This window comes from Streptosporangium sandarakinum (assembly GCF_050942225.1).
In the GTDB taxonomy this organism is placed as follows: Bacteria; Actinomycetota; Actinomycetes; order Streptosporangiales; family Streptosporangiaceae; genus Streptosporangium; species Streptosporangium nondiastaticum.
In genome coordinates, this window is record NZ_CP192034.1 from 6,354,062 (window position 1) to 6,468,577 (window position 114,516).

Annotated in this window: 98 protein-coding genes, 1 tRNA gene, 3 pseudogenes and 1 riboswitch (1 of these 103 running past the window's edge); of the genes and pseudogenes, 56 read left to right on the plus strand and 46 right to left on the minus strand. The window is 73.5% G+C overall.

Going from position 1 to position 114,516, the window contains the following annotated elements:
• Window positions 1-1,070: the 5' portion of a sulfatase family protein gene (locus ACQP10_RS29240; protein ID WP_346019574.1), read on the minus strand. The gene continues 520 nt to the left of window position 1, outside the view; 1,070 of the gene's 1,590 nt are visible here — the first part of the coding sequence; its start codon is at window positions 1,068-1,070; its stop codon lies off the left edge, out of view.
• 115 nt (window positions 1,071-1,185) lie between these two features.
• On the opposite strand from ACQP10_RS29240, the gene ACQP10_RS29245 reads away from it, so the two are divergent.
• Window positions 1,186-2,205, plus strand: coding sequence for an LLM class F420-dependent oxidoreductase (locus ACQP10_RS29245; protein WP_346019573.1), 1,020 nt, complete (start codon window positions 1,186-1,188; stop codon window positions 2,203-2,205).
• Between the two features lie 120 nt (window positions 2,206-2,325).
• Here ACQP10_RS29245 and ACQP10_RS29250 read toward each other — a convergent pair whose 3' ends face one another.
• Both ACQP10_RS29250 and ACQP10_RS29255 read right to left on the minus strand, forming a co-directional pair.
• On the minus strand, window positions 2,326-4,305 hold the full coding sequence (locus tag ACQP10_RS29250; RefSeq protein ID WP_346019572.1) for an FtsX-like permease family protein: 1,980 nt from the start codon (window positions 4,303-4,305) through the stop codon (window positions 2,326-2,328).
• Entirely contained in the window at window positions 4,302-5,051 is a 750-nt protein-coding gene (locus ACQP10_RS29255) for an ABC transporter ATP-binding protein (protein ID WP_346019571.1), read from the minus strand. Before ACQP10_RS29255 ends, ACQP10_RS29250 begins: the two co-directional genes overlap by 4 nt.
• A 271-nt stretch (window positions 5,052-5,322) precedes the next feature.
• Here ACQP10_RS29255 and ACQP10_RS29260 point away from each other — a divergent pair, with 271 nt between their 5' ends.
• Both ACQP10_RS29260 and ACQP10_RS29265 read left to right on the plus strand, forming a co-directional pair.
• Entirely contained in the window at window positions 5,323-5,973 is a 651-nt protein-coding gene (locus tag ACQP10_RS29260) for a response regulator (RefSeq protein ID WP_179824037.1), read from the plus strand.
• A gap of 106 nt (window positions 5,974-6,079) precedes the next feature.
• The gene (locus ACQP10_RS29265) at window positions 6,080-6,796 is read left to right on the plus strand and encodes a DUF4328 domain-containing protein (RefSeq protein ID WP_346019570.1); all 717 of its coding nucleotides are present in this window, start codon (window positions 6,080-6,082) and stop codon (window positions 6,794-6,796) included.
• On the opposite strand, the gene ACQP10_RS29270 is transcribed toward ACQP10_RS29265, so the two are convergent.
• Window positions 6,736-7,002: a DUF6504 family protein gene (locus tag ACQP10_RS29270; RefSeq protein ID WP_346019569.1), complete on the minus strand. Its 267-nt coding sequence runs from the start codon at window positions 7,000-7,002 to the stop codon at window positions 6,736-6,738. The genes ACQP10_RS29265 and ACQP10_RS29270 overlap by 61 nt on opposite strands.
• 221 nt (window positions 7,003-7,223) lie before the next feature.
• Between ACQP10_RS29270 and ACQP10_RS29275 the strand changes: the two genes are divergently transcribed.
• The 4 genes from ACQP10_RS29275 (at window position 7,224) to ACQP10_RS29290 (ending at window position 12,251) form a co-directional block, all read left to right on the plus strand.
• Window positions 7,224-9,137 (plus strand): protein kinase domain-containing protein, encoded by a 1,914-nt coding sequence (locus ACQP10_RS29275; RefSeq protein WP_433540084.1) that lies wholly within the window; start codon window positions 7,224-7,226, stop codon window positions 9,135-9,137.
• Between the two features lie 129 nt (window positions 9,138-9,266).
• The gene (locus ACQP10_RS29280; RefSeq protein WP_346019567.1) at window positions 9,267-10,226 is read left to right on the plus strand and encodes a quinone oxidoreductase family protein; all 960 of its coding nucleotides are present in this window, start codon (window positions 9,267-9,269) and stop codon (window positions 10,224-10,226) included.
• Window positions 10,227-10,365: 139 nt separating this feature from the next.
• Window positions 10,366-11,199, plus strand: coding sequence for a patatin-like phospholipase family protein (locus ACQP10_RS29285; RefSeq protein ID WP_346019566.1), 834 nt, complete (start codon window positions 10,366-10,368; stop codon window positions 11,197-11,199).
• Window positions 11,200-11,216: 17 nt separating this feature from the next.
• The gene (locus ACQP10_RS29290) at window positions 11,217-12,251 is read left to right on the plus strand and encodes a 1-acyl-sn-glycerol-3-phosphate acyltransferase (RefSeq protein WP_399500059.1); all 1,035 of its coding nucleotides are present in this window, start codon (window positions 11,217-11,219) and stop codon (window positions 12,249-12,251) included.
• Window positions 12,252-12,257: 6 nt separating this feature from the next.
• Here the strand turns inward: ACQP10_RS29290 and ACQP10_RS29295 are convergent, their stop codons facing one another.
• The 5 genes and pseudogenes from ACQP10_RS29295 to ACQP10_RS29315 form a co-directional block, all read right to left on the minus strand.
• Window positions 12,258-14,837 (minus strand): NACHT domain-containing protein, encoded by a 2,580-nt coding sequence (locus tag ACQP10_RS29295; RefSeq protein ID WP_399500295.1) that lies wholly within the window; start codon window positions 14,835-14,837, stop codon window positions 12,258-12,260.
• Between the two features lie 255 nt (window positions 14,838-15,092).
• Window positions 15,093-15,725 (minus strand): annotated as a pseudogene (locus ACQP10_RS29300) (hypothetical protein); the annotation flags it as partial.
• Window positions 15,726-15,839: 114 nt separating this feature from the next.
• Window positions 15,840-17,330: a cobyric acid synthase gene (locus ACQP10_RS29305; protein ID WP_346019563.1), complete on the minus strand. Its 1,491-nt coding sequence runs from the start codon at window positions 17,328-17,330 to the stop codon at window positions 15,840-15,842.
• Between the two features lie 139 nt (window positions 17,331-17,469).
• Complete coding sequence (locus ACQP10_RS29310; protein ID WP_346019562.1) at window positions 17,470-18,450, minus strand: cobalamin biosynthesis protein; 981 nt, start codon at window positions 18,448-18,450, stop codon at window positions 17,470-17,472.
• Between the two features lie 166 nt (window positions 18,451-18,616).
• Window positions 18,617-19,417, minus strand: a complete 801-nt coding sequence (locus ACQP10_RS29315; RefSeq protein ID WP_399500060.1) for a phosphotransferase — start codon at window positions 19,415-19,417, stop codon at window positions 18,617-18,619.
• A 219-nt stretch (window positions 19,418-19,636) separates the two neighbouring features.
• Between ACQP10_RS29315 and ACQP10_RS29320 the strand changes: the two genes are divergently transcribed.
• The 3 genes from ACQP10_RS29320 (at window position 19,637) to ACQP10_RS29330 (ending at window position 21,126) form a co-directional block, all read left to right on the plus strand.
• A tRNA-Arg gene (locus ACQP10_RS29320) sits at window positions 19,637-19,713 on the plus strand.
• A gap of 243 nt (window positions 19,714-19,956) precedes the next feature.
• The gene (locus ACQP10_RS29325) at window positions 19,957-20,553 is read left to right on the plus strand and encodes a DUF6348 family protein (RefSeq protein ID WP_433540085.1); all 597 of its coding nucleotides are present in this window, start codon (window positions 19,957-19,959) and stop codon (window positions 20,551-20,553) included.
• A gap of 333 nt (window positions 20,554-20,886) precedes the next feature.
• Window positions 20,887-21,126 (plus strand): hypothetical protein, encoded by a 240-nt coding sequence (locus tag ACQP10_RS29330; protein ID WP_346019559.1) that lies wholly within the window; start codon window positions 20,887-20,889, stop codon window positions 21,124-21,126.
• A gap of 338 nt (window positions 21,127-21,464) precedes the next feature.
• Here ACQP10_RS29330 and ACQP10_RS29335 read toward each other — a convergent pair whose 3' ends face one another.
• A complete protein-coding gene (locus ACQP10_RS29335; protein ID WP_433540086.1) occupies window positions 21,465-21,950 on the minus strand; it encodes a hypothetical protein in 486 nt (161 codons plus the stop codon).
• A gap of 215 nt (window positions 21,951-22,165) precedes the next feature.
• Window positions 22,166-22,591, minus strand: coding sequence for a DUF4259 domain-containing protein (locus ACQP10_RS29340; protein ID WP_346019557.1), 426 nt, complete (start codon window positions 22,589-22,591; stop codon window positions 22,166-22,168).
• Between the two features lie 343 nt (window positions 22,592-22,934).
• On the opposite strand from ACQP10_RS29340, the gene ACQP10_RS29345 reads away from it, so the two are divergent.
• From ACQP10_RS29345 to ACQP10_RS29355, 3 genes are all read left to right on the plus strand, one after another.
• On the plus strand, window positions 22,935-23,678 hold the full coding sequence (locus ACQP10_RS29345; RefSeq protein ID WP_390000265.1) for an SDR family oxidoreductase: 744 nt from the start codon (window positions 22,935-22,937) through the stop codon (window positions 23,676-23,678).
• Window positions 23,679-23,884: 206 nt separating this feature from the next.
• Window positions 23,885-25,060 (plus strand): low temperature requirement protein A, encoded by a 1,176-nt coding sequence (locus ACQP10_RS29350; protein WP_399500063.1) that lies wholly within the window; start codon window positions 23,885-23,887, stop codon window positions 25,058-25,060.
• Between the two features lie 756 nt (window positions 25,061-25,816).
• The gene (locus ACQP10_RS29355; protein ID WP_433540087.1) at window positions 25,817-26,248 is read left to right on the plus strand and encodes a hypothetical protein; all 432 of its coding nucleotides are present in this window, start codon (window positions 25,817-25,819) and stop codon (window positions 26,246-26,248) included.
• A 327-nt stretch (window positions 26,249-26,575) separates the two neighbouring features.
• Here ACQP10_RS29355 and ACQP10_RS29360 read toward each other — a convergent pair whose 3' ends face one another.
• The 11 genes from ACQP10_RS29360 to ACQP10_RS29410 all read right to left on the minus strand — a co-directional run bounded on the left by ACQP10_RS29360 (window position 26,576) and on the right by ACQP10_RS29410 (window position 38,191).
• A complete protein-coding gene (locus ACQP10_RS29360; RefSeq protein WP_399500064.1) occupies window positions 26,576-27,112 on the minus strand; it encodes an OsmC family protein in 537 nt (178 codons plus the stop codon).
• A gap of 17 nt (window positions 27,113-27,129) precedes the next feature.
• Window positions 27,130-27,771, minus strand: coding sequence for a VOC family protein (locus ACQP10_RS29365; RefSeq protein ID WP_433540088.1), 642 nt, complete (start codon window positions 27,769-27,771; stop codon window positions 27,130-27,132).
• Window positions 27,768-28,337: an alkylhydroperoxidase domain protein gene (locus ACQP10_RS29370; protein ID WP_433540089.1), complete on the minus strand. Its 570-nt coding sequence runs from the start codon at window positions 28,335-28,337 to the stop codon at window positions 27,768-27,770. The genes ACQP10_RS29365 and ACQP10_RS29370 overlap by 4 nt, the downstream gene beginning before the upstream one ends.
• The gene (locus ACQP10_RS29375; protein ID WP_433540090.1) at window positions 28,334-28,963 is read right to left on the minus strand and encodes a CMD domain protein; all 630 of its coding nucleotides are present in this window, start codon (window positions 28,961-28,963) and stop codon (window positions 28,334-28,336) included. The genes ACQP10_RS29370 and ACQP10_RS29375 overlap by 4 nt, the downstream gene beginning before the upstream one ends.
• A 46-nt stretch (window positions 28,964-29,009) precedes the next feature.
• Window positions 29,010-30,002, minus strand: coding sequence for a putative FMN-dependent luciferase-like monooxygenase (locus ACQP10_RS29380; protein ID WP_390000247.1), 993 nt, complete (start codon window positions 30,000-30,002; stop codon window positions 29,010-29,012).
• Window positions 29,999-31,552 (minus strand): dipeptide ABC transporter ATP-binding protein, encoded by a 1,554-nt coding sequence (locus ACQP10_RS29385; protein WP_179824078.1) that lies wholly within the window; start codon window positions 31,550-31,552, stop codon window positions 29,999-30,001. Before ACQP10_RS29385 ends, ACQP10_RS29380 begins: the two co-directional genes overlap by 4 nt.
• Window positions 31,549-32,346 (minus strand): ABC transporter permease, encoded by a 798-nt coding sequence (locus tag ACQP10_RS29390; protein WP_179824079.1) that lies wholly within the window; start codon window positions 32,344-32,346, stop codon window positions 31,549-31,551. Before ACQP10_RS29390 ends, ACQP10_RS29385 begins: the two co-directional genes overlap by 4 nt.
• Window positions 32,343-33,278: an ABC transporter permease gene (locus tag ACQP10_RS29395; RefSeq protein WP_179824081.1), complete on the minus strand. Its 936-nt coding sequence runs from the start codon at window positions 33,276-33,278 to the stop codon at window positions 32,343-32,345. Before ACQP10_RS29395 ends, ACQP10_RS29390 begins: the two co-directional genes overlap by 4 nt.
• A gap of 2 nt (window positions 33,279-33,280) precedes the next feature.
• Window positions 33,281-34,927, minus strand: a complete 1,647-nt coding sequence (locus tag ACQP10_RS29400; protein WP_399500068.1) for a TIGR04028 family ABC transporter substrate-binding protein — start codon at window positions 34,925-34,927, stop codon at window positions 33,281-33,283.
• 362 nt (window positions 34,928-35,289) lie between these two features.
• Window positions 35,290-37,797, minus strand: coding sequence for a DUF4132 domain-containing protein (locus ACQP10_RS29405; RefSeq protein WP_433540091.1), 2,508 nt, complete (start codon window positions 37,795-37,797; stop codon window positions 35,290-35,292).
• Between the two features lies 1 nt (window position 37,798).
• The gene (locus ACQP10_RS29410; RefSeq protein WP_399500070.1) at window positions 37,799-38,191 is read right to left on the minus strand and encodes a hypothetical protein; all 393 of its coding nucleotides are present in this window, start codon (window positions 38,189-38,191) and stop codon (window positions 37,799-37,801) included.
• Window positions 38,192-38,402: 211 nt separating this feature from the next.
• Between ACQP10_RS29410 and treZ the strand changes: the two genes are divergently transcribed.
• The 6 genes from treZ to ACQP10_RS29440 all read left to right on the plus strand — a co-directional run bounded on the left by treZ (window position 38,403) and on the right by ACQP10_RS29440 (window position 46,261).
• Window positions 38,403-40,133, plus strand: a complete 1,731-nt coding sequence (gene treZ / locus ACQP10_RS29415; RefSeq protein WP_346019545.1) for a malto-oligosyltrehalose trehalohydrolase — start codon at window positions 38,403-38,405, stop codon at window positions 40,131-40,133.
• A 3-nt stretch (window positions 40,134-40,136) separates the two neighbouring features.
• Window positions 40,137-42,284, plus strand: coding sequence for a 4-alpha-glucanotransferase (gene malQ, locus ACQP10_RS29420; protein WP_399500071.1), 2,148 nt, complete (start codon window positions 40,137-40,139; stop codon window positions 42,282-42,284).
• A gap of 225 nt (window positions 42,285-42,509) precedes the next feature.
• Entirely contained in the window at window positions 42,510-43,688 is a 1,179-nt protein-coding gene (locus ACQP10_RS29425) for a sensor histidine kinase (protein ID WP_433540092.1), read from the plus strand.
• Window positions 43,685-44,353 carry a response regulator transcription factor gene (locus tag ACQP10_RS29430; RefSeq protein WP_346019542.1) on the plus strand — a complete coding sequence of 223 codons (669 nt, stop codon included), beginning with the start codon at window positions 43,685-43,687 and terminating at the stop codon, window positions 44,351-44,353. Before ACQP10_RS29425 ends, ACQP10_RS29430 begins: the two co-directional genes overlap by 4 nt.
• 168 nt (window positions 44,354-44,521) lie before the next feature.
• On the plus strand, window positions 44,522-45,082 hold the full coding sequence (locus ACQP10_RS29435; RefSeq protein WP_179824101.1) for a TetR/AcrR family transcriptional regulator: 561 nt from the start codon (window positions 44,522-44,524) through the stop codon (window positions 45,080-45,082).
• A gap of 87 nt (window positions 45,083-45,169) precedes the next feature.
• On the plus strand, window positions 45,170-46,261 hold the full coding sequence (locus tag ACQP10_RS29440; protein ID WP_433540093.1) for an SDR family oxidoreductase: 1,092 nt from the start codon (window positions 45,170-45,172) through the stop codon (window positions 46,259-46,261).
• Between the two features lie 137 nt (window positions 46,262-46,398).
• Here the strand turns inward: ACQP10_RS29440 and ACQP10_RS29445 are convergent, their stop codons facing one another.
• Window positions 46,399-46,998: a helix-turn-helix domain-containing protein gene (locus ACQP10_RS29445; protein ID WP_433540094.1), complete on the minus strand. Its 600-nt coding sequence runs from the start codon at window positions 46,996-46,998 to the stop codon at window positions 46,399-46,401.
• Window positions 46,999-47,089: 91 nt separating this feature from the next.
• On the opposite strand from ACQP10_RS29445, the gene ACQP10_RS29450 reads away from it, so the two are divergent.
• Window positions 47,090-48,091 carry an NAD(P)/FAD-dependent oxidoreductase gene (locus tag ACQP10_RS29450; protein ID WP_346019539.1) on the plus strand — a complete coding sequence of 334 codons (1,002 nt, stop codon included), beginning with the start codon at window positions 47,090-47,092 and terminating at the stop codon, window positions 48,089-48,091.
• Window positions 48,088-49,293, plus strand: a complete 1,206-nt coding sequence (locus ACQP10_RS29455; RefSeq protein WP_346019538.1) for a Cmx/CmrA family chloramphenicol efflux MFS transporter — start codon at window positions 48,088-48,090, stop codon at window positions 49,291-49,293. Before ACQP10_RS29450 ends, ACQP10_RS29455 begins: the two co-directional genes overlap by 4 nt.
• A 51-nt stretch (window positions 49,294-49,344) precedes the next feature.
• On the opposite strand, the gene ACQP10_RS29460 is transcribed toward ACQP10_RS29455, so the two are convergent.
• The 3 genes from ACQP10_RS29460 to ACQP10_RS29470 form a co-directional block, all read right to left on the minus strand.
• Complete coding sequence (locus ACQP10_RS29460; RefSeq protein WP_433540095.1) at window positions 49,345-50,820, minus strand: glycosyltransferase family 39 protein; 1,476 nt, start codon at window positions 50,818-50,820, stop codon at window positions 49,345-49,347.
• A gap of 110 nt (window positions 50,821-50,930) precedes the next feature.
• Entirely contained in the window at window positions 50,931-51,611 is a 681-nt protein-coding gene (gene tenA, locus ACQP10_RS29465; protein ID WP_179824113.1) for a thiaminase II, read from the minus strand.
• An 88-nt stretch (window positions 51,612-51,699) separates the two neighbouring features.
• A riboswitch (TPP riboswitch) is annotated at window positions 51,700-51,795 on the minus strand.
• 15 nt (window positions 51,796-51,810) lie between these two features.
• Window positions 51,811-52,716, minus strand: coding sequence for a nitroreductase/quinone reductase family protein (locus tag ACQP10_RS29470; protein ID WP_390000216.1), 906 nt, complete (start codon window positions 52,714-52,716; stop codon window positions 51,811-51,813).
• Between the two features lie 533 nt (window positions 52,717-53,249).
• Here ACQP10_RS29470 and ACQP10_RS29475 point away from each other — a divergent pair.
• Entirely contained in the window at window positions 53,250-54,149 is a 900-nt protein-coding gene (locus ACQP10_RS29475) for an NAD-dependent protein deacetylase (RefSeq protein WP_433541953.1), read from the plus strand.
• Between the two features lie 123 nt (window positions 54,150-54,272).
• Here the strand turns inward: ACQP10_RS29475 and ACQP10_RS29480 are convergent, their stop codons facing one another.
• Complete coding sequence (locus ACQP10_RS29480; RefSeq protein ID WP_399500077.1) at window positions 54,273-55,412, minus strand: CapA family protein; 1,140 nt, start codon at window positions 55,410-55,412, stop codon at window positions 54,273-54,275.
• Window positions 55,409-56,743, minus strand: a complete 1,335-nt coding sequence (locus tag ACQP10_RS29485) for an acyltransferase family protein (RefSeq protein ID WP_433540096.1) — start codon at window positions 56,741-56,743, stop codon at window positions 55,409-55,411. The genes ACQP10_RS29480 and ACQP10_RS29485 overlap by 4 nt, the downstream gene beginning before the upstream one ends.
• Before the next feature lie 196 nt (window positions 56,744-56,939).
• Here ACQP10_RS29485 and ACQP10_RS29490 point away from each other — a divergent pair, with 196 nt between their 5' ends.
• The gene (locus ACQP10_RS29490; RefSeq protein ID WP_346019532.1) at window positions 56,940-57,656 is read left to right on the plus strand and encodes an OsmC family protein; all 717 of its coding nucleotides are present in this window, start codon (window positions 56,940-56,942) and stop codon (window positions 57,654-57,656) included.
• Between the two features lie 55 nt (window positions 57,657-57,711).
• Here the strand turns inward: ACQP10_RS29490 and ACQP10_RS29495 are convergent, their stop codons facing one another.
• Window positions 57,712-59,328, minus strand: a complete 1,617-nt coding sequence (locus ACQP10_RS29495) for a serine/threonine protein kinase (protein WP_433540097.1) — start codon at window positions 59,326-59,328, stop codon at window positions 57,712-57,714.
• Window positions 59,329-59,911: 583 nt separating this feature from the next.
• Here ACQP10_RS29495 and ACQP10_RS29500 point away from each other — a divergent pair.
• The 6 genes and pseudogenes from ACQP10_RS29500 (at window position 59,912) to ACQP10_RS29525 (ending at window position 70,744) form a co-directional block, all read left to right on the plus strand.
• The gene (locus tag ACQP10_RS29500; RefSeq protein ID WP_179824132.1) at window positions 59,912-60,484 is read left to right on the plus strand and encodes an EF-hand domain-containing protein; all 573 of its coding nucleotides are present in this window, start codon (window positions 59,912-59,914) and stop codon (window positions 60,482-60,484) included.
• 130 nt (window positions 60,485-60,614) lie between these two features.
• Window positions 60,615-65,492, plus strand: a pseudogene (locus ACQP10_RS29505) (type I polyketide synthase); the annotation flags it as partial.
• Between the two features lies 1 nt (window position 65,493).
• Window positions 65,494-66,504, plus strand: a complete 1,011-nt coding sequence (locus ACQP10_RS29510) for a beta-ketoacyl reductase (protein WP_433541954.1) — start codon at window positions 65,494-65,496, stop codon at window positions 66,502-66,504.
• Window positions 66,505-66,513: 9 nt separating this feature from the next.
• Entirely contained in the window at window positions 66,514-67,908 is a 1,395-nt protein-coding gene (locus tag ACQP10_RS29515; protein WP_346019529.1) for a hypothetical protein, read from the plus strand.
• Complete coding sequence (locus ACQP10_RS29520) at window positions 67,908-69,386, plus strand: acyl-CoA reductase (protein ID WP_399500081.1); 1,479 nt, start codon at window positions 67,908-67,910, stop codon at window positions 69,384-69,386. The genes ACQP10_RS29515 and ACQP10_RS29520 overlap by 1 nt, the downstream gene beginning before the upstream one ends.
• Window positions 69,383-70,744: a cytochrome P450 gene (locus ACQP10_RS29525; protein WP_433540098.1), complete on the plus strand. Its 1,362-nt coding sequence runs from the start codon at window positions 69,383-69,385 to the stop codon at window positions 70,742-70,744. Before ACQP10_RS29520 ends, ACQP10_RS29525 begins: the two co-directional genes overlap by 4 nt.
• Before the next feature lie 70 nt (window positions 70,745-70,814).
• Here ACQP10_RS29525 and glpK read toward each other — a convergent pair whose 3' ends face one another.
• Entirely contained in the window at window positions 70,815-72,332 is a 1,518-nt protein-coding gene (glpK, locus tag ACQP10_RS29530) for a glycerol kinase GlpK (RefSeq protein ID WP_346019526.1), read from the minus strand.
• Between the two features lie 142 nt (window positions 72,333-72,474).
• On the minus strand, window positions 72,475-73,332 hold the full coding sequence (locus ACQP10_RS29535) for an MIP/aquaporin family protein (protein WP_179824144.1): 858 nt from the start codon (window positions 73,330-73,332) through the stop codon (window positions 72,475-72,477).
• Window positions 73,333-73,679: 347 nt separating this feature from the next.
• Between ACQP10_RS29535 and ACQP10_RS29540 the strand changes: the two genes are divergently transcribed.
• Window positions 73,680-74,837 (plus strand): cytochrome P450, encoded by a 1,158-nt coding sequence (locus ACQP10_RS29540; protein ID WP_346019524.1) that lies wholly within the window; start codon window positions 73,680-73,682, stop codon window positions 74,835-74,837.
• 42 nt (window positions 74,838-74,879) lie between these two features.
• On the opposite strand, the gene ACQP10_RS29545 is transcribed toward ACQP10_RS29540, so the two are convergent.
• Together ACQP10_RS29545 and ACQP10_RS29550 are read right to left on the minus strand one after the other, a co-directional pair.
• On the minus strand, window positions 74,880-75,395 hold the full coding sequence (locus tag ACQP10_RS29545; RefSeq protein ID WP_346019523.1) for a 2'-5' RNA ligase family protein: 516 nt from the start codon (window positions 75,393-75,395) through the stop codon (window positions 74,880-74,882).
• Between the two features lie 131 nt (window positions 75,396-75,526).
• Window positions 75,527-76,354, minus strand: coding sequence for an SGNH/GDSL hydrolase family protein (locus ACQP10_RS29550; protein WP_346019522.1), 828 nt, complete (start codon window positions 76,352-76,354; stop codon window positions 75,527-75,529).
• Window positions 76,355-76,664: 310 nt separating this feature from the next.
• Between ACQP10_RS29550 and ACQP10_RS29555 the strand changes: the two genes are divergently transcribed.
• Window positions 76,665-77,966 carry a hypothetical protein gene (locus ACQP10_RS29555; protein ID WP_433540099.1) on the plus strand — a complete coding sequence of 434 codons (1,302 nt, stop codon included), beginning with the start codon at window positions 76,665-76,667 and terminating at the stop codon, window positions 77,964-77,966.
• A gap of 145 nt (window positions 77,967-78,111) precedes the next feature.
• On the opposite strand, the gene ACQP10_RS29560 is transcribed toward ACQP10_RS29555, so the two are convergent.
• Window positions 78,112-78,735, minus strand: coding sequence for a TetR/AcrR family transcriptional regulator (locus ACQP10_RS29560; protein ID WP_399500084.1), 624 nt, complete (start codon window positions 78,733-78,735; stop codon window positions 78,112-78,114).
• Window positions 78,736-78,902: 167 nt separating this feature from the next.
• On the opposite strand from ACQP10_RS29560, the gene ACQP10_RS29565 reads away from it, so the two are divergent.
• From ACQP10_RS29565 to ACQP10_RS29580, 4 genes are all read left to right on the plus strand, one after another.
• Window positions 78,903-80,603 (plus strand): ABC-F family ATP-binding cassette domain-containing protein, encoded by a 1,701-nt coding sequence (locus ACQP10_RS29565; protein WP_433541955.1) that lies wholly within the window; start codon window positions 78,903-78,905, stop codon window positions 80,601-80,603.
• Between the two features lie 162 nt (window positions 80,604-80,765).
• Window positions 80,766-81,674: a Vgb family protein gene (locus ACQP10_RS29570; RefSeq protein WP_399500085.1), complete on the plus strand. Its 909-nt coding sequence runs from the start codon at window positions 80,766-80,768 to the stop codon at window positions 81,672-81,674.
• Between the two features lie 59 nt (window positions 81,675-81,733).
• Window positions 81,734-81,970 carry a hypothetical protein gene (locus tag ACQP10_RS29575; protein WP_179824156.1) on the plus strand — a complete coding sequence of 79 codons (237 nt, stop codon included), beginning with the start codon at window positions 81,734-81,736 and terminating at the stop codon, window positions 81,968-81,970.
• A gap of 117 nt (window positions 81,971-82,087) precedes the next feature.
• The gene (locus tag ACQP10_RS29580; RefSeq protein ID WP_179824158.1) at window positions 82,088-82,390 is read left to right on the plus strand and encodes a hypothetical protein; all 303 of its coding nucleotides are present in this window, start codon (window positions 82,088-82,090) and stop codon (window positions 82,388-82,390) included.
• A gap of 95 nt (window positions 82,391-82,485) precedes the next feature.
• Here the strand turns inward: ACQP10_RS29580 and ACQP10_RS29585 are convergent, their stop codons facing one another.
• The gene (locus ACQP10_RS29585) at window positions 82,486-83,115 is read right to left on the minus strand and encodes a uridine kinase (RefSeq protein ID WP_433540100.1); all 630 of its coding nucleotides are present in this window, start codon (window positions 83,113-83,115) and stop codon (window positions 82,486-82,488) included.
• Window positions 83,116-83,560: 445 nt separating this feature from the next.
• Here ACQP10_RS29585 and ACQP10_RS29590 point away from each other — a divergent pair, with 445 nt between their 5' ends.
• Window positions 83,561-83,878 carry an isoamylase early set domain-containing protein gene (locus ACQP10_RS29590; protein WP_346019517.1) on the plus strand — a complete coding sequence of 106 codons (318 nt, stop codon included), beginning with the start codon at window positions 83,561-83,563 and terminating at the stop codon, window positions 83,876-83,878.
• 58 nt (window positions 83,879-83,936) lie between these two features.
• Here the strand turns inward: ACQP10_RS29590 and ACQP10_RS29595 are convergent, their stop codons facing one another.
• On the minus strand, window positions 83,937-84,395 hold the full coding sequence (locus tag ACQP10_RS29595; RefSeq protein ID WP_346019516.1) for a DUF6789 family protein: 459 nt from the start codon (window positions 84,393-84,395) through the stop codon (window positions 83,937-83,939).
• The gene (locus tag ACQP10_RS29600) at window positions 84,392-85,546 is read right to left on the minus strand and encodes an acetate/propionate family kinase (protein ID WP_433540101.1); all 1,155 of its coding nucleotides are present in this window, start codon (window positions 85,544-85,546) and stop codon (window positions 84,392-84,394) included. Before ACQP10_RS29600 ends, ACQP10_RS29595 begins: the two co-directional genes overlap by 4 nt.
• A 450-nt stretch (window positions 85,547-85,996) precedes the next feature.
• On the opposite strand from ACQP10_RS29600, the gene ACQP10_RS29605 reads away from it, so the two are divergent.
• From ACQP10_RS29605 to ACQP10_RS29620, 4 genes are all read left to right on the plus strand, one after another.
• Window positions 85,997-86,365, plus strand: coding sequence for an STAS domain-containing protein (locus ACQP10_RS29605; protein WP_346019514.1), 369 nt, complete (start codon window positions 85,997-85,999; stop codon window positions 86,363-86,365).
• Between the two features lie 364 nt (window positions 86,366-86,729).
• The gene (locus ACQP10_RS29610; protein WP_399500088.1) at window positions 86,730-88,100 is read left to right on the plus strand and encodes an extracellular solute-binding protein; all 1,371 of its coding nucleotides are present in this window, start codon (window positions 86,730-86,732) and stop codon (window positions 88,098-88,100) included.
• 127 nt (window positions 88,101-88,227) lie between these two features.
• A complete protein-coding gene (locus tag ACQP10_RS29615; RefSeq protein WP_346019512.1) occupies window positions 88,228-89,139 on the plus strand; it encodes a carbohydrate ABC transporter permease in 912 nt (303 codons plus the stop codon).
• Window positions 89,136-90,029: a carbohydrate ABC transporter permease gene (locus ACQP10_RS29620; protein WP_433540102.1), complete on the plus strand. Its 894-nt coding sequence runs from the start codon at window positions 89,136-89,138 to the stop codon at window positions 90,027-90,029. Before ACQP10_RS29615 ends, ACQP10_RS29620 begins: the two co-directional genes overlap by 4 nt.
• Window positions 90,030-90,074: 45 nt before the next feature.
• Here ACQP10_RS29620 and ACQP10_RS29625 read toward each other — a convergent pair whose 3' ends face one another.
• Complete coding sequence (locus ACQP10_RS29625) at window positions 90,075-90,656, minus strand: HAD-IA family hydrolase (protein WP_179824174.1); 582 nt, start codon at window positions 90,654-90,656, stop codon at window positions 90,075-90,077.
• A gap of 342 nt (window positions 90,657-90,998) precedes the next feature.
• Between ACQP10_RS29625 and ACQP10_RS29630 the strand changes: the two genes are divergently transcribed.
• The 4 genes from ACQP10_RS29630 to ACQP10_RS29645 all read left to right on the plus strand — a co-directional run bounded on the left by ACQP10_RS29630 (window position 90,999) and on the right by ACQP10_RS29645 (window position 94,247).
• Complete coding sequence (locus ACQP10_RS29630; protein WP_346019510.1) at window positions 90,999-91,484, plus strand: GNAT family N-acetyltransferase; 486 nt, start codon at window positions 90,999-91,001, stop codon at window positions 91,482-91,484.
• A 349-nt stretch (window positions 91,485-91,833) separates the two neighbouring features.
• Window positions 91,834-92,940, plus strand: a complete 1,107-nt coding sequence (locus ACQP10_RS29635) for a lytic polysaccharide monooxygenase auxiliary activity family 9 protein (protein WP_346019509.1) — start codon at window positions 91,834-91,836, stop codon at window positions 92,938-92,940.
• Between the two features lie 99 nt (window positions 92,941-93,039).
• On the plus strand, window positions 93,040-93,558 hold the full coding sequence (locus tag ACQP10_RS29640) for a cellulose binding domain-containing protein (RefSeq protein ID WP_433540103.1): 519 nt from the start codon (window positions 93,040-93,042) through the stop codon (window positions 93,556-93,558).
• Between the two features lie 119 nt (window positions 93,559-93,677).
• Window positions 93,678-94,247, plus strand: coding sequence for a TetR/AcrR family transcriptional regulator (locus ACQP10_RS29645; protein WP_390000147.1), 570 nt, complete (start codon window positions 93,678-93,680; stop codon window positions 94,245-94,247).
• A 136-nt stretch (window positions 94,248-94,383) separates the two neighbouring features.
• On the opposite strand, the gene rpmG is transcribed toward ACQP10_RS29645, so the two are convergent.
• On the minus strand, window positions 94,384-94,548 hold the full coding sequence (gene rpmG / locus ACQP10_RS29650) for a 50S ribosomal protein L33 (RefSeq protein ID WP_189247198.1): 165 nt from the start codon (window positions 94,546-94,548) through the stop codon (window positions 94,384-94,386).
• Between the two features lie 194 nt (window positions 94,549-94,742).
• Between rpmG and ACQP10_RS29655 the strand changes: the two genes are divergently transcribed.
• The 4 genes from ACQP10_RS29655 to ACQP10_RS29670 all read left to right on the plus strand — a co-directional run bounded on the left by ACQP10_RS29655 (window position 94,743) and on the right by ACQP10_RS29670 (window position 99,352).
• Window positions 94,743-95,321: a toxin-antitoxin system HicB family antitoxin gene (locus ACQP10_RS29655; RefSeq protein ID WP_399500092.1), complete on the plus strand. Its 579-nt coding sequence runs from the start codon at window positions 94,743-94,745 to the stop codon at window positions 95,319-95,321.
• 109 nt (window positions 95,322-95,430) lie between these two features.
• Window positions 95,431-96,333 carry a DUF4097 family beta strand repeat-containing protein gene (locus ACQP10_RS29660; RefSeq protein WP_433540104.1) on the plus strand — a complete coding sequence of 301 codons (903 nt, stop codon included), beginning with the start codon at window positions 95,431-95,433 and terminating at the stop codon, window positions 96,331-96,333.
• Between the two features lie 97 nt (window positions 96,334-96,430).
• A complete protein-coding gene (locus tag ACQP10_RS29665; protein WP_399500094.1) occupies window positions 96,431-96,640 on the plus strand; it encodes a hypothetical protein in 210 nt (69 codons plus the stop codon).
• A gap of 345 nt (window positions 96,641-96,985) precedes the next feature.
• On the plus strand, window positions 96,986-99,352 hold the full coding sequence (locus ACQP10_RS29670) for a Tex family protein (RefSeq protein ID WP_390000138.1): 2,367 nt from the start codon (window positions 96,986-96,988) through the stop codon (window positions 99,350-99,352).
• A gap of 58 nt (window positions 99,353-99,410) precedes the next feature.
• Here the strand turns inward: ACQP10_RS29670 and ACQP10_RS29675 are convergent, their stop codons facing one another.
• Together ACQP10_RS29675 and ACQP10_RS29680 are read right to left on the minus strand one after the other, a co-directional pair.
• Window positions 99,411-99,743, minus strand: coding sequence for a YnfA family protein (locus tag ACQP10_RS29675; RefSeq protein WP_179824192.1), 333 nt, complete (start codon window positions 99,741-99,743; stop codon window positions 99,411-99,413).
• Window positions 99,744-99,831: 88 nt separating this feature from the next.
• Window positions 99,832-100,368 (minus strand): annotated as a pseudogene (locus tag ACQP10_RS29680) (DUF998 domain-containing protein); the annotation flags it as partial.
• A 455-nt stretch (window positions 100,369-100,823) separates the two neighbouring features.
• Here ACQP10_RS29680 and ACQP10_RS29685 point away from each other — a divergent pair.
• The 4 genes from ACQP10_RS29685 to ACQP10_RS29700 all read left to right on the plus strand — a co-directional run bounded on the left by ACQP10_RS29685 (window position 100,824) and on the right by ACQP10_RS29700 (window position 105,220).
• Window positions 100,824-101,186 carry a MerR family transcriptional regulator gene (locus ACQP10_RS29685; protein WP_433540105.1) on the plus strand — a complete coding sequence of 121 codons (363 nt, stop codon included), beginning with the start codon at window positions 100,824-100,826 and terminating at the stop codon, window positions 101,184-101,186.
• Window positions 101,183-102,160 (plus strand): aldo/keto reductase, encoded by a 978-nt coding sequence (locus ACQP10_RS29690; RefSeq protein ID WP_390000133.1) that lies wholly within the window; start codon window positions 101,183-101,185, stop codon window positions 102,158-102,160. The genes ACQP10_RS29685 and ACQP10_RS29690 overlap by 4 nt, the downstream gene beginning before the upstream one ends.
• A gap of 185 nt (window positions 102,161-102,345) precedes the next feature.
• Window positions 102,346-103,293, plus strand: a complete 948-nt coding sequence (locus tag ACQP10_RS29695) for a sensor histidine kinase (RefSeq protein WP_433540106.1) — start codon at window positions 102,346-102,348, stop codon at window positions 103,291-103,293.
• Between the two features lie 169 nt (window positions 103,294-103,462).
• The gene (locus ACQP10_RS29700) at window positions 103,463-105,220 is read left to right on the plus strand and encodes a 5'-nucleotidase C-terminal domain-containing protein (protein ID WP_390000127.1); all 1,758 of its coding nucleotides are present in this window, start codon (window positions 103,463-103,465) and stop codon (window positions 105,218-105,220) included.
• A 146-nt stretch (window positions 105,221-105,366) separates the two neighbouring features.
• On the opposite strand, the gene ACQP10_RS29705 is transcribed toward ACQP10_RS29700, so the two are convergent.
• On the minus strand, window positions 105,367-106,302 hold the full coding sequence (locus ACQP10_RS29705) for a phosphotransferase enzyme family protein (RefSeq protein ID WP_346019499.1): 936 nt from the start codon (window positions 106,300-106,302) through the stop codon (window positions 105,367-105,369).
• A complete protein-coding gene (locus ACQP10_RS29710) occupies window positions 106,302-107,744 on the minus strand; it encodes an XRE family transcriptional regulator (RefSeq protein ID WP_346019498.1) in 1,443 nt (480 codons plus the stop codon). The genes ACQP10_RS29705 and ACQP10_RS29710 overlap by 1 nt, the downstream gene beginning before the upstream one ends.
• A 229-nt stretch (window positions 107,745-107,973) precedes the next feature.
• Between ACQP10_RS29710 and ACQP10_RS29715 the strand changes: the two genes are divergently transcribed.
• Window positions 107,974-108,258, plus strand: a complete 285-nt coding sequence (locus ACQP10_RS29715) for a hypothetical protein (RefSeq protein ID WP_189247210.1) — start codon at window positions 107,974-107,976, stop codon at window positions 108,256-108,258.
• 377 nt (window positions 108,259-108,635) lie between these two features.
• Entirely contained in the window at window positions 108,636-109,361 is a 726-nt protein-coding gene (locus tag ACQP10_RS29720) for a glycosyltransferase family 2 protein (protein WP_346019497.1), read from the plus strand.
• Window positions 109,362-109,507: 146 nt separating this feature from the next.
• On the opposite strand, the gene ACQP10_RS29725 is transcribed toward ACQP10_RS29720, so the two are convergent.
• Both ACQP10_RS29725 and ACQP10_RS29730 read right to left on the minus strand, forming a co-directional pair.
• A complete protein-coding gene (locus ACQP10_RS29725; protein WP_346019496.1) occupies window positions 109,508-109,879 on the minus strand; it encodes an STAS domain-containing protein in 372 nt (123 codons plus the stop codon).
• Between the two features lie 561 nt (window positions 109,880-110,440).
• Window positions 110,441-111,769, minus strand: coding sequence for an APC family permease (locus ACQP10_RS29730; protein ID WP_433540107.1), 1,329 nt, complete (start codon window positions 111,767-111,769; stop codon window positions 110,441-110,443).
• Window positions 111,770-111,943: 174 nt separating this feature from the next.
• Here ACQP10_RS29730 and ACQP10_RS29735 point away from each other — a divergent pair, with 174 nt between their 5' ends.
• Window positions 111,944-112,330, plus strand: a complete 387-nt coding sequence (locus tag ACQP10_RS29735; RefSeq protein WP_346019494.1) for a hypothetical protein — start codon at window positions 111,944-111,946, stop codon at window positions 112,328-112,330.
• Between the two features lie 154 nt (window positions 112,331-112,484).
• On the opposite strand, the gene ACQP10_RS29740 is transcribed toward ACQP10_RS29735, so the two are convergent.
• Window positions 112,485-113,594, minus strand: a complete 1,110-nt coding sequence (locus ACQP10_RS29740) for a glycosyltransferase family 4 protein (RefSeq protein ID WP_433540108.1) — start codon at window positions 113,592-113,594, stop codon at window positions 112,485-112,487.
• A 115-nt stretch (window positions 113,595-113,709) separates the two neighbouring features.
• Between ACQP10_RS29740 and ACQP10_RS29745 the strand changes: the two genes are divergently transcribed.
• Window positions 113,710-114,501, plus strand: a complete 792-nt coding sequence (locus tag ACQP10_RS29745; RefSeq protein ID WP_179824217.1) for a PIG-L deacetylase family protein — start codon at window positions 113,710-113,712, stop codon at window positions 114,499-114,501.
• The last annotated feature ends 15 nt before the right edge of the window (window positions 114,502-114,516 follow it).

Sequence of the window (114,516 nt, forward strand, 5' to 3'; positions counted from 1 at the left end):
GCGAGATCGACGTTGGCGCCCATCTCCTCGACGACGCCACCGGGCTGCACGCCCGGTCCGCGGACCACGAGCGGCACCCTGATCGCCTCGTCGAACGGGGTGGTCTTGCCGTGCTGGAGCCGGTGCTGGCCCAGGTGGAACCCGTTATCGGAGCCGAAGAAGATATAGGTGTCGTCCAGTTTGCCGGCGGCCCTGAGGGTCTCGACCAGGGCGCCGACCATGTCGTCCACGCCCAGCATGGCGCGGAGCCTCCGGCGGTAGCGCTCGTCGATCCGCTGGGTCGCGAGCGCGCCGAACCGCGGGCGCATCCGCATCCAGAGGGGCTCGGCGGAGACGTCCTCCTGGTTGAACGACGGGGTCCGGGGCGCCGTCGCGTAGGGGAACGCCTCGGCGTGCCGGGGCGCGCAGTTGGCCGGGTTGTGCGGGGCGATGGGCGCGAGGTAGAGGAAGAACGGCTGGTCGCCCGGCTGGGAGACGAACGCCTGGGCCTTCTCGCTCAGCACGTCGCCGAGGTAGTCCTGGGGCAGCGAGCCGTACGCCCGTACCGTGCCGTTCTCGTTGAGCGCGTAGTCGTACTCGTTGTAGAGGTTGCGCACGGGGACGTCCCACTCGTCCCAGCCGGGCGGCACGTGGTCCGGCGGGGCGATGCCGCCGGGGTAGTGGTTGAGGTATTTGCCCATCAGCCCGGTGCGGTACCCGGCGTCCTGCATCCAGGTGCCGATCGTGGAACGTTCCAGACCTGAGGTGAAGAACTTCTCGAATCCCCCTTCGGGGCCGGTGTTGGTCAGCACGCCGTGGCTGTGGACGTACTGGGAGCGCAGGATCGACGAGCGGGAGGGACAGCACCAGGAGTTCGACACGAAGAAGCGCTCGAAACCGGTGCCGGCGAGGACGAGCTGGTTCCAGATGTTCGGGAAGAGGTGGAGGTTCCCCGCCTCCAGGTCGTCGGTGAGGATGAACACGATGTTCGGCCGCCGGACGGCCTGCGCCGCCGTGGGGGCCAGTCCGGACGCCGCCGCGAGGACGGACAGCAGCGTCAGGCACAGGAGCTTGCGGACGGTGTTCAGCACAAATTCACGTTTCCCACCTGCCCCGACGCCGACACCTCCCCCTCGGCTCCCTCTCGACCCCCCTGCTGGAACGTGTTCTCATCGGGTAGGCGCACGACTTCTCGCGGGAGGCCCCATGACCGCCGACCTGAGGCTCGGCCTGAACCTCGGTTACTGGCAGCGCGACCCCTTCGACGCCACCGCGCTCGTCCAGGCCGCCGAGCGGCTGGGCTACGACTCCGTCTGGACCGCCGAGGCGTACGGCAGCGACGCCTTCACCCCGTTGGCCTGGTACGGCGCCCGTACGTCCCGGATCAGGCTGGGCACCTCGGTGGTCCAGCTCTCGGCCCGGACCCCGGCAGCGACCGCGATGACCGCGATGACGCTGGACCACCTGACCGGCGGGCGGCTGCTGCTCGGAATCGGCGCCTCCGGCCCGCAGGTGGTCGAGGGCTGGTACGGCGTGCCGTTCCCCCGGCCGCTGGCCCGCACCCGCGAGTACGTCGAGATCATGCGGAAGGTCTGGCGCCGCGACGAGCCGGTGACGCACGACGGCGAGCACTACCCGCTCCCCTACCCGGGCGGCGCCGGCCTCGGCAAGCCGCTGAAGCTGATCACCCGCCCGCTGCGCCCCGACATCCCCGTCTACCTGGGCGCCGAGGGGCCCAGGAACGTCGCGCTCGCCGCGGAGATCGCCGACGGCTGGCTCCCGCTGTTCACGCTCCCGGAGCGGATCGGCGAGATGTACGGCCCACCGCTCGCCGGGGCGGCCCCGGACTTCGACATCGCGGCGATGGTCATGACGCTGCTCACCGACGACGTCCGGGGCGCCCTGGACACGGTGAAGGCGATGCTGACCCTCTACATCGGCGGCATGGGGGCCAAGGGCCGCAACTTCCACTCCGACATCGTCGCCAGGATGGGGTACGGCGAGGCGGCCGAGCGGATCCAGGCGCTCTACCTGGCCGGGCGCAGGCAGGAGGCGTTCGCGGCGGTCCCGGACGAGCTGGCCGACGGCATCTCCCTGGTCGGCCCGGCCGGGCGGATCCGCGAGCGCCTCGCCGCGTGGCGGGCGAGCCCGGTCACCAGCCTTCTGGTGATGGGCCCGCGCGACGAGGACTCCCTGCGGACGATCCGCGACCTGGTCCTGGGCTGACATCCCGGACCGGCGATCCGCGGCCTGGTTCTGGGCCGACGCCCCGGACCGGGCTTCCGGGCCGGGCCGCGGCGCGGACCGAGCCCCGCGCCGCGGCCGGTCCCGGGCCGGCGGCCGGGGTCAGTCCGGCCGCGGCGCGGGGTCGGCGGTGACCGACCGCAGCAGCGGGGCGCTCGCCGCCCCGGCGCCCACCACCCCGGCGAAGCCGAGGACCACGCAGGTCAGCAGGACCGTCAGCCCGGTCATGTTCAGCGCGGCGTACACGAACGGCAGGGCGCAGAACATGCCCGCCGCGATGGTGCCGCCGCCCATGACCGTCAGCGGGATGAGCGTCTCGGACCGGCGGGCCGCGTTCAGCACCGAGAGCGGGGTGCCCGCCAGCCTGAGCAGCGCGTAGGTCTGCCGGCGGTCCAGGACCGAGGAGGCGGCGGTGATCCCGGCGCTGGCGATCGCCACCAGGAAGCACACCGCGAGCACGGCGACCACGCCGGTGCGGATGTCGCCGAGCATCCGGTTGGAGGCCCGCTGGTCGTCGGCCGCCGTGGTGGCCACGCCGCCCGGGACCAGCCCGGTCAGTGCGGTGCGGGCCCGGTCGAGCGTCGCGGCGTCGTGCGCGCGGGGCGTGACGGCGACCACCTTCAGCTTGCCCTCGCTCCCGCCGGTCGTCCGCACCGTCGCCGGGACGCCGGCCGCCGACAGCCGCTCGCGGGCCTGGCCGGCGATCTCGGAAAGGCGCGCGGGAGGCGCCGAGACGCGCAGGACGGCGGCGTCCGGGGAGCCGAACAGGCCGCTGTCCGGGACGAGCAGGCCGATGAACCCGGCGATGAATCCGATCATGGCGACGCCGCTCACCGTCCGCCAGGCGGACCTGGGGTCGTCCATCAGGCGGCGACCGGCCAGCAGCCGGGCCGGGCCGCGGGCGGTGCGCGCGACGATCCGGCCGATCCGGCCGACCACCCAGGGACCGGCGAGGTTGACGGCGCCGAAGGCCAGCCCCAGGGAGAGGGCGAAGATCCCGACGCCCGCCCCCATGCCGCCGACGACGGGCACCGTGGCGAGGGCCGCGAGCAGCGCGACGACCCGGATGAAGCGCATCGCCGGGGGCGTCTCCCGCCGTGCGACGCCGAGCGGGCTGACCACGACGCGGCGCAGCCCGGCCACCGCCGACAGGCCGACGAGCAGCGGCACGGCCACCAGCACCCCCGCCACCGCCGGCGCGCCCGGCCACAGGTCCGCCAGGAACCAGGAGCCGCCGGCCACCTCGATCCCGGTGAGCAGGGGGGAGCAGACCCCGTACAGGACCAGGCCGAGCAGCGCGCCGCAGAACGCGGTGATCACCGCTTCCGCGACGGTCATCGTGACGACCTGCCCCGGGGTCGCGCCGACCAGCCGGAGCGCGGCCAGGCGCTGGTCGCGGCGGGCCACGGTGAGCCGGGCCGCGGCGCCGCCGAACACCAGCAGCGGAACGACCATCAGGACGCTGGCGACCACCCCGAGGATCTGGTAGCCCACCGCCTCGTCGGTGCGCTGCCCGGCGAAGGAGGAGATCCGCACCGGCCCGACGCCGCGGTCCCGGTCGGCGTAGCCCGGCGCCCTGACGGTCAGCTCCGGGGAGTCCGGCGTCTGCCCGCGGACGGCCAGGAGTTCGCCGGGGTGGACCAGCGTCCCCTCCTCGACGGTCCCGGCGCGCCGGCCGGGGAACCGGTCGGCGAGCTGACCGGCGGGAAGGCTCCCGGCGAGCTCGGCGAGCGCCGGGGAGAACCAGACCTCGCCGGGGGCCGGGAAGCGGGTCAGGCCTGGCGGCGCGGGTGCGCCCGGCTTCAGCGCCGCCAGGTTGACGACGGTGATCCGCTGCCCGCGCACGTGGTCGGTGCGGACCGACTCGACCGCCACCGCCCCGTCCGCGGCGGCCACCGGGTTGCGCCACGCCTCCCGATCGGCCCTGCCCTGGAAGGCGAAGTTGACGGCCACGGTGAACAGCAGGAGCGCGGTGCTGATGGCCACCGCCGCCGCGGTCAGGCCGGCGCCCAGCAGGCCGCGGCGGCCCCCGCCGCGCAGCAGCCGCCAGGCCAGGCCGATCAGGTTGCCCCTCGCGCTCACCGGCCGGCCCCGGTCTCTCGGTCCCATCCGCCTGGACCGGCCGCCGCGGGCGCGGCGGGCACGGTGGACGCGGTGCCCCGCGGGTCGGGCAGGACTCGGCCGTCGCGGACCTCGACCACGCGGTCGCACCAGCGCGCCACCTCGGGGTCGTGGGTGACGACCACCAGCGACGCCCCGTTGTGCTTGGTGGCCTCCACCAGCAGGCGCATCGTCTCCTGGCCGGTGGCCTGGTCGAGCGCGCCGGTCGGCTCGTCGGCGAAGATCACCGCGGGCCGGGTGACCAGCGCCCTGGCGATCGCCACCCGCTGCGCCTGGCCGCCGGAGAGCTCGCCCGGACGCCGCCCCTCCATCCCGGCCAGGCCGAGCGGGGCGAACCACTCGCGGGCCCGCCGTACGGCGTCGGCCCGGGAGACGTCGCCGAGCATGAGCGGCAGCGCCACGTTCTCGTCGGCGGGCAGCTCGGGCAGCAACTGGCCGAACTGGAACACGAACCCGAACCGGGTGCGGCGCAGGGCGCTGCGCTCACGCTCGCCCATCGTGTCGATCCGCCGGTCCAGCAGGCGGACCTCTCCCTCGTCCGGTTTCATGATCCCGGCCAGGCAGTGCAGCAGGGTCGACTTGCCCGACCCGCTCGGCCCCATGATCGCTACGGCCTCGCCACCCCGGACGGCCAGCCCGACACCGCCCAGCGCCACGGCCGGGCCGAACCTTTTGACCAGGCCGATTCCTTCAAGCACAACGTTCATGGGGACGACTCTCCCGCGCCCGGGGCCCGCCGCGGATCGGCCGGGAGTCCGATCCGCTGCCGCCTGCCTCGGCCGAAAGTCGGGGTCCGCGGGCTCCGTGAGCCGATGTCCGGGAACCGGTGTCCGGGAGCCGATGTCCGGGGACCGACCGCGCGGGTTCCGGGAACCGGCGTCCAGGGGCCGGCGTCCAGGGGCCGGCGTCCGGGGGCCGGCGTCCGGAGTGTCCGGTGCGGGGGTCCGACCCTCCGGTACGGCTGGCAGAATCCTTCGGGTGACGATTCGGGTGCTCATCGCTGACGATCAGGAACTGGTGCGGACCGGGTTCAAAATGATCCTGGACGCCCAGCAGGACATGGAGGTCGTGGCGACCGCCGCGAACGGCGCCGAGGCGATCGAGCACGCGCGCAGACTGCGGCCGGACGTGTGCCTGCTCGACATCCGGATGCCCCTGCTGGACGGCCTGGAGGCCACCCGCGCCCTGGCCGGGCCCGGCGTCGCCGACCCGATGCGGGTGGTCATCGTCACGACGTTCGACCTGGACGAGTACGTCTACGGGGCGCTGCGGGCCGGGGCGACCGGGTTCCTGCTCAAGGACAGCGGGCCGACGCTGCTGATCGAGGCGATCCGGGCGGCGGCGGCCGGGGACGCCCTGGTGTCGCCGTCGGTCACCGTACGGCTGCTCTCGCACCTGGCCCGGCCCAGGTCGGACGGCGGACGCCCGCCCGCCGAGCCGCTCACCGAGCGCGAGATGGACGTCGTCCGCCTGGTGGCCCGGGGGCGGACCAACCAGGAGGTGGCCGCGGAGCTGTTCGTCTCGCTGTCGACGGTCAAGACGCACCTGGGCAGCATCCAGGCGAAGCTCGGGGCCAGGAACCGGGTGGAGATCGCGGCCTGGGCCTGGGAGTCGGGCGTGGTCGGCTGACGGAGGGCGCCACGGAAGCGGGTCTGACCTGCGGCGGGCGATTGGCGAAGAGCCCGGCTGGATAGGAAGAGGGCAGACACCCCATCGCATGCCGGGGGAGATGACCATGCGCTCTGTCCCGCTGGCGCCGAGGAGGCCCGCCGTGGCCGTCTACGCGCTCCTCGCCGCCCAGGTGCTCGCGGTCGCCTGCCTGACCGCGTTCGAGGAGACGCGCGGGCGGTGGCTGGCCCGCCGGCTCGCGGCGCTCGGCGGCGACCACCACGCTCCCTCGGCGCAGGCCGTCACCGGGGCCGCCAGCGTCTTCGCCCTGTTGCTGATCCTCGTGGTGGCGACCACGGTCGCGGCGGCCGTCGCCTACCTGTCGTGGCTGGTGCGGGCCCGGCGGAGCGTCGTCCCCTCCCGGTCGCCGGTGGCCCCGGTGCTGGCGGCGTGGCTCGTGCCGGTGGTCAACCTCGTCGCCCCGCCGCTGATGCTGCACCGGCTGTGGCGGGACTCCCGCCCGGCGGGCGGCGGGGGCGGCCACTGGCCGGTGCTGCTCGCCGCCTGGTGGCTGAGCTGGCTGACCCTGTCGGCCGTGGTCACCGTACGGCTGCTCGCCGGGGGCGGGGACGATGCGGGCCTGACCGGTCTCGGCCCGGCCGAGCTGGCCGGGGTCGCCGCCTGCGCCGCGCTGTGCGCCGCGACCGTCCGGGAGGTCACCCGGGCGCAGGACCCGGACGCCCGGCGCCGCCGCCTCATGGGGGCACGGGCCGGGGCGGGGCGTCAGTCCCAGGCCCTGATCAGCAACCAGCCCTCGGCGGCGGTGTCGAAGCGGAGCTCGTAGGTGCCGATCCGGTCGCCGGAATCGGCCTCGACCCGCCAGAAACGGCGCTCCCCGGGGTCGCTGTCGGAGATCTTCCACCACTCCCGGGCGACCACCCAGTGGTCGAGCACCCGCCGGACGGTGTGGAGCCGGTCGCGCCAGACGAACCGGGCCGGCAGCCCGTCATGGGTCCACACGTCGATCGGGTCACCGTACAGTCTGCTCAAGGCGCTCTTCTCCCGCGGCCGTCGAACGATCACCCGGGGGAAGGCGGGCCTGGGTGTCGAACATACGTTCTTATCGTACGGAGCGCAAGCCGCGGGTCGCCACAACTGCCGATCATCGTGAGGATCTCGATATTGTGATCCACCCAACGGATGGCATGCGGTTAGGTATGACGGTGAACAACCTCGGATCCGGCGATTCCCCTCACATCGGCCGTTATCGCGTGCTTCGCCCGCTGGGCCGGGGCGGAATGGGCACGGTCTACCTCGGCGAGTCGCCCGAGGGGGGGCAGGTCGCCATCAAGGTGATCAACCCGGAGTACAGCCGCCACGAGCAGTTCAGGATGCGCTTCCGCAGGGAGGCCGAGGCCGCCCAGCGGGTCCGCCGGTTCTGCACGGCCGCCGTGATCGAGGCCGACCTGGACGGCGACCAGCTCTACGTCGTCACCGAGTACGTGGCCGGCCCCAACCTGGAGGAGACCGTACGGACGCAGGGGCCGCTGCTCGGCTCCAGCCTGGACGCGCTGGCGGTCGGCGTGGCGACCGCGCTCACCTCGATCCACGGCGCCGGGATCGTGCACCGCGACCTCAAGCCTTCCAACGTGCTGCTCTCCTCCGTCGGCCCCCGGGTGATCGACTTCGGCATCGCCCGGGCGCTGGACACCCTCAGCGGGATCACCGGGACCGGCGAGATCATCGGAACCCCCCGCTACATGGCGCCGGAGGTGCTGCGCGGCGAACGCGTCTCCCCCGCCTGCGACGTGTTCTCCTGGGGGTGCCTGGTGGCCTTCGCCGCCAGCGGCCGGCCGCCGTTCGGCGGGGACTCGCTGCCCTCGGTGATGTACCAGGTGCTGAACACCGATCCCGCGCTGGAGGGCATGGAGCCCGCGCTGCGCGACCTGGTGGCCCGCGCCCTGACCAAGGACCCGGAGCACCGGCCCACCGCCCAGCAGATCCTCGACCATCTCATCGGCCGCTCGGCCGGGCCGGAGCAGGCCGCCCGCTCGGTCCGGACGGTCTGGCAGCAGGATCCGCAGGTCACGGCACCGGGAGCCCCTCGGGACCACGCGGGCTCGCCGACCTCCCCGTGGAACGGCCCCGGGGACGGCCCCGCTCCGGCGCGGACCGCGCAGCGGCCGGAGGGCGCCCAGCAGCCGGTCACGCGGCAGTGGCCGGAGGGCGCACCGCAGCCCACCGCGCCATGGCCCGGGGCCACCGCGCAACCGACCACGCCGTGGCAGGGAGGCGCTCCGCAACCGACCGCGCCGTGGCAGGGGGCCGCCGCGCAGGAGACGCGCGCCGGCCGGCCGGGCGGGGCCGCTCCGGCGGACCCGGCCGCCCCGCCCGCGGCACGCGGCGGCCGGACGGGCGGGCGGTTCCGCCTGGCCGTCGCGGCGACGGCGGCCCTCGTCGTGGCGGGTGGGGTGGGCCTGTACCTCCTGCTGTCCCCGAGCGGCCCGCCGGACGACCTGCCCCTGCTCTACCAGGACGACTTCACCCAGAGCACCAACTGGTACAGCTCCGACTACGACCCGCCCCTGCGCAAGTGGGGCTACTCCCACGAGGGCTACTTCGCCATCGACGTCGACGGCGAGGACTCCTCCCACCGGGTGGACGCGCCCATCCCGTTCGTGACCGCGCCGCCGGCCACCCCCGTCCCCTCGGCCAGTCCCACCCCCGTCGTCCCGACACGGCTGCTCGTCGGCGTGGACATCAAGATCCGCGGCGGCTCCGGTTCCGGCGAGTACGGCGTGTTCTGCCGCGGCGACAAGGACATCACCAACGCGACCCGGTACGAGTTCCTGCTCGACACCTCGGGCAAGGCCCGTATCCGCAAGGCCGTCGACAACGCCGGAGGAGAGCTCGCCGCGCCCGCCGAGGTGGACCTGGCGAAGGGCGAGACCGCCCGCGTCCAGGCCGAGTGCGCCGACGAGGGCGAGAGCGGCGTGCGGCTGACCATGTGGGTCAACGGCAAGCGGGTGCAGACCGCCCGCGACGGCACCCCGCTGCCCAACGGCTCGGTCGGCGTGTTCGCCCGGGTCGCCGAGAAGGGCCGCGCCACGCTCAGGACGTCGTTCGACAACTTCACCCTGAACGGCCCGCTCCCGCCCAAGGACTCCGCCGGGAAGGGTGAGTGACCCCGCGGGGCTCCGGCGGCTCCGCCCGGACGACCTGATCGCGACCCGGTGACTCGGCCGGGAAGGGTGAGTGATCCCGCGGAGTTGGGGACGACAGGATCACAGACCGAACCCGAGGAGTCGAGCACGATGCATGCCATAGTCGTCCGTGCCACCGGCGGCCCTGAGGCCCTGACCTACACCGAGCACCCCGACCCCGTGCCCAACCCCGGGGAGGCGCTGGTCGACGTCGCCGCCGCGGGCGTGAACTTCATCGACGTCTACCACCGGATGGGCCGCTACCCCCTCTCCCTGCCGTTCGTCCTCGGCGGCGAGGGCGCGGGCACGGTCACCGCGGTCGGCGAGGACGTCGAGGGCGTCTCGGCCGGTGACACCGTGGCGTGGTCCAACGTGATGGGGAGTTACGCCGAGAAGGTCGCGGTGCCGGTCTCCCGGCTGGTCCGGGTGCCCGAGGGGGTCTCCGCCGAGGTCGCGGCGGCCGTCACCCTGCAGGGGCTGACCGCGCACTACCTGACCCACTCGGTCTACGAGGTCAAGCCCGGCGACGACGTGCTCGTGCACGCCGCGGCCGGGGGCGTGGGCCTGCTGCTCGTCCAGATGGCCAAGCTGCGCGGCGCCCGGGTGATCGGGACGGTCTCCACCGAGGAGAAGGAGAAGCTGGCCCGTCAGGCGGGCGCCGACGAGGTGCTCCGCTACGAGGGCTTCTCCGAGGCGGTCCGCGACCTGACCGGCTCCGGCGTTCACGTGGTCTACGACGGCGTCGGCGCGGCCACCTTCGATGGCAGCCTCGCCGCGCTGCGCCCGCGCGGCATGATGGCCCTGTACGGCCAGTCCAGCGGTCCGGTCCCGCCGCTCGACCCGCAGGTCCTCAACCAGCGCGGGTCCCTCTTCCTGACCCGGCCCTCCCTCGCCCACTACGTCGCCACCCGCGAGGAGCTCACCTGGCGGGCCTCGGACCTGTTCGACTGGGTGGCCTCCGGGAAGCTGAAGGTGCACATCTCCGGCCGCTACCCCCTCGCCGAGGCGGCCAGGGCCCACGAGGACCTGGAGGCCCGCCGCACCACCGGCAAGCTCCTGCTGCTCCCCTGAGCCCCCGCCGCGCGGCCGGTCTCGGGGCCGAACACGGATCCACAGGCCCGGAGGGGAACCCACGACCGGAGTCCGTCCCGGCGGTCAGGCGCCGCCGGGACCGCCGCGTGGGGCGCGCGCCGGGTCTATCGTGTGGGGCATGAACGTGGACACGGCGTTCGTGCTGGGCGGCGGAGGGGTGCTCGGCGCGCACGAGGTCGGCATGCTGCGGGCGCTGGACGAGGCGGGCGTCAAGCCCGACGTGGTCGTCGGCACCTCCGTCGGCGCGCTGAACGGCGTCATGCTCGCCGCCGACCCCGCCGCGGCCGTCGCCCGGCTGACCTCCCTGTGGGAGTCGGAGGCGGTCCGCACCGCCTTCGGCGGATCGTGGATGACCCGCCTGTCCACCCTCGCCAGGAGCGGCACCCACCTGCACTCCGCCGCGCCGCTGCGCGGCCTGCTGGCCGGGATGCTCCCCGTGACCCGCATCGAGGACCTGGCCGTGCCGTTCCAGTGCGTGGCCGCCTGCGTCGAGCGGGCCACCGCCCACTGGTTCACCGAGGGACCGATCCTCGATGCGGTCCTCGCCTCCTGCGCCGTCCCCGGGCTGCTGCCGCCGGTCCGCATCGGCGGCGACCACTTCCTCGACGGCGGGCTGGTCCACAGCATCCCGGTGGGCCGCGCCGTCGCCCTCGGCGCGCGCCGCGTCTACGTCCTGCACGTCGGCCGGATAGAACGGCCCCTGGTCGCCCCGCGCCGGCCGTGGGAGGTCGGCCTGACCGCCTTCGAGATCGCCCGCCGGCACCGCTTCACCGAGGAGATGACCGCGCTGCCCGACGGCGTGGAGGTGCACGTCATGCCCGCCGGCACCGAGGCCAGGCCCGGTGTGGACCTCTCCCAGCTGCGCTACCGCGATTCATCGCGCATATCTGGGTACATCGAGCGTGCGTACCGGGCGTCGTCGGAGTATCTCGCCCGGCGGTCGTCCGCCTGAGCGAAAAGGAGGGGCCGGTGCTCCCTCCCCGCATCGTCCGCCGACTGGTCCTCGCGCCCCTGGTGGTGGTGCTCGCCGTGGCCGCGCTGGTCACGCTCCCGGTCTGGCTGCTGGTGGTCGCCGCGGCCTCGCTGCGCCTGCCGCCCCCGCAGCGGCGGGGCACCCGCCTGGTGTGGTTCGCGGTGGCGTGGCTGACGCTGGAGACGATGGCGCTGCTGGCCTGCTTCGGCATCTGGGTGGTCTCCGGGTTCGGCGGGCGGCTCAGCCGCGACGAGTACGAGGACCGCCACTACGCCCTGATCAAATGGTTCCTGGGCCGGGTGTACGGCGCGGCCGAGCGGATCTTCGGCCTGCGCGTCCTCATGGAGGCGCCCCCGCCCACCCCGGGCGAGCTGTCCCGGCGCCTGACCCGCCCGGTCATCGTGCTCGCCCGGCACGCCGGCCCCGGCGACTCCGTCCTACTGGTGCACCACCTGCTCAGCGTGTACGGCAGGCGTCCCAGGATCGTGATGAAGGCGGCCCTGCGGCTCGACCCGTCCCTGGACGTGCTGACCGGCCGGGTGCCCAGCGCCTTCGTCCCCCGTGGCTCCGGGGCGGGCGGCGTCGTCGCCGAGATCCGCCGACTGGCCGCCGGCATGGACCCCGACGACGCCCTGGTGATCTTCCCGGAGGGCGGGAACTTCACCCCCAGGCGGCGGGCGAGGGCCATCCGGCGCCTGGAGAACAAGGGCCTGGCCGAGGAGGCCGCCCGCGCCCGCCGCCTCACGCATCTGCTCCCCCCGCACCCCGGCGGGGCCTTCGCCGCCATCGACGCCTGCCCCGCCGCCGACGTGGTGTTCGTCGCCCACACCGGCCTGGACGACCTGGTCACCCTCGGCGACCTCTGGACCAAGCTACCCACGCACGCGGAGGTGCGGGCGACGTGGTGGCGGGTCGACGCGGACGACGTCCCCCGCGACCGCGAGGAGCAGGTCCATTGGCTCTACGACAACTGGGCGCGGATCGACGCCTGGATCACCGCGAACCACCGGGCGCCGACGGCCGGGGCGTGAGGCCGGTCATCGGGTCCCCGGCACGCGCGTGACCTTCGCGGTCGGGTGGAGCAGATGGACGTTGCGGAGCTCCTGGTCCGAGCCGGCCGTTATCCGCAGCCCCGGCCTGCCCGCGAGCGGTGCCAGGTCGAGCACGGGAGCCGTCCCGCTCAGGGTGAGTTCGTGCAGGGCCTCCAGATCCGCGAGCGGGGAGAGGTCCGCCACCCGCCGCGACCCCCGGAGGTGGAGGTAACGGAGTTGTGGAAGGTCCGCCAGCGGACCGAGATCGGCGACCTCGGACTCTTCGAGCACCAGCGCTTCGAGACCGCGCCGGCGGGCCAGCGGCGTCAGATCCGTCACGTCCCGGCAGCGGGTCAGTTCGAGCGAGTAGAGGTCCAGGGTGTCCAGCGCGGCCAGGTCGCCGAGGGAGCCGATGTCGCTGAGGCCGAGGGAGCGCAGCCCCGGGGCGTGCTCGGCGACGGCGGCGAGACCCCCGCGGATGTCCGCTCCATCGAGGGCGAGCATCTCCAGGCGGGGGAGATCCGCCAGGAACGCGACGTCCTTCAGGTGGCGCGCTCCACGGAGCGTCAGGTCATCGAGCGCGGTGTGCCGGGTGACCGGACCGAAGTCCCGGACCGAACCCAGGTCGCCGAGCAGGAGCGTGCCGAGCCGGGGGAGCCCGTCGAGGAACGCGAGGCTCCCCGCGAAGTCGAAATTCTCCAGGAGCAGGTTCCGCAGCTCGGACAGGCGGGTCAGGCAGCCCAGGTCGCTCCGGCGGCGCGACGCCATCCCGACGTACAGCACCGTCAGCGTCGGCTGGGACGCGAGGTCGTCCAGGTCGACGTCGCCCACGGAGAACAGGTAGAGCCAGCGCAGCGGCGGTGCGGACCGGACGAACCGCAGGTCTTCCGAGACCCGGCAGCTCACGATCAGCTTCCTCAGGTTCTCCAGGTGCCGGAGGCCGCCCAGCATGCGCGGGTTCTTGACGCCGAGGATCTCGGGGAGGACCGCGTCCGCCAGGACCCGGGCGGCGTACTCGTCGTGGTCGAAGTACTCCCACCCGGTCACGAGTTCCCGCTGGACCGCCTCGCGGGGATCCCCCGCGTACCCGGCGAGCCTGCGCAGCCCCTCCTCCCCGTTGACCAGCCAGCAGGTCCGCACCGTCGCCACCGCCCGCGCCTTCGGCAGGCCTCGCACGTCGTCGGGGAGGCGGCGCAGTACCTCCTCCCCGGCGAGCGCGAGCGTCCTCGCCTCGGCCTCGTTGCGCGGCGGGATCACCGCGGCGAGGCAGCCCTCCAGGCGGTCGCGCAGGTCGGCGGGGAGTTCCTGGATCGTCTCCAGGCAGCCGGCGACCAGCAGCCGCAGCCGCCTGCCGTACCGGTCCTCGGCGTCGATCCGGTCGAGCAGCCCGCGCAGCAGGTCCCGCCGCACGGGCGCGTTGGCGTGCCCGGCGGCCATCACCACCGTCTCGCGCCACTGGTCCAGGTGCGCGCGTTCCACCAGGGGTTCCACGTCGGCGTCGTCGGCGGCCTGCTTGGCGGCGAGATACTCCTGCACGGTCCGGTGCACGAAGTCGATCCGGCCCGGCACCGGCTCCCGGATCACCCCGCTGCGCTGGAGCAGGTGGTCGAGGACGGCCTCGGCGGTCGCCTTCACCCGGGGCATGGTCCGGATCTTCTCCTCGACCCGTCGCAGCGCCGTCGTCCTCGCGAGTTCCGAGCGGCCCCACACGGCGAGCTGCCAGGCGAGGTCCTGCAGGATGCGGATCTTCTGCTCGGCTTCGAGGGCGACCTCGGCGGTGATGCCGCGCTCGGCGTCCCGGCGTTCCAGCAGCAGCTCCAGCGCCGCCGCGTACAGGCCCATCCGGTTGCGCGGCAGCTGCTTGCCGCGGTCGAGGTTCAGCGCGCACAGCATCGCCGCGAGCAGCGGCGTCGCGGCGAGCGCCCGCAGGTGCGGGCCGCTCTCGAACCGGGCCAGCAGCGCGCCCTCGTACTCGTCCAGCCGCTCCGGCGGACAGGGCAGGCTCGGTGACCCGCGCATCGCCGCGTGCCACTGCCGTACCAGCTCCCGCAGGTCGGACGGGGTCATCGGCTCCAGCGTCACCGAGGAGAAGCCCTCCTCGGTCAGCCAGCGGGCGTCGGCGGCCGCGGGGCGGGAGGTGACGACGGTCCGGGTGCCGGGGTAGGCGGCCAGCAGGTCGGCGAGCCACCTGCGGACCGCGGGGCGGTGCCGTACGGCCAGCTCGTCCACCCCGTCGACGAGCAGCAGCGCCCGTCCGGCGTCGAGCACCCGGTGCGCCCACCCGGCGGGCATCCGACCGGCCACCGGACCGGCGACGTCCGCGAGGAGGTCCTCGGGAGCGGGCAGGTCGCCGGAGGGGTGGCTGCGGAGCTTGACGACGAACGGGACGGAGCCGTTCCAGGGCTCCAGGTCGCCGGAGAAGCCGCCGCGCGCCGCGGTCACCGACAGCCAGCGCAGCAGCGTGCTCTTGCCGGACCCGGCGTCGCCGCGCAGGAGGGTGCGCCGGGACCGGCCGAGGGCGCTCTCGACACGCAGGGTCGCCGGTTCCGCCTCGGCGGCCGTCCCGGCCAGCTCGGCGAGGCGCATCCGCTCCGGGACGCGGCGGCGCGCCTTCGCCTCCGCCGAGACGCCGAGGCTGATGTAGGCGACGCTCAGGGTGGCGCGGGGCCGGTAGTTCTCCACGCGGACGCCGAACAGCTCGACCTCGTCGAGGGTGCGGCTGAGGTGTTCGAGGTAGCGGCGCTCGAACTCCGCGTCGTCCTGGGTGCCGCAGGGCGCCTCCAGGGAGCGGGCGGGCAGCCGGGCCAGCGCCGCCGAGACGTGCTGCCCGAGGGCGGCGATCCGCTCCTCGACGGACGACAGGCGGCCGAGGACCTCGGTGGCGGTCCGCGGCAGGTACTGCGGGAGCTGCTGGATGATCCGGACGAGGCAGTCGAGGCACTCGTCCAGCAGCACGTCGTACAGCCGTCCCCCGGCCTCGCCGAGCTGCCGCGCCGGGTCGGACAGCCCGGCGCGGACGGCCTTGGCGAGCTTGATCGGGTCCATGTCGGCCGCCAGGACGGCGCCGTCGGTCAGGTCGGCGGCCTTCAGGGTCGCCAGCACCTCGTGCAGGACCGCCGCCCGATCACCCTCGGTGAGCCCGCCGTACTCCCGTTCGACGAGCGCCGCCAGCCGCCGCTCCACCCCGTCGGCGATGGCCTCCAGCTGCCGTTCGAGGCTGCGCCGGACGAACCGGTCGGGGAACCCGCTGCGGATCAGCGTCGCGAGGTCCGCCTTCCGCTCCGCCCCGTCCGCCCGCGCGGCCAGCCCCTCCCGTACGGCGCGCTCGGCGACGGCCTTTCCCGCCGCGGCGACGACGGCTTCCAGTCCCGGCATCCCGCTCCTCGGCAACGCTGTGCAGTTCGCGTACCAGGATCGCGCGAAATGCCGGGATCCGCAGGGGTCCACGGAGATCTCCGGCGAAAATCCGATCATCGCCGGGCTGCCGGCGCGGGGTGCCGGCCCACGCGGGACCGCGACCCGGCACGCGTGACCGGTCCGCCTCTGACCCGCCCGCCGGGTCCGGTCCCGGCGCTCGCGGCGGAGCCGTCACGGCGCTCCCCGGACACCGCCCGGCGGCAGGACCGGCAGTCCCTCCGGGGCTCCGTGTTCCAGGAGCCGGAGCAGGGCGCCGGTGTCCAGATGGTGTTCGACCAGGTCGCCCAGGGCGTCCAGCCGTTCCTCGCGCAGCGCGGCGAAGGAGACGTCCGGGGCGGGCACGAAGTCGCGGCCGGTCACCGCCGCCACGTCGGCCAGGAACGCCCGGCGGAAGCCGTCGTTCTCCAGGGCGCCGTGCCAGGTGGTGCCCCAGACGGCGCCCGAGCGGCAGCCGTCGAGGAACGGCTCGCCGCCCTCGGCCGTCACGACCCCGTGGTGGATCTCGTAGGCCGTGACGGGGCAGCCGTACGCCGCGCCGACCGGCCGGCCCAGCGTCTTGTCCGGGGCGAACACCACCGTCGCGGGCAGCAGGCCCAGCCCCTCCACCCGGCCGGCGCCGGACTCGACGTCGTCGTGGATGGTCCGGGCGAGCATCTGGTAGCCGCCGCAGATGCCCAGCACGGCCCGGCCGGGCAGCGCGGCGGCCAGGCCGGTCGCGCGCAGCCAGGCCAGGTCGGAGACCGTGGCGCGGGAGCCGGGCAGCACCACCAGGTCGGCGTCGTCCAGCTCGGCCGGGGAGGTCACGAAGCGGACCGTCACCCCGGGCTCGGCGGCCAGGGCGTCGACGTCGGTGAAGTTGGAGACGCGCGGCAGCCTGACCACCGCGACGCGCAGGGTCTGCCGGCCGTACGGCGCACGCGTCCCGATCGCGGGACGGTTGTCCAGGGCGAGGGAGTCCTCGGCGTCCAGCCACGCGCCCTCCAGCCACGGCAGCACGCCGTAGACCTCCCGGCCGGTCAGCTCCCTGATCATGCCGAGGGCCGGTTCGAGGAGCTCGCGGGCCCCGCGGAACTTGTTGACCACGAACCCGGCGATCAGCGCCTGGTCGGCGGGCTCCAGCAGGGCCACCGTCCCGTACATCGCGGCGAAGACCCCGCCGCGGTCGATGTCGCCGACCACGACGACCGGCAGGCCGGCGGCGCGGGCCAGGCCCATGTTGGCGATGTCGCCCTCGCGCAGGTTGATCTCCGCCGGACTGCCCGCGCCCTCGCAGACCACGACGTCGTAACGGGCGCGCAGCCGTTCCAGCGCGTCGACGGCGACCGTGCGGAGGTGGTCCTTGAGGTCCCGGTACTCCATCGCGTCGACGTCGGTCAGCGGCCGTCCCATGACCACGACCTGGCTGCGCCGGTCGCTGCCCGGCTTGAGGAGGATCGGATTCATGTCGGCCGCCGGCTCCAGGCCGCACGCGGCGGCCTGCATCGCCTGCGCGCGGCCGATCTCGGCGCCGTCGGCGGTGACGAAGGAGTTGAGCGACATGTTCTGCGCCTTGTACGGCGCGACCTTGACCCCCTGGCGGGCCAGCCAGCGGCAGACACCGGCGGTGACGACGCTCTTGCCCGCGTCGGAGGTGGTCCCGGCGACCAGCAACGCGCCCTTCACCCGCACACCTTTCCGTCTCTTCCGTCCGTTTCCGCCCGGACCACCCTGCTCGTCGTCCGGCCGCCGCCCGTCGTCCGGCCGCCGCTCATGATCCGACCGCAGTCCGTCGCCCGATCGCCGCCCGTCGTCCGATCACCGCTCATCGTCCGATCGCCGCCCGGCTCGCGGGCCGTCCCTTCGCCGGTCCGGTACGGCGGGCGAGCAGCGCGGCGGCGGCCAGGCCCGCGGCGGCGAGGTTCACCACCCGTGCCAGCCGTACGGACCTGCGGATGTCCGCGACCGACGGCTTGGCGCCGTCGCCCATCTCCGGGCGATGTTCCACGCGTTCGCCGTAGACGTTCACGCCGCCGAGCGTGAGGTCCAGCGCCCCGGCGAAGGCCGCCTCGCACCGGCCCGCGTTGGGGCTCGGGTGGCGGTGGCCGTCCCGGCGCAGCACGGCCGCCGCCCGCCGGGCCGAGCCGCCGGCCAGCGGGGCGGCGAGGACCGTCAGCAGCCCGGTGATCCGGGCCGGGACGTAGTTGGCCACGTCGTCGAGCCGGGCCGCGGCCCAGCCGAACCGCTCGTAGCGCGCGTCGCGGTGGCCCACCATCGCGTCGAGGGTGTTGACCGCCCGGTAGGCCAGCAGACCCGGGATCCCGGCGACCGCGCCCCAGAACAGCGGCGCCACGACGGCGTCGGAGGTGTTCTCCGCGATCGACTCGACGGTGGCCCGGGCCAGCCCGGACTCCTCCAGCCGGGACGGGTCGCGCCCGCACAGGTGCGGCAGCCGCCGCCGGGCCCCGGCGAGGTCGCCGGACTCCAGCAGCCCGGCCATGGCGGCGCCCTCGCGTCCCAGGGTGGTGCCGCCCAGCACCGCCCAGGTCGCCGCCGCGGCCAGCGCGCCCCGGACCCGCGGGTCCGGTGTCCGGGCCGCGGCCAGCCCGAGCAGCGCCACCGGGCCCACGCAGGCGGCGACGTAGCGGATCCCGGCGGGGCGGGCGTCACCGTACAGACGCCTCTCCAGCGCGGCGGCGGCCCGGCCGAACAGCGCCACCGGGTGACCGCGTCGAGGGTCGGCGAGCAGCGCGTCGAGGGCGACCCCGGCGAGCACGCCGAACGCCTCGGCCCGGCCGGGCCGCACAGGACCGGATATCCGGGAGAGCGCGCGTCCGGGGAACCGGCCGGAAACCCGTCCGGGGGTCCCGCTTCCGGAGAGGGTCCGGCTTTCGGAGAAGGTCCGGCGTAGGGCGCCGCCGAGTGTTTCCGGGACGGGGCGGCGGCCGAGGGTTCCCGGGGCGGTGCGACGGTCAGAGAAGATGGGCATCGAGTTCGTCCTGATGGGTGTCGAGCCAGGCGAGGGCCCGGCGGATGCGCTCCCCCGCGCCCGACTCCCACATGCGGGCCCAGCCGCCGCCGGCGGTGACGGCCCGGGTCCGCATGACGTGGTAGGAGCGGCCGAAGCGCAGGCGGGCGAGGTCGAGCAGGCGGCGGCGGTCACGGGAGGCCAGGCCGTACGCGTCGCAGAACAGCCGCAGCCGGGGGCCGACCTGCAGGGAACGCTGGAGCGGCTCCAGGTCCAGCGGGTCGGCGAGCGGAGCCCAGTGCCGCAGGGTCGTCACCACGTCGAACAGCCGGGTCGTCGGCCGGGCCAGGTCGAAGTCGATCAGCGCCGCGGGCAGGCCGTCGCGGAAGATCACGTTGTCGAGGTTGACGTCGCAGTGCCCGACCAGCTCCGGGGCCGCGTCGTCGTTGGACCCGGCCTCCCACACGGCGCGCGGTGGCGGGGTGAAGCCCGCCGCCGCGTCGTGGAAGCGGCGCAGCAGGACCGCCAGGGCGGCCAGCGCCTCGTCGGTGAGCGCGTAACCGGGCAGCGGCCTGGGAGCGGAGCCGCCCTCGACGTAGGAGAGGATCTCCCGGCCCCGCTCGTCCGTTCCCAGCGCCCGGGGCGCGCCGTCGAATCCGGCGGCCTCCAGGTGCCGCAGCAGCGCGTGGACCGCGGGCGTGGACGGCCGGGAGGGCCTGCGGACGGTCTCACCGACCCGGACCACCCCGTAGGTCACGTCACCGCCCAGCAAGGGGATCTCCTCGTGGGCCGTGACAGCGAACATGGCATACGAGGGTAGACCCGCCCGCGGGCGGGCGGGAACGCGCTCGTGCGAACCCACCCGGCCGCCCGGCCCCCGCAGGGTTCCGCCTTTCCGGGGCCGCCGTCGCCCGGATGGCGCTTACCGCACCGGGCGGTTCGAGGATCCCCTACAGTGATCCTCACAACACAGCCTGATAACTGATGCGTGACCGCTTCCTGAATCATGCACAATTAGGCGGGAGCGCCCTTAGCTCAGCTGGATAGAGCACCGGACTTCTAATCCGACGGTCGCAGGTTCGAATCCTGCAGGGCGCGCCACCAGGACCAGGTCATCTGCACTCTGACCTGGTCTTTCTCATGTTCCGGGGTGGACGCCCCCATGCAGTCGGAGGCAGCCGTGAGCAGCCACGCGCCACCGGCCGCGGAACATACACGGAATGCTCTACAGCCCGTTCCCTCAGGGCGGCGAGCGGATCCGGAGTGACGAAGGACGGATCCCGTCCCCCTGCCGAAAGGGTCCTGGGAGACCGAGGCCCTTGATCCGATCCGACACCGCATTCCGTGATCACACTGCCGGCGCCACCCCTTCGGTATCCGCCTCCCACTACCCGCCGATGCACTCGACGTAGGCCCGCAACATCGCGTTCGAGCCCTACCCGGCCCGAGGACACCACGATCAGCGACTGCGTCGCGGGATACGGCGGCACCCCCGAAGAGGCCGTGGACCGCGCGATCCAGCTCTGGCTCGGCACCACCGGCAGCGCTCTCCTCGAACTTCTCAGCCAGGACGGCTCCTTCGCCGGGCACTTCGCCTCCGATGCGCCCGACGGGTTCCCCGGCTGGCATGCCATCCACGGCGGTGTCATCGGATGGGGTACCGGCGACGACTTTCTGGCCGTCCAGCACTGGGCGGTGGACAACCCGCTTCTGTCCCGCCTGGCCCCGGTGCTGGAGGGCACGTTCGATCGCGACCACCTGATCGGTATCAAGGCGTTCTTCGGCGGCGGCAAGGACACCGAGACCGCCGAGATCCGGGTCAACGGCGTCCGCCACGAGGCGGCCTCGGAGAGGCTGGCCGATCTGGACTGGCCCCGGCCGGCCGAAGGCCTGTCCTACGCTCGGACGTTCCTGTTGCTCGTGCACGACGAGACCAGGTGAGAGCGAGACACCGCGATTCTCGAAAGATCCACGCCCCGGAAAAGCCAACGGAACGGGTGGAATACCCCACGGCTCATTTCGCAGCCGGACAAGCGGTTCTGGAGCGCTGAAGGCAGACTCCGCACCCGGACCAAAGGACCCCGGGGAGACCGAGGCCCTTGGTCCGGCGCTCGGCCACACGCTGCGTGTGCGGCCTGGGGACCGTCCTCGCGCGCGGCCGTGCCCGGGCCGCGCGCAATAGCAGTGTTGACAAACGTTTTTAGGTCGATGCTCTTCACTGCGATCGAAATACAGTCTGTCGCGTGATCCAGACGCCCCGTACGATCGGTCCCCATGCGCCCGATGTTTCTTTTCATCGTCCTTGGATCACTGGCCTTCGTCATGAGCGGTTGCTACGTGACCGGCCAGCACAGCCGCGCTGACGGCAAAGGCATGACGTTCGCCCTGATCGGTATCGGCTTCATGATCGCCTCGCTAGCCGCGACACTTGCCGAGCGCAACGATCAAAAGCAGGTCTCCCCGGCCAGGGCAAAGCCCCGGGACGACCGCGAAGCCAAAGAACCTGGCTCGTGAGCAGCGGCTGATTGGACATGTCCGATCGGCCACTCGTCTCTTCCAGAGAGTACATGAGAGCCGAATTTCAGCTGGGCGCTCCGGCTCCGGGGTGATCGCAGCGTCGATGCCCGAGCCGTAGGTGGAGCCGGATGCATCGGTCCACCTGGAACCGATCGGGACGGGCAGGAGCGAAGCCGCTAACGCGGTTCGGGCGAGGTGTCGGCACCGTACCTGCTGCGCGCCCGTCAGGAGGGTCACCAGGGGAACCACGGGGATTCACGGGCAAGGCGAGACCGCTCCTGGCCTGGAACACGGCAAGTGGCGGTGTCGCGCGCCGCGATCTTCCAAACCGGTCGTCACGAACAGCCTTGGCCGTTCTCTGTTCGGAGAAGGTCAGCCAGCCAATTCGACAGCGGCCGACTCCCTTGCCGCTGAGCGACGTCTTCGCCCTCGATGTAGACGAGAAGCGGAGGGTCGTCACCATCGTCGGTCATGACAAACTCGAACATATAGCCCTGCCATGTCGACACCACCAGGGCGCCAGGCGGCAGTTCGTACGAGGTGGGCATGCCGGCCACGATGGCTCTCGCCTCAGCGGAATTTTCGAAGACCTCGGGCATATAAGCGATGCCGCCTCGCTTATGGAATATCGGGTCGCGTCCCGGGCCGCGGCCGTACTGCCGAAGCCAGTCCTCATAGACATGAGGCATATGGCTGAGGCCGTGAGCCTGAAGGATGACACTGATATCCGCGTCGGTGCATCCTTCCCAGGCCGGCATGCCCACGATGGTATGCACAGGGCGCGACGGCTTACCACGGGACATACGCGGGATGATCTTCATCCCACTCACCGTGCCATAGCCCACGGCCGCAGGCCACCGCATTACGGAGCCACCGACGGCCGATCCACTTCTAACCCGACGGTTGCAGAGTCGAATCCTGCAGGGCACGCCACCGAGACCAGGTCTTCCGCATTCCGACCTGGTCTTTCGCAGGTGACCGGTCGCCCCCTCCCCCGCCGCACAGCCTCCGCGAGCGGCGTTCGCCGGGGGACCCCTCAGCCGGAGGTTCCCCGCGCGAGGGCGGCGCGCAAAGGCTCGATCTCCGCCAGGAACGAGCGGCCGTCATCAGCCTCCTCCCACAACTCCCAGAGCTCGGAATCCTGGCCGAGAACACGGTCCAGCGCACGCAGCGCGAGCGGCACGAGGTCGTCGGAAAGGCCGATCCCGCCGCCCTCCCGCAGGAAGTCCGGCGCGTACGCCGAAGTGACCGGCGGGCCACCGCAGCACTCGGCCGCGACGATGGCCGCCGCCGCCACCGCCGCCGACCCTTCGTCCACCTCCAGATAGTCCACGGACTCCGCGGCACCGAGCAGCGCCTGCCGGACCACGCCCGCCCGGTCCTCCGGACCGGCATCACCCAGCTCCCCGCACCAGTCCGCCGCCGAGTCGTTGTCGAAAGGACCGCTGTCCCAAGCACCCACGCCGCTCACTCCTCACCCGAAGGATCACATGCCAACGAGGCGTCAACGTACAGGCCGGGACCGACATCTCCGGCGGGGACGTTTCGGCTCCGGGGCGACCGCCGGGGACGTGCCCGCCGTCATCGGCCGGCGAACGGCGGCGGCGAGGGCATGCTGATCTCGTCGCCATCGACCCCGGACGGCGAGCGGACCAGGGGGCCAGGAGAACAGGTCGTTCGTCCGGCGGGAACCTGTCACGGATCGGGGGATCATCCGGTCTCAGGAGGCGAGCGGGTCCTTGGCGTTCGGGTCCGAGGGGGAGGCGGCGCGTGCCGTCGTGTGCGAGAACCGGGAAGGTCATGAAATGAAGATCGCTGTCATCGGCGGGACCGGCCTCATCGGATCCAGGGTGGTCGGGATCCTGAACGCGGGCGGGCACGAGGCGGTGCCGCACTCGACGTCCACCGGGGTGGACCTGCTCAGCGGGCGGGGCCTGCCCGGGGCGCTGGCGGGCGCCGACGTCGTCGTCAACCTGACGAAGCCGCGGGCCTTCGACGACGCCTCGCCCGCCTTCTTCCGGAGGACCATGGACAACCTGCTGGCCGCCGCCGATGCGGCGGGCGTCGGACACGCGGTCATCCTGTCGATCGTGGGCGCCGACCTGGTGCCCGATCTGGTCTTCTACCGCGCGAAGGTGCTGCAGGAGGACATCCTCAGGGCCGGGCCCGTGCCGTACTCGATCGTGCGTTCCACGCAGTTCTTCGAGTTCGTCGACACGGTGCTGTCCTGGACCTCCGACGAGCGCACCGTGCGCCTGCCCGCCACTCTCCTGCAGCCCGTGGCCGCGGACGACGTCGCCCGGGCCGTGGCCGACGTCAGCGTGGGCGTTCCGCTGCGGGGTACCCTGGACGTCGCCGGCCCCGAGGTCTTCGCCCTCGACGAGCTGGGCCGGATCACCCTCGCCGCCCGCGGTGACCACCGCGCCGTCGTCACCGACGACCGCGCCGGCATGTACGCCGCCGCCTCGGGCGACGCCCTCGTCGCCAAGGAGGGCGCCGTCATCGCCGGGACCACCTATCGGCAGTGGCTCGCGCGTCGCGCCGGATGATCCACCGGGGCTTCCGCGCCGGGTGAGCGCCGCGGCGCGCCCGACGCGGGTTCCGCGCGTTCCCCGGCGGCGAGCGTGCGATCCCGGTGCCGCGCCGTCACAGAGCGGAACGCCGCCCTGTCTATCTTCAGGATGACCGTACGTTGCGAAACGACAGGAGCAGGACCTTGCCCCCAGGAGGCACCACGATCCGGATCCGGACCCGGATGAGCGCCCGTGCCGTCGACGAGCCGCACCGCGTTTCGAGCCCGCTGGAGCTGCTGTTCGATCTGACCTTCGTGGTCGCGGTCGCGGCCGCCACCGCGCAGTTCGCGCACGGCATCGCCGGTGGTCACGGCCTGGCCGGGCTGGTGCCGTTCCTTCAGGTGTTCTTCGCGATCTGGTGGGCGTGGATGAACTTCACGTGGTTCGCCTCGTCCTACGACACCGACGACGTCGCCTACCGGCTGCTGACCATGGTGCAGATGGCCGGTGTGCTGGTCCTCGCCGCCGGCGTGCCCGCCGCGGCGGGCCACTCCGACTACGGGGTCATCACGCTGGGCTATTTCCTCATGAGGATCGGGCTCGTCGTCCAGTGGCTGCGGGCCGGTCGCGAGGATCCGGAGGGGCGCCGTACCGCGTTCCGCTACGCCGGCGGCATCACCTTACTGCAGGTGGGCTGGCTGTCGCGGCTCGCTCTCGTGGAGACGGGAGCGCTGCCCCCGTCCCTGGGCCTGCCGTCCTTCGTCCTCCTGGCCGCCCTGGAGATCGCGGTGCCGTGGTGGGCGGAGCGGGCCGGGTCCACCAGCTGGCACCCGCATCACATCGCCGAACGCTACGGCCTGTTCACGATCATCCTGCTCGGTGAGAGCGTCCTGGCCGCGAGCAGGGGGGTCGAAGGGGCGCTGGAGGCGGGCGAAGTCGGCGGGCGCCTCGTCGTGATCGCCGTCGCCGGTCTCCTCCTGCTGTTCGCTCTCTGGTGGCTGTACTTCCTCGGTCCGGCGGGGGACGGTCTCAGCGACCACCGCCGGCGGTCCTACCTGTGGGGGTACGGCCACTACGGCATCTTCGCGGCCCTGGCGGCCCTCGGCGCCGGGCTCGAAGTGGCGGTGGAGCGGAGCGGGCACGACGTCGCGGTGTCGCCGGTGGCGCTCGGCTACGCGGTCGCCGCCCCGGTGGGTGTGTACCTCGCCCTGCTGTGGGCGGTGAACGCGCTGGTCGGCGCCGCACCCGCCCTCTTTCCCGCCACGGTTCCGGGGTGCGTCGTCGTCCTGGCGCTGCCGCTCGCGGCGCCCTGGATCGGCGTGGCCGCCGTGGTCGGAGCGATCGCGGCCGTCTGCGTTCTGCTGGTCGCCGTCACGATCTGGACGGCGAACGCCGGAGCCCGCGCCGGAGCCCGGTGAGGTGACCGTCCTCCGCCGTACGGGGGCGAACGGGCGGCAAAGGTTCCGCTCGCCACCGATGACGCGTCATCGGCCCGGCGGTGACGGCCGGACGGTCTGGATTCTGTTCTTCGAGTGACCTCGGGGCGGGAACCGGAACCGGTTCCCGCCCCCTTCGCTTCCGGTGCTCTCGCCGCCTTCAGCGCGCGGTGGTGAGCGGAAACAATCCCGTCCGCCGTGGACGGCGGCGGCGGTTCGAAGAACATCGCGGTCACAAGCTCGTCGGCGCCGAACGAAGACCGTTGCGGCGCCATGAAACTTTCATTCACCGACAAATCCGCGGCAGAGCCGTCATTTGTATCGTTCCATCGGGTTTCCGCAGCTCACCGCCTGGCTCGATGTCCGCCGGCACGGCTTTCCGGGGGCGTTCCCAGGGCTCCGGCGCACCGTCCGGCCCGGACCGGGTGGATTTTCAGCGCGCGGCCTTGCCAACCCGAAAGGGCCGCCCTATCTTTCACTGGAAAGCGCTTTCCTACACAAAGGCCGCCCCGACGGAGGCGACCTTCGCACCGCGGCGGGAGCACGGTCGCGGCGGCCCCGCGGCCGGCACCGGCGCCCCGCGGAGCCGGGCCGCTGCTGAACCACCGCCCCCGTCCACATCGAAAAACCGCTCGCATCCCCTGCCCGGCGACGGGTCGCCGACGTCAACGGTCCGCCGGAACACCCCGGACATGGAGCGGCGCCACCTGGAACCCAACAACGAAAGGGACGTCGATCATGAGGCGACCAGTCGCGCTGCGACTCTGTGCGGCGCTGGCCACGACGGCCGTTGCGGCCGCGACCGGCACGATCCTGTCGTTACCCGGCGCGTCGGCGGCGGCCGGCGGCGCCACCGGTTACGCGACCCAGAACGGCGGGACCACCGGTGGCGCGGGCGGGCAGACGGTACGGGCCACCACGGGGACCGCGATCCACCAGGCCCTGTGCAGCCGGGCCGGCAGCAGCACCCCGATCACCATCGAGGTCGAGGGAATCATCAACCACGCCAACACCGCCAAGGTGTCGGGCGGCAGCTGCAACACCGCCGACGGCGTGATCGAGCTCAAGCAGATCAGCAACGTCACGATCATCGGGGTCGGCGGCGGAGCCGTCTTCGACCAGGTGGGCATCCACATCCGCGAGGCCGGCAACATCATCATCCAGAACTGACGGTCCGGAACGTCAAGAAGTCGGGCTCGCCCACGTCCAACGGCGGCGACGCCATCGGCATGGAGAGCGACGTCTAACGGCGGGACCCGCCGCCCGCCCGGAACCGGCGCCTCCGGTTCCGGGCGGGCGTGGGCACGGGCCGGCGGGCCGGCCGACGAGGCGAGCCGGTCCCGCCCGCAGCCTCGCAACCCTCACAGCCCTCATACGCGCGATTCGGGGGGGAACCCGTCGAGCGCGGCTCGGAGGGGCGGACGGCTCATGCCGTCGCGGAGAAGCGCAGAGGACGGACGGCCGGCCGCGTATCGGGCGGCGGTCAGGGGCGCGGCGCTACGCCGGGAGGGCCGACCCGGCGCGGACCCTCACCACCGAGCCGCTGATGTCCTGGGCGTGGCGGATCAGGTTGAGGATCGGGCACACCCGCTCGACCTCGGCGTGCAGGCGGGCCAGTTCCTCGTCCGAGGCGGGTGAGTCGATCAGCACCTCGTAGCGGAAGTTCTGCGGGTACACCGGGATTCCGTTCTCGCCCGGCCGCTGGGCCGCGGGGTCGTACTCGGCGCGCACGTCCACCTCCAGCGAGTCGAGCGGTATCCCCGACTCGGCCGCCTTGATCAGGAAGATGTGGGTGACGCAGCTTCCCAGCACACCCGCCTGCAGCTCGGGGGAGCCCGGGCCGAGGTCGTATCCGGCGAAGTCGGGTCCGCTGTCGCTGAGGATCTGGAAGTCCCTGATCCTGATGCGCCGGACTCCGCTGCGGCCCTCGGCCGTGACGTGGGCGTGCAGTGGGACGGGGCCCCGCTCGGGGGACTCCCGGCGGGCCAGCAGGGCCGTGCGCTTCTGCGACAGGTAGTCGCGGAGGGTGCTCATACGGATGGATCTCCGTTTCAGGTCAGCGTCACAGGGCCGAGAGGGGTGAGCAGCACCGCTCTCAGCGCGGGTTCCGGGCCGTCGGCGACGTCGAGCCGTACGTCCAGCGCGGCCAGGTCGCGGCGGAGTCCGGCGGGGTCGGGGTGGGCGGCGGCGAAGGAGTCCAGGCGCAGTCCGGGCAGCCCGGAGGCGGCGGGGTGGGGGGTACGGCCCCAGTCGATGAGGAACGGCACCGGTCTGACCGCTGCCGGGTCGTCGCGGCGGGTCAACCGCCACTCCAGCAGCGTCCCGCCGGGCGTGCGCCGGGAGAGCGGCCGGACGTCGCCGGGGTCGTGGCCGCGTTCCCGCGCCCGCCGTACCGCGGCGTCGATGTCACCGGGGTGGACGGCCCAGGCGGCGAGGCGCGGCTCGCGGAGGGAGTCCAGGCCGAAGGCGCGCGGGCGGGCGTCGGGCCCGGCCGCCGGATCGGGGCCGATGATCTCCAGGTAGGAGGAGGGGCCGAGGCCGACGAGGTGGTTGGCGGTGCCGCCGGGATGGCTGCCGCCCGCCACCGGGGTGACGCCGGTGCGCTCGGCGAACTCGGCGACGCCGGCGAGCAGGTCCGGCACCGCGTAGACGAGGTGGTCGAGCTGGGGGTCGATGGTCGTACCGGTGGTCACCGGTCCTCCTCCTTCACTGGTTCGCCGAGTGAGAGCATGAGCCGGTTGGCCCAGTTGAAGAACGCGGCGGCGTTGATGACGTCGCTGATCTCCAGGTCGTCGAGCCCCGCGGCGCGCAGCGCGGCGAGGTGTCCGGCGGTGAGTTCGCCGGGGGTGGCGGTGAGCGCCGCCGACGCGTCGATGATCGCCCGCCATCGGTCGTCCTGCCGCGCGTGGACGCCCTCGTCGAGCAGCCGCTGTACGTCGTCGGGCCGCCTGGAGTGGTGCGCGGCGAAGCGCGCGTGCACCGAGGCGCAGAACACGCAGCCGTTCCGGCGGGAGGTGGCCGTGGCGGCCAGCTCGCGTTCGGCCCGCGGCAGTCCGCCGTCGGCGTTGTGGAAGATGTCGTTGTCGGTCACCGTACGCGCGTGGAGGATTCGCGGGTCGCGGGCGAGGAGGCGGAAGTACGGCGACGCGGCGCGCGCCCTGTCGACCAGTGCCTCGCGGTGCTCGTCGGTGAGCTCATCGGCGGCCAGCGGCTCCAGCCACGGTGCCCAGCCGAGCTGTTCCCGGGTGAAACCGGTCATGCGGCGACCCCCAGCAGACGCAGTCCGGCGGCGATCCGGACCTGGAAGCTGAGAAAGGCCACGAGCTGCGAGAGCGTGACGATGCCCGTGGAGCTCCAGCCCGCACGGCGCAGCGCGTCGAGGTCCTCCCTGCTCGCCTCGCGGGGCCGGAACACGAGCAGGTGCGCGTGCTCGAACGCGGCGGTGAGGCGTGCGCCCAGCGCGCCGGGATCGCCGGCGCGGTAGCGCGGCCCTTCGACGCTCTCCCCCGGCGCCGCGACGCCCGCCGGATAGACCCCGTAGGGTCCGGTGGCGGCGCCCGCCTCGACCTCGGCCCGTACGGTCGCCGACAGGCCCGGGGCGAGGTCGGCCAGCCGCTCCGCGTAGAAGCCGGCGGCGGGGGCGTCGCGGTGCAGCCCGGTCACGAAGGCGGCGATCGCGTTCCGCTCGACGAGCGTGACCTCGGTCTCCGCGTCGGGGGCGAACAGCGCGTCGAAGCTGCGCTGGGCGTGCTCGCGGGCGCCCGGCCGCCGGTGGCGGAGCCGGTCGAGGGATGAGCCGGGCGTGATCCCGGCCAGCCGGTCGATGACGTCGGCGGTGCCGGCTGCGCCGGAAACAGCTGCGGTGTCGGGGATGTCGAGTGTCATGCGGGGCTCGTTCCTGCCGGGACGTACGGGTCTCGTGCCGTCATGGTCACGCGAGGCTCCTCTCCGCCGAGGGGACCCAGCCGAGCGCGGGCGCGACCTCGGTCGCCAGCAGCTCGATGGAGCGGAGGATGAGGGGATGCGGCGGGTCGACCGAGTGCACCTGCAGGGCCAGGTCGGTCACCCGGTCGAGGACCGGGTCGGCCTGGAGGGTCTCGATGACGTCCTGCGGGGTGCCGACGTGCACGTCGAACGCGGTGATCCGCCGGTCGAGGTCGCTGTCGGGCAGCTCGAACGGGAGCCTGTCGCCGCTGAGGCCGCGTTCCGCGTGCCGGAGCGCCTCGGTCCGGCTGTCGGCCACGAAGGCGGTGCGCGAGGCCATGATCCGCGGTGTGGCGTCCGGCGGCAGGTTCTCCAGGTAGGCGTCCACGATGGGCCGCTGGAGCTCCGCGAGGGTCGCCTCCGGCCGGTCGGCGGGGCGGGGCTGGGTGCGCGAGAGCATCAGCCCGTTGCCCGCCCGGCCGGCGCGGGCGCCGCCGGCCGCGGAGAACGTCGCCTCCCACACGGCGCCGGTCAGCCGGGGCGCGGGCGGGTGGAGCCGGTTGCCGCCGCCGAGGTCCTCTCCGGACCAGGCCCGGACCAGCACGGCCAGGTGCTCGGCGTAAAGGGCCGCGCGGTCGGCGCTGTCGCGGCCGAAGGGGGCGAAGGAGGTGGGTGTCCCCCCGCTGCCCACGCCCACTTCCAGGCGGCCACCGGACAGCAGGTCGAGTACGGCGGTGTCCTCGGCCGTGCGCAGCGGGTCTTCGAGCGGGAGCGTGATGATGCCGGTGCCGAGGCGGATCCTGCGGGTCTCCGCCGCCACGTGCGCCAGGAACACCAGCGGCGAGGGCAGGCCGCCCTCGGCGGCGTTGAAGTGGTGCTGCGCGACCCAGGCGGTGTCGAACCCCAGGGCCTCCGCGTGCCGGATCTGCTCGGCCGCCAGCCGGTAACGCTCTCCGGGCGGCACCTCGTCGAGGATCCGGGTGAAGAAGCCGAGCCTCATCGGACCGGCTCCGGGATCGCGGCGAGAAGTTCCCGGGTGTAGGGATGGCATGGGTCGGTGAAGACCTGCCGGGTGGTTCCGGATTCCACGATGCGCCCTTCGTTCATGACGGAGATGGTGTGTGAGATCTGCCGCACCACCGCGAGGTCGTGCGAGATGAAGAGATAGGTCAGTCCGAGGTCGCGCTGGAGCCGTTCCAGCAGGTCGAGGATCTGCGCCTGGACGGTGACGTCGAGCGCGGAGACCGCCTCGTCGAGCACGAGCACCTCGGGTCCGGCGGCCAGCGCGCGGGCGATGGCCACCCGCTGCCGTTGCCCGCCGGAGAGCTCCCGGGGCCTGCGCCCGGCGACGTCCCGCGGGAGCGCCACCCGTTCCAGCAGTTCGGTGACGCGGGTACGGCGGGCCGCGCGGTCACCGAGCCGGAAGTTGCGCAGCGGCTCCTCCACGATCTCCGCGATGGACTGCCGGGGGTCGAGCGACCCGTACGGGTTCTGGTACACGAGCTGGACGTGGCGGCGGAACAGGCGTCCCGGGCCCGCCCCGGGGATCTCCACCGTCCCGGACGTGGGCTCGGCGAAGCGCGCCACCATCCGCGCCGTGGTGGTCTTGCCCGAGCCCGACTCCCCCACCAGCGCGTGCGTCGTCCCGGCGGCCACCTCGAAGGAGACTCCGTCGACGGCGCGGAACGGGCGCCGGCCGGTCCGGAACTCCTTGACCAGGTCCCGGACCACGACGGCGGGACCGCGGCCGCCCGGCTCGGCCGTCCGGAACTCCCGGGCCGACAGGGCCGGGGCGTCGTCCAGCAGCCGCGCGGTGTAGCCGGCCCGGGGGTCGGCGATCACGGCGGAGGTCGGTCCCTCCTCCTCGACCAGGCCGTCCTTCATGACGACCAGCCGGTCCGAGCGGGCGGCGGCCACGCCCAGGTCGTGGGTGACCAGCAGCACCGCCGTGCCGAACTCGGCACGCAGGTCGTCGATGAGGTCCAGGATGCGCCGCTGCACGGTGACGTCCAGGGCGCTGGTGGGCTCGTCGGCGATGATCAGTTGCGGTTCCAGGGCGATCGCGATGGCGATGAGCACCCGCTGCCGCATCCCTCCGGAGAGCTCGTGCGGGTACTGGCGGGCCCGCGTCTCCGGGTCGGACAGGCCGACGCGGGCGAGCAGCTCGACGACCCGCCGCCGGATCGTACGGCGGTCGCCCCGCCCGTGCAGGCGGAACACCTCGCCGATCTGGGCGCCGATGGTCTTGACCGGGTTGAGGGAGTTCGCCGGGTCCTGCGGGACCAGGCCGATCCGTGTGCCGCGCACCGACTCCATGCGCCGCGAGGACCACGAGGTCAGGTCGGCGTCGCCGAGCAGGATCCGGCCGCCGTCCACCGTCCCGCCCGGGGGGAGCAACCCCATGATCGCGTGCGCGGTGGTGGACTTGCCGGACCCCGACTCGCCGACGAGGGCGACGACCTCCTTCGGCTCCACGCTGAAGGAGATCCCTCTGACCGCGGGCCTGCCGCCGTAGGACACGGCGAGGTCGCGGATGTCGAGCAGGCTCATGCCGTGCTCCTTCCGATGGAGCGGCTGATCCGGCCGGCGGCGAGCACCACCGCGACCACCACGGCCCCCGGCAGCGTGGTCAGCCACCACGACGTCGCCAGGTAGTTGCGCCCTTCGGCGATCAGCAGGCCCCACTCCGGTGTGGGCGGCTCCGCGCCGTAGCCGAGGAAGCCGAGCGTCGAGATGGCCAGGATCGCCATGCCGAACTGCAGCGCGGTGAGCGCGATGACGGGTCCGAGCGAGTTCGGCAGCACGTGCCTCCAGAGCACGACCGGGTATCTGCCGCCGCTGCCGAACGCGGCCTCCACGTAGTCGGTACGGCGCACCCGCACCACCTCGGACCGGGCGAGGCGGGCGAAGGCCGCGACCGAGCCGGTGCCGACCGCGATCGCCACGTTCACCGTACCGGGGCCGAGCAGGATGATCACGGTGAGTGCCAGGAGCAGGCCGGGCACCGAGAGCAGCACGTCGACGAAGCGCATGACCGCGTCGTCGACCGGCCCGCCGGCCGATCCGGCCAGCAGCCCGAGCAGGGTCCCCAGGAGCAGCCCGACCGCGACGGCCACGAACGCCCCCGACAGCGAGTGCACGGACCCGTGCACCACTCTCGCGAACAGGTCGCGGCCCACCGCGTCGGTGCCGAACAGGTGCCGCGCGCTCGGCGCCTGGAGCTTCTCGGCGGGCACGCCCGCGATGGGGTCGTGGGCGGTGAACAGGCCCGGCGCGAGCGCCCAGAGCGCGACGACCGCGAGCACCAGCGAGGCCACAAGCAGCCCGGTCTTCGGCCGGTTCATCCGGTCACCGCCCTCAGCCGCGGATCGAGCACCGGGAACAGCACGTCGACGGCGAAGTTGACCAGCACGAACACGGCCGCGGCGAGCACCACGACGGCGAGCATCACCGGCGTGTCCTGGGCGTTCACGGCCTGCTCGGTCAGCCTGCCGATGCCGTTGCGGCCGAACACCGTCTCCGTCACGACGGAACCGGCGATCAGCTCGCCGAACGTCACCCCGGCCACGGTCAGCGCGGGCAGCGCCGCGTTGCGCGCCACGTGCCGCCAGAGGATCCACCACCGCGACGCGCCCTTCGCGGCCACGACGGGCACGAACGCCTGCGCCTGCACCCGGTCGATGCTCCGGGCCAGGACCTGAGCGATCGGGGCGGCGATCGGCACGGCCAGCGTCAGCACGGGCAGGACGAGCTGCTGGAGGGCGCTTCCCCCGATGACGGGCACCAGGCCGAGCCGGAACGAGAACACCTGGATGAGCAGGATGCCCAGCCAGAACACCGGGACCGAGACGAACAGCGACGGCACCGCCAGCAGCGCGCCCCTGATCCACGACGTCCTGCTGTGACCCGCCGCGAACGCGATCACCACGGCGATCAGCACCGCCAGCAGGAACCCGCTTCCGGCCAGCACGGCCGTCGCGGGCAGCGCCTCGGCCAGCCTCTCGACCACCGGGGTGCCGGTGTCGATGGAGTAGCCGAAGCCGCCGCGCAGGAACCCGAGCAGGGTGGTCGCGTAGGACTCCAGGGGGGACACGTCACCGCCGTAGTAGGCGCGGATCTCCTGGATCTGCCGCGGCGACAGGCCCAGCTCCGGATTCTGGAACTTGATCAGGATCGAGTCGCCCGGCAGCAGTTGCAGGAGGACGTAGGCGACGGTGAAGGCGGCCCACAGCACGAACGCCGCCTGCGCGGTCCGTCGAAGCAGATACCTCGCCACCGCTACTCCCGCTCCGACTTCCAGACCGAGTAGAACGAGGGCCTGGCCACCGCCTCGAAGGCGACTCCGTGCACGTAGGGCGCCCCGCCGTACACCTGGGGCTCCTCGAACAGCGGGATGGCGTACCCCTGGTCGACCACGTACCGCTGGATCTCGGCGACCTTGGCGTTGCGCTTGGTGACGTCGGGCTCGGCCGACTCCTCCTCCAGCAGCCGGTCCAGCTTCTCGTCGTCGGAGAGGATGACGTCGCGGTTCTGGCTGTGGAAGTGGCTCTTGATCACGTCCTGGTCGGCGCGGCCGACCATGCTGTGCGCGACGGCGGTCTTCTCGGCGTCCTTGATGTCCACGGCCTGGGTGCCCGCGTCGGCGGGGCGGATCTCCAGCTTGACCCCGATCCTGGCCCACTGCTGGCCGACCAGTTCCAGGGTCTGCTTCGAGAGCGGCTGGGGGCCGGCGACGAACACGCCGAGCTGGAGCTTCCTGCCGTCCTTCTCCCTGACGCCGTCGGGGCCCCGGGTCCAGCCGGCCTCGTCGAGCAGCCTGCCGGCCCGGTCCGGGTCGTAGGCGAGCTCCTTCGACAGGTCCGTGTAGCCCTGGGCGAGCCGGCTCAGCACCGAGGTGGCCACCGGGTAGCCGGAGGTGAAGAGGGTCTCGACGATCTCCTTGGCGTTCGTCCCGGCCTGGAGCGCCTTGCGGACGCCGCGGTCCTTCAGGATGCTGTTGCCCGGCCGCAGGTAGAGGCCGTTGTTCACGCCCCTGGTGGGTTCGGCGTAGACGGTGAACCCGGCGTTCTTGACGGTCGCCTCGTCGTACGCCTGCACGTACCGGACGAAGTCGGCCTGTCCGGAGACGAGCGCGCCGACGCGCACGTTGTCCTCGGGCGTCACGATGATCTTGATCTCGTCGAGATAGGCCCGGCCCTGGTGCCCGGACGACGGCGGCGCCCAGTCGTAGTCCTTCCGGACGGCGAGGTCCACCTCCTTGTCGACGACCTGGTTCTTCACCGTGAAGGGACCGGAGCCGACGATGTTCCTCAGCCGGCACTGCTCCTCGTACGGCAGGGCGATCGTCTTCTTCGAGACCAGGCCGGCGCCGATGACGGATGTGCCCTGGAGGAAACCGGGCGAGGGCTTGGTGAAATGGAAGCGCACGGTCAGGGGGTCGATGACCTCGCTGCGCTCGTAGTTGTTGACGAACTCCGCGACCGGGAGCTTCAGCTTCTCGTCGCCGAGGCCGTAGACGTCGAAGTTCGCGGCCACCGTCTCCGCGTCGAGCGGGGTGCCGTCGCTGAACGTCACGCCGTCACGCAGGTGGAAGGTGTACTCGGTCGCGTCCTTGTTGATCTCCCATTTGGTGGCGATCCACGGCTCGATCTTCAGCGTCTCGGGGTTCTGCCAGGTGAGCTTGTCGGTGATCTGGTTCAGGATGCCGCCGTTCGGATAGAACCCGGCGGCCGGCAGGTAGAGGCAGGTCGGAGGCTGGTGCTCCAGATAGGTCAGCGTGCCTCCGTACACCGGCCGCCCCGCGGCCTTCGCCTTTCCTGTCGAGGAGTCCGCCGCGGGTCCCGTGCCGCCACAGGCCCCGAGAAGCCCTGCGACGGCGAGCGTGGCGGCGCTCGCGGCGGCGAATCGCAGTCTGGAACGTGACATGGGGCTGCCCTTCGTGAACGGAGGCATGGGATCGCCTGAGGTGAATCGATAATAACCTACCGGAAAAGAGGGTTATGGTCAGGTGTGATCGTGGCCACACGGAGGGCGTGGATATCCGGGGATGAGTCACAAGAGGGAAAGCGGGCGGCACCGGGCCGACGTGACGGCCCGCGGCAGCGTATGGCCGGGGCAACGCACGGCCGGGCCGGCGTGACGGTCCGGGCCGGCGTACGGATAGGCCGACGTACGCCCGGGCCGACGTACGGCGACGCGCCGCCCCGGTCACGACCTCCCGGAACGGACCCGCGCCGCCGCCCCGGCCGTGGCGACCTCCCCGATCACGGAGGGTCGCCACGGCGGGTTCAGGGGACGAGCTGGCGGGTGATCGACGGGTCGGTGATGGACGTGTCGTCGGCCAGCAGGAACGCCTTGGACAGGATGACCAACAACATGCCGCCGTCCTCCTCGAAGGGCAGGAAGACCGCCCGCGCGGCCCGGTCACCGCCGGGGACGATGCACAGGTAGGCGTCGTTGGGCTCCATCAGGATGTTGCCCGAGCCAAGATGGATCTTGTAGGTCCGCAGGTCGCCGCGCACCCGCAGGAACCTGTCGGTCAGCTCCGCCCGGTCGGCGATCCTCAGCCGGGGCAGGAGCCGGGCCAGCACGTCGCGGCGGGTCCGGGCGGTCTCGGTGAGCTCGCCGAAGCCGTAGGAGCGCCAGTAGTCCTCGTGCCCGCCGGTCGCCCGCTCGTCGAGACCGACCGAGGTGACGCCCACGGCCAGGTCGGCGTCGCGCAGCACCTCCGACAGCACCAGCGGCGGCACCTCGGTCAGCGCCGCCTCGGCCGGCGACGCCCCCTCGCGGGCGACGTGGCCGCCCACCCGGTCGTGGCCGGAGACCTCCTCCCGCCCGTCCCGGTGGAAGGTGATCCGCTCACCGACGCAGAGTGAGGCCGTGTCCCAGCCGTCGGCCTCGGGGGAGCTGACCACGTGCATGCCCCAGCGGGCCCGCCAGCCGGACAGCTCCCTGACCGCCGCACCCTGGTCGCCGCCGCACTCGTAGTCCCAGTGGCCGATCGACAGGCCGGTCCAGCCGCGCTGGTTCAGCAGCGTCTTGGCCTGGCCGTAGCGGAGCACGTGCCCGGCGAACCGGTTGGAGAAGGTCCCGGTGCGCTCCTCTGCCGGGGTCAGCAGGTAGACCTCGCGGAACGCCTGCTTGTACGGCTGGCGGATCCCGTGCTCCAGCAGGTGGTCGCGCCAGGTCCGCACCTCCTCGGCGCTCGCGTGGATCGGGTGCCAGAGCCCGACCCGGGTGCCGGGGTCCGGCCGGACCCTGTGTCCCCGGGGGTCGGACAACTCCCAGCCGTCATCGGTCCGGACGGGGATCCCCGCGGGGCCCTGCGGGGCCCGCCAGATCAGCGTGCGGGCGTATCGGCCGGTGACCGGGTGGTCGAGGAAGAACTCGACCACCTCCTGCCAGCGCCACGTGCGCTCCTTGATCAGCGCCTGCTCCAGCCGGAACCGCTCGGCCGCGAGCGCCTGCCGGAGCTCCTTCAGCGTGATCCTGAGTTCGGCCAGCGCCGGATCCTTACGGACGGCCTGCGGCGCCGACTTGAGGACCTTTCCCGCGGCGTTGACGAACCGCAGCGCGGGGCCGTCGGCGCACAGCCGTACCAGGTGGTCACCGATCTTCTCCTCGCGCACCCCGTCCGGACCGAGGCCGAAGGCCGGCACGGTACGGTCCAGCAGCTGTTCACGGGTCAGACCCGCCTGCTCGGCCACCGCGTCCAGGGTGCGCGCCACGCCTGCCAGCACGGATCGCGCGCGGGTCTTGGCCTGAACGCGGGCCAGCGGCACGATCGCCTCCAGCCCGCCGCGGCGGGCCAGGACGCCGACGGCGGCGTTGGTGAGCTTCTCGCTGCGGCAGGTGGAGCCCATCCCGTTGCTTCCGGTGCCGCAGGTCAGCGCGATGTCGCCGAGGAGCGAGGTCACCCACCGCTCCTCGGTCACCTCGCACGTCCAGATCATGCCGCGCACCGGCACGATGGTGCGCTCGTGCAGGAAGACCGTCTCCGTCCCCACGTGCTCGCCGTCCACCATGTGGCGGACCCGCCGCTCCCGGTGGGCCACCAGGCGGGTGAGGATCTCCCGGAGCAGGGCGACCGTGTCCGCGGTGAGCAGCGTCCTGGCGGTTCTGAGCCAGCGGGCGCTCGGTTTGGCGGACCGGGCGGTGTTCCAGTGGCGCAGCAGCGGCAGGGCTTCGGGGGCGGCCAGGCGGGGACCGTACTCCTCGGCCAGCAGCCGGGCGAAGTCGTCGCACTCCCAGATCATGTTGCGCACCACGCCGGCCGGGCCGTGCCCGGGAGGTTCGGTCAGCAGCTCCCGCAGCCGCTCGGCCAGCGCCTCCCTCGCCTGCTCGCTCCGCGCCTGCCAGCCCTGCGCCCGGGACCCGGAGCGCCGCGACGGCTCCGTCAGCCGGCCGAGCAGCTCGCGGCGCTCCTGGAAGCCGAAGCGGCACGCCGCCGCGAACGGGATCCGGTAGATCTCCTCGTAGCGGGTGTGGCCCCGGTGAACCAGCTCCCCTGCCCGGTGCACGAGGAGCCGCGCGTCCATGAGCGTCCAGTCGATGTCGCGCTCGGCCACCGAACGGATCAGCCGCAGCACCCGCTCGTCGTGCTCGTGCCCTCCCTCCGGGCCCAGGCCCAGCTTCAGCTGCGCCCAGTGCCCGTACACCCGCCAGTCGGTGTCCGGACCGGGTGGCAGCCCCTGTTCGAAGAGCTCCTCGAAGCGGCGGCAGGTCTCCCTGGTCTCATCGCTCACGTATCCGTGCAGGTTGTTGTAGATACAGGTCATCTCATCGATCGCGTCCACCTCAGCCCCCGACCAGCGGGACGAGCTTGATGAACGACACCACCGGGTCGGCGGTCAGATCGATCGTCTCGGACAGGTCCTCGATCTGGCGGTCCCCCACCAGCAGCAGGAACCCGTTGCGCAGGAAGGCCCGTTCGGCGGCGTCGGCCTGCCGCTCCCAGTCGATCCGCCGCCCGGCGCCCATCCGGTAGCCGTTCAGCTCCGCCTCGGCGTCCACCGGGCGGACCAGGCCGTTGAACCGGGTCGAGGGCGCGGCGTTGTACCGGGCGACCTCCTCGCGGACGCGGAGCCGTACCAGTTCCCGTGCCGAGACGCTCTCGGGCAGGTCGGGGAGGACGAACTCCTCCATCGTCTTCCCCGTGGCCGTCTCGTCCCGGAAGGTGACCGTTGTCATCACGCGGCTCCGCACGTCATCGGAAACATTATGAAGATCATCGATATCAACCGGTACCGACAGGAACAGGGCGGCCGTCGTCCCGCATGTGAGGGGCCCGGACGGGTAAGGAGAAACCGCGGCCGGTCGTGAGCCGCCCGGTGCGGCCTGCCCGCGTCCGGGAGTGGTACGGCGGGCCGCTCGCGATGTCCGGCGGCGGGTAGGGGGACGGGTGGGACACGAGTTCCGGGTGTGGGCGCCGACGCGTGAGCGGGTCGAACTGGTGCTCGGCGAGCGCAGGCTGCCGATGCGGCGCTCCGGGGACGGCTGGTGGGAGCGCTCCGTCGAGGAGGCCGGGCCGGGCACCGACTACGCCTATTCGCTGGACGGCGGGCCGCCCCGGCCCGACCCGCGCTCGCCGTACCAGCCGTACGGCCCGCACGGCCCCTCCCGGCTGGTGGACCACGCCGCCTTCGGCTGGACCGACGACCGCTGGCGCGGGACGCCGCTGCCCGGCGCGGTGCTGTACGAGCTGCACGTGGGCACCTTCTCCCCCGCCGGGACCTTCGACGGGGCGATCGAGTATCTCCCGCACCTGGCGGAGCTGGGCGTCGACGCGGTCGAGCTGATGCCGGTGGCGGAGTTCTCCGGCGGCAGGGGGTGGGGGTACGACGGGGTGTCGCTGTTCGCCCCGCACCACGCCTACGGCGGGCCGGACGGCCTGAAACGGCTGGTGGACGCCTGCCACGCCCACGGGCTCGGCGTGGTGATGGACGTCGTCTACAACCACCTGGGGCCCTCGGGCAACTACCTGCCGGAGTTCGGGCCCTACTTCACCGGCCGTCACAGCACCAACTGGGGCGACGCGGTCAATTTCGACGGCCCCGGCAGCGACGAGGTGCGCGCGTTCGTCGTCGACAACGCGCTGATGTGGCTGCGCGACTACCACGTGGACGGGCTGCGCCTGGACGCCGTGCACGCCATCGCCGACGACTCGGCCGTGCACGTCCTGGAGCGGCTGGCCGAGGAGGTGGAGGCGCTGGCCGCGCACGTGCGCCGGCCGCTGTTCCTCATCGCCGAGAGCGACCTGAACGACCCCCGGTTCGTGCGGGGGCGCGAGGCCGGCGGGTACGGCCTCGACGCGGCCTGGGCCGACGAGTGGCACCACGCCCTGCACGCGGTGCTGACCGGGGAGCGGAGCGGCTACTACTCCGACTTCGGCCCGCTGTCCCTGCTCGCCAAGGGGCTGCGGCAGGCGTGGGTCTACGACGGCACGTGGTCGCCGCACCGCGGGCGGGCGCACGGCAGGTCCCCGGCGGGGCTGTCCGGGCACCGGTTCGTGGTGTGCGCGCAGAACCACGACCAGGTGGGCAACAGGGCGCGGGGCGAGCGCGGTTCGGCGCTGATGAGCGAGGGCCGGCTGCGGATCGCCGCCGCGCTGCTGTTCACCGCGCCCTTCGTCCCGATGCTCTTCCAGGGTGAGGAGTGGGGCGCGACGACCCCGTTCCAGTACTTCACCGACCACGAGGACCCCGAGCTCGGCCGGGCGGTCAGCGAGGGCCGCCGCCGGGAGTTCGCCGCGTTCGGCTGGGAGCCCGATCAGGTGCCCGACCCGCAGGACCCGGCCACCTTCGAACGGTCGCGGCTGGACTGGAGCGAGCGGGACAAGGAGGTCCAGGGGCGGCTGCTCGACTGGCACCGGGAGCTGATCGCGCTGCGGCGGCGCGTCCCGGCCCTCACCGACGGCCGCCTGGACCGGGTCCGGGCCGACTGCGACGAGGACACCGGGCTGCTGGTCGTCGAGCGGGGGCCGGTCCTGGTGGCGGTGAACCTCGGCGCGGAGACGCTGACCGTGCCGTCCCGGGGACGCGGTCACGTCCTGGCCGCCTCCGATCCGGAGGTCGCCCTGTCCGGAACGGATCTGACCCTGCCACCGGACACCGTGGCGATCCTGGAGGACTGAACGATGGCCGACGCCTGGGGGATCGAGCACGAATACGAGGACGCCGGGGGCCGGCGCCACCGGGTGTCCCCCGAGACCGTGGCGGCGCTGCGCGAGGCGATGGGCGCGCCGCCGTACGGCGCGGGAGCGGACGGGTCGTACGGCGGTGCGGACGCGGGCGCGGACCGGTCCCGGGGCGACGCGGACGGCAGGGCCGGCGCGGACGACGGGGGCGGCGGGGACGGCCCGCGGACGCTGGTACGGCGGCGCGGCGACCGCGTCGGCCCGGCCGAGCTGGTCCTGGAGGACGGCTCCGAGCTGCGGGTGGACGACGTGCTCCCGCCCGACCTGCCGTTCGGCTACCACACCCTGCGGCGGCCCGGTGAGGAGACCGGCCACCGGCTCATCGTGGGTCCCGGCCGGTGCCACCCGCCGGAGCACCGGGCCTGGGGCTGGGCCGCGCAGCTGTACGCCGCCCGGTCGAGGGAGAGCTGGGGCGTCGGCGACCTCGCCGACCTGCGGCGGCTGGCCCGCTGGGCGTCCGGGGAGTGCGGGGCGGGGTTCCTGCTCCTCAACCCGCTGCACGCCACCGCGCCCGTCACCCCGGTCCAGCCGAGCCCCTACTTCCCGGCGAGCCGCCGCTTCCACAGCCCCCTCTACCTGCGGGTGGAGGAGGTGCCCGGGGCGGCCGAGTCGGGCGCGGACCTGCACGACCTGGCGGCGCGCGGCCGGGCGCTCAACGAGCGGCGGCACATCGACCGCGACGAGGCGTGGCGCCTGAAGCTGGCCGCCCTGGAGGCGATCTGGCGGCGCACCCCGCCGGGCGAGGAGTTCGACGCCTGGCGGGCCCGGCGGGGGGACGGCCTCGCGGAGTTCGCCACCTGGTGCGCGCTGACCGAGCGGCACGGCCCGAACTGGCGGGTCTGGCCGGTGGAGTACCGCCGCCCGGACGGCCCGGCGGTGGCGCGCTTCGCCCGCGAGCACGCCGGCCGGGTCCGCTTCCACGCCTGGTTGCAGTGGCTCACCGACCGGCAGCTGGCCGCGGCCGCCTCCGGCGTCCAGATCATCCAGGATCTGCCCGTCGGGGTCGACCCCGACGGCGCCGACGCCTGGTCCTGGCAGGACCTGCTCGCCCAGGGCGTCAGCGTCGGGGCGCCCGCCGACGAGTTCAACACCGCCGGGCAGGACTGGGGGCTACCGCCGTTCGTGCCGTGGAAGCTGCGCCGGGCCGGGTACCGGCCGTTCGTCGACAGCGTCCGGGCCACGATCGCCTCGGCCGGGGGCCTGCGCATCGACCACGTCATGGGCCTGTTCCGCCTGTGGTGGATCCCGTTCGGGGCAGGGGCCGGCCAGGGCGCCTACGTCCGCTACCCCGCCGGCGACCTCCTCGACATCGTCGCGCTGGAGAGCCATCGCGCCGGGGCCGTGGTGGTCGGTGAGGACCTCGGGACGGTGGAGCCGGGCGTGCGCGAGACGCTGGCCGACCGCCGCATGCTGTCCTACCGGCTGCTGTGGTTCGAGGAGGACGATCCGGCCCGCTGGCCGGAACGCGCGCTGGCCGCGGTCACCACGCACGACCTGCCGACGGTCGCGGGCCTGTGGGACGGGAGCGACCTTGCGGCCCAGCGCCGCCTCGGGCTCGATCCGAACGAGGACGGCTCGAAGGAGCTGCGCCGCAGGCTCGCCGAGGCCGGCGGCCTCGGCGCCGGGGCGGCCGGCGACGCGACGGCACCCGCTTCGGGGACGGACGCCGGCGCGATGGCGTCCGCTTCCGGAACGGACGCCGAAGCCGCGATGCCCGCTCCGGGGACGGACGCCGAGGCCGCGGTGCTCGCCGCCTACCGGCTGCTGGCCCGCGCCCCCTCGCTGCTGCTGTCGGCCACGCTCGACGACGCGCTGGCCGAGCCGGAGCGGCCCAACATCCCGGGCGCCGACGGCAAGCGCGCCAACTGGTGCCTGGCGCTGCCCGTCCCGCTGGAGGAGCTGGAGAACAGGCCGCTGGCCCGGCGGTTGGCGGAGATGCTGTCCGGTGCGGTCACCGCCGCCGGGGAACCCGTCACCGGGCCCGATACCGAACCCGCTGCCGGGATCAAAGCCGGGCCCGGCGCCGGAATCGAAGCGGGACCTGACGCCGCCCCGGACCGACGAGAACCCTCCGTGCCGGACGCCTGACCCTTCCGCCCGTCCGCCCTCCGGGCGAAGGCCCCGGCTGCGGAAGGCGGCCCGCTCCCGGCGCACGACGGACGTGATCGTTGACATGGCGGTGGTTTCGTCGGTTGACGGCATGCGGCCGGTTCTACGGCTCCACGCCCGACACCGCGCGAACCACCGCCGTCATGCCGCTGTTAGGCGCGGCAGGGCATCCTGGTGGTCCGCACGTCACCCGGGAGAGGACCGATGGGCAAGCCACGAGGTCTCACGCTGAGGGGCCGGACCGTACGGCAGCGCTTCACCGTCATGTACGCCGCGCTGTTCCTGGCCTCCGGGATCGCCCTGCTGGCCATGACCAATCTGCTCGCCGGAGGGTGGCGGGCGTCCCGGGCCATCCCCGGGCCGCCCGCTCCGCAGCCTGATCTCACGGCCCTCCAGGGGCACGTCGAGCGGCTCCAGGCACAGCTGGCGGACGTCCACGCGACGCAGTCGCGGCAGCTCCTGGCGGGCTCCCTGGTCGCGCTGGTGGTGATGGGGGCGGTCTCCGTACTGCTCGGCGGGGTCGTCGCCGGCCGGGTGCTGCGTCCGCTGCGTACGATCACCTCGGCCACCCGGCGGATCTCCGCCGACAACCTGCACGAGCGGCTGGCGGTGCCGGGCCCCGCCGACGAGGTCAAGGACCTCGCGGACACCGTCGACGAGCTGCTGGAGCGTCTGGAGGCGTCCTTCGCCGCCCAGCGGCGGTTCGTGGCCGACGCCTCCCACGAGCTCCGCACGCCACTGGCGACCATGCGGGCGTCGCTGGACGTGGCCGCGGCCAAGCCGTCGGCGACGTCCCAGACGCTCGCGCTGACCGATCGGCTCCGCACCGAGCTCGACCGGATCGACCACCTCCTGGAGGGTTTCCTCCTGCTCGCCCGCGCGCAGCACGGCGCGCTTCCCGGCCGGGCGCCGGTCTCGCTGGCCCGGCTGCTGTCGGAGGCGGTGACCGGCCGCTCCGCGGCCATCGCGGCGAAGGACCTGACCGTCCACGCCGACACGGGGGACGGCGCGTGGACCCGGGGCAGCCCGGTTCTGCTGTCCCGGGTGGCGGACAATCTGATCGACAACGCGGTGATCCACAACCGGCACGGCGGCTGGATCCGGGTGGCGGCCACGACGGCGGGTTCCTCGGCGCGGCTCATCGTGGAGACGGGTGGAGCCGTCCTCGACCAGGAGCACGTCGCCCGGCTCACCGAGCCCTTCCGGCGGCTCGCCGCGGACCGGACCGGATCGGAGGCCGGTTCCGGTCTCGGCCTGTCGATCGTCGCGGCCGTCGTCGGCGCGCACGGCGGACATCTGGAGCTGCGCGCCAGGCCGGAAGGCGGCCTGCGGGTCGCCGTCTCGGTGCCGTCCGCGCCCGCGCCGGCGGGTGCCGCCGCATGAGGGTCCTGGTCGTCGAGGACGCCCGCGCCCTGGCCGACGTCCTGGCGGAGGGGCTGCGCGACCGGGGCATGGCCGTGGACACGGCCCACGACGGTCTGGCCGCCGCCGCCAAGCTCGATCTCAACGCCTACGACGTGGTCGTCCTCGACCGCGACCTGCCCGGCATCCACGGTGACACGCTCTGCCACATGATCACCGAACGCGACGACCGCCCCATGGTCCTGATGCTCACCGCGGCCGGCTCGCCGGGGGACAGGGTCAGCGGCCTGACCCTGGGAGCCGACGACTATCTCGCCAAGCCGTTCCACTTCCCCGAACTCGTCCTGCGGATCCACGCCCTGGCCCGGCGGCGCCCCTCCGCCCGCCCGCGGACGCTGCGCGCGGCCGGCATCGAACTCGACGCCGCCCGCCACGTCGCCACCCGTGACGGCCGTCCCCTCGACCTCTCGCCCAAGGAGTTCGCCCTCCTCGAAGCCCTCCTGAGCGTCGCCCCCGCGTTCCTCAGCGCCGAGGCCCTCCTGGAGCGGGTCTGGGATGAGAACGCCGACCCCTTCACCAACACCGTGACCGTGACCGTCGGCCGTCTGCGCCGCAAGCTGGGTGACCCGTCACCCATCACCACGAGACCCGGCGTGGGCTACCGCATCACCGATCCGGCAGGTTAGCGCGGGCCGGCGCCGCCCAGGCCCGGAACGGGACCGGACTGCGCGCCGCGGAATCGGGCGGCGGGCCGCGGGGCCGAGTGCCGGCCGCACCGGGGGTGGGAGGATCACCCGTCGGTTTCGCCTATCCGGCCCTTGCCGAAAATCAGCAGACCGGTCTATTTTTCTCTCATGGGCCAGAAAGGCGAGGAGACGCGCGGGCGCCTGCTGGACGCCACCCGGGACCTGATCGAGACCGGGGGCTACTTCGGGACCGGGCTGAACCAGGTGATCGCGGCCAGCGGCACGCCCCGGGGCTCGCTGTACTTCCACTTCCCGGGCGGCAAGGACCAGTTGGTCGGCGAGTCCGTACGGCGGGCGGGCGACGAGATCGGCCGGTCGCTGCGTGCGCTGGCGGAGTCCTCGTCCGGCGCCCGCGGCATGGTCGCCGGGATGCTGGCGTTCCTGGGCGACCGGCTGGAGGGGTCGGGGTGGCGCAAGGGCTGTCCGGTGGCGACGGTGGCGCTGGAGACGGCGGCCACGAGTGACCCGCTCCAGCAGGTCTGCGCCGAGGTCTACGGCTCCTGGGAGGCGGAGCTGCGCCGTCGCCTGGCCGCCGAGGGGCACCCCGAGCCCGCCGACACCGCCGTCACCGTCCTCGCCCTGGTCGAGGGCGCGCTGCTGCTGGCCAGGGCCCACCGGAGCCGCGAGCCGCTGGAGCGCGTCGCCCGCCGGATCGAGGCCCTGCTGTGACCCGGGCGCCGTCACGGTAGGGCCCGCCTCCGGCGGGCTTTCTTTTCGGCCAAAAATATGTAGACCGATCTATTTTCAAGGAGTGTCATGACCCCCTACCCGCCCGACTCGATCGTCTTCGGCGCCACCGGGTTCCTCGGCCGGTCCATCGTCGCGGAACTGCTCCGCCAGGGGCGCCGGGTGACCGCCGCGGTGCGCGGGCCGGGAGACCGGCTGACCTCCTGGCTGGCCGGGCAGGAAGTGAGCACCGCGGGGATGACCGTCGTCACCTGCGACGTCACCGTGCCGGGGCTGGGGCTCACCGGCCTCACCGACCTCGCCGGGGTCCGCGACGTCTACAACGCCGCGGCCCGCTTCGCCTTCGGCCTGGACGTGGCGGAGGCGCGGCTCGCCAACGTCACCGGCGCGGTCAACGTGACCGAGTGGGCCGCGGCCCGGACCGGCCTGCGCCGCCTGGTCCACGTCAGCGGCTACCGGGTCAGCGGGGCGGAGCCGGACTACCGGAGGCTGGGTCCGTACGAGGCGTCCAAGGCCGAGGGGGACGCGGCGGTCCGCCGCCGGGCCCGCGAGCTGGACGTCCCTCTGACGATCGTCAACCCCGCCACGGTGATCGGTCCCGGCCAGTTCATCGGCCTGGCCTCGCTGGTCCACGACCTGTGGCGGGGGCGGCTGCCGGTCCTGCCCGGCGGTCCGGGCGTCTTCGTCCCGGTCGTGGACATCGGCTATCTCGCCCGTTTCATGGCCGCGGTGCCCGAGCACGAGGAGACGGCGGGCCGGGCGTACTGGGTGCTCGACGACGACACGCCCGAGCTGCCGGAACTGGTCGCGCTGCTGGCCTCCCACCTGGGAGTGCGTGCCCCGCGCCGGTCGATCCCGGTCTGGCTGCTGCGGCGGCTGCCCCGGGCGCTGACCGGGGCCGACCCGGAGACGCTGTCGTTCCTGTCGGGCGACCGCTACGACACCGCCCCGGCCCGGGCGTTCGCCGAGCGGGCGGGGCTGCGCATGCCACCGGTGGAGCAGGCGCTGCGGCGCTGGGCCGACGACCTGGTGACCGCGCGCTTCGGCGCCGGGCCCCCGATGTCCCCCGAAATCCCCGGCGACGACTCTCCGGCATCTCCCGGAAGCCCCGGCAACGGCTCCCCGGATCCCGCTGGGCGGACGCGGCGACCCACGTCGTGATCCGCGGAACCGGGCACCGTCCGCGGCTCACCCGTCCCGGCGGGGTGGCCGGGGCGCTCGTCGGGGCCCGTTCCGGGGCCGTCATCCGGGAGACGGTCCGAGACCTGACCGGCGCGCCATGCCGGCCGGGTCGCCGGTCAGGTCGCCGGCTCCTCGCGGGAGCGGGGCCTGGCGCGGATGTGCACGCGTGCCCCCTGGCGGCCGAACAGGTTGAGGACCTCCACGGGAGAGTCGCCCGCGGGGCCGAACCAGTGCGGCAGGCGGGTGTCGAACTCGGCGGCCTCACCCGGCCCCATGACCAGGTCGTGATCGGCCACGATGAGCCGCAGCCGTCCGGACAGGACGTACAGCCACTCGTACCCCTCGTGCGTGCACGGCTGGGGACGGTTCTGCTCGGCCGGGATGATCGACTTCCACGCCTGCAGGGGGCCCGGCTGGAGGGTCAGGGGGATCACCGTACGGCCGTTGTGGACGCGGGGTCTGCAGCGGATCCGCGGGTCACCGACCTCCGGCGCCCCGACCAGCTCGTCGAGCGGCACCTGATGGGCCTGGGCGATGGGCAGCAGGAGCTCCAGGCTCGGACGACGCTGGCCCGCCTCCAGCCTCGACAGCGTGCTCTTGGAGATGCCGGTGGCCTCGGCCAGCTCCGCCAGGGTCACACCGCGCCGGGTGCGGATGCGCTTGAGGCGGGAACCGACCTGGGCCAGCGTGGCGGCGATCGGCGATTGCTCGTCCATGCCGCCATTCCATCGTCGTTTCCCAGGAATGGCAACACAAGTTGCCGTCTCGTCGGCGGGGGGCGCAGCATCGGCCCCGGAGGTGATCGCCATGACCAAGGCGACGAACGAACGGACCGGCGGCGCACGACGCGCCACCGACGACGAGACCTACGACGTGGTGGTGGTCGGCGCCGGAGCGGCCGGCCTGAACGCCGCCCTGCTCCTCGGGCGCGCCCGCCGCAGGGTCGCGGTGGTGGACGCCGGTGAGCCGCGCAACGCGCCCGCCTCGCACACGCACGGCTTCCTGTCCCGCGACGGCCTGTCCCCCGCGACCCTGCTGGACCTCGGCCGCGCCGAGGTCGCCCGGTACGGCGTCCGGTTCGTCCGGGGACGGGTGGAGCAGATCGACCCCGGCTTCCACGTCCGCATGACGGGCGGGCCGGTGCTCCGGGCCCGCCGCGTCATGGTCGCGACCGGGCTGCGCGACGATCTCCCCGACATCCCCGGCGTGCGCGAACGGTGGGGCAGGGACGTGCTGCACTGCCCCTACTGCCACGCCTACGAGGTCCGCGACCAGCCTCTCGCCGTCCTCGGCACCCATCCGAACGCGGTGCACCAGGCCCTGCTCCTGCGCGGCTGGAGCGACGACGTCGTCTTCTTCCGGCACACCCTGGATCTGACGCCGAAGGATCGCGAACGGCTGGAGGCCCGCGGCCTGCGCGTCGTCGAGGGCGAGATCAGGAATCTCGTCGTCGACGGCGACCGGTTGCGCGCCGTCGAGCTCGCCGACGGCCGCGTCGTTCCCCGCGCCGCCGTCTTCCTCCCGCCCCGCATGGTCCCGTACGACGAGCTGCTGACCCGCCTGGGCTGCGCCAGGGACGACGGCGGATGGGTCGTCACCGATCGCACCGGCCGCACCGGCGTATCCGGCGTGTGGGCCGCCGGCAACGTCGTCGACCCGCGCGCCCAGGTCATCACCGCCGCCGGCATGGGATCCGCCGCCGCCTTGGCCATCAACGCCGACCTGCTGGACGAGGACGTCGACCACGCCGTCGAACGGCACCGCGCCGCGACCGCCGTCACCTCGCCGGGCGGAGGCGATGGCCGGTGAGCGTCGAAACCGCGCGGCGGCAGGCGACGGCCTCCCGCGGGAGGCTGCCGTTCGGCGTCTACCTGCTCGCGTTCAGCCTGTTCGCGATGGGCAGCGCCGAGTTCCTGCTCGCCGGGGTCCTGCCGGCGATCGCAGACGATCTCCGGATCAGCCTGTCCTCCGCCGGCGCACTGATCTCGGCGTTCGCCGCCGGTGTCGTCATCGGCGGCCCGCCGCTGGCCGTCATGACCCTGCGCTGGTCACGGCGGGCCACGCTGGTGACCGCCCAGGTCGTCTTCGCCGCCTCCGTGGCGATCGGTCTGCTCACCGACGACTACCCGGTGCTGCTGGCAACCCGCCTGGTCTGCGGCCTCGCCTACGCGGGATACTGGGCGGTCGCGGCTGTCACCGCGATCAGCCTGGTCACACCCGACCGCACCGCGCGCGCCTCCGGAGTCGTCGTCAGCGGACTCAGCCTCGCGATGATCGCCGGCGGCCCGGCGGGCGCGTTGCTCGGCTACTTCACCGGATGGCGGGGCGGATTCTGGGCCGTGGTCGTCCTCACCGCCGCCGGCGCGGTTCTGACGCTCCTCGCGCTGCCCGCGACGAGCCCTGGCGAGGAACCCAGCGTGAGCCGTGAGTTCCGCGTCATGCGGCGACCACAGCTGTGGGTCGTCTACGCCGTCACCCTTCTGAGCACCGCCGCCTACATGATCTCGTTCAACTACCTCGCGGCGTTCCTGACCGATGTCACGCACATACCCGGGGTCTGGGTTCCCGCGGTCCTCACGCTGTTCGGCGTCGGCGCCTTCATCGGCCTGTCCATCGGGGGCAGGATCGCCGACAGACGGCCCTTCCCCGCGCTCATGGCCGGAGCGATCGGGATAATGATCTGCTCCGTCCTGCTGGCGGTCCTCGCCCGGCACGCACCGGCCGTCATCATTCTCGTCCTGCTCCTCGGGACGGCCGGGTTCGTCCTGAACCCGGCCATCTACGGGCGGGTGTTCACCGTCGCGTCAGAGGCGCCGACGCTCGCCGGAGCCGCCACCGTCTCCGCGTTCCAGCTCGGCATCAGCCTCGTCCCGGCGCTCGCCGGAGCCGCATTCAGCGCCGGCGCCGACGTCACCGCCGTCACCTGGATGGGCGCCGGCCTGGCGGCGGCCACCGTGCCGGTCGTCCTGATCGACCGGACGATCTCACGTCGCCGGGCGCGGACGGCATGACGCGAGGCGGGGAGTCGTACGGGACTCCCCCGGTGGCCGCCGGGGGCGGCGCTACCGGCGTCCGCCGCGCGCGGGGCGTTCGAGCAGGAGGACGGTGACGCCGCGCAGCGGCCAGGTCCGCGTCACGGTGTATCTCTCCTCCAGCAGCGCGTCGATCTTGGGGACCATCGCCGGGGCCACGCCGTTCCTGGACGGCAGCGCGGTCCCGGGGCGGACCGCCCGCCCGAAGTCGCTCCGGACGAGCCAGACCCGCTCCCCCGCCGCGTCGCCGGAACGCCTCTCCGGCGGCATGGCCCCGTAGCGGGTCAGGCCCTGACGGGCCCAGGGCACGACGTAGACGGTCCGGTCACCGTCCCGGCGCTGCGCCGCGACGATCTCGGCGGCGGCGCGGTAGCTCACCTGGTGACCCGGCTCGGTGCGCAGCAGCACCTGCTGCCGGGCCCCGAGCGCCACGGCCACACCGAGCCCGGCCACCAGGACGGCGCGCGGCAGGCGGGCCGCCCCCAGCCCGGTGAGCAGCGCGAAGGCGGGCGCGGCGAACAGGACGTACCGGGAGCTGTAGACCGGAGTGACCAGGTGGGACACCGCGACCAGGACCGGCATCGGCAGCAGGCCCCACACCACCAGTCCCGCGGCGAAGGCCCGGGGCGCGGGAACGCCACCGCCGGCCGGCCGGGCGGCGAGGACCCCGTCGGACGGCCGGCCGAGGGCGAGGTGACCGGTGGGCGTCCCGGCGGGCGACCGGTCGAAGGCGAGGTCATCGGTGGGTGTCCCGGCGGCCGGCCGGTCGCCGTTCCCCCGCCGGAGCAGGACCGCCGCCGAGGCCAGCCCGGCCAGGGCGACGGCCCAGCCGAGGAGCACGGCCGGCAGGTTCCCCGGCTCGGGCCGCGGCTGCCAGCCGGTGATCGCGCTGCGGACCAGGACGACGTTCTCCCAGCCCGGCGCCTCCAGCCAGTTGACCTGCCCCACCTGCCCGGCCGAGACCGCCGCGACGGCGAGCGTGACCGGCGAGCCCAGCGCCAGCCACGGCAGGCAGCGCCGGGAGACGACCAGGTGGGCGGGGAGGGACAGCACCGCGAAGAGGTGCGTGCAGGGCAGCAGTACGACGGACAGGACGTAACGGCCCCAGCGTCCGGTCTCCAGCGCCCGGTGCAGGCACCAGTAGGAGAAGACCGCGGCGGCGACGGCCAGCGTGTACGGCCTGGCCTCCTGCCCGAAGCGGGAGATCGCCGGCAGCACGAGCAGGGCGGCTCCCGCGACCGTCCCGGCGCGGACGCCGCCGAGCCGGCGGCCCAGGTCGGCGAGCAGTCCGGTGGCCGCGGCCACCGCCAGCGCGGAGGGCAGCCGCAGCCACCAGTCGGCCGTGCCCGCCCGGGACCAGACGTACATCAGCAGGTAGTACGGCAGGAACACCGCGTCCCGCTCGCGGAGCGTCTCCCACAGCGTGTCCCAGGAGGTCGCGGTCTGCGCGGTGGCCAGCTCGTCGGCCCACATCGAGGGCGCCCAGGAGCCCGCGACCGCCAGCACCAGCGCGACCGCCGCGAGGAGCAGCGGCAGCCGCGCCGCGGAGGGGGTCCGCCCGGCACGGCCCCGGCGACCCGTGCGAGGCCCGCCGTCCGGACGAGGCCCGCGGCCGGCTAGCCGAGCCACTGCCGGGTGGGCCAGGTCTCAAGCCGCCACGCGCTGTCCCAGAACATCCACTCGTACTCCGTCGCCCGGCAGAACGCCTCGGCCATGGCGCGGCGCGTCGCGGGGTCGGCGGTCTCGGCCAGCCGGTCGGTGATCGCCTTGATCCGCTCCACCGAGGCGGCGAAGGACTCATCGGAGTAGGTGTCGATCCACGCCCGGTAGGGGTGGTCGTCCATGCCCGCCGTACGGGCGAGGAGGGCGGTGCCGACGTCCTGGTACACCCAGAAGCACGGCAGCACCGCGGCGGCGAGCACGGGCAGGGGCTCGGCGAGCGCCGTCGCCTGGAGGAACGACGCGTAGGCCAGGCAGGTGGGCGAGGTGGGGACCGCCGCCTCCTCCTCTGCGCTCACCCCGAACTCCTCCAGGTAGGAGGTGTGCAGGCCGCGCTCGACGGCCAGCGCCGTGTGCGCGCTCTCGGCGAAGAACATCGCGTCGGCCGGGTCGGCGGACCGCACCGAGGCCGCCGCCAGCGCCTTGGAGAACGCCGACAGGTAGCGGGCGTCCTGGACCATGTAGAACGCGAAGCGCTCCCGGTCGAGGGTGCCGTCACCGAGGGCGGCGTTGAACGGGTGGTCGTGGATCGCCTTGAGCAGCGTGGCGGTACGCGCCCAGATCTCCTCGCAGAACATCGTGTCCCCTCGCTCACCGGGTCTCGGGGAGGACGGCGCCGCGGGAGGCCCGCGGGCGCCGCGCACCGCGGCCTGCCGCGCCCGGGGACACGGCAGGCGGTGACGTCCCTCCGCTAGTACGAACTAGATCAGGTTCTACGGGTTTGATCTCAGCCCGGCGTACCGGGCACCCCGCGTCGCGACCAACCGTAACAGAGGCTCAGGGGGCCGGTGGGACCGGAGGGAACGGGATCTCGGCCAGTACGGGAAGCAGCGACTCCTCCTCGTGGTCGAGGTGGGCCCGCAGCTCCTCCGACAGCCGGTCCAGCTCGCCGCGGAAGCGGTGCGGGTCGGCGGTGGCGATGCCGTCCAGCAGGACGACCAGCTCGGCCTGGATGCGGGCGACCGTACGGTGCTCCTCGCGGAGCCGGTCGATGGCGTCGCGCAGGTGGGGATACCGGCTCGCGAGGTCGGGGAACGTGTACGCGTCCTCGTGGGCGTGGTGGGATTCCAGGGACTGGCAGAACGCCAGGCAGTGCTGCCGCAGTTGCAGCCCCAGCCCCGGCGCGGGCGGCTCGTCCGGGCCCTGGTGGGCCGCCCGCGCGGCGAAGTGCGCGTCGGCCTCGGCGCGCACGTGCCGCAGCTGCGAGCGCAGCCAGGCGTGGATCCGCAGGAGCACTCCGGCGAGGTCGGTGGCCCCGTGCGGGTCCTCCTCGGGCCCGGAGCGCCGCAGCATGACGACCGGCAGGCGGCGGTCGACGCGGACCTGGTAGTCGGCGTAGCCCGGGGCCGCCCGCACGGCGTGCTCGAACAGCCGCTCCCGCTCCTCGCCCTCGGCGGGGACGGCGATCGCCCAGAACGTCTCGGCGCCGACCTCCACCCGCACCATGGGGTGGGCGAGCAGGTTGTGGTACCAGGCGGGGTGGCGGGGCGCGCCGCCGGCGGACGCGACGACCAGCAGCAGGTCATCGTGGCGGACGTAACCGAGGGGGACGGTGTGCTCGGCGCCGGACCGCGCGCCGGTGGTGGTCAGCAGGAGGAGGTCGCCGCCCTCGAACGGGCCGCCGACCCTCCCTCCGTTGGCCCGGAACTCCTCGATGATCGACTGGTTGAAGGACATGGGCATGCGGTGCGTGAACCTTTCTCTCGTGAGAACGCTGAGAGCGCTGAGAGCGCTGAGAACATTGAGAACGCTGAGGAGATGTGGAAAAGGGTGGGAACGCCGGAAGACCGGGTGCCCGTACCCGATGACGGGCGCGGACCGGATACGCGGAGTCCGTGGGACTACGAACGGCCGCCCGGAGACGGCGGACGCCGCCGGGCCGGGACGCACCGGGAGCGCACGGCGGTGCCGGGCACCACGGCGTGCGGGAGACGGCGCGCGGCGGCGTCCGGTACGGCGCGGGGATGCCCGGTACGGCGCGCGGCGGTTACGTCAGACGTGGGACGCGGAGTGTGACCTCATGGCGTGTGTCCCTTCTGGAAAGGTGCTCACCCGGCCGCCGGCCGGCCCATTGCTCTTTGGCCGGCGCCACGTGGCACGCCGACCATTACAACCATCCGGCGATCGCCTGTCAACGGGGATGATCACCGGGCTCGCGCCGGTCCCGGCGGCGGCCCGTCCCGGCGGCCCCGGGCGTGAGGCACCATGAAGGGGTGATGTGGAAGGTGGACGAGGGACCCGGCACCCCGACCGGCGCCCCGCCCGGTACCCCGGGCACCGCGAACCCCCGGTTCCGCATGCTGGCCGATCTCGTCGCCGACGGCGACGTGGTGGTGCTGAGCGGGGCCGGCCTGTCGACGGAGTCCGGCATCCCCGACTACCGCGGGGAGACCGGCCGCGTGCGGCGGGCCGAGCCGATGACGTACCAGACGTTCGTCGGCAGTGCCGCAGCCCGGAGGCGATACTGGGCGCGCAGCCACCTGGGCTGGCGGCACATCGCCGGCGCCCTCCCCAACGCCGGTCACCGCGCGGTCGCCGGGTTGCAGGAGCGGGGGCTGGTCGGCGGGATCATCACCCAGAACGTCGACGGCCTGCACCGCGCCGCCGGAGCGCGTGACGTGATCGAACTGCACGGCGGCCTCGACCGCGTCCGCTGCCTGTCCTGCGGCCGGCGGACGTCCCGCCACGAGCTCGAACGGCGCCTGGGCGAGGCCAACCCCGGCTGGCACGCGCACGCCCGGACCGCGGTGATCAACCCCGACGGCGACGCCGTGCTCGACGACGACCTGATCGACGCCTTCCGGATCGTCGACTGCCGCGACTGCGGCGGCGTGCTCAAGCCCGACGTGATCTTCTTCGGGGAGAACGTCCCCGGTCCCCGCGTCCAGGAGTGCTACGAGCTGGTCGAGCGGGCGGGCCTGTTGCTGGTCCTCGGGTCCTCGCTGACCGTGATGTCGGGTTACCGGTTCGTACGGCGCGCCGCCGAGCACGGCATCCCCGTCGCGATCGTCAACCAGGGGCCGACCCGGGGTGACGGCGACGCCCTCCTGACGCTCGACGCCCCGCTCGGCCCCACCCTCGCCGCCCTGGCCGCCGCGCTGGACCCGGCACGCTGACGCACGGCCCGGCGCGTACGGCCCGGCACGGCGCGTACGCCCCGGCCCGGCGCGCCCGGCGCGGCGCGTACGGCCCGGCGGGCGGCGGCACGCCCGCCGTCCGCGGTGGACGTGCCGCCCGGCTCACGTCCACTCCGCCACGAGCGTGCCTTCGGAGCCGGGGCCGATCCGCGTCCCGAAGGGACGGCTGACCCCGTCGAGGACCGCCCGCAGCCACACCGCGTCCTCGTCCGGCGCGCGGTGGAGCCGCATCCGGCGGGTCCGCACCGGCGCCATCCGCAGCCCGGCCAGCCTCCCGGAGGCCGCCTCCAGCGACACGAGGTACAGCAGCCGCAGCTCGTCCCGGTACTCCTCGTAACCCGTGATGCCCTCGTAGTCGTCGATGAGGTCGCCGCAGCCGTACAGGACGAGCCGGTCCCGGTACACCTCGACGGGACGCGGGTGGTGCGAGGAGTGGCCGTGCACGACGTCGACGCCGCCGTCGACGAGCGCGTGCGCGAAACGCACCAGGTCGGGCGGGACGTCGTAGCCCCAGTTGGACCCCCAGTGGACGGAGGCGACCACGACGTCCCCGGGCCGCCGGATCCGCCGTACCCGATCGGTGATCCGCGCCGCCTCGTCGTCCGGCGTGCCGGCGGCGAGGTCCGCGAGGTCCACCCCCGCGCGGTCCGCGGTCGCCGCCCAGTCCGGCGGGATGCCGCTGGACTCCGTCCCGAACGACAGGACCAGCACCCGCCCGCCGCCGCGCAGGGGGACGGCGACGGGCCGCCGCGCCTCCTCCGCGTCCCGTCCCGCCCCCGCCGACCGCAGTCCCGCGGCGGCCAGCGCGTCCAGCGTCTCGGCGAGCCCCCGCCGGCCGAAGTCCAGCACGTGGTTGTTCGCCAGCGCGCAGACGTCGGGCCGGACCGCGGCCAGGCACGGAAGGTTGGCCGGGTTCATCCGGTAGTGCACGGTCTTTCCCGGGGCGAAGTCGTCGCTCCGCGTGACGCTCGTCTCCAGGTTCACCACCCGCGCGTCGGGCCCGAAGTCCTCGATCATCGGCAGCGCGTCGCCCCAGGGCCGGGAGAAGCCGCACGGGCGGGGAACCGGGCCGCCCACGGCCTCCGCCAGCTCGACGTAGGACAGCGCGCTCCGCATGTGCGGCTCCCGCAGTTCCGGGTCGCCCGGGTGCGGCAGGATCTGGTCGACGCCGCGGCCGAGCATGACGTCCCCGCCGAGGAACAGCCGTATCCGGCCGGTGGTCGTGTCCGCGGGCCGGTTCACGATCCCGGACGCCTTCGGAGGAACCGGAGCAGGCCCGCCCCGGCGAGATAGGCCAGAAGCATCGGGACGGGCAGGCGGGCCGGGAGCGTCACGGCGGCGCCCAGCAGTCCCCCGGCGGCCAGCGCCGCGCCGGCGACCGCCGCGACCGCGCGCGGGACCCCGCTCGCGGGCCCGTCCGCGCCGGGGACCGGCCCGGCGCGCCGCTCGATCCGGCCGAACACCGCGACGAGGACCGCCAGGGCCACGAGCAGGCAGGCGAGCCAGGGCAGGCGGAGCAGCAGCCACGGCGCCGACCCGGCGGGCGGCTGCGGCAGCAGGCCCGTGGGGTAGAGCGCGACGGCCGCGATCACGACGGCGGTCAGGTGCCAGAGGAAGACGGTCATGATCACGGAGTTGACGCCCACCACGACCGTCCACGGGCGGGCGCGCCGGAGCCAGCGGTCGGCGGGGTCGTGCAGGAGCAGGGCGAGTCCGGCCTGCGCGGTCGCCAGGGCCAGCAGGGCGAGGGTCGGCGGGGAGGTGTTCTGCAGCCGCTCGCCGGGGGCCGCCACCATGCTGATCGGGTACGGCCCGGCCACGGTGAGCAGCACCAGGGCCGCGAGCCCCCCGGCCGCCATCGGCAGGGCCACCGTACGGCGGGCCGGCAGCGCCCCCTCCCGCCAGGCGATGCCGAGCTGGTGGATCGCCAGCCAGGCGAAGAGGAAGCCGGCCTGGCCGAGGAGGGGCGGGCCGGACCGGATGCGGACGACGTCGCCCAGCCCGACCAGCGCGGCGAGCACGACCGGTACGGTGAGGCCCGCCCGGCGGTGCAGCGCGAGCATCACCGGCGTCAGGAGGACGACCGCGAGATAGGCGACCAGGAACCACAGCGGCATGACGGCGAGCCACACGGCCGTGGCGACCGTCCCCTCGCCGGCCCCGAGGAGGAGCGCGAGGAGCGCCGCGGCGCTCAGCGTGAGCAGGAGCGCCGTGGTGGGGCGGATCAGCCGGTCGGTACGGCCGAGGAACCAGCCCGTGGCGGTGCCGCCCCGCCGCCGGTAGGAGTCGAGGGAGGCGGCGTTCACGAAGCCGCCCACCAGGAAGAACACCGGCATGACCTGGAACGCCCAGGTCAGCGGGCGGGCCCAGGGCAGGACCGCGAGGACGGTGTCGCCGCCGAACCCGCCGTGGTAGGTCACCACGACGGCCAGCCAGTGGCCGAGCACCACCGCGGCGATCGCGACGGCGCGCAGCAGGTCGAGGTGGCGGTCACGGTGCGGCGGCGTCCGCTCCGCGGTCAGGCGGATCGCGCGGACGGCGGCCCGGGGACGGCGTAGCAGCACCTCGCACACGGCCGATCCTCCATCCGTCCGGCCGGCCCGGCCGGATGACCGGTTCCTACCCGGTCAGGGCGGGTCTGGACCTCGGGCCCGGGAGAGCGGGGCTTAGGTCCCTGGTGCGCGCGGGTCCCGGCGTCGCACGGTGAACGAAGGCAGGGGAAAACCCGTGAACCGTCGGGGCGCGGGGATCGCACACTTGGAGCCACTCGTGGAACACGACAGGAACGGCGTGGTGAGGCTCTCCTGGCGGGGCGGGGACCGTTTCGACCTGGCGGTCCGCCGCCATGTGGTCCGCGTCGACCAGACCAGCGACTTCCGCGGCAGCGACACGGGCCCCACCCCCGTGGAACTGTTCGTCGGGAGCCTCGCCGCCTCCGTCGCCCAGTGCGCCGAACGCTACCTCCACCGCTGCCAGCTGCCCGCCGGCGTCTCGGTGACGGCCCGCTACGACCTGGACGTCCGCCCGGAGCACGCCAGCCGGGTCGAGCTGGTGGTGGAGGTCCCCGACATCCCGCACGGGCTGCGGGAGTCCTTGGCCAACGCCCTGGACCACAGCACCGTGACCGCCTTCCTGCGGGTCCCGCCGGAGGTCGGCGTGCGGGTCCACGAGGCCGAGCCCGGCTCCGTCCCCGGGTGCGTGCCGGAGCGGGCCCGGGGGACCGCGCTCCGCTACGTCCGCGGGGACGAGAGGCTGCGGCGCGAGTTCGACAATCTGCTCGCACGGTTCCTGCGCGAGCAGCCGGACCACGGCCGCTGGGATGTCACGCCCCTGGTGGAGGCCCTCGACCGGCTCGGACGGCAGATCCCCCGCCTGCTCGTACGGCTGAGCCGCCACCCCCCGGAGGAGGCGCTCCGGGTCAGCGTCGAGTTCGACCTCCCGGCGATCCCCACGCCCGTTCCCGGGCCGTCCGCCCATCCCCGGTGAACGGCGGGGCGGCGCACCGGGCACGGCCGGCTTCCCCGTCCGGTCACCCGGGACCTCACCTGAGGATGTAGCAGTAGTTGGACTTGTTCCTGAACCGGTGGAACGCGCGCGGCTCCCGGTACCGCCACCGGCAGCCGTCGTCGAGCCGGCCACCGGCCAGGTACATGGTCTCGCCCTTCCGTTTGACGCAGTAGGCGCCCGGGCGGGGAGTCTCCCGGTACTCCACCCATTCCCAGCCCAGCGTGACGCAGTACTGCGTGAAGTGGCCGGGGCCGAGTTCCGTGACCCGGGCCTGGGGCGACCTGGACGGCGACGGCTTCGACGGGTCCGAGGACTTCGGCGACTTCGGCGGGGAGGGGAGGGCGGCGGTGGTCTCGGGTGGCCGCGGCCGGACCCGGTCGTCCGGTGCGCGGGTGGCCGTGGGATGCCCGCTCACCCGGGGCCGGGGACCGCGCGTCGCCGGGGACGGCGAGGTCGGCACGGCCGGCGGGGAGGTCTCCGGGGTGGCGACCGCAGGGGTCGCCGCGAGGTGGGGCTCCTCGGCGGGAGAGGCCGTACCGAGGCCGGCGGGCGCCTCCGGCGTGACCCCCGCGGCCATGCCCTGCGAGGTCCGGGACGCGCCGGCGTCCGTCCTCGCGGGGTCCCCGCCGGGCAGCAGCACGACGCCCGCGGTCCCGGCGACGGCCATCGCGGCGACGGCGACGACGGCCACGCGCGGCACGCGGCGCCTTCCCGGCGTGGCCGGAGGCCGCGTGCCCGCCGTCCCGCCGGACGCGGCCGCGCCGCCCGGCGGGTGCACCGGGACCGGCCCGCCCGAGGGCGGATGGCCGTCGGCGGCCGCCCCATGTCCTCCGCGCACGAGACGGCCGAGGATCTGCTGGGCCGTCGGCCGCCGTGCCGGGTCCTTGACGAGGCATTCGCGGATCAGATCGAGCAGGGGCGGCTCGATCCCGTCCAGGACGGGCTCCTCGTTCAGGATCCGGTTGATGATCGCGGGGATGGAGTCGTTGCCGAACGGTGGGCGGCCCGTGGCGGCGAAGGTCATGGTGGAGGCCCAGGCGAACACGTCCAGGGGAAGGCCGGGCTCGTCCGCGTTGAGCTGCTCGGGCGCCATGTAGGCGGGCGTGCCCACGATCCCGCTGGTCACCGTGCCGGTCGCGGCGAGAGAGCGGGCGATGCCGAAGTCGATGACCCGTGGGCCGTCCGGGCCGAGGAGCACGTTCTGCGGCTTGAGATCCCGGTGGACGACGCCCGCGTCGTGCAGGGCGACCAGCGCGGTGGCCGTGCCGACGGCGAGGCGTTCGAGGGCGCTGCCCGAGCGCGGTCCCTCGGCGGTGACCACGTGCTGCAGCGAGGGGCCCGGGACGTACTCACTGACGAGGTAGGGGCGCATGCCGTACAGGCCGAAGTCCAGGACCTGCGCCGTGCAGAACCGGGCGACCCGCTTGGCGATCTCCGCCTCGCGCATGAGGTCGTCGTGCACGGCGGGCTCCCCGCCGACCCGGGCGTGGTAGAGCTTGACCGCCACGCGGAGGCCGGGACCCGTCTCCGTGGGCTCCGCGAGCTCCGCTAGGTAGACGGCGCCCTGCCCGCCTTCGCCGATCCTTGCGACGACGCGGTAGGGGCCGAGCATCGTGGGATCGCCCGGTTCCGGGGGGTGGAGATCCGACATCTGCCTCCGGCACCTTTCCGTCGACCGGCGAACGTACGAATCGTAGATCCCGTGATGGGAGAAATCAGTCTTTCCGCCGAGGCGGGATTCACCCGCCGTGGCAGTGGTGGCGGTGTTCGCCGGCCATGGCGGACTTCGACGGACGTACCCGAGGCGCGGTGTCCGGCACGGCTCCGATGGGCCCGGCCCCTGTGATCGCGGCCCCGGCGGCCCGGCACGGAGATCCGGTACGGCAGGCCGGTACGGAGGTCCGGCGCGGCGCGAGCGGACCGCCTCGTCGCGGGCGGCTCTCCCCCGGCGCGAGCGGCCCGCCACGGCGGCCTGTCGGGCGACATATACCTTATTGGCCCCATTTACCCTAAGCACCTTAAATGCTATATACGAAATAGGCCGGAAAAATAATTGAGAACGCCTCCGAGCGACAGATCGGCCACCGTTCCGCAATGCTCCTCCGCGTCTATTTTCCCTGGCCATGCAGCCAGAATTCCCCTCCCGCGCAGATGAAGACATGACACCCGGATCGCAAAAGAATGTCAGAGCAATCACCTGGGGCAGGGGGTGCCCAGAAAAGAAGGAGAGACCGATGGAACTGAACGGCAACCAGCTCCTCAACCGCAAGATCGACATCTGCTTCGGGCACGGCGACCAGAACGGTGACGGCATCCTCGAACCGGCCGACGCCCTGGCCCTGGCCGCGCGGATCATCGCCTACCTGGGTGAGCCCTTCAACTCCCCCAAGGCGCAGGCGCTGCTGGACGGCTTCGAGAACTTCTGGAGGCACGTCTCCGCCCGCATGGACACCAACCAGGACGGCAAGGTCACTCCCCTGGAGTGGCGCACCGGGATGATCGGCGCGTTCGCCGGCGACTCCAAGGCGTTCGACGAGGGGTTCCGTCCCCTGGCCGAGGCCCTGTGGAGCATCTGCGACCGGGACGACGACGGAACGGTCGGCCCCAACGAGTTCGCGGCCTTCCAGCGGGCCTTCGGCACGTCGCCGGCCAACAGCAAGATCGCCTTCGACAGGCTCGACAAGGACAAGAGCGGCACGCTCTCGGTGGAGGAGCTGCTGGCCGCGTGGCAGGAGTACTACACCAGCCCCGACCCCCAGGCCGCCGGCAACTGGCTCTTCGGTGACATCTGGGGCGACGACGTCTAGGACTGCACGCGCGTGAAGCTCTGACCGGCCGGACCGGGACGGGTCCCCGGCGCGGCGCGCCCGCGCCGGGGACCGCTCTCGCGTGTCCGCCGGATCCCGCCGACGAGCGAACGCGAGCTTGGAGAACCCAATGGAAAGCCGATGTGAGCCGATCGCGGTCATCGGAATGGGGTGCCGTTTCGCATCCGGCATAGACACCCCCGACTCGCTGTGGCGTTTTCTCATCGAACGCGGTGACGCATCGGGAACGGCGCCGGAAGGTCGCTGGTCCCCTTATTACCGCATAAGTCCGGAAAACTCCGCCGTACTGCGGGCGACCACGACCCGCGGCTCCTTCATTCCCGACATCGCGGGATTCGACGCGGATTTCTTTGGGATATCCCCGCGCGAGGCCCGGCTGATGGACCCGCAGCAGCGGATGACACTTGAGGTCGCCTGGGAGGCCCTGGAGCACGCGGGCATCCCGCCGCACTCCCTCGCCGGCTCCGACACGGGCGTCTTCACCGGCGTCAGCGCCGACGACTACGGCCGGCGGCTGCTTTCCGACCTGCCCCGGATCGAGGCGTGGACCGGCATCGGCGCCGCCCCGTGCGGGGTGGCCAACCGCGTCTCCCACGCCCTCGACCTGCGCGGCCCCAGCGTGGCCGTGGACACCGCCTGCTCGGCCTCGCTGGTGGCGATCCACCAGGCGTGCCAGAGCCTGCGGCTCGGCGAGATCCCGCTGGCGCTGGCCGGCGGCGTGATGCTGATGGCCGGCCCCGAGCTGAGCGTGGTGCTCGACGCCGCCGGCGCGATCTCCCCGGACGGGCGGTCGCGGGCCTTCGACGCCGCGGCGACGGGTTACGGGCGCGGCGAGGGCTGCGGCGTCGTCGTCCTCAAGCTCCTGCGCGACGCCGTCGCCGACCGCGACCGGGTGCTCGCACTGATCACCGGGAGCGCGGTGTTACAGGACGGCAGGACCCCGGGCATCATGGCCCCCAGCCGCGAGGCCCAGGAGCACCTGCTGCGCCGGGCGTACCGGGCGGCGGGCGTCGACCCGGCAGACGTCGGCTACGTCGAGGCCCACGGCACCGGGACCCGCGTGGGCGACCCGGTGGAGGCCGGTGCCCTGGCGGCGGTGCTGGGCGCCGGACGCCCCGCCGGCCGCCCCTGCCTCATCGGCTCGCTCAAGCCCAACATCGGCCATCTGGAGGCGGCATCGGGCGTCGCGGGCCTGATCAAGGCCGTGCTCTGCCTGGGACACGGGCTCATCCCGCCGACGCCGACCACCGCCGGGCCCACCCCGGCGATCCCCTGGGAGAGCTCCGGGCTGCGGCTGGTCACCGAGACGACCGGGTGGCCGGGCGCCGGGCGTCCCCGGCGGGCGGGGGTCTCGGGCTTCGGGTACGGCGGCACGATCGCCCACCTCGTCCTCCAGGAGGCCCCACCCGCCCCCGTCCCGGACCCCGCGGACCCCGCGGACCCCGCGGGCGAAGCGGACGACTCGGTGGTCCGGCCGTACCCGCTGTCCGGCGCCACCGACGAGGCCCTGCGGGCCAACGCCGCCCGGCTGGCCGACCGGCTGTCGGGGCGCGAGGACCCGCCGCTCGCCGCGGTGGCCTCCACCCTCGCCCGCCGCCGTACCCACCTGGCCCGCCGCGCCGTCGTCGTCGCGGCCGGACGGGCCGAGCTGGTCGAGCGGCTGCGCTCCCTGGCGGCGGACGACCCGGCCGCCGTGACCGGCCACGCACCTCCGGAACCCGTACGGCCCGCCCCCGTGACCGGCCACACCGCACCGGAGTCCGTACGGCCCGGTCCGCACGCGGACGCCGGGCCGGTACGGCGCGACCCGGTGTGGGTGTTCTCCGGGCACGGGGCGCAGTGGGCGGGCATGGGCGCGGACCTGCTCGCCGACGAGCCGGCGTTCGCCGCCACGCTGGACCGCCTGGAGCCGGTGTACCGCGAGGAACTCGGCCTCTCCCCGGCCGACGCGCTGCGCGCCGCCGACCTGGGCGGGACGGACCGGGTCCAGGCGCTGACCTACGCGCTGCAGACCGGGCTGGCCGCCGTCTGGCGGTCGTACGGCGTGCGGCCCGGCGCCGTCATCGGGCACTCCGTCGGCGAGATCGCGGCCGCGGTGGCCGCCGGGGTCCTGACCGAGTCCGACGGCGCGCGCCTGGCCTGCCGCCGCTCCCGGCTGTTGCGCCGGGTCGCGGGGGCCGGGGCGATGGTGATGGTCGGCCTGTCCCCCGAGGAGACGGCCGCCCTGCTCGCCGGGGACGGAGCCGGCGACGAAGCCAGGGCCGGGGACGAGGACGGAGAAAGGGCCGGGGACGGGGAGCTGTGCGCGGCGGTGTGGGCCTCGCCGTACTCCACCGTCGTGGCCGGTGACCGGGAGGCGGTGGGGCGGGCGGTCCGCCGCTGGCGCGCCCGGGGGATCGCCGTCCGCGAGGTCGCCTCCGACGTGGCCTTCCACAGCCGCCACATGGACCCCCTGCGTGCCGATCTCGCCGCCGCGGTCAAGGACCTTCCGGCGGGCCCGGCCCGGGTCCCCCTCTACACGACCGCCCTGGCCGATCCGAGGGACCCGGCCGAGCGCGACGCGGCGTACTGGGCACGCAACCTCCGCGAACCCGTCCGCTTCGCCGCGGCGGTGGGCGCCGCCGCGGAGGACGGCCACCGGGCCTTTCTGGAGGTCTCGGCGCACCCGGTCGTGAGCCACTCGATCGGGGAGGTCCTCGACGCCGCCGGGGTGACGGGCGCCGTCGTCACGCACAGCCTGCGGCGCGGCCGGCCCGGACGGCGCGCGCTCCTCGGCGGCCTGGCTGTCCTGCACGGCGGTGGTGTGCCCGTCGACTGGCCGGCCCTCTGCCCCGGCGACGACCTGGTGGACCTGCCGAGATACGCCTGGCGGCACCGGACGCACTGGGTGGGCGACCCGCCCGCGGCGGCCGGGGGCCCCGGCCATGATCCGGACCGTCACACGCTGCTGGGCGGCCGGGAGACGGTGCACGGCACCTCCCCGGCGCACCTGTGGCGCACCCGGCTCCGGCACGGCAACCGCCCCTACCCCGGGGAGCACCCCGTGCGGGGGACCGAGGTGGTGCCGGCGGCCGTGCTGCTGAACACGCTGCTCACCGCGGCCGGAGAGGTCTTCGGGGGGACGCCGGCGCTGGCCGGGGTGTCGCTGCGGGTGCCCCTGTCCCCCGCCGTTCCCCGGGAGGTCCAGGTGGTCTGCCAGGACGGGACGCTGCGGCTGTCCTCCCGGCTGCTCCGTGACCCCGCCGGACCGCCCGCCGGCACGGACGGGCTCCGTCCCGACATGAACGGGTTCCCGCCTGGCGTGGGCGGTTCCCGCTTCGGCGTGGACGGGCCAGGCGGACGAGGTGAGGCGGCCGACGAGTGGCTCACCCACACGACGGCGCTCGTCGTCCCCACCGGCGACGAGGTCCCCGAGCCGTCGTCCCCACCCGGCCGCCGCGAGGCGAGTCCCGGAGACGGCGGGCGTCCCGGGCATCCGCGCGTCGTGGCCTTCGGCGGTCTTCCCGATGTCGCCGCCCGCGAGCGATCGGCGCCGGCCGCCGCGCCCGCGCCGGAGGGGCCGGCCGAGGCCGGGGAGCCGCTCGACCCGGGTTTCGTGGTCGACCGGCTCGCCTCGGTCGGGGTGGCGTCGATGGGCCTCCCCTGGCGGATCGAGGAGTTGCGCCGGACCGGCGGCACGCTCACCGCGACGGTCACCGTCTCTCCCGGGGAGCCGCGGTGGACCGGTGACGCGCGCACCGCGACGGTCGCCACCGCCCCCGGAGCGACCCCGTGCTCCCCCACCTGGGCCGGTGTCCTGGACGCCGCCTTCTCCGTCGCCTCGGTGGCCCTTCCCGGCCCGGCGCGCCTGCGGATGCCGGCCCACGTGGGCCACGCGGTCCTGACCGGTGAGCCGCCGTCCCGCGCGGTGATCGAGGTACGGTCGGCCGGCACGGACCTCGCGCCCGGTCACGGCGTCGACGCCGCGTCCGCCGCCGATCCCGGCGCCGCGGCCGTCATCGGCGCGGTCACCGGGTCCGGCGACGGCATCGGCGCCGTCGTCGACGTCGGGATCATCGACGAGCGGGGCGTCCTCGTCGCCCGGCTGCTCGGGCTGCGGTTCGGCGAGCCGGACGCCGGCCCGTACCCCGGTCCCCACGGCGACGCGGAGGACGCGGGCGGCGCGGGCGACCCGGCGGGCCTCGTCCACGAGGTGGCCTGGCTTCCCCTGGAGGTCACCGACCGGGGACTGCCGCGCACCGTGCTCCTGGCCGGCGCCGATCCCGCCCTCCGCGAGGCGCTGGACGCCTGCCTGTCCGGCGCCGGGTCGTCCCTGGAGGTCGCCGCCGATCCGGACGACCTCGTACGACGGGCCGGGCGGCTCTCCGCCGCCGACGCGGTGGTCCTCGCGCCGTCCCTGTCACCGTCCGCGTCGCCGTACGGCCTCGATCCGGCCGCGTGGTCGTACGGTTCCGGTCCGGCCGCGTCGCCGTACGGTCCCGGCCGGTCCGCGTCGTGCGGTCTCGATCCGGCCGAGGCGGCGGCGCGCCACGCGCTGCTCCTCGCCGGGACGGCGCGGCTGCTGGCCGCGACGGTGCCCGTCGGGGGCCCGCGCCTGTGGTGCGTCACCCTCGGCGCGCGCGAGGCGCGGGACGAGGCGGCGCTGGCGCAGACGTCCCTGTGGGGCCTGGGCAGAGTGATCGCGGGCGAGCACCCCGACCTGTGGGGCGGCCTCGCCGACCTGCCCGCGGAGCCCGGAAGGGACGACGTCGCGACCCTCGCCCGGCTGCTGGGCGGCCGGTGGGACGAGGACGTCATCGGCGTCGACCGCGGTACGGCCACCACCACGCGGCTCGTCCCCGCCTCCCCGGCCGGCGCGGCCTCCGGCGTCCGGTGCCGAGCGGACGGCACCTACGTCGTCACCGGCGGGACAGGGGCGCTCGGGCTGCGGGTGGCCCGGCGGCTGGCCGAGCGGGGCGCCCGCCGGCTGGTGCTCGTCGGCCGCACCCCTGCCGCCGCGCGGGCGGTGGGACGGCGACGGCCACCCCGCCGTTGCGGTGATCCGCTCGCTGGAGGCGACGGGGGTGACGGTCCGGACGATCGCCGCCGACGTCGCCGACCACGACTGGATGGCCGACCTCCTCGCGCCCGACGCGCTCGGCATGCCGGCCGTACGGGGGGTCGTGCACGCCGCCGGGGTCGTCGACGACCGGCTGCTGCGCGACCTCGACGGCCCGGCGATCCGGGCGGCCATGCGGCCGAAGGTCGCCGGGGCGCTGACCCTGCACGACCTCTACCCGCCCGGCAGCCTGGACTTCCTGGTGCTGTTCTCCTCCGCCGGACAGCTGCTGCGGCTGCCGGGGCAGGGCGCGTACGCGGCGGCGAACGCCTTCCTCGACGGCCTCGCCCGGCACCGGCGGTACCGGGGGGCCCGCGACACCGTCTCCGTGGCGTGGACGAGCTGGCACGGACTCGGCATGTCCGTGTCGTCCGCGGTCACCGACGCCGAGCTGCGCGTCCGGGGGACCGCGGGCATCACGGCCGGGGAGGCGCTGCGGGCGTGGGACCACGCCGGCCCGCGCGCGGCGGGCAACCTGGCGGTGCTGCGCGTCCTGCCCGGCGGGGCACGCGCCGGGCGCCCCCGCGTCCTGGCGGCGATCCCCGACGCCGCCGCGTCCGACGCGACCGGCCCCGCGGGCGCGGCGGACGGTTCCGGAGCCGGGACCGGAGCCGAGCTCTCCTGGAGGGACCTCGACGGTCCCGAGCTGCGCGCGTTCCTGCTGGCGGAGACGGGCCGGGCCGCCGCCGAGACCCTGCGCGCCGAGCCCGGCGCGCTGGACCCGCGCCGGCCGCTCGCCGAGCTGGGCGTCGACTCCCTCCTGGCGACGCTGCTGCGGTCCAGGCTCCAGGAACGGCTGGGGCTCACCCTGCCCGCCACGCTGCTGTGGAACCGGCCCGCGATCTCCGACATCGCCGACTACCTGGCCGAACTGCGCGCGGCCGACTCTTCCCTCCCTTAGGAGCGCAACATGATCACCGGACCCGATGTCCGCCTCTTCGCGGACGACCCGATGGAGTTCTTCGGCGGCTCGCGCCACGCCATGCACACCATGCCCTCGCACGACCTCGCCGCCCTCCAGCTCGCGGCGCTGCGGCTGCGCTTCGCCGAGCTGCGCGACCGGCTGCCGGTGCTCCGCGCGATGGCCGACGAGCAGGGCATCGACGGGATCACCCGGCTCGACGACGCGGCCCCGCTGCTGTTCCCGCACACGATCTACAAGTCGTATCCGGCGTCGCTGCTGCTGGAGGGCAGGTTCGACCGGCTGACGACCTGGCTGTCGCGGCTCGTCACCGTCGACCTGTCCGGCCTCGACGTCTCCGGGTGCGACTCCATCGACGGGTGGCTCGACCTGCTGGACGGCCGGACCGAGTTGCGCCTGGCCCACTCCTCCGGCACCTCGGGCACGATGTCGTTCATCCCGCACACGCGCGAGCAGTACACCGGGCTCTACGACATCGTGCGGCTGGAGGTCCTCCCCGGCCCGGAGCGGAGCGGGGAGCGGCTCGACGTCGTCTGGCCCGGGTTCCGCACGGGCCGCAGCGGCATCGACCGGCACGCCGCCGCCATGGCGGAGCGGATCGCGGGCTCGCCGGACCGGTTCCACAGCGCCCATCCGGGGCCGCTCAGCGCCGACGTGATGTTCCTCGCCGCCCGGCTGCGGGCCGCGGCCGCCCGGGGCGAGGCCGGCCGCATGGAGATCCCGGCGACGCTCCGGGAGCGCCGCGCGGAGTTCGAGGAGGCGCAGCGGGCCGCCGCGGCCGGGATGGGCCGGTACGTCGAGGAGCTGGCCGAGCGCCTCGCCGGGCGGCGGGTCGTCTCGCTCAGCCTCTGGGCCACCTACCACGAGATGGCCACGGCCGGGCTCGCCCGCGGCATCGAGGGCGTCTTCGCCCCGGACTCGGTGATCTTCCCGGGCGGCGGCGCGAAGGGCACGGCCCTGCCCGCCGACTGGGCGAGGGACGTCGAGCGGTTCGCCGGGGTTCCGGCCCTGCGGTACTGCTACGCGATGGCGGAGGTCATCGCGCTCAACCTGATCTGCCCGCGCGGCCGCTACCACATCGAGCCGTGGGTGGTCCTGTACGTCCTGGACCCCGATACCGGAGCCCCGCTGCCCCGCGAGGGGACGCGGACCGGCCGGGCCGCGTTCTTCGACCTGCTGGCCGACGTCTGCTGGGGCGGTTTCGTCTCCGGCGACGAGGTCACCGTCGACTGGTCGCCGTGCGGCTGCGGGCGCACCACCCCCCACCTGGCCACGGACATCGGCCGCTACAGCGACCGGCGGGGGGACGACAAGATCACCTGCGCGGCGACCCCGGAGGCGCTCAACGACGCGCTGGACTTCCTCAACGGGGCGCTGCTCTGATGGGCGCGCCGACGATCCCGGCGTTCGTCCGGGGCGAGACGGTCTGGGACGACCCCGTCGCCTTCGGCGGGACCGGCGAGGCGTGCGCGTTCCGCGCGCCCGACCCGGTGGCCCTGCTGGACCGGCTGCCGCTGACCGACCCGCTGCGCATGCGCGACCTGGCCGAGGTCACCACCTCCGACGTCGTGGACTACCTCGCCGAACTGGGGCCGCGGCTCCGCCTCTCGGTGAACGGCTTCCTGCGGGAGGCGCTGGAGCACTCGACGGCGTGGTCCGACATGACGCCGCCGGTCCTGGCGGCCTGCTACGAGCAGCTCCCGTCGCTGTTCACGCCCGAGGCCGTCCGCGCGGTCGCCGAGGGGACGGTGGGCTCCCGGTTCCTGGACGGCTGGCAGGAGGTGGCCTCGCCCGGCGGCGGGACCGCGGCGGTGCGGGCCGTCGGGGCCCGCGCCGTGCACATCATCGCGGGCAACAATCCGATCATCGCGGCCATCACGATCATCCGGAACGCCCTCGTGCGCGGCGACGCCGTGATCAAGACCCCGGCCAACGACCCGCTCACCGCGGTGGCCGTCGCCCGGACGATGGCGGAGACGGCGCCCGGCCACCCGCTCACCCGGCACCTGGCCGTCGCCTACTGGAAGGGCGGCGGCGCCGCCGTCGAGGACCGCCTCTACCAGCCCGGCAACATCGACAAGATCGTGGCGTGGGGCGGGCTCGCGTCCGTCCGGCACGTCACCCGCTACATCCAGCCGGGCGTGGAGCTGGTCACCCTCGACCCGAAGCTCAGCGCCACGATCGTCGGCGCGGAGGCGTTCGCCGACGAGGCGAGCATGGCCGAGACGGCCCGGCTGGCCGCCGTGGACGTCGGCGCGCTGAACCAGCTCGGCTGCTTCAACGCCCGCGTCGTCCACGTCGTCACCGGCCTCGACGCCGCGGGCCTGGAGCGCGCCGAGCACTGGGGGGAGCTGCTCCACCGGGAGATCCTGCGGCTGCCCGCCGCGGTGAGCACCCCGGCCCGGTGGTTCGACCCGGAGCTGCGGGCGTCGCTGCGGGCGTTGCGGACCAGCCCCGACTGGTACCGCGTCATCGGCGGCCACGACGACGCGGGGGCGGTGGTCGTCTCCCGGGTGGCCGAGCCGGTCGACTTCCACACCGCCCTGTCGGGCCGGGTGGCCAACGTCGTGCCGGTGGCCTCGCCGCGGGACGCGCTGAAGGCCATGAACGCCTACACCCAGACGGTCGGCGTCTATCCCGAGTCGCTCAAGCGGCGGCTGCGCGACCTCCTCCCGCTGTACGGCGTGCAGCGCCTGGTCTCGCTCGGCTACGCCACCCGCTTCCGGCCGGACGTGCCCCAGGACGCCATGGAGCCGGTCCGCCGCATGGTCAAGTGGATCGTCGACGAGAGCTGCTCCCCCGGCGACGTCCATCCCCTCGGTCACCTGGACCGGCGGGCGGAGCCCTGGGGGCGGTCATGACGGGCACGCGCGGCGTCCAGGCGACGGCGAACGGTCCGGTGAACGGCCCGGCGAACGGGCCGGGGAGCGACGGCCCGACAGCCGGGGACCCGGCGGACGGGACTCCGGGGAGCGGCGGGCCGGTGGACGACGACCGGCGGGCCGCCGAACGGCGGGCCGTCGAACGACTGGCCGCCGACTTCGACCACCACGACCCCGAGCTCACACCCGACCTGGCGTGCCTGGTCCACCGGGAGATCCGGGAGACGACGCCGGTCGCGTACTCCCGCGCCCACGGCGGGATGTGGATCCTGTCCCGCTATGACGATGTCCGCGCCGCGCTCCGGGACCACGACACGTTCAGCTCGGCCTCCGGGGTCTTCTTCCCGCGCGCCGAGGGAACCCCGCCGTTCGCGCCCCTGGAGTACGACCCGCCGGAGCACACCCGTTTCCGCGCCCTGATGAAGCCTCCGCTGCTGCTGCCCGAGGCCCGGCGGCTGGCGCCGGAGATCGCCGTCCTGGTCGCCCGCGCCGTACGGCCCGTCGTCGCGCGGGGCGGTGGGGACCTGGTGCGCGAGCTCGCCGTACCGCTGCCGCTGGCGGTGGTGTCGCTCGCCGTCGGCTTCTCGGCGGACGCGCGTGACCGCATCCGCGACCTGACCAGCAACACCTGGGCGCGGATGCCCAGGGACGGCGACGCGGGCGGCTTCTGGCCGGCGTTCGCCGAGCTGTTCCAGTCGGAGATCCGCCGGGCCCGCGCCCGGTCCGGCGGCGACCACCTTGCCGCCCTGGTCCGCGAGGAGATCGACGGCCGCCCGGTCACCGACGCCGAGCTGCACGTCATGCTGGTCGCCTACGCCATCGCCGGCCACGAGACCTCCATGAACACCCTGGCGCACCTGCTGCGGCACCTGGCGGCGCACCCCGGCCTGCAGGACCGGCTGCGCGCCGAGCCGCACCTGATGCCCGCGGCGGTGGAGGAGGCGCTGCGGCTGTGGACGCCGGTCGACCACGGCACCCGGCTGACCACGAGGGACGTCGAGGTCGGCGGGGTCGTCATCCCGCGCGGGTCGCGGGTCGTCCTGCTGACCGGCGCGGCCAACCGCGACCCGCGGGCCTTCCCCTCGCCGGAGGAGTTCCGGCTGGACCGGACGCCGAACCGGCACCTGACCTTCGGCCACGGCATCCACTTCTGCCTCGGCGCCCACCTGGCCCGCGTGGAGTTCCTCGCCGTCCTGCGTGAGCTCGCCCGCCACCCGGACTACGAGCTCGCGGGCGAGACCCGCCGCTACTACGAGAACGGCCGGCACATCTGCCTGGACCGGCTGCCGGTACGGTTCCGCCCGGCCAGCCCGGCCGGCACGCCCCGGACGGCCTGAGCCTGCCTGTCCGGGAAAGGACGCGGCCACCGGAGCGCCGGCCGGCGCTCCGGTTCCGCCGGGGAGCGCGTCAGGACACGTCCACCCAGTCGAGGGTACGGTTCACCGCCTTCTTCCAGCCGGCGTAGCCCTCGGCCCGCTGCTCGTCGGACCACCGCGGCTCCCAGCGCCGGTCCTCGTTCCAGTTCTGCTTGAGCTCCTCGGTGGACTTCCAGAACCCGACGGCGAGCCCGGCGGCGTAGGCGGCGCCCAGGGCGGTGGTCTCGGCGACGACCGGCTTGGAGACGGGCACGCCCAGCACGTCGGCCTGGATCTGCATGCACAGGTCGTTGGCGGTGACGCCGCCGTCGACCCGCAGCACGTCCAGGGTGACGCCGGAGTCCTGCCGCATCGCCTCGACCACGTCGCGGCTCTGGTAGCAGATCGCCTCCAGCGTGGCCCGGGCCAGGTGGGCGTTGGTGTTGTACCGTGACAGCCCGACGATCGCGCCGCGGGCGTCGGAGCGCCAGTAGGGGGCGAACAGGCCGGAGAACGCCGGCACGAAGTACACCCCGCCGTTGTCCTCGACCTGCCGGGCCAGCGCCTCGCTCTGCGCCGCCCCGGAGATGACGCCGAGCTGGTCGCGCAGCCACTGCACCGCCGAGCCGGTCACCGCGATCGACCCCTCCAGCGCGTACACCGGCCGGTCCGCCCCGAAGCGGTAGCAGACGGTGGTCAGCAGGCCGCTCTTGGAGCGGACCGGTTCGTGGCCGGTGTTGAGCAGCAGGAAGTTGCCGGTGCCGTAGGTGTTCTTGGCCTCCCCCGGGGAGAAGCAGACCTGACCGACCGTGGCGGCCTGCTGGTCACCGAGGTCACCGGAGATCCCGACCTCCCCGCCGAACGGGCCGTCGGGCCGGGTCGTGCCGTACAGGCCCGGATGCGAGGAAGGGAGGATCTTCGGCAGCATGGCGCGGGGGATGCCGAAGAACGACAGCAGCTCGTCGTCCCACTCCAGCGTTTCGAGGTCCATGAGCATGGTGCGGCTGGCGTTGGTGGGGTCGGTGACGTGGACGCCGCCGTCGGTGCCGCCGGTGAGGTTCCACAGCAGCCAGGTGTCGGTGTTGCCGAAGATCGCCTCGCCGTCCTCGGCGGCCTGGCGGACGCCGTCGACGTTCTCCAGGATCCACTGGATCTTGCCGCCGGAGAAGTAGGTGGCGGGGGGCAGGCCGGCCTTGCGGCGGATGACGTCGCCGCGGCCGTCGCGGTCCAGGGCCGAGGCGATGCGGTCGGTGCGGGTGTCCTGCCAGACGATCGCGTTGTGGTACGGCCGGCCGGTGCGCCGGTTCCACACCACCGCGGTCTCGCGCTGGTTGGTGATCCCCAGGGCGGCCAGGTCGGAGGCGGACAGGTTCGCCCTGTTGAGGGCCGTCTGGACCACCGAGCGGGTGCGTTCCCAGATCTCCACCGGGTCGTGCTCGACCCAGCCGGCCCGGGGCAGGATCTGCTCGTGTTCGAGCTGGTGGCGGGCGATCTCGTTGCCGCCGTGGTCGAAGATCATGAATCGGGTGCTCGTCGTCCCCTGGTCGACTGCTCCGACGAAGTCAGGCATGAGGGTCGTGTCTCCTTTGGCGCTCAGTTGACCCGCCGGGGCCTCTGCGGTCCGGCGGCTTGCGGGGCGGCTCGCGGAGCGGCTCGCGCACGGTCTCCCGGCCGGTCTCGTGTACGGTCCCCGGACGGACGTCAGGCAGGTGTCAGGCGGCCTCGCTGTCGGCCGGCACCCGGCCCGCCCCGGGCTCGTCGGCCGGCACCGGCACCCGGCCCGCCTCGGGCTCCTCGCCGGGCGGCAGGAACCGGGCCACCATGATCTGGTAGAGGCCCGCGCCGAGCAACCCTCCGATCAGCGGGCCCACGATCGGCACCCAGAAGTAGAGCCGGCCGTACTGGTCCTGCCAGGCGGTCTCGTAGCCGGTGAGGAAGGAGGCCAGGCGCGGCCCGAAGTCGCGGGCGGGGTTGATGGCGTAGCCTGCGTCGGTGCCCCAGGCCATGCCGATCGCCACCACGATCAGGCCCACCACGAAGGGCGCGAGGTTCGCCGCGGGCGCGGAGTTGCGCAGGTCGGAGACGGCGAGCACGAGCAGGAGCAGGATCGCGGTGCCGATCACCTGGTCGCGGAGGGCGCCCCAGGTGCCCACGGGCAGGGTGCCGTTGCCGGGCAGCGTCGAGAAGACGCCCTGTGTCTTGATGGTCAGTCCCGGGTCGGCGGCGTGCAACACCTCGGTGTAGTTCCACCGCACGACCAGCGCGGCGACGAACGCGCCCGCGGTCTGCGCCAGCGAGTAGGGGAGCACCTTGCGCCAGGGGAAGCCCTTGAACGCGGCGAGCGCGACGGTGACGGCGGGGTTGAGGTGCGCCCCGCTGATCCGGGCAGCCACATAGACGCCGAGGGTGACGCCCAGGCCCCAGGCCCAGGCGATGCTGTCGTGGTCGCCGATCCCGCCCGCGACGACCTGGGCGACGACTCCGGTTCCGAACAGGATAAGGATCATGGTTCCCGCGAACTCGGCGGCCAGCTCACCGAGCAGGCCCCGGGCTCTCACAGATTCCGCCACTTCTCCTCCTCATCGTGCCGTGCTGCGGCGCGGGCCGTACCCGGCTCGATGCGGCTACCGGGGGGCCTCGCGGACAGCCATGGAGGAAGGCCGCCGGCTTCCGGCGGCCCTCGCACAATTCGGACGTTAAGGTCGTGATGATCAACGGTCAACCGCAATAACAGAGAAATATTCTGGCATTTCTGTGCGCTTCCGCTGTGACGATTTCGCCGGTCGTGACGTGTGCGCCGGGCCGCCACGCCCCCGGTGAACCGATTCCCTGCCCTTGCCGCGTCCGCCCGGGCATGTAACGGTCGAAGAGAATCCGACCGCGAGTACCGGGGGGTACGTTCCGCATGGAGAAGAGGATGCCGTTCGAGCGGGAGAGCCTGCTCGACCTGCCCGACACGTACCGGGAGCTGCGCGCCACCGAGCCGGTGGCGCGGGTCCGCACCTACGTGGGCGACCCGGCGTGGCTGGTCTCCGGTTATGAGGAGGCCCGGCAGGCCCTCTCCGACCCGCGCCTGGGCCGCTCGTCCCCCGATCCGGAGCGCTCCTCCCGGATCTCGGACTCGGTGCTGTTCGGCGGCCCGCGCGACGAGATCGAGACCGAGAAGTCCCGGCACCAGCGGATGCGCCGGATGCTCACCCCGGCCTTCTCCGCCCGCCGGATGGGCGCCATGCGGCCGCGCGTCCAGGAGCTCGTCGACGGGCTCCTCGATCGCCTGGCCGAGCTGCCGAAGCCGGTCGACCTGCACGAGGGGTTCTCCGTCCCGCTGCCCATTCTGGTGATCTGCGAGCTGCTCGGCGTGCCGTACGAGGACCGCGACCACTTCAGGAAGCTGGCCGACGAGATGGGGATGCTGGGCGACCCGGTGCGGGCCCAGGCGGCGATGGACGCCATGACCGAATACACCGGGGGGATCCTCGCCGAGAAGCGGGCGCGCCCGGCCGAGGACGTCTTCTCCGACCTGGCCACCATGGACGCCTCCGACGAGGAGGCCGCCAAGCTCGCGGGAGGGCTGCTGTTCGCGGGCCACGAGACCACCGTCAGCCGGATCGACTACGGCGTGCTCCTGCTGCTGGCCAACCCCGAGCAGCGGGACGCCCTGGTCGCCGACCCGTCGCTGGCGGACGCGGCGGTGGAGGAGATCCTGCGCCTGGCCGCGCCGAGCGACCACGGCCTGCCCCGCTACGCCCAGGAGCCGGTCACCGTCGGCGGCGTGGCCGTCGAGCCCGGTGAGGCGGTGGTCGTCTCCATCCAGTCGGCCAACCGCGACGAGCGGGCCTTCCCGGATCCCGACCGGTTCGATCTGCGCCGCCCCACCGGCGAGCCGCACGTCGGGTTCGGCTACGGCCCGCACTTCTGCATCGGGGCGAGCCTGGCCCGGGTGGAGCTGCGGACGGTGTTCGGCACGCTGTTCCGGCGCTTCCCCACCCTGGCCCTGGCGGTGCCCATGGAGGAGATCCAGGCTCGTCCGAACGCCCTGACCGGCGGCCTCACCGGCCTGCCCGTGACCTGGTAGCCCGGCCGCCCCCCAAAGGGGCGGTCAGGACGGGGAGATCACTCAGGCCAGGGGGATGAAGGAGTCGCGAGCGTGGTCGGCGACGGCGGCGCCGACCACGGTCGCCTCGATCGGCAGCACGTCCATGCACAGCCGGATCGCGTCCACGAACATCGGGCTGGGCACCCGCATGGACAGCGTGCAGTGCGGCACCCAGCGACCGGGCAGATAGACGTCGAAGCCGTCGATCCCGGCCCGGCCGAGCCGTTCGTGCACCGCCGCGTGGTGGGCGAGCAGTTCCGGCGTCGGGACCGGGCCGAGCCAGAGCACCCGGCCCAGGAACTGCCCGACGAAGTCGAAGCGCAGCTCGAACGGCGCCGCCACCCGCATGTCCCGCAGCGCCGCGACGACCGCGGGGCCGTCGAGCCGGGGAGCGCCGATCAGCGAGACGTGGGGACGGTGCCGGCCGCTGAGCAGGTCGCGCATCGACGGCACGCCCGCCCTCGCCAGCGCGTCCCACAGCGTCCTGATGCGTTTCTCGGCGGCGGGATCGAGATAGAGCTCCAGGGCGGCGACCATGAGGGAAGGGTAGGGCCTTTCCCGCGGGCCCCCGTCCCGCCGGGTCCGGCACCCGGGTCAGGGGTGCGGGTGCCGGACCGGGCACGGGGGCCGGACCCGGGCCCGGCGGCACGGACGCCGGGTCCGGCGGGTCAGAGCAGGAAGCCGGTCGCCCCGTAGGTGACCTCGGACAGGACGGCCTGGCCGCCGGTGTTGGGGTGGAAGTAGTCCCAGGTGCTCAGCTGCGACAGCGTGAAGGGGTAGGAGAAGACGGCGCCGCCGTCGTGCCGGCAGTTGGCCCGCTCGGAGCAGACCCGCGTCAGGACGTTGTTGAAGTCGACGACGCGCTGCCGTACCCGGTCACGCCGGTCGGCGTCGGCCTGGGCGGTGGACAGCGGGTTGGCCAGCATCGACTTGCAGATGCCGAAGGCCGACCAGGCCGCCCGGGCCGACGAGCTGCCCTTGCCCGCCTCCCACAGCCGCTTGATGTCGGGGATGGTGGCGACGAAGATCGACGCGTTGGGCAGACCGGTGGCGAGCGTCTGCATCGCCGTACGGAATCTCGCCTCGAAGTCGGCGACCGACGTCATGGTGGACTCCGACGACGTGCAGGCGTCGTTGGCCCCGATGAGGATCGTCACGTAGCCGGCGTTCTGGGAGACGGCCTGCTGGGCCTGGCCGGCCATGTCGGCGACCTTGGCGCCCGTCTTGGCGTCGTTGTAGGCGACGAGAGACGGGTTGGTGGCGCGCAGGCGCAGGTAGTGGCTGTTGACGGACGTGCTGGACCCGGTGGACCACGACCTGGACGCGCAGTCGAGGTAGTAGCCGCAGGCGTTGAAACCGCGGGTGATGGAGTCGCCCATCGAGGCCATGACTCCGGGGGCCTGGGCGGCCTGCGAGGCGTTCGCCAGGGTCAGGGCCGGGATGAACGCGAGCATCACGGCCGTGAGGAGGGTGAGGGCGCGACGGAGGGTGTGCATCTGCTCTCCTGGGGGGTGCTCCCCTGTCGGGGGTCGTGCTCAGAATGTCAGGTCGCCGCCTCGCTTTGACAAGTGGAGATGACAGATCGGTTATCCATTCTTGACTTTCGCCTCCGCACCGCCCCGAGACCGGGCGGGGCGCCGCGCCGGGTCCGGCGTCCGGGCCGGGAAGCCCCAAGACACGCCCAAGGACGTTGCCGGAGTTATTGGGGTCCCCGGGGCGACGCGGTGACCTGCGGCGGAGGAGAATGGGAACGGTTGTCCGGGAGTGGACGGGGCGCGAGCGCCCACACGCCGAGAGGACACGGCAATGATCACCATCGACACTCCCCTCTGGGCCGCCCGGCTGCGTGCGCGACGGCGGGCCCACCTGTGGAGCCGGAGAGAGCTCGGGGAACGGGTCGCCGAGGCCGCGGGGGACGCCGGCCGCGACCGCCTGCCCGGCCCGGATGGAATGGCCGGGATGGTCGCCTCCTGGGAGGCCGGGGAGCGGCCGGACGAGATGTGCGCGGAGTGGCTGTGCCGGGCGTTCGGCACCGACGAGACCGGCGAGAGGGGCCTGTTCGGCGGGGAGGCGGCCGGCACGACGCTCTGGCACCACCTGACGGGCGTGCCGCTGATGCCCGAGCGGTTCTCACCCGACGACGAGGAGCGGACCGGCCGGGCGATCGAGGACCCGGCACGGGCCGACGACCGTACGGTCGCCTATTTCGAGGTCGTGCTCGACGCCTACACCCGCACGGACATGCGCCCCGCGGGCCTGGTCGGCGCCCTGGCCCCGGTCTTCGGCGCGATCCAGGGGCTGCGCCGCGACGCGGGCCCGGCCGTCCGCCGTTCCCTGCTGCGGCTCAGCTCGCAGGACGCCGACCTGGTCAGCCGGATGTACTGCGAGGCCGGCGACCCGGAGGCGGCGCTGACCTGGTCGGATCGCGCCCTGCGGGCCGCACGGGAGGCCGGTGACGAGCGGCTGGTGGCGTACGCGCTCGCCCACCGGGCCGGGCTGGAGGAGTCCCGGGGCGACCCCGGGGAGGTGATCGGACTGGCCGTCGCCGCGCGCGAGCACGTCACCCCGGCCGAGCCGCCGGCCGCGACGGCCCGCAGGCACGAGGCGCAGGGGCACGCCATGGCGGGCGAGGAGGACCTGTGCCACCGCTGTCTTGAGGAGTGCGCGGAGGAGGCGGCCGCGGGAACGCCGGAGACGCCGGGGGCATCGGCGGCCGGGACGTCCGAGACGCTCGGGGCGTCACGGTCCGGGGTGGAGGGGGCGGCCCGTCCGGAACCCGGGACGCCGGACGACGACCGGCTCCGTCCGATCGAGTACCCCGCCGGGCTGGGCGGCGCGCTGGCCGCCGGCTGCCTCATCGACCTGCACCATCCCGCCGACGCGATCGAGGTGCTGGAGCGGGAGCTGCCCGGCGCCCCGGCCGGATACGTGACGGCGTACGCCATGGCACGCCTGGCCCACGCCTACGCCGACGCGCACGAGGACGAGCGGTCGGCCGCGACGGCCCGCGCGGCGCTCGAGCTGTCGCGGCGGACCGGGGCGACCCGTGCGATGCGGGAACTCCTCCTGATCCGCGGCGAGGCGCCCCGCTGGATGTTCGCGGGCTGACGGCCGGCCGCCGGACGCCCACGGGCCGGCCGCCGCGCTCCGGCATGGAGGAGATCGCGAAGGGACCGCGAAGGAGACCGCGCATCCCGGCGCGGGGGCGGGCGCGGGGAACGAGTCGTGTCCCGGAGACCCGTGCCCCGCGAACTCAGGCGGGATCGTCGGGGGCCCGGGACGCGCGGAGGATCCCGGCCCGGGCGGCGGCCAGGGCGGCGTCGGCCGCCCGGTCGGCGATCGTCTCGTCCACCGGCTCACCGCTGACGAACAGCCGGTAGTACAGCGGCGCGACGGCGATCCGCACCACCTCGGCGGGGTCGGTGCCCGCCGGCAGCTCGCCGCGCTCGACCGCCCGGGTGACGAGGACGGCCGACTGCTCGTGGCGGCCGGCGAAGAACGCGCGCAGCGCCCGCGCCGTGGGCGCGTTGCGCATGGCGGCCGCGATGAACGCGGTCGAGACCGGCCCCAGCTCCGGATCGGCGAACCCGGACACCACCAGGCGGGCGAGCGCCCGCAGGTCACCCTGGATCGAGCCGGTGTCGGGGACGGGCCAGGGCTCGCCGCCCGCGAGGTCGAGGGCGTCGGCGGCGAGCCCCTCCACACCGCCCCAGCGCCGGTAGACCGTCGTCTTGTGGACGCCGGCGCGCGCGGCGACGCCCTCCACGGTCAGCCCGTCGAACCCCTTCTCGCCCAGCTCGGCGATGGTCGCCTGCCGTACGGCCTCGCGCACCCGCGCGGCGCGCCCGCCCGGCCGGGTCGTCCCACCGGAATCCACGATCCCTCCCGTTATCCGTTTGCCCGTTCCGCGTCGTGTCGGGCATACTCCATCTTAACGCAACTAGTTGCGTTAAGACTTGACACAGCGACCAGGGAGGGCAGCAGCCATGGGCATCCCGCCGGACACCGCGACGACCCGTTCATCCCGTCTTCCGGAGGAAAACCCTGTCCACCCAACTCTCCCTTCACGACGTTTCCAAGGCGTACGGCGACCGGCCGGTTCTTGACCACGTCTCCTTCACCGTCCGGCCCGGCGAGCACGCCGGGATCGTCGGGGAGAACGGCTCCGGCAAGTCCACGCTGCTGCGGCTGATCGCCGGCGTCGAGCCCCCGGACGACGGTGAGATCACCGTCGTCGCCGGCGGCGGGATCGGCCACCTCGCCCAGACCCTCGACCTGCCGGACGACCACACCGTCCAGGACGCCGTCGACGCCGCGCTCGCCGACCTGCGCGACATGGAGCGGCGGATGCGCGAGCTGGCCGCCGACCTCACCGGGGACCGGCTGGCCGAGTACGGCGACCTGCTCGACGCCTACGAGGCGCGCGGCGGTTACGAGGCCGACGCCCGCGTCGACAAGTCCATGCACGGTCTCGGGATCGGCCACGTCGGGCGCGACCGGCGGCTGGGCGGCCTGTCCGGTGGCGAGCGGGCCCGCCTCGCCCTGGCCTGCCTGCTGGCGGCCTCCCCGGAGGTCCTGCTGCTCGACGAGCCGACCAACCACCTCGACGCCGCCGCCACGCACTGGCTGGAGGAGCGGCTTCGGTCCCACAGGGGCACGGTGGTCGCCGTGTCGCACGACCGTCTCTTCCTCGACCGGGTGGCCACCGCGATCCTGGAGGTCGAGGACGGCGGGGTGACCCGCTTCGGTGGCGGCTACACCGGTTTCCTGGCGGAGCAGGCCGCGGCCCGGCGGCGCTGGGAGCAGGCGTACGCCGACTGGTGCGAGGAGGTACGGCGGGCCGAGGAGTTCGCCTCCGTCACCGCGCACCGCGTCGCCCACGGCCGCGCCATGAAGGACAACAACAAGATGGCCTACGACCGCGACGCCGGCCGGGTGCAGAGCTCGATCGCCGGCCGGGTCCGCCAGGGCGCCGAACGCCTGCGGCGGCTCCACGAGAACGCGGTTCCCAGACCGCCCGACCCCCTGCGCTTCGGGGGTGTCCCCGCCTCGGGCGCGGCGGACGGCACGGTGAACGACACGGCGGACGGTACGGCGGGCGGCCCGGTGAGCGGCCCGTCGGACGGTACGGCGAGCGGCCCGGCAGCCGACCCGACGGCCGATGCGGCGGGCGGCGCGATCGCCGAGCTGCGGGCCGTACGGGTGGCCGACCGGCTCCACGTCGGCTCCCTGACCATCGGGCCGGGCCGGCGGCTGCTGGTCCACGGCCCGAACGGCGCGGGCAAGTCCACGCTCCTGCGGCTGATCGCCGGCGTCACCGAGCCCGACGAGGGCACCGTACGGCGCCGCGGCCGGATCGGTTACCTGCCGCAGGAGTCGTCCTTCGACCGGCCGGAGCGCCCGCTCCTCGTCGCGTTCGCCGAGGGGCGGCCCGGCCACCCCGAGGAGCACCGGGCGCGGCTGCTGTCGATGGGACTGTTCCGGCCCGAGCAGCTCGCGACGCCGGTCGGGGCCCTCTCGGTCGGCCAGCGGCGCCGGCTCGGCCTGGCCCGCCTGATGACGGAGGAGGCGGACCTGCTGCTGCTGGACGAGCCGGCCAACCACCTGTCGCTCAGGCTCGTCGAGGAGCTGGAGGAGGCGCTCGCCGCCTACCAGGGCGCCCTCGTCCTGGTCTCCCACGACCGGGCGCTGCGCGGCCGGTTCACCGGCGAGGAGATCGAGCTCCGCGACGGCCGCCTCCGCTGAGCGCCGGCCCCCGCCCGCGCGGAAGGCCCTCCATCAGCCGGTCCAGGACGTCGCCGCTGAGCGCCGGGCCCCCGTCCGCCTGGAAGCCCGTCCTCCCCCGTGACGAACGCCTCATGACGCGCTCCGACCCACTCTCCGCTCCCCCGAACGAAAGGACCCCCGATGTCATCCGACCAGACCTTCGCCGTGACGGAGATCCGCGTGTCCGGCCCGGACGCCGGGCCGTACGGCATCACCGCCGGACCCGACGGCGCGCTGTGGTTCACCCTGGTCCACCAGGGCCGGATCGGCCGGATCACTCCCGGCGGCGAGCTCACCTCCCATCCGCTCGACCCGGCGTCGGGCGGGCCGACGACCATCACCGCCGGGCCCGACGGCGCGCTGTGGTTCACCGAGTACCGCGGCCACCGGATCGGGCGCCTCACCACCGGCGGGGAGGCCACCGCGTTCCCGCTGCCCACCCCGGAGGCGGGGCCGTTCGGGATCGCGGCGGGGCCCGACGGCGCGCTGTGGTTCACCGAGACCGGCGCCGACCGGATCGGCCGCGTCACGGTGGACGGGGAGATCACCGAGTTCCCGCTGCCGGAACGCGGGACCTTCCCGTCGGCCATCGCCGCCGGACCCGACGACGCCCTGTGGTTCACGATGAACCAGGCGAACGCGATCGGCAGGATCGGCATGGACGGTGACATCACCGTCCACCGGCTGCCGTCCGAGGGCGCGGCCCCGGTGGGCATCACCGCCGGGGTGGACGGCGCGATGTGGTTCGTGGAGATCGGAGCGGGTCAGATCGGGCGCATCACTCCGGACGGGCGGATCGACGAGTTCCCGCTCCCCGACCGCGCCGCCCGCCCGCACGCCATCGTCGCCGGCCCGGACGGGAACTGCTGGTTCACCGAGTGGGGCGCCAACCGCGTCGGCCGGATCACCCCCGACGGGCGGATCGACGGGTACGACCTGCCGACCCCGTCGTCGGAGCCGCACGGCATCGCGGCCGGACCGGACGGCGCGCTGTGGGTGGCGCTGGAGATCGGCGCGCTGGCCCGCCTCGTCCCGGAGTCCGCGGGCTGACCGTCCGGCGTACGGGCGGAACCGGGAATTCAGCCCCGAAGCGGGGGTATGGACCCCGAATGAGCATCAACGACGAACTTCACGAGGTTGAAGAGGAAATCGCGCGACTGCGTTCCGAGGCGGCCGACCTGCGTGAGCAGGTGAACGATCTCGGCCCGACCGACGCGGTCGAGCGGTCGGCGCTGATCACCATGGCCGAGCAGCAGGAGTCCCTGGCCGACGACCTGGAGCTCAGACGCGAGGGGCTGAACCGGAAGCTCGGCGAGGCGGGCCAGACGGGGTCGCGGGAGTCCTGAGCCGCGGGGACCGGTGGGCCGTCTTCTCCGGGGACGTGGCGTGACACAACGCAGGCGGTCGGTTACGCGCCACCTCGAAGGGTACCCATAACAACGAACCATCATCGGGGGGACGAAATGATCAAAGCTCTGCACAAGATGGGCGTGAAATCCAGCATGATGTACGGGGCCGGGCTCGCGTCCATCGGCCTGTCATTCGCGACGTGGTACGTGTCGCTCTCACAGGAGAAGGCCGGGCTGGACCGGGCCGACCGCTGGGGCATCTTCATCGGCGAGTGGGCGCCCACCTTCTTCGCGATGGGCGTCGCGCTGCGGATCGAGGAGACCCACGAGGGCATGGAGCAGGGCCGGGGGCACGGCATGGAGATGACCGAGGGGACCTACGCCGAGGGCATGATGCCCTCGCGCGCCGGGGTCTAGCCCTTCGCGGTCCCCGCCGCGGGGACCCGCGCGAAGGTCCGGTTCACGGTGACGACCGCGAGCGGGCCGCGTCCACGGGTGCGGCCCGCTCACGGTCATGACCGTTCGACCACCGCCGGATGCCGGGGGTCGTCGGCGCGGACGACGACGTCGGCGCTCTTCACCGGCCCGGCCTCGTCTTCATAGCGCGCGTAGGCGGGCAACGTCCACCGCAGTCCGGGGTCGGTCCGCCGGGCCAGCGCGCCCGGCGACAGCCACAGGTGCACGGTCAGGTCGAACGGCAGGCCCCGGCCCAGCAGCAGGCCGCCGTCCAGCAGCAGCACCCCGCCCGGCGACACGGTGACGTACGGCGCGCGGGTGGCCCGGTCGGTGGCGCTGTCCCACAGCGTGGGGACGATCCGCCCCGAGGAGCCGGGGCCGAGCGGGCCGAGGACCTCGCGCACCAGGCCCTTGAGGTCGAGCCAGTCGTCGTAGTAGGCGTCCGGGTCGGTACGGCCGTGCTCCAGGCGCAGCGACGCCGGGCGCAGGAAGTCTCGCGCCGACACCCTCATCACCTCCCTGCCGCGCAGGCGGAGCGGGCCGGCCAGCGCGTCGGCGAGATCCTCCGGCCGCGCGGCGGGTGCTCCGTCGAACGCCACCCGGACCCAGGCGTCACGGGGAGCCGCGGCGATCCGGTCGGCGAGTTCCTCCACCAGCAGCGACGGGGTGATGGGCCGTATCCTCACCGGGACATCCTCTCCCACACGCCTGTCCGGAAACTCCCGCGCACCCTCCTGGAAACCCCCGCGCGACCGCCCGGGATCCCCCTCGCCCGCCCGGGGCCCCCGCGCCCGGAGACACGCGGCCACCCGGCGACGCACCGCCGACCGGGGACGCACCGCCGGCGGGGTGAAACCGCCGTCCACCGTCCGAGGCCCGGCCAATCGCCATGATCCGGTCAAAGTCGGACGTGATCCCGCTCAAAAATCAGCACATGCGGGTTGTCGAACCATCACTCGCGGTAACGATCCTGATGGATCGTACCGGCTCGGCCGTGACTGGACGCCGGTCTCCCTGGCGGCGCCGCCCTCTGGCGGAGGCGGCGACGGGAGACCGACGTGACCTTGGCGTCTCACCGTCACCGCGCTCGCGGCCGGCTACTCATGGAGACCGCGAGTCAGGAGAACTTCAATGATCAAGCGTGGCAAACCGACCAAGAACGGACAGGTCAAGCTCACCTTCAGCGTGCCGGCCGACCACGCCGCCGGCGGGATCTCGCTGGTCGGCGACTTCAACGGCTGGGATCCCTACGCCCACCCGATGCAGCGCAGGAACGGCACCTACCAGGTGAGCCTCACCGTCCCATCGGAGAGGCCCATCCGCTTCCGCTACCTCGCCGACGGCGGCGTGTGGTTCGACGACGCCGACGCCGACCACTGTGACGAGCACGGCTGTCAGCTGAACCCGACGGGCCACGAGGACTCCTCCACGGCCCCCTACCCGGCCTGACGCGCCGCGTCCCGGCCGTGCCGGCCCCACCCGGTGGCCGCCGTCCATCGGGACGGCCCTACGCCTCCCGCTCTGGACCGCGGCGGAGACGGTCCAGCAGGACGGCGAGCACCGTGCCGTACGCCACGTGGCCGGCGGCCATCACCGCCGGCCGACCGGGCCGGTCGCCGGAGATCGGCGGCAGGATGCCGAAGCCCGGCACCCAGCCCTGGTAGCTGACGAGCCAGATGGCCAGGCCGTAGCCGGCGCCCAGGGTGACCGGCGCGCGGCGTCCCCCGCGGAGCAGCGCGAGCAGGGAGCCGCAGGCCGCGCCGAACCCGAAGTGCGCGATCGTGCCGAGCGCCTTCTCCCCCGGCTTGGGACGGTGCCGATGGCCCGGCAGGACGGCGCGGGCGATCCGCTTGGGAGGCTGGTCGGGCATCAGCCCCGCCCGCTGCCCGGCGAGCGTCACCACGCTCATCACCGCCGTCGCGCCCGCCCCGGCGACCGCGCCGCGCACGAGATTCCTCACCGTCACCTGATCTCTCCCGTCTTCCTGTCCCCACCGGGTGTCTTCTTCCCGTCTCCGCCGAGCGCGGCGAGGGTGTCGCGGGCGAGCTGGAGCTCCTCCCGCGGCCGGACCACCAGGACGGGTACGGCCGCGCCCGGCGCGCTCACCACCCCGTCCTCCTCCACCGCGGCACGGACCGGCGGCTCGACGCCGAGCAGGCCGAGCCGGGCGCAGACGGCCTCGCGGACCTCCGGCTGGTCCCAGCCGATCTCCCCGGTGAACACCAGCGCGTCCAGCCGGTCCAGGCTCGTCGCGGCGGCCCCGATCTCCCTGGCCACCCGGTGGGCGAACACAGCGAGGGCCAGCGCGGCGGCGGGGTCGGCGGCCTTCACCAGCTCCCGTGTGTCACCGGATACGCCCCCCGACAGCCCGATCAGCCCGGAGCGGTGCTCCAGGCCGTCGCGCAGTTCCGCAAGGGTCAGCCGGGAGTCCGACAGCAGCCACAGCAGCATGCCGGGATCGACGCTGCCCGACCGCTTGCTCATCGGGACGCCCTCCAGCGGTGTGAAGCCCATCGAGGTGTCCAGGCTGCGGCCCTCGCGGACCGCGCACACCGAGGAGCCGCCGCCGAGGTGGGTGAAGACGAGCCGGAGCGTCCCGGCGGGCCTGTCCAGCAGCTCCGCCGCCCGGCCCAGCGCCCAGGAGTAGGACAGGCCGTGGAAGCCGTAGCGGTGCAGGCCGTACTTCTCGCGCCACTCCGCGGGCAGCGGGTAGGTCGCGGCGCTCTCGGGCAGACCGGCGTGGAAGGCGGTGTCGGGGCAGAGCACGTGCGGGACGCCGGGCAGCAGCCGGCGGCACGCCTCGACGAGCGCCAGCGCGGGCGGCACGTGCAGCGGGGCGAGGTCGGCGTACCCGCGCACCGCGGCCACCACGCCGTCGTCGGCCACCGTCGGGCGCCGTACGGCCTCGCCGCCGTGCACCAGGCGGTGCCCGACGGCCGTGATCTCGTGGTCTCCGGCGGCGTCGAGGAAGTCCGCCACGGTCCGCTCGACCTCCGCCGGGTCCGGGCTCCGCTCGCTGTGCTCGACGCGCAGTACCTCGCCGTCGCGGACGAGGTGGAGCTGGAGGCTCGACGAGCCCGCGTTGACGGTGAGCACCGCCCGGTCTGTGGTGGCCATGGTCTCCGGGTGCCCGGCCCGGACCGGGGCAAACGCCCGCCCGGACCGGGGCGGACGCCGGCCGGGCGCGGGCGGGCGCCGGGATGGACGCCGGGGGTGACCGGGGTGGACGACCAGGGCTGACCGGGGCGGACGACCGGGCGACGATCCCCCTCCCGGGGCGCGGCGGGTCGGGCCCCGGCAGCATTGAACTGTGCCCGGCCCGGGCGTACGGTGGTCGCAGCGGTTATCCGTCTCTGCACGCTCCGTAGGGAGCCGTCAGGCGGGGTGAGAAGAACGCCGGGTCCGCCCGGCGGGAAGGCCCTCGCTGATATGGTTCCCGTGATCGAAACGGGCAGGGTTGTCCGTCGCCCACCTCGACCGGGGAAAGCGAGCAACCGCTCTCCCCAGAGGGCGGAGAGGTCGCGAGGGCGCTGTTTCCAACAGCTGTGGACAGCGGGGCACATATTGATGAACCGGCTCTCCATCGCCGTGAACGACCAGCCGCGGTTCGCCGTGGTATCGCTGGCCGGCGATCTCGACAAGCTGTCCGCCTCCGATCTGGAGGAGGCGCTCTCCGCGCTGCTGGCGCGCGGGCGGATCCACATCATCATCGACGTGCACGAGCTGAGGTTCTGCGACTCCACCGGCGTGTGGGCGCTGCTCGGCGGCCTGCGCCGCGCCTACGAGCTCAAGGGCTGGCTGCGGCTGGCCGGGGTGCACGGCTTCCTGGGGCGCCTGCTCGACCTCACCCGGCTCAGGGACGCCTTCCCCATCGACGCGAGCGTGGACGAGTCCGTCCTGCGAGCCTTCGAGGGAAACGTCTCGCTCTCCCTGTGACCCGTCTCCTCCCCTGAGATCACGGAGGACCGTCGAGGGGCCATCGGGTCCGCCCGCCCCCCTGCGGTGATCCGCCGGGGCGCCCTCCGGCCCGGTTCCGCCGCGCGAGCCTCCCGAACGGCCGCGCGGACCTCCTGTACGGCTCGCCCGCCGTTCCCGTACGGCTCGCCCGCCCGTTCCCGGTTCCGCCCCCGGCGTCCCGTTCGGATGCCCGGCGTACTACGGGTGCCCGCCGTACGGGGAATCCGGATGCCCGCCGTACAAGGAATAAAAACGGATTCGTATTTCCATTACCGGAAAATCCACGTTTAACCCTTCCTTTAAGGGAAGGGGTCTTTCGCACAAGTGAACCGAGGAGGCGTGGATGCCCAAATACCACCCGGGCCGTATCTCGGCCGTGGCCCTTCTGGTGGCGGCCCTCAGCGCCTGCGGCGGCGTCGGAGCGAAAAGCGGTGACAGCGGCGGCGGAAGCGGAGCGGCGGGCGGTGGTGCGGGATCGTCACTGACCACGATGGGATTCGGCCTCCCCGACGAGATCGCCACCGTCCGGGTCGACGCGTTCAAGAAGGCGTACCCGGACGTGAAGGTCGCGATCAACGAGGGCCAGTTCGACGAGCAGGCGTTCCTGTCGGCGGTGGCGAGCGGCAACCCGCCGGACGTCGTCTACCTGGGCCGCGAGCGGATCGGCAGCTACGCCGCGCGTGGGGCCATCCAGCCGCTGGACGACTGCGTCTCCCGCGAGAAGATCGCCACCGACGACTTCTACCCGGCGGCGCAGCAGCAGTCGAAGTACGACGGCAAGTGGTACGCCATTCCGGAGTTCTACAACTCGATCGTCCTGCTGGTGAACAACAAGGCCGCCAAGGACGCCGGGGTCGATCCGGCGAGCATCGACACCTCCGACTGGGACGCACTGGCCAAGCTCGCGGAGAAGATGAACCGCGTCCGGGACGGCAGGATCGAGCGGTTCGGCTTCTATCCCAAGTTGCCGGAGTTCCTGCCGCTGTGGGCCAAGGCCAACGGCGCCGACATCCTGTCCGCCGACGGCCGCACCGCGAAGCTCGACGACCCGAAGGTCGTCGAGGCCCTCGACTACGCCGGCCGGCTGGTGGAGTCGCAGGGCGGCTGGAAGAAGCTGAAGGCGTTCACCGAGACCTTCGACTACTTCGGCGAGGAGAACCCGTTCGCCACCGACAAGCTCGGCGCCATGCTCACCGAGCAGTTCGTGGTCAGCGCCATGGCGGGCACGACGCCGGACGCCGACATCACCGTGCTGCCGGTCAAGGACCGCCAGGGCAACCCGGTCAACAACGTGGGCGGCAACGCGTGGGTGGTCCCCAAGGGCGCCAAGCACCCCGACGTGGCCTGCCGCTGGATGAGGACCATGACCTCCGCCGACACCTGGATCGCGGCGGCCAAGGCCCGCGCCGACAAGCGCGCCAAGGAGGGCAAGGTCAACATCGGCACCTACACCGGCAACGTCAAGGCCGACGACGTCATCTTCTCGGAGGTCGTGAAGCCCAGCGGGCACAAGGCATACGACGACGCGGTCAAGACGATCCGCTCGGTGCAGCAGGCCGGGTTCGTGGTGCCGCCGTCGGCGGCCGCGGCCGAGTTCACCAAGGCCTGGCAGGACGCGGGCAACCGGGTGCTGCTCGGCGAGAGGAAGCCGGCCGACGCCATGAAGCAGGCACAGCAGCAGGCGCAGCAGGCCATCGACGAGGCGACACAGTGATCCGCGCAGTGATCCGCGCAGTGATCCGCGCGGTGGTCCGCGCGGTGATCCGCGCGGTGGTCCGCGCGGTGATCCGCGCGGTGATTCCCGCTGCGATCCGCCGGTCGGCGGCCCCGCGGGGGCCGCGGTGAGGCGGATCCGTCCGGAGACGCGGTGGGCGTACGTCTTCCTGCTGCCGTGGCTGATCGGCCTGCTGGTCTTCCAGCTCGGCCCGATGGTCGCCAGCCTGGTGCTGTCGTTCACCGACTTCGACCTGATCGGCGACCCGGAGTTCGTCGGCCTCGGCAACTACGCCAGGATGGCCCAGGACCCGAAGGTCCTCCGGGCCGTCGGCAACACCGTCTACTACACGGCGCTGCACGTGCCGCTGTCCATCGCGCTCGCGCTCGCCCTGGCGCTCATGCTCAACCGGATCACCGGGCGGGCCGCGGGCGTGTTCCGGACGATCTTCTACCTGCCGTCCATGACGCCGTACGTCGCCGTGGGCGTGCTCTTCCTGTTCCTGCTGAACGGCCAGGCCGGGATGGTCAACCAGTTCCTCGGCCTGTTCGGGATCGAGGGACCGCAGTGGACGACCGACCCGGACTGGATCCTGCCGGGCATCGTGCTGATGTCGCTGTGGAACCTGGGCTCGACCACGATCATCCTGTTCGCGGCGCTGCGCAACGTGCCACGCGAGCTGACCGAGGCGGCGATGATCGACGGGGCCGGCCGGTGGCAGCGGTTCCGGTCGATCACGCTGCCGATGATCAGCTCGGCGGTCTTCTTCGTGGTGATCATCAACACGATCTCCGCGTTGCAGATGTTCGACCAGGTGTACGCGATGTTCTTCGGCAACCAGGTCGCCCAGCAGTCGCACGGCGACGCGGCCCTGTTCTACGTGGTCTACCTGTTCCAGCAGGCCTTCCAGTTCCTGCACATGGGATACGCCTCGGCCCTGGCCTGGGTGCTGTTCCTGGTCATCCTGGTGATCACTCTCATCCAGGTGAAGGTGGGCAACCGGTTGGTCTACTACGAAGCCGAGGAGCACGCCGGATGACCACCACGCTGGACCGGGCGCGGCCCCGGGTCGAGGCCGGCGGCCCGGCCGACGACGCCGGACGCGGGTCGCGGAAGATCTTCTTCCTGGTCATGCTGTCCGCGGCGTCGGCCCTGTTCCTGTACCCGTTCGTCTGGCTCGTGGTCGCGTCGCTCAAGCCGCGGTCCCGGACGTTCGCCGACCCGTTCCTCCCGTGGCCCCACCCGTTCGCGCCGGAGAACTACCTGGCGGTCTGGGACGCGGCGCCCATGCTGGCGTGGCTGGTCAACACGCTGGTCATCGGCGTCGTCGCGGCGGGCGCGGTCACCCTGTCGAGCGCCTTCGTCGCCTTCGGGTTCGCCTACTTCCGCTTCCCGGGCCGCAACCTGCTCTTCGGCAGCGTGCTGGCGACGATGATGCTGCCCGCGGCGGTCACGCTGGTGCCGACCTACCTCATCTGGAACTCGGTGGGGCTGACCGGCACGCAGGTGCCGCTGTGGGCGGGCAACCTGTTCGGCTCGGCGTTCTACATCTTCCTGCTGCGCCAGTTCCTGCTGGGCGTGCCCCGGTACGTCTTCGAGGCCGCCCGGGTGGACGGGGCGTCCTACCTGGACCTGTTCCGGCGGATCGCCGTGCCGCTGGCCAGACCGGCGCTGATCATCGCCTTCATCTTCGAGCTCAAGGCGAGCTGGTTCGACCTGATGAAGCCGCTGATCTACCTCCAGGACCCGGCGCTCTACACGCTGCCGCGCGGCCTGAAGGCGATCGTCGACCAGTTCTACCAGGGCGGCGACCCCAAGTGGGAGATCGTCCTGGCGGCGAGCGTCATCACCACGCTCCCGCTGGTCGTGATCTTCTTCTTCGGCCAGCGCCACTTCGTCCAGGGCATCGCCACCACCGGGCGCCGCTGAGAGGCCGGGGCGCCGCCGGGCCGGAAGGACGGCCCGGCGGCCCGGTCAGTCCGGCCGCCGCTCGAAGGGTGTGCCGGGCCGGTACAGGACGGCGTGGATGCCGACCGCCGCGGCGGCCTCGACGTTGACCGCCCGGTCGTCGAAGAAGGTGACCTCGCCCGGTTCCGCGCCGAGCCTGTGCAGGACCTTCTCGAAGATCTCGGGGTCGGGCTTGGCCAGGCCGAGACGGCAGCTGTAGAAGCGGTGGTCGAACGCCTGCGCCCACGGCGCGCGGTCGATGGCCGCGGCCATCGGCTCGGGGGCGTTGGACAGCAGCGCGAGCCGGTGGCGGCCGGCGAGGACACGGATCGCCTCCAGGCTCGCCGGGTCGAGGCGCGACCAGCTCGCGGTGTCGGCCGCGTCGAGCGCGGCCACCAGCGGGTCCCCTTCGGAGAACCCGCGGTCCAGGACGTCGCCCCAGTAGGCGTGGGAGGGTCTCCCCCGGTCGTAGAGGTCCCGGTGACGCCAGTAGCGGTCGAGGAACGTCTCGGTGTCGAGGTCGGCGAGGACCGCCATGGCCGTCACGTCCTCGGGCGGCTGCGGCAGTGAGATGACCTCGCCGTAGTCGAGCAGCATCCAGGTGGTCACGCGTCTCCTCCGTCTCGTGGCGAACTTCGTCTCCGTGCCGGAACCGGTCGCGGTGGTCCCGCGGCACCCGGCCTGCCGCCGCGGGCGGACCGCCGGAGACCGCCCCGGGAGCCTCGCCGTACGGAGGACCGCCGGAACCGATCCGCAAGGGATTACGGTTCATTTGAACATCTCATGTGTTCGAAGGCAAGGGAGACCGGCCACCGGGAGCAGGTCGCCGAGGCGGCGACGCCGTGCCGGGACGGCGGAGCCGGGCTCCCGGGCCAGGGCGGCGGGCCAGGACTCCCAGGTCAGGGCGGCGGGGCCGGGAAGGCAGGGTCGGAAACGGCCTAAACTTCATCCATGATTCGCCCCGCAACACCGGACGACGTCCCAGCGATCATCGGTATGATCCGCGACCTCGCCGAGTACGAGAAATCGCTGGACAAGGTCCAGACCTCCCCCGACGACCTGCACGAGGCGCTCTTCGGCGACTCCCCCGCGGTGTTCTGCCACCTCGCCACCGAGCGCGACGAGCGGGGCGAGGAGAAGCCCGTGGGCTTCGCGATCTGGTTCCTCACCTACTCCACCTGGGTGGGCAAGCACGGCATCCACCTCGAAGACCTCTTCGTCCACCCCGACCGGCGGGGCGGGGGACACGGCAAGCGGTTGCTCGCCGAGCTGGCGCGCATCTGCGTGGAACGCGGCTACGGCCGTCTGGAATGGGCGGTCCTCGACTGGAACACCCCCTCCATCGAGTTCTACCGGTCGCTGGGCGCCGTGCACCTCGACGAGTGGCACACGTACCGGCTCGCCGGCCCGGCACTGGAGAAACTCGCCGCCCGGTAGGGACCTGCGGGGAACGGCCCCGGCGGGACGCCCGACGCGACCCGCGGCGGGAGGCGGCGGCGATGACCGGTCCGGCGATCACGGCCCGGCCGGTCCGCCGGGCGACACCTCCTCCCGGCGGGGCCGCCGACGGCGAGCCGGCCCGGCGATCGCCGTCGGCCGGGGCATGAACCTTTCATCCTTCCGCTCATCCCCGCACCTCGCTGACCTGCGTCGATGACGCATGCCTCGCCCACGGCGACCGCACCGCGTTCACTCCCCGGAGACGACGGCCTAAAGTCCGTCTCGCGTGAGCGCTTCACCGCCATGAACCAGCGGTTCGTCGTCCCCGGAAGGGGGAGGTAATCCCGTGAAGAAATGGCCAGGCGCCGTCGCCGCGGGCGCGGTCGCACTCCTGTCCGCATTGCTCGCGGTCGTTCTCGTCCCCGGTTCGGCGTCCGCGCACGGCGCGATGATGGTGCCGGGCAGCCGTACCTACCTCTGCTGGCAGGACGGGCTGTCGCAGACGGGGCAGATCATCCCCGTCAACCCCGCCTGCGCGGCGGCGGTCGCGAAGAGCGGCCCCAACTCCCTGTACAACTGGTTCGGCGTGCTCCGTTCCGACGGCGCCGGGCGCACCCGCGGGTTCATCCCCGACGGGCAGGCGTGCAGCGGCGGCAACCCCACCTACAGCGGGTTCGACCTGCCGCACGCCGACTGGCCCTTGACACACCTGACCGCCGGAAGCTCCATCCAGTTCCGGTACAACAAGTGGGCCGCGCACCCCGGCTGGTTCTACGTCTACGTCACCAAGGACGGCTGGGACCCCACCCGGCCGCTGACCTGGGACGACCTTGAGGCGGAGCCCTTCTACACCGCCGACCACCCGGCGAGCGTCGGCTCGGCGGGCACCGCGGACGCCTACTACTACTGGGACGCCCGCCTGCCCTCGGGCAAGTCGGGCCGGCACATCGTCTACTCGGTGTGGAAGCGTTCCGACAGCGCGGAGACCTTCTACAACTGCTCCGACGTCGTCTTCGACGGCGGAAAGGGCGAGGTGACCGGTGTGGGCCGTCCCGGCTCGACGCCGACCCCGACCCCGACGGTGACGCCCACCTCGACGCCCACCGCGACCCCCACCGCGACCCCCACGGTGACCCCGAGTTCGACGCCGATCGCGGGCGCCTGCACGGCCACCTACCGGACGATCAACTCCTGGCAGGGCGGGTTCCAGGGCGAGGTGACCGTGACCAACCGCGGCTCCTCCCCGCTCAACGGCTGGACGGTGAGCTGGACTCCGGGCAGCGGCACCACGATCAACAGCGTCTGGAACGGCGTCTACACCGCGTCCGGATCGATCGCCGTGGTCAGGAACACCGACTGGAACCGGACCGTCGCGGCGAACGGCTCGACCACCTTCGGGTTCGTCGCCAACGGCACCGGCGGCTCACCCACCCCGACCTGCACCAGCCCCTGACGGATCCCCGGTGAGAGGCGGCCCCGGCCGGCGCCCGCAGTCCGCGCCGGCCGGGGCCGCCGCAGTCCGCCGCGTTCCCGCACGGAAGGAGGCCCCGCGGTGGTGACCCGGAGGATCGCGCCCCTGCTGGGCGTCGTCTCGCTGGGGGCCGCGGCGGCGCTGGTCGTGGCGTCCTGCGCCGGCCGTACGGCGGACACCCGGCACACCACCGGGCACGCGGCGGAGACCCGGCACACCGCCGGGCGCACCGCGGAACCCCGGGACGCCACCGGAGCCGCGACGGGGACCCCGGACGCCACCGGGTCCGCGGCGGCGTCCGCCGCCGGCTGCACCGCCACCGTCACCCTCGTCGAGTCCTGGCCGGGCGGCTACCGGGGAGCCGCGACGATCAGCAACGTCTCCGGCCGGCCGATGCGCGACTGGTACATCCAGTGGCTGCTCCCCCAGGGCGCCAAGCTCACCCAGGCGTGGAACGGCACGCCCATGCAGAGCGGCCCCATCGCGATGATCCACGCGCCCGAGGGGGCCGTCCTCTCCCCCGGGGCCACCGTCTCCGAAGTCGGCTTCGTGGGCTCCGCCGCCGCTCCCCCGGCCTTCACCGAGATCACCTGCGGCTGACCGTACCGTCCGGCCGTGCGGGGCGACCGCCGGCACCCGCCGGTACGGCGCCGGCAGATCATGTTGCCGGAATGCTTCCGGGAACTACACAATCGCTGCAGGAAGACGGAGGGAGGATCGTGGCACGCGCGGGGCTGACGGCGGAACGCCTGGTCCGGGCGGGGGCGGAACTGGCCGACGAGGTCGGCTTCGACCAGGTGACCCTCTCGGCGCTCGCCAGGCGGTTCGACGTCAAGGTCGCGAGCCTGTACTCCCACCTGAAGAACTCGCGGGACCTCAGGACCGGGATCGCCCTGTTCGCACTGGAGGAGCTCGCCGACCGGGCCGCCGCCGCCCTGGCCGGGCGGGCCGGCCGGGACGCCCTGGCCGCACTGGGAAACGTCTACCGCGACTACGCCCGGGAGCACCCTGGCCGCTACGACGCGACGCGGCTCCGGCTCGACCCGGACACGGCGACCGCCAGTGCCGGGGGCAGGCACGCGCGGATGACGCGGGCGATCCTGCGCGGCTACGACCTGACGGAGGCGGACCGGACGCACGCCGTACGGCTGCTGGGCAGCGTTTTCCACGGCTACATCAGCCTGGAGGCGGCCGGCGGCTTCAGTCACAGCGATCCCGGCACGCAGGAGAGCTGGGAGTGGATCCTGGACCACCTCGACGCCCTGCTGCGGAGCCGGGCCGCGCCCTGAGACCGGCCCGCGGCGACCCGGCGGCACAACGGAACGGCGCCCCGCGGCGCCTGGCACCGGGCCCCCGCCCGGAGCGCGCCCGCCGGGACCGCCCGGGGGAAGACCCCCGGGCGGTGAGGACCGGCGGAACGGGATCTCAGCGGTCCTCGCGGAACTCCACGTGGCGCCGGGCGATCGGGTCGTACTTGGTGAGCGTGAGCCGGTCGGGGGAGTTCCGCCGGTTCTTGCGGGTCACGTAGGTGTAGCCGGTGCCCGCGGTCGAGCGCAGCTTGATCACGGGACGGAGCTCGTTTCCAGCCATGGCCTTCTCCTTTTCCGATCGACGAGACCCACAACAACGCCGATAACGATTTCCATTCCTCCCAGTGCGGGGACCCCCGACTCGCGATCCGAAGCCGCCGGCACCATCGTGACGCCATACGGCATCCAGAAAGACGTCACAAGTGACGTCATACGGCTTGACGTGACGTCACTCATGGCGTCATAGTGGTGCCCATGGACGTCACGCCCTTCGTCGAGAACCTCCGCCGGGCACTGGCCGCGTCGGCGGCGGTCGCCGACGCCGAGACCCGGGCCGCCGTGGAGAACCTGACCACGTCACTCGACTCCGCGGTCAGGCTCACCCTCATCGAGGTGCTGTCGGCCGCGGCCGACGAGGTCACCCGCGAGCTCGCACCCGGCTCGGTCGAGGTACGGATCCGCAACCGCGAACCCGAGTTCGTGGTGACACCGCCGGACTTCGGGGAGGCCGCGGGTTTCGCGCCGCCGCCCGGAATGCCCGGCGCGTTCGCGCCGCCGGGAGCCCCGGTCCCGCCGGGGCCGCCCGGCTTCCCCACACCGCCGTTCCCCCCGACCCCGCCGACCCCGCCGACGTTCCCGGGAGAGGAGGGCACGGCCAGGATGACCCTGCGCCTGCCCGAGTCGCTCAAGAGCCGCGTCGAGGAGGCGGCGGGCGCCGAAGGCGTCTCGGTCAACGCGTGGCTGGTCCGCGTGCTGTCCGCCGCGTTGCTGGACGGCCCGCGGGAGCCGCGTCCCCGCGGGAGCGGCAAGCGCCTCAGCGGCTGGGCCCGCTGAGGCCCCCGCGCCCGCCGGTCCGCGCCTGAGCGGCGGTCACCAGCCCCGGGCCTTCCCGCTCCCCCGGCACCATTCCATGATCCCCCGTACCCGAAAGGGAGATTCCGCCATGCCCTCGTTCCCCGCCCCCGGACCCGTCGCCCTGCGGGTCAAGCTCCCCGCCGGTCTCCTGGAGGTCACCGCCGCCCCGCGCGAGGACGCGGTCGTCGAGGTCCGGCCCTCCCGTCCGTCCAGCTCCGCCGACACCGAGGCCGCGAGCAGGACCCGCGTCGAACGGCTGGCCGACGGCACGATCCTCGTCGAGGTGCCCGAGCAGCGCACGATGCTGGGACGTCCGGCGAGCGTGAACGTGCTCGTCGCCCTTCCCGAGGGGTCGGCGGTCGCCCTCGACGCCGCCTCCGCCGACGTCCGCGCCTCCGGGCCGCTGGGGGACGTCGCGGTCGGCTCGGCCTCCGGCGATGTCCGGATCGAGCGCTGCGCCCGGCTTGACGTCAGAACGGCGAGCGGTGACGTCACGTGTGATGTCACCGGTGCCGAGGCCGGCGTCCAGACCTCCTCCGGCGACATCCGGCTGCGTGAGCTGCGCGGCGAGGCGCAGATCACCACCTCCAGCGGAGATGTCAGGCTGGGCGCCGCCCACGGCGACACCACCGTCAGGAGCGGCTCCGGCGACATCACCGTCGAGACGGCGGCCGCGTCCTTCCGGACGCGGAGCGCCTCCGGCGAGGTCACGATCGGGACGGCCGGTGACCTGGTGGAGATCCACAGCGCCTCGGGCGACGTCGAGGTCGGGGCGGTGACCCGCGGCCGGGTGTCGGTCGACACCGTGTCGGGCGACGTCAGGATCGGTGTCGCCGACGGGGTGAGCGCCTGGCTCGACGTCTCCACGGTCTCCGGCGACCTCCGTTCCGGCCTGGAGGAGGCGGACGGGCCCGGTGACGAGGCCCCGCGGACCGAGATCCGCGTCAAGACCGTGAGCGGCGACATCTCCCTGGTCCGCACCCGCCCGTAGGACCCGTGCCGCGGATCCCGCCACCGGAAGGATCCGCGGCGCGGGCCGCCGAACCGGTCCCGGAAGGCAGACCCCCCGTTCCCAGAAGGGAAGAGCCGTGAACAACGAGTTCCAGATCACCGCCCTGTACCGGACGACGCACGCCGAGGCGATCGCCGAGGCCGAGCTCTCACGTCTGACCCCTCGGCGTCCCGGTCCCGCCCGCCGGTGGACCGCCCGCGCCATGCGCCGGCTCGCCGACCGGATCAGCCCCGAACCGGCCGGGACGCGTCCCGGTCCCGCCCACCGCCGCCCGACCACCGTCTGACCACCGTTTGATCATCGCCCCGCCACCGCCGGATCATCGCCCGGCCAACATCCGGCCACCGTCCGACCATCGCCCGACCACCGTCCGGCCGCCGTCCGACCATCGCCCGACCACCGTCCGGCCGCCGCCGGGAAGGCCGGGCATCCGGCCGGTGTCGCATCGCCCGGCCGCGACCGCCGAGCCCGCCGCGACGCCGGCGCCGCCCTCCCGTCACTCTCGCCCCGCTCGCGGGCACCACCGGGACATCCGTCTGTCTCCGCCGGACCCTGTCGGGGTCGCGCGGTAGCTTTGGGGCTGCCCACAGGGCCGCCCGCCCCGGCTGCCCGTCCCGAGGAAAGAGAGACCGTGACCACGTCAATTCATCAGCGGATCGCCGACGAGCTGGGTGTGCGCGAGCGGCAGGTACAGGCGGCCGTGGAGTTGCTCGACGGCGGCGCCACGGTGCCGTTCATCGCCCGTTACCGCAAGGAGGTCACGGGGGCGCTCGACGACACGCAGCTGCGCACGCTGGAGGAGCGGCTGCGCTACCTTCGGGAGCTGGAGGACCGGCGGGCCGCGATCCTGGAGTCGATCCGTTCCCAGGGCAAGCTCGACGACGCCCTTGAGGCGCAGATCGTCGCGGCCGACTCCAAGGCCCGCCTGGAGGACATCTACCTCCCCTACAAGCCCAAGCGGCGGACCAAGGCGCAGATCGCCCGCGAGGCAGGTCTCGAACCGCTCGCCGACGGCCTGCTCGCCGACCCGTCCGTCGACCCGCAGGCCGCCGCCGCGGCCTTCGTCGGCGAGGGGGTGCCCGACGCCGCCGCCGCGCTGGACGGGGCGCGGGCGATCCTCGTCGAGCGGTTCGCCGAGGACGCCGACCTGGTCGGCGAGCTGCGCGAGCGGATGTGGTCGAAGGGCCGCATGGTCTCGGCGGTCCGCGAGGGCAAGGAGGAGCAGGGGGCGAAGTTCTCCGACTACTTCGACTTCGCCGAGCCGTTCACCAAGCTGCCCTCCCACCGGATCCTGGCGATGTTCCGCGGGGAGAAGGAGGAGATCCTCACCCTCACCCTGGAGCCCGAGCCGGAGCCCACCGGCTCCTACGAGGCGAGCATCGCCCACCGCTTCGGCATCTCCGACCGGGGCCGCCCGGCCGACAAGTGGCTGGCCGACACCGTCCGCTGGGCCTGGCGCACCCGCGTCCTCGTCCACCTCGGCATCGACCTGCGGACCCGGCTGTGGCAGGCGGCCGAGGACGAGGCGGTGCGCGTGTTCGCCGCCAACCTCCGCGACCTGCTGCTCGCCGCGCCCGCCGGCACCCGCGCCACCATGGGCCTGGACCCGGGCCTGCGCACCGGCGTGAAGGTCGCGGTGGTCGACGCCACCGGCAAGGTGCTGGAGACCGCCACGATCTACCCGCACGAGCCGCGCCGCCAGTGGGACCAGTCGCTCGCCACGCTGGGCGCGCTCGCCAAGAAGCACGACGTGGAACTGGTCGCGATCGGCAACGGCACCGCCTCCCGCGAGACCGACAAGCTCGCCGGCGAGCTGGTGAAGCTGGTCCCCGGGCTGACCAAGATCGTGGTGTCGGAGGCCGGCGCCTCCGTCTACTCCGCCTCCGCCTACGCCGCCCAGGAGCTGCCCGGCCTGGACGTCTCGCTGCGCGGCGCGGTGTCGATCGCCCGGCGCCTGCAGGACCCGCTGGCCGAGCTGGTCAAGATCGACCCCAAGTCGATCGGCGTCGGCCAGTACCAGCACGACCTCGCCGAGACCAAGCTGTCCCGTTCGCTCGACGCGGTCGTCGAGGACTGCGTGAACGCGGTGGGGGTCGACGTGAACACCGCCTCGGCGCCGCTGCTGGCACGCGTGTCGGGCATCACGGCGGGCCTGGCCGACAACATCGTCGCCCACCGCGACGCGTCCGGCCCGTTCCGGTCGCGCCGGGCGCTCAAGGAGGTGCCCCGCCTCGGCCCCAAGGCGTTCGAGCAGTGCGCGGGCTTCCTGCGCATCCCGGACGGCGACGACCCCCTCGACACCTCCAGCGTGCACCCCGAGGCGTACCCGGTGGTGCGCCGCATCCTGTCGGCCACCGGCGGCGGCATCCGCGAGCTGATCGGCAACGGCACGGTCCTGCGGTCGCTGCGGCCCCAGGACTTCGTCGACGACACCTTCGGTCTGCCGACCGTCACCGACATCCTGTCGGAGCTGGAGAAGCCCGGCCGCGACCCGCGTCCGGCCTTCAAGACGGCGGCCTTCAAGGAGGGCGTGGAGAAGATCTCCGACCTCGAACCCGGCATGGTGCTGGAGGGTGTGGTCACCAACGTCGCCGCCTTCGGCGCGTTCGTCGACGTCGGCGTGCACCAGGACGGCCTGGTCCACGTCTCGGCGCTGTCGCACACCTTCGTCAGGGACCCGCGCGAGGTCGTCAGGCCCGGCGACATCGTCCGGGTGAAGGTGCTCGACGTCGACATCCCGCGCAAGCGCATCTCCCTGACCCTCCGGCTGGAGGACGAGCCCGCCCGCGGCGGGAGCGGCAGGCGTGACCAGGCCGACGGCGGCCGCCGCGGCGGCGACCGGCAGCAGGGCCAGGGTGACCGCCGGCAGGGGCGGGGCGGGCAGCAGGGACGCGGCGGCCAGCAGGGGCGTGGCGACCGCCGGCGTGAGGCGCCGGGCGGCGCGATGGCCGACGCGCTGCGCCGCGCCGGGCTCACCGGCTCCGACGGCGACCGGTAGCCGGCGACGCGCCACACGGTACGGCCGCCGCCCGCGTGGGCGGCGGCCGTACCGCCGGTCAGCCGCGCGGCGCGTACATGATCACGGCCATTCCGGCCAGGCAGATCAGCGCGCCGGCCACGTCCCAGCGGTCAGGCCGGAACCCGTCCATGACCATTCCCCAGGCCAGCGAGCCCGCGACGAACACCCCGCCGTAGGCGGCGAGGATCCGGCCGAAGTCCTGCGCGGGCTGAAACGCGGCCGCGAAGCCGTACGCTCCGAGCGCGAGGACACCGCCCGCGATCCAGAGCGGCCCGCGCCCCTCGCGCACGCCCTGCCACACCAGCCACGCGCCGCCGATCTCCGCGACGGCGGCGAGGGCGAACAGCAGCAGGGAGCGGAGGACGGTCATGGGTACGACGGTACCCGGCGGCGATCAACAGTCCGACCAGGGCCAGCACCGCCACCTCGAAGACCACGACCAGCCGCTGGGTCACCCCGGCGGGGATGTCCTCACCCGCCAGGGGGATCCCGAACATCCGCACCACGTACGGCAGGACCACCAGCACCAGCACGCCCAGGGACGCCAGGCTCAGCAGCCGCACCGGCCGGGCGTAGGAACCGGCGGCGTGCCGTCTGGAGAGGATCAGGCCCGCCACCGGCATGGCGAGGAAGGCCCCGAACGCCGCGTAGCGGTGGATGCCCCCGGACATCGACAGCGGCAGGCCGGGCGCGTCCGTGGGGAAGACGCCGATCAGCAGCATGCACAGGCCCCAGGCTCCGACCAGCAGCGCGGCCCCGCGGTCCGCGGTGCGCCGCGCCAGCGCGATCCCGAAGGCGGCGGCGCCGGCCGCGAAGAACGTGAGGGATACGGGCAGCAGCCACCCGTCGGGCGCGAACGCGTACTCGCTGATCAGCGTGTGCACCGGGTCCAGCCCCGTGGCCACGTGCAGCCCCACCATCGACGCGGCTCCGGCGCCGATCGCCGCGTAACCGCCGTGGATCATCCCTGTTCCGGAGAAAGCCTGACTCGCCATGACTCAAAAATGGCGATCGACCAGGGGTTCGGAATATTGGAGATGGTCCCCAGGCGTCCCTGAGCCGTCCCCGAGGGGCTCCGCCCCGGGGTGGGGTCACCCTCTTCGGGGACGTCCCGGACATGACCCCTCTGAGCTGCGCGGAGACCGCCGGGGGTAGGGCCTTCCCCCTCAGGGTCGGACCCCCGGGACGGCTCCGGAGCGGAAGTCCCCTCGCGGGACGCCTCCGGGGCCGGCGCCCGCGGACGGGACGCCTCCGGGGCCGGGTTCCCGCCCGCGGGACGCGCCTCCGGGCCGGGTTCCCGCCCGCGGGGACGCGCCTCCGGGCCGGGTTCCCGTTCGCGGGACACGCGCCTCCGGAATCACGTGTCCCACCTGCCGGACCGCTCCGCGAGCCGGGCGACCCGGGGGACCCGCTTGACTTCGAGCGCGCTCTAAGCGGCAAGGTGAGACATATGGGGATCACCATCCAGGAGGCCTCGCACCGCTCGGGACTGAGCGCGCACACGCTGCGGTACTACGAGCGGATCGGGCTCATCCACGAGGTGGAGCGCGACCCGAGCGGGCACCGCGCCTACACGGAGTCCGACCTGGCCTGGCTCGACTTCCTGACCAGGCTGCGATCGACCGGCATGCCGATCGCGGACATGTGCCGCTACGCCGAGCTGCGCCGCCGGGGCCCGGGGACCACCGCCGAACGGCGGCGGATCCTGGAGGCCCACCGGGAGCGGGTCAGGACGCGGATCGCGCGGCTCACCGAGGACCTGGGGATCCTCGACTACAAGATCGACTTCTACGCCACAACGGAGGCACGATGAACAGGCGCCGTCTCGGCCGGAACGGCCCCGAGGTCTCGGCCATCGGCCTGGGCTGCATGGGGATGTCGGAGTTCTACGGCGCGGCCGACGAGGCCGAGTCGACCGCGGTCATCCACCGCGCCCTCGACCTGGGGGTGAACTTCCTGGACACCGCCGACATGTACGGCAGGGGCCACAACGAGGAACTGGTGGGCCGGGCGATCGCCGGCCGCAGGGACGAGGTGGTGCTGGCCACCAAGTTCGGCATCGTCAGGAGCGACGACCCCGACGCCCGCGGCGTCGACGGCAGCCCCGCCTACGTCAAGAAGGCCGCCGAGGCCTCCCTGAAGCGGCTGGGCGTGGACCACATCGACCTGTACTACCTGCACCGCCGCGACCCCGATGTCCCCATCGAGGAGACCGTGGGGGCGATGGCCGAGCTGGTCGCCGAGGGCAAGGTCGGTCGCCTCGGCCTGTCGGAGGTGAGCGCGGAGACCCTGCGCCGGGCGCACGCCACGCATCCGATCGCCGCCCTGCAGAGCGAGTACTCCCTGTTCACCCGCGACATCGAGGCGGAGATCCTGCCTGCCGCGCGGGAACTGGGCGTCGCGCTGGTGGCCTACTCCCCCATCAGCCGGGGCCTGCTGGGCGGCACGCTGCCGCCCGCCGGGGAACTGCCCGACGACGACTTCCGCAAGCGCCACCCCCGGTTCACCGGGGAGAACGGGGCCCGCAACGAGGAGCTCGTGGCCGAGGTGCGCAAGATCGCCGAGGAGGCGGGCTGCACCGCGGCCCAGCTCGCCCTGGCCTGGCTGCTCTCCCGGGGCGAGGACGTGATCCCGATCCCGGGCACCAAGCGGCTGCGCTACCTGGAGGAGAACGCGGCGGCGGCCGATGTCACGCTGACCCCGGACCAGCTCGCCGCGCTGGAGGCGGCGGTGCCGGGCGGCGCCCGGGGCGAGCGGTACGTGAACATGTCGCTGATCGAGCGCTGACCTCACCGGGGCCGGAGCGCCGGACGGCGGCTCCGGCCCGGCACCCGGCCCCACCGGCTTCCGGAAGGCCGGGAGCCGGTAGGGCCGGGTGCCGGGCACACATCCCCCGGACGGCGGGAGAGTCGTGACTCCTATCAGTCTCACGGCGGATGCCGCGCGCCCGGCGCCCGCCCTACCCTCGCCCCATGAGCCTCCGTCTTCCCCCCACCGCGGCCGGCCGGCTGCCGGCGCTGGCGCTGGTGGCGGCGGTCTGCGCCGCGGTCGGCGCGGGCCTCGCCGTACGGCGGCACCTGCGGATCGGTCGTCGCGCGCGGGAGCGCGGCGAACTGCTCGCCCGCGAGCCGGTGCGCGGGAAGCGGACGGTGAACGGCCGGGTGGTGAGCAGCCGGACGATGAACGGCCAGACGGCGAGCAGCCGGACGGTGAACGAGCGAGCGGCAGGCGGTGGGACGGCGGGCGAGTGGGCGGCTGACGAGCGGACGGCGAGCGAGGAGCGGGCGAGGATCGCCCGGGAGCTGCACGACGTCGTCGCACACAACGTCAGCGCGATGGTCATGCAGGCGGGCGCCGCGCGCCTGTCGCTCCGCCCCGACCAGGTCACCGAGCGCGAGGCGCTGCACGTGGTGGAGGAGACCGGCCGGGCCGCCGTGGAGGAGCTGCGCCGTACGCTGGGGCTGCTGCGCACCGGCGCCGAGGACGACGGGCTGGCGCCGCAGCCGACCCTCGCCCGCCTGGACGATCTCGCCGAGCGGATGCGCGCCGCGGGCCTCGACGTGCGGCTGAGCGTCGAGGGTGAGCCGAGCCCGCTGCCCGTGGGCCTGGACCTGTCGGCGTACCGGATCGTGCAGGCGGCGCTGGACAACACCCTGCGGCACGCGGGTCCCACCACCGCCAGGGTGCGGATCGCCCACCGGCCCCGGGAGCTGCTCCTGGAGATCACCGACAGCGGGCCGCTCGACGGCCGCGCCGGGCCGACGGGCGGACCCGGGGCCGGGCTGGTCGGCGTGCGGGAGCGGGTCGCGCTCTTCCACGGCAGCCTGTCGGCCGGTCCCGAGCCCGGCGGAGGGTACGGCGTGCGGGTGGTCTTCCCGCTGGCCTCCCACGCGGTCAGGCCGAGCAGGGTCACGGGGTAGGACGGCCTCGCCGTCGGCCTCCCACGCGGTCAGGCCGGAGCGCTCCGGCGGAACCGCGGGTTCAGGAAAGGGATGAAGATCACCTATCCGGCGGAAACCCCTACATTCACCCTGTCCTGTAAGGCTGCCGTGACCGCCCGGCAACCTGGGGTGGTTACTGTCCCGTGACATGCACAGTAAGAAGATCGCCGTCCTCGGCATGGCCGGGCTGACCGCCCTGGCCATCCCGTCGGTCGCACACGCCTCGGCCGGCAAGTCGGTGACGGTGACTGTGATGGGCACCTCCGATCTGCACGGCAACACCCTCAACTGGGACTATTTCAAGAACGCCGAGTTCGATGACGGCAAGGGCAACGACGTCGGCCTCGCCAAGGTCTCGACGATGGTCGACAAGATCCGCGCCGAGCGCGGCGCCGACCACACCCTGCTGTTCGACTCCGGCGACACCATTCAGGGCACGCCGCTGGCCTACTACTACGCCAAGGTCGAGCCGATCACACAGACCGGTGAGCTCCACCCCATGGCCCGCGCGATGAACGCCATCGGCTACGACGCGGTGACCCTGGGCAACCACGAGTTCAACTACGGCCTGCCGCTGCTGGCCACCTGGATCAAGCAGATGAAGGCCCCGGTGCTCGGCGCCAACGCCGTGGACGCCACCACCGGAAAGCCCGCCTACCAGCCGTTCGTCATCAAGACGATGAAGGTCAAGGGTGAGAAGCCGATCCGCGTCGGCGTGCTCGGCCTGACCAACCCCGGCGTCGCGATCTGGGACAAGGGCAACGTCGAGGGCGAACTGCGCTTCGACGACCTGGTCAAGACCGCCGGGAAGTGGGTGCCGGTCATCCGCGGCCTCGGCGCGGACGTGGTCGTGGTCACCGCGCACGCGGGCGACAACGGCCTGTCCTCCTACGGCGGCGACCTGCCGGTCGAGAACGCCGCCGCCATGGTCGGCGAGCAGGTCCCCGGCGTGGACGCCGTGCTGTTCGGGCACGCCCACAACGAGGTGCCGCAGCGGTTCGTCACCAACAAGGTCACCGGCGAGCAGGTCCTGCTGACCGAGCCGGCCAAGTGGGGCCAGCGTCTCAGCGTGCTGGACTTCACGCTCACCAAGAAGAACGGCAAGTGGGCGGTCACCGGCAAGTCCTCCGCCACGCTGAACACCAACGCCGTCGCCGAGGACCCGAAGATCGTCGCGCTCATGAAGAAGCAGCACGACACCACGGTCGGGTACGTCAACAAGGAGGTGGCCACCTCCAAGGACGAACTGCTGGCCGCCGAGTCCCCCTACAAGGACACCCCGATCCTGGACTACATCCAGAAGGTCCAGACCGAGACGGTGAAGAAGGCCATCGCCGGCACGGCGGACGCCGACCTGCCGGTGCTGTCGATCGCCGCGCCGTTCAGCCGGACCGCGACGTTCCCCGCCGGACCGGTGAGCGTCCGTGACATGGCCGGCCTGTACATCTACGACAACACGCTGATGGCCGTGAGGCTCACGGGCGCCCAGCTCAAGGACTACCTGGAGTACTCGGCGAAGTACTTCACCCAGCTCGCCCCGGACGCCCCGGTCGACCTGTCCAGGCTGACCAACGCCGGCAACATCCCCGACTACAACTACGACCAGCTCTCCGGCGTCGGCTACGACGTGGACATCGCCAAGCCGGTCGGCCAGCGGATCACCGGCCTGTCCTACGACGGGCAGCCCGTCTCCGCCGACCAGCGGTTCGTGGTCGCCGTCAACAACTACCGCCAGTCGGGCGGCGGCGGCTTCCCGCACGTCTCGACCGCGCCGGTGGTCTACAACGCCCAGGTGGAGATCCGCCAGGCGCTGATCGACTACGCCACGGAGACCAAGGTCATCGACTCCGCCGACTTCGCCGAGGTCAACTGGAAGCTGACCCGCGACGGCAAGCCGCTCTTCTAGGTCCTCGGACCCCTCGTCCGGGACCTTCCGGATCCCGGCGGTCCATCGAATGTCTCGGGGCCGCCTCCCGGGCGGGCCCGGACCGACGGCGACCCGCGCGCTCGGCCGGGAAGCGCCCGGGAAGCCCCCGGGACGCCCGGCCCGGCTCAGACCCGGCGAGAGGCGCTCCGCCGGGGGACGACGGCGACGGGTTCCGCCATGTACCACCGGGTGAACCGCTCGCCCCTCGCCAGCGAGTCGAGCCTGCGGGGCAGCTCCCGGCGGGAGAAGGGGTCGGCGCCGGCGTTGCGGATGTGGATGCCCACGGCGTACATGTCGCGGACCTCCATCAGGGTGGCGTAGCCGGGCCACGACCGCAGGTCCCGGCCGTAGGCGAGGGCGAAGGCGTCCACGTCGGCGGCGGTGAGGCCGAAGCGGCGCTGGCCGTGGTAGGTGTGGACCAGGTCCCACTCGCACGGCCCGACCGCGACGCCGTCCCAGTCGCAGAGCACGACGTGCCCGTCGGTGCGGCGCAGCAGGTTGTCGATCCAGGCGTCGCCGTGCAGCAGCACCGGGGCGCCCTTCACCTCCAGGTCCGACCACCGCTCGGTCAGCTCGGCGATGCGGTCGCGCAGCCAGGTCCGCTGGCCGGGGGTGAGCACGGCGGAGCGGTCCACCTCGGCGCGGATCCCGGCCAGCGGGTTGGTGAACCGTTTCACCGCCACCGGCGGCACCGGCAGCAGGTGCAGGGTGCGCAGGATCTCGCCCAGCTCGGTGGTGGTGGGACGCTCGGCCGCCGCCGGGACGTAGTGCCAGAAGGTGACGACCCCGCCCTCGTGGTCCACCGGCTGCTCGCAGATCGTGTCGGCCGGCCGTACCGCGGGGAAGCCCTGCTGGGCCAGCCACCGGGCCACCGCCAGGACCACCGGCAGGCGGTCCCGCGCGTCGGACGCGGTGGCGATCCGCACCACGATCTCCCCGCGCAGCTTGAAGACGGCGTTGCTGCGCACCCGCAGCAGCTCGGCGCCCCGGTGGTCGATCCCCAGGTCCTCGCAGACGTCGCGCAGGACCGCGAACGCGTCCCGCGCCAGCGAGCCGCCCATCACACGGCCCGTGCCGCGTCGTCGAGCAGGTCGGCCAGCCGGCGCGCCGCCGCCGTACGGTGCCGGGACGGCGGCATCTCCGCCAGTACCGCCCGGGCCCGGTCGAGCACGATGGAGGTGCGGTGCTCCGCCGGCACCTGGAGCAGTGCCTTCTCCGCGAGCAGGCAGGCCTCCTCGACCTCGCCGCCGCGGGCCAGGTGCGCGGCCCGGTCGAGCAGGATGAGCACCGGGTCGATGGCGTAGGCGCCGGAGGGGCCCGGTGTCCAGTCGACCTCCTCGCCCAGCTCGATCAGGGTGCCGATCCGGTAGAACTGCAGCCGCCGCTCGGAGAAGCGGAAGGCCAGGTGGTCGTGGCCCTCGGGGGGCATCCTGGCGAAGATCCGCTCCGCCTCGGCGAGCGCGACCCTGGCGGCCCGGTGCTCGCCCATCCTGGCGAGCGCGCGGGCCTCGGCCGCCGCGCCGAGGGCCGCCGGGGAGCTGGGCGCGCTGCCGGCCAGCGTCCGCGCCTCCCGGGCGAGCCGCACGGTCTCGGCGAGGTCGCCGTAGTAGTAGGGCAGCATGGCCTCCTGCGCCCGGACCAGGGCGCGCAGCCGCAGGTCGCCCATGTCGTCGGCGGCGGTGCGGGCGGTGCCGTACCAGGTGTGGGCCTGGCGGGTGTCGCCGAGCTTCATCAGCGCGTCGGCCGACAGCAGCGCGAGCATCACGGTGGCGTTGAGCAGGCGCCGCTGGGCCATCGCGGGCTGCCGGGCGCCGACGAGCGTCCGCACGTCGGACAGCTCCAGCATCAGCCGGTAGAGCATGGGCAGCGGAGCGCTGGTGACGTACTCCCGCCGGTAGCGCAGCACCTGCTCGTCGAGGCGGTCGAGCTGCTCCTCGGAGACGGTGGCCGCGACGAGCGTGCGGTCGAGGTCCTGGCGGATCCGCTCGACCTCGGCGAGCAGGCGCCCGTTCAGTGGCAGCCGCGCGCCGAGCAGCGCGTGGTGGAACAGCGCGCGGCGCTCCATGCCGTCGTCGCCGCCGGCCCTCTCGTCGGCCTGGTACGGCGTGCGGCCGTCCCCCGCGGCGACCACCACGATCCTGGCCTCGCCGCCGTCGTCCTCGCAGTAGTCGCCGGCCAGTCCGAGCCGTACGGCGTTGGCCCGGTACAGCCGCGCCAGCAGGTCGATGGTCTGCGGTCGCGGCCGGGCCCGGTGGTTCTCCCAGGCGTTGAGCAGGTCGATGCTGGCCCGCGCCTCGCCCAGATCATGGCGTTCGCACAGCTCCTCCAGCTCCTCGACCGCCTGCCGGGCCGACCAGCCCCGGGCCAGCCGGTGCGCCTTGAGCAGGCTCACCCCGCAGCAGCCATGGATGGCCTGGGTCGTCTGCCAATGGGTCCATCGCCTCGCCTGCGCCTGCTCGCGCCAACGCCGCGCGCACGCGGGCGGGTGCTCACCTCGGGCCACGGCGCCCTCCCCGGTCGCTGTTCACCCATCACGGACGTGGGCGCGCCACAGCGTGAGCGCTCCCGCGCCTCGCTTTCCCGTTATCGCGCTTTCCGCACGGAACAGGGGGAATTTTCCTCCCTATTCCACCAGTTCGGTGGGAGATAGCAAGATGGGACATTGCCTGCCGCGCCGGGAAAACGCACTCTGCTGGGAAGAACGACACCAGCATCCGCCGGGAGTGATCCGGATGACGGCAGACGACGGCCAGGCCGTTGATCATCTGCGGCGACTCGCCGCCCAACTGGAGGCCCACTCCTTCAAGGTGTGCCTCGACGCCCCGGCGGGGCCGCTGCCCCGCCTGCACGTGACCAACCCGATGGTCCCCACCGTGTCCGAGGACGTCCTCGCCGCCCACGAGGAGGACGGCGAGTGGTGGTTCTGGCTGTCGTGGGCCGGCCGCATCGGGCACGCCGAGGACATCGCAACGGCCGCGGAGCGCGTGGCCAGTGTGCTGCACGTGGCACGTCGATAGGTGATTCTTGGCGAGGACATGGGTAACACGTGTTAAGCCCGTGAGAGGAGTGACCTGTGAGAAGGATCCAGATCATCCAGCGGCCGCGGCCGCCCCGTGAGCCGGCGCCGCTCGACATGCGGACCCCCTCGGGAAAGATCCTGCCCTTCTAGCCCCGTCGGAGGAAGCCCCCGGGCCCTCCCTCCGGCTCCGGCCGGCGTGCCGCGCCGGAGCGGGCGCCCCACCGGCACACGCCATCCGTGGCGAGACCGTACCGAGGTCGTACCGGGGTCGCGTCCGAGTCCCGCCGGGCCCCGCGACGCCTTCCCACGGCCGTGCCGCGGGCCTTGCAAGGAGGCTTAAAGCAGGTTGCAGGCGGTCCGGTGAACCTTGGGACCATGAGCAGCCGTCCCTTTCCCGTCAGCGTCAGCGTGGTGGTCCCCGCCCTCAACGAAGCAGCCAACCTCCCACACGTGTTCGCGACCCTGCCCCCGTGGATCGACGAGGTGATCCTCGTCGACGGAAATTCCACCGACGGCACCGTCGCCGTCGCCCGGTCCCTCCGTCCCGGCCTGCGCGTGGTCACCCAGACCCGCAAGGGCAAGGGCAACGCCCTCGCCGAGGGGTTCGCCGCCGCCACGGGCGACATCATCGTCATGATCGACGCCGACGGCTCCACCGACGGCCATGAGATCTTCGCCTTCGTGACCGCGCTGGTCGAGGGCGCCGACTTCGCCAAGGGCTCCCGTTACGCCCCCGGAGGCGGATCCGACGATCTCAGCCCGCTCCGCTCGCTGGGCAACAGGGCGCTGACCCTGGTCACCAACCAGTTGCACGGCACCCGCTACACCGACCTGTGCTATGGCTACAACGCCTTCTGGGCGCGCCACCTCGACGCCCTGGGCCTCGACTGCGACGGCTTCGAGGTGGAGACCCTGATGAACATCCGCGCGGCCCGTGCCGGGCTGGTGATCCGCGAGGTGCCCAGCCACGAGCGCAGCCGCATCCACGGCGTCAGCAACCTGAACGCCGTACGGGACGGCTGGCGGGTGCTCCGCACCATCCTGCGCGAGCACCGCTCGGCCGGGTCCTCGGCACCCGTCCACGCGACCGCCACGATCTGACCCGCCGTCCCGGCAGCGGAGAACCCTCTTTCGGCCTCGGGTCCGGCTGCTCCATGTCCAGACGGACCGGACAGGGATGTCGGTGGTCGGCCCGTTCGGGCCCTTCGCCTGATCGCCGGAACCCGCCGTGCGGCGGCCGGGCGGGGTCAGCAGGCGGTGGCCTCCAGGGCCTCGGTGACGGAGGGGAAGATCTCGAAGACCTGGGTGAGCCCGGCGAGGTTGAGCCGCCGGGCCAGGTTGCCCTGGATGCCGGTGAGGATGAGCCGGAACCCCCTGACCTGGCCGTTGTGCCGCGCCTGGAGCAACTCGCCGATGCCGGAGGAGTCGCAGAAGGTCAGGGCGGACAGGTCGAGGATGATGGTCTTCGACGGCGCGGCGCGCCAGACCTTGCTCAGCTCGGCCCGCAGGATCGGCGTGTGGTAATGATCCAGTTCGCCGCTGGCCTGCACGACGATCGTCGAACCGTGCAGTCCTGACGTCGCCGTGAAACTGGGCTCCGGCTCATTACCCACGAACATGATCAACCTTCTACAGCGGCCGTTCTCAGCCATGCAACTGTCTCATACGGAGCGGACCATCCCGGCGGCACGGCGGTCCGGCACCCCTCGGCGTCCGGCGCCTCCACCCGATTCCCACGTGCGCCCGTGGTGTGGAACGTCCGCGGATCCCGGCCAGGGCTTCCCCTTCTACGACGCCTGTCAATCCCCTTCGGGTGACAGGTGCCCTCCGGCGGGGGGAGTATTCAGGATCCGGGCCGTGGTCTTCCGGCACGGGGCCGGGGGCCGCCGCGCGCGGAGGGCCCGCCGGAGGAGCGGGTGGGCGGCCGTGAGCCCCCCGTGAGAGCGGCGCGCCGGAGAGCCTGGGGCGGCCGGACCGCGCGACGCGACCGCGAGGCGAGCGGACGAAGGCCGCGCGAACTGCGGCGTCTCAACATGTGAACAAAGGGGGCGAAATTCCCGAGACGTTGGCGTAGTCTCTCCGAAACTCCACCTAAAAGGGAGTCGGAGATGAAAAGGGTACGAATCGTCCAGAAGCCCCGTCCGCCTCGTACGCCCGCCCCTCTCGACCTGCGCACGCCCTCAGGCCGAAGGCTCCCTTTCTGACGACCTCCCGCGCCGCCCGCCCTTCGCCCGCAGGAACACCCGGTTGGCGAACCACAGGGCCACACCCACGACCAGGAGCACGCCCGCGCGAAGGTAGACCTCGCCCTCGCGGCCCGTGACGGGCAGCGCCAGCACCACGCAGACCACCGCGCCCAGGACGGGCATCCAGCTCGGGGCCCGGTAGTGCCCGTGCTCCACCCGGTCCTTGCGCAGGACCAGCACGGCCACGTTGACCAGCGCGAACACGCACAGCAGCAGGAGAACGGTGGTGTCCGCCAGACCGCTCACGTCACCGGTGATCACCAGCGCCACCGCGATGCCCACGGTGAACAGGATGGCCACCCACGGGGTGGACCTGCGGTGGTGGACGGTCGCGAAAACGCCCGGCACGATGCCCTCGCGGGCCATGCCGTACACCAGGCGCGAGGCCATGAGCATGTTGATCAGGGCGGTGTTGCCCACGGCCAGCAGGGCGATGAGCGCGAACAGCTTCGGCGGGAACGCCAGGCCCGCGACCTTGACCACCTCCAGGAGCGGCCCGGTGGACTCGGTCAGGGTCCTGGTGTCCACCAGCATGGTCGCGGTGAAGGCGACGGCCATGTAGATCAGCGCGGCCACGGTGATGCCGCCGAACAGCGCCCGGGGGAAGTCCCGCTGGGGGTCGCGGCACTCCTCGGCGAGGTTGACCGAGTCCTCGAAGCCGAGCAGCGAGTAGAAGGCGAGAGCCGTGCCGCCGAGGACGCCGAGGAACGCGCCGTTGACCGGATGGAACTGCACGGCCCTGGCGGGCTCGCCCTCGCCGGAGACCAGCGCGTAGATCCCGATCGCGACGATGACCAGCAGGCCGAACGCCTCGATGATCGTCAGGACCACGTTGACCCGGACCGACTCCGAGATGCCGGCGAAGTTCACCAGCGTGACCAGGCCGAGGAAGATCAGCGCGCCGACGACGGCCGGCAGCGTGACGAACTCTCCCAGGTAGTTGCCGCCGAAGGCGCGGGCCGCCGCGCTCGCCGAGGTGATCCCGCTCATCAGCACGGCGAACGCCACCATGAACGTGACGAAGGGGACGCCGAACGCCTTGTTGGCGTACAGCGCCGCGCCGGCCGCCCGGGGATACTTGCCGACCAGCTCGGCGTAGGCCGTGGCGGTGAGGGCGGCGAGCACGAAGGCGACGAGGAAGGGCAGCCACAGCGCCCCGCCGACATAGCCGGCCACTTTCCCGACCAGGGCGTATATCCCCGCGCCGAGGATGTCCCCGACCACGAACATCAACAGCACCTTGCGCCCGATGACCCGCTTCAACGATTGCTTACCGGTTTCGGACCCGACGACAGCCTCAGCCATGCGGCTGCCTTACCCGAAGTTGAGACGGAATCACGCTCGGTCACACCGACCGCCTTTTTCGGCAACCATGAAGTGCCTTTGAGGACAGCCCTCTAAGGTGCACCTGTCACAAAAGGCAAAGAAAGGCAAAAAGTGGTTTCCGTCCTCACCTCCCGCCGTGTCGCCGCCACCGTCGCGGGAGCCGTCCTCCTCTCCCTGTCCGCCGCCTGCGGCGGATCCGCCGACGCGGCGATGTGCGCCGACGCGAAGAAGGTCATGACCGGCTTCCAGACCGACTTCGCGGGCGCCGGCCTGGACACGGAGAAGATGACCGCGGTGGCCGAGAAGTACGCCGCGAACTCCAAGGCCATGGCCGCCAAGGCCGACGGCGACCTCGCCTCGGCGCTCAACGACCTGTCCGCGGCCTTCGGCGCCCTCAAGCTCGACACCGGCGACTCGAAGGCCTCCACCGCCGCCGTCCAGAGCTTCACCACGAAGATCTCGGAGGCCGGCGTCAAGCTCACCACCGCCTGCTCCTGACGCGCGCCGCGCCTCCCCCTCTCCCCGAGCTCCCCGGGGAGGCGCGCCGCCGTACGGCCCGGCCGACCCGAGCGGCCGGACCGTGACCGGCCACGCACCGCACCGGCCGCGCGCCGTACGTGCCGCGCGAGCGGATCCGTACGGCGCGCACGGCTCAGCCCCGCGGCCCCCGCGCCTGCTCGTAGCAGCGGTCGAAGCCCTCCAGCACGGCCGGCCAGGAGCTGCGGACCGGCTCGGTCGCGCGGTTGTGCGCCGCGATCGCATCGCGCAGCTCGCGGTCGCGCACCAGCCTGGCCACCGCCGTGACCAGGCCGTCGAAGCTCCTGCCCAGCAGCCCCTCCTTGCCGGGCCGCACGAAGTCGGCCACCCCGCTCTGCGCCCGCGCGACCACCGGTACGCCCGCCGCCCTGGCCTCCAGCGCCGCCAGCCCGAACGACTCGCGGGGCGCCGGGGCGACGAACACGTCCGCGGTGGTGAGCAGCTCGCGGATCCGGTCGCGGTCGTAGCGGCCGGGCAGCGACACCCATCCGGCCATGCCGTTGGACCTCAGGTAACGCTCCATCTGGGCGCGCGCCGGGCCGTCCCCGACGATCGTGGCCCGCATCGGCGTGTCCCCGGGGACCTGCGCCCTGGCCTCCTTCAGCAGCCGCAGCAGCCGGACCGGCTGCTTGCGGGGCGCCAGCCGCCCCACCGCGACGACGTGCACCGGCTCGCCGCCGGGCACGTGCCGGGCCGGACCGGTGGCGCGCCAGCCGGAGACGTCCAGGCCGTTGGAGACGACGTGCACCGGCACGCCCCGGCCGGCCACCGCGCGGATCGGCCGGGCCGCCGCCTCGCTCACCGTGGTGCCCACCAGCCCCCAGCGGTGCCACTCGAACGCCAGCCGCAGGCCGGTGTAGACGGCGCGGGTGACCGGGTCCCACATGCTGTGCACGGTCACCACGGTGGGCAACCCCAGGCGGACGGCCGCGCGGACGCCCATCCAGGCGAACGGCGAGACCGCGCCGGTGTGCACGTGGACCACGTCGGGCCGCCGGGCCCTCATCAGCCGCAGCAGGTGCCCCACCCCGAACGGGTGGACCGGCAGGTCGAAGGGCAGCCCCGCGACGATCCGGTGCACCCCCGGCAGGGGGTCGCCCGGCGTGGCGGTCGCCACCTCGACGTCGTGGCCCGCCTCGCGCTGCGACCGGATCAGATCGGCGACCTGGACCTCGATCCCGCCCAGGCGCGGCAGGTAACAATCGCTGACGTGGAGGATCCTCACCGTGCCAGCGTATCCCCGCGTGAGATCATGCCTGCGTGCCCGTCTGGGGAGGCCCCATGAGCGGGAGACGGACCGCGCGAACGGAGTGAAGGCGATCAAGACCGTCAGGACAGCCGTGTTCTTCCATGCCCATCCCGATGACGAGGCCCTGCTGACCGCGGGGACCATGGCCATGCTCGCGGCCGAGGGGCACCGGGTGGTCCTCGTGGTGGCGACCTCCGGCGAGCGGGGCCAGGCCGACCTGGAGCCGGGTGAGGCGCTGGGCGCGGCGCGGGTCGCGGAGCTGTACAGGTCGGCGGCGGCGCTGGGCTGCGCCCGCGTGGTGAACCTCGGGTACGGCGACTCCGGGCTGGCGCCCGGCGGCGGGATCGCCGACGACCGCCCGGACAACGCGTTCATCGACGCCGACACCGAAGAGGCCGCCCGGCGGCTCGCGGCGATCCTCACTGAGGAGGACGCCCACCTGCTGACGACCTACGACCCGGCAGGGGGCTACGGCCACCCCGACCACGTCCAGGTGCACCGGGTCGGCACCCGGGCCGCGGAGATCGCCGGCACCCCGATCGTGCTGGAGGCCACGGTCAACCGCGACCCGCTGCTCAGGGGCATCCGCCTGATCAGCCGCTTCTACCCGCAGCTCGACATCCGCGCCTTCGAGCGCGCCTACTCCCCCGGCGAGGCGATCACCCACCGGGTGGCCGTGCGGCGCTTCGCCCGCCAGAAGCGGGCCAGCATGGCCGCCCACGCCTCCCAGGCCACCGGGGCCGACACCCGCACGCTGGGCGTGATGCTCAAGGTCCCCCGGCCCCTCTACCGGCTCATCTTCGGCACGGAGTGGTACGTTCAGCGCGGCCTGCCGTCGGGCACGAGATTGAGGCATCCCTTCGAAGTTCCTTCGAAAGGATGAGCCCCGAACCGGCAG

Bases quoted from the DNA above. Each gene is read 5' to 3' on its own strand.
- ACQP10_RS29245 (WP_346019573.1), top strand. From the start codon at position 1,186: ATGACCGCCGACCTGAGGCTCGGCCTGAACCTCGGTTACTGGCAGCGC.
- ACQP10_RS29255 (WP_346019571.1), bottom strand. From the start codon at position 5,051: ATGAACGTTGTGCTTGAAGGAATCGGCCTGGTCAAAAGGTTCGGCCCG.
- ACQP10_RS29265 (WP_346019570.1), top strand. From the start codon at position 6,080: ATGCGCTCTGTCCCGCTGGCGCCGAGGAGGCCCGCCGTGGCCGTCTAC.
- ACQP10_RS29280 (WP_346019567.1), top strand. From the start codon at position 9,267: ATGCATGCCATAGTCGTCCGTGCCACCGGCGGCCCTGAGGCCCTGACC.
- ACQP10_RS29285 (WP_346019566.1), top strand. From the start codon at position 10,366: ATGAACGTGGACACGGCGTTCGTGCTGGGCGGCGGAGGGGTGCTCGGC.
- ACQP10_RS29295 (WP_399500295.1), bottom strand. From the start codon at position 14,837: ATGCGCCTCGCCGAGCTGGCCGGGACGGCCGCCGAGGCGGAACCGGCG.
- ACQP10_RS29315 (WP_399500060.1), bottom strand. From the start codon at position 19,417: ATGTTCGCTGTCACGGCCCACGAGGAGATCCCCTTGCTGGGCGGTGAC.
- ACQP10_RS29330 (WP_346019559.1), top strand. From the start codon at position 20,887: ATGCGCCCGATGTTTCTTTTCATCGTCCTTGGATCACTGGCCTTCGTC.
- ACQP10_RS29335 (WP_433540086.1), bottom strand. From the start codon at position 21,950: ATGAAGATCATCCCGCGTATGTCCCGTGGTAAGCCGTCGCGCCCTGTG.
- ACQP10_RS29345 (WP_390000265.1), top strand. From the start codon at position 22,935: ATGAAGATCGCTGTCATCGGCGGGACCGGCCTCATCGGATCCAGGGTG.
- ACQP10_RS29350 (WP_399500063.1), top strand. From the start codon at position 23,885: ATGAGCGCCCGTGCCGTCGACGAGCCGCACCGCGTTTCGAGCCCGCTG.
- ACQP10_RS29355 (WP_433540087.1), top strand. From the start codon at position 25,817: ATGAGGCGACCAGTCGCGCTGCGACTCTGTGCGGCGCTGGCCACGACG.
- ACQP10_RS29360 (WP_399500064.1), bottom strand. From the start codon at position 27,112: ATGAGCACCCTCCGCGACTACCTGTCGCAGAAGCGCACGGCCCTGCTG.
- ACQP10_RS29370 (WP_433540089.1), bottom strand. From the start codon at position 28,337: ATGACCGGTTTCACCCGGGAACAGCTCGGCTGGGCACCGTGGCTGGAG.
- ACQP10_RS29375 (WP_433540090.1), bottom strand. From the start codon at position 28,963: ATGACACTCGACATCCCCGACACCGCAGCTGTTTCCGGCGCAGCCGGC.
- ACQP10_RS29380 (WP_390000247.1), bottom strand. From the start codon at position 30,002: ATGAGGCTCGGCTTCTTCACCCGGATCCTCGACGAGGTGCCGCCCGGA.
- ACQP10_RS29385 (WP_179824078.1), bottom strand. From the start codon at position 31,552: ATGAGCCTGCTCGACATCCGCGACCTCGCCGTGTCCTACGGCGGCAGG.
- ACQP10_RS29390 (WP_179824079.1), bottom strand. From the start codon at position 32,346: ATGAACCGGCCGAAGACCGGGCTGCTTGTGGCCTCGCTGGTGCTCGCG.
- ACQP10_RS29400 (WP_399500068.1), bottom strand. From the start codon at position 34,927: ATGTCACGTTCCAGACTGCGATTCGCCGCCGCGAGCGCCGCCACGCTC.
- ACQP10_RS29410 (WP_399500070.1), bottom strand. From the start codon at position 38,191: ATGACAACGGTCACCTTCCGGGACGAGACGGCCACGGGGAAGACGATG.
- malQ (WP_399500071.1), top strand. From the start codon at position 40,137: ATGGCCGACGCCTGGGGGATCGAGCACGAATACGAGGACGCCGGGGGC.
- ACQP10_RS29425 (WP_433540092.1), top strand. From the start codon at position 42,510: ATGGGCAAGCCACGAGGTCTCACGCTGAGGGGCCGGACCGTACGGCAG.
- ACQP10_RS29430 (WP_346019542.1), top strand. From the start codon at position 43,685: ATGAGGGTCCTGGTCGTCGAGGACGCCCGCGCCCTGGCCGACGTCCTG.
- ACQP10_RS29435 (WP_179824101.1), top strand. From the start codon at position 44,522: ATGGGCCAGAAAGGCGAGGAGACGCGCGGGCGCCTGCTGGACGCCACC.
- ACQP10_RS29440 (WP_433540093.1), top strand. From the start codon at position 45,170: ATGACCCCCTACCCGCCCGACTCGATCGTCTTCGGCGCCACCGGGTTC.
- ACQP10_RS29445 (WP_433540094.1), bottom strand. From the start codon at position 46,998: ATGGACGAGCAATCGCCGATCGCCGCCACGCTGGCCCAGGTCGGTTCC.
- ACQP10_RS29450 (WP_346019539.1), top strand. From the start codon at position 47,090: ATGACCAAGGCGACGAACGAACGGACCGGCGGCGCACGACGCGCCACC.
- tenA (WP_179824113.1), bottom strand. From the start codon at position 51,611: ATGTTCTGCGAGGAGATCTGGGCGCGTACCGCCACGCTGCTCAAGGCG.
- ACQP10_RS29470 (WP_390000216.1), bottom strand. From the start codon at position 52,716: ATGCCCATGTCCTTCAACCAGTCGATCATCGAGGAGTTCCGGGCCAAC.
- ACQP10_RS29475 (WP_433541953.1), top strand. From the start codon at position 53,250: ATGTGGAAGGTGGACGAGGGACCCGGCACCCCGACCGGCGCCCCGCCC.
- ACQP10_RS29495 (WP_433540097.1), bottom strand. From the start codon at position 59,328: ATGTCGGATCTCCACCCCCCGGAACCGGGCGATCCCACGATGCTCGGC.
- ACQP10_RS29500 (WP_179824132.1), top strand. From the start codon at position 59,912: ATGGAACTGAACGGCAACCAGCTCCTCAACCGCAAGATCGACATCTGC.
- ACQP10_RS29515 (WP_346019529.1), top strand. From the start codon at position 66,514: ATGATCACCGGACCCGATGTCCGCCTCTTCGCGGACGACCCGATGGAG.
- ACQP10_RS29520 (WP_399500081.1), top strand. From the start codon at position 67,908: ATGGGCGCGCCGACGATCCCGGCGTTCGTCCGGGGCGAGACGGTCTGG.
- ACQP10_RS29525 (WP_433540098.1), top strand. From the start codon at position 69,383: ATGACGGGCACGCGCGGCGTCCAGGCGACGGCGAACGGTCCGGTGAAC.
- glpK (WP_346019526.1), bottom strand. From the start codon at position 72,332: ATGCCTGACTTCGTCGGAGCAGTCGACCAGGGGACGACGAGCACCCGA.
- ACQP10_RS29540 (WP_346019524.1), top strand. From the start codon at position 73,680: ATGCCGTTCGAGCGGGAGAGCCTGCTCGACCTGCCCGACACGTACCGG.
- ACQP10_RS29545 (WP_346019523.1), bottom strand. From the start codon at position 75,395: ATGGTCGCCGCCCTGGAGCTCTATCTCGATCCCGCCGCCGAGAAACGC.
- ACQP10_RS29550 (WP_346019522.1), bottom strand. From the start codon at position 76,354: ATGCACACCCTCCGTCGCGCCCTCACCCTCCTCACGGCCGTGATGCTC.
- ACQP10_RS29555 (WP_433540099.1), top strand. From the start codon at position 76,665: ATGATCACCATCGACACTCCCCTCTGGGCCGCCCGGCTGCGTGCGCGA.
- ACQP10_RS29570 (WP_399500085.1), top strand. From the start codon at position 80,766: ATGTCATCCGACCAGACCTTCGCCGTGACGGAGATCCGCGTGTCCGGC.
- ACQP10_RS29575 (WP_179824156.1), top strand. From the start codon at position 81,734: ATGAGCATCAACGACGAACTTCACGAGGTTGAAGAGGAAATCGCGCGA.
- ACQP10_RS29580 (WP_179824158.1), top strand. From the start codon at position 82,088: ATGATCAAAGCTCTGCACAAGATGGGCGTGAAATCCAGCATGATGTAC.
- ACQP10_RS29590 (WP_346019517.1), top strand. From the start codon at position 83,561: ATGATCAAGCGTGGCAAACCGACCAAGAACGGACAGGTCAAGCTCACC.
- ACQP10_RS29600 (WP_433540101.1), bottom strand. From the start codon at position 85,546: ATGGCCACCACAGACCGGGCGGTGCTCACCGTCAACGCGGGCTCGTCG.
- ACQP10_RS29605 (WP_346019514.1), top strand. From the start codon at position 85,997: ATGAACCGGCTCTCCATCGCCGTGAACGACCAGCCGCGGTTCGCCGTG.
- ACQP10_RS29610 (WP_399500088.1), top strand. From the start codon at position 86,730: ATGCCCAAATACCACCCGGGCCGTATCTCGGCCGTGGCCCTTCTGGTG.
- ACQP10_RS29620 (WP_433540102.1), top strand. From the start codon at position 89,136: ATGACCACCACGCTGGACCGGGCGCGGCCCCGGGTCGAGGCCGGCGGC.
- ACQP10_RS29630 (WP_346019510.1), top strand. From the start codon at position 90,999: ATGATTCGCCCCGCAACACCGGACGACGTCCCAGCGATCATCGGTATG.
- rpmG (WP_189247198.1), bottom strand. From the start codon at position 94,548: ATGGCTGGAAACGAGCTCCGTCCCGTGATCAAGCTGCGCTCGACCGCG.
- ACQP10_RS29655 (WP_399500092.1), top strand. From the start codon at position 94,743: ATGGACGTCACGCCCTTCGTCGAGAACCTCCGCCGGGCACTGGCCGCG.
- ACQP10_RS29660 (WP_433540104.1), top strand. From the start codon at position 95,431: ATGCCCTCGTTCCCCGCCCCCGGACCCGTCGCCCTGCGGGTCAAGCTC.
- ACQP10_RS29675 (WP_179824192.1), bottom strand. From the start codon at position 99,743: ATGACCGTCCTCCGCTCCCTGCTGCTGTTCGCCCTCGCCGCCGTCGCG.
- ACQP10_RS29685 (WP_433540105.1), top strand. From the start codon at position 100,824: ATGGGGATCACCATCCAGGAGGCCTCGCACCGCTCGGGACTGAGCGCG.
- ACQP10_RS29690 (WP_390000133.1), top strand. From the start codon at position 101,183: ATGAACAGGCGCCGTCTCGGCCGGAACGGCCCCGAGGTCTCGGCCATC.
- ACQP10_RS29695 (WP_433540106.1), top strand. From the start codon at position 102,346: ATGAGCCTCCGTCTTCCCCCCACCGCGGCCGGCCGGCTGCCGGCGCTG.
- ACQP10_RS29700 (WP_390000127.1), top strand. From the start codon at position 103,463: ATGCACAGTAAGAAGATCGCCGTCCTCGGCATGGCCGGGCTGACCGCC.
- ACQP10_RS29705 (WP_346019499.1), bottom strand. From the start codon at position 106,302: ATGGGCGGCTCGCTGGCGCGGGACGCGTTCGCGGTCCTGCGCGACGTC.
- ACQP10_RS29715 (WP_189247210.1), top strand. From the start codon at position 107,974: ATGACGGCAGACGACGGCCAGGCCGTTGATCATCTGCGGCGACTCGCC.
- ACQP10_RS29720 (WP_346019497.1), top strand. From the start codon at position 108,636: ATGAGCAGCCGTCCCTTTCCCGTCAGCGTCAGCGTGGTGGTCCCCGCC.
- ACQP10_RS29725 (WP_346019496.1), bottom strand. From the start codon at position 109,879: ATGTTCGTGGGTAATGAGCCGGAGCCCAGTTTCACGGCGACGTCAGGA.